This window comes from Ensifer sp. BR816, assembly GCF_000378985.1.
GTDB lineage: Bacteria > Pseudomonadota > Alphaproteobacteria > Rhizobiales > Rhizobiaceae > Sinorhizobium.
Map to the genome: position 1 here is coordinate 115343 of NZ_KB905371.1, position 115343 is coordinate 230685.

Consider the following 115343-nt stretch of genomic DNA (forward strand, 5'->3'; position numbering starts at 1 on the left):
ACTCAATTTTTGCCGGGTGTTCATCACGACGTCTCGACCTTTGAAAGATCGTGCCTTCGGTGGATAGCGCTTGGCAGTCGCGCTACCGAGATTGCCTTCTTGACGGCATAAGCGAAGCCGAAATCCGTTTATGTCTGGACCGACGCTTGTCTCCCTCGGTGCGACCTCAATGCAGGATGTGCGTGAGATAGCGCACAGAAAGTGCGGCGTCCTTCGAGAGGTTGGAGGACGCCGCTGCTTTTGCCTTGTCCGCTGAGGTGAGGGCGACGAACACAAACTCCGGCGTTCTGAATTGGTTCCAACGCTGCTTGATCGAGATCGCCAGCCTCTTATCAGTCCTGAGGATGCAGGCTCGGAAACCCTACGATTCGCTGTGTGGGTAGAAAATACCCAAACGCCACCGACGGTCTCGTCATCGGCAGCTAGCCTGCCGTGAGCTAGATTCCTGTTGCAGTGCGTTTTCCTATTGTCGGACGGCCCCTTGAATTCGAACGCTCGGGCGCGAAGCCTCCCTGTTGTCGTGGCAGCAGTGGAGGCTTTTCTCTCTGCACTGCCAAGACGAACAAGGCCGAACAGAGAGCCACCTTCGGCAGTCGGTCGGGCAAATGGGCTAGGTGTTCAGTCCCGGCATTTGATGGATTGGGTTTAACCTGAATCTTTTTGGCTCGGATGTCCACTGCTTGCAGATGAACTCGTAGGGCGTGAGGCCCTTGAGCGTCTTCAATCTTCGCCCGAAGTTGTAGGCGTCGATGAAGTTGGCAAGATGCTTTTGCAGTTGCGCGTGATCGTCGTAGTGGAAGCGCTTGACGGTGGCTTCCTTGATGGTGCGGTTCATCCGCTCGACCTGTCCGTTGGTCCAGGGGTGCTTCACCTTGGTCAGACGATGCTCAATATCGTTCTCGTCGCAGACCCGATCGAAGATGTGATGGAAGGCGTGTAGGTCACAGGCCCGATTGGTGAACTGAATGCCATTATCGGTCAGGATGGTATGGATGGTGTAGGGCACCGCCGCTATCAGATTGCGCAGGAACTGGGCGGCGTTCATCTTGCCGGCTTTGGTATAGAGCTCAGCGAAGGCGAACTTGGATGTTCGGTCAATTGCCACAAAGAGATAGAGCTTGCCCTCAGCCGTCTGCACCTCGGCAATATCGATATGGAAGTAGCCAATCGGGTAGCTCTTGAACTTCTTTTTCGGCTCCTTATCGCCTTCAACATCAGGCAGGCGAGAAATGCCGTGACGTTGCAAGCATCGATGCAAAGATGAACGCGTCAGATGCGGGATTGTCGGCTGGAGCGCATAGAGGCAATCGTCCAGAGGCAGTAACGTGTGCCTGCGGAAGGCGACAATGACGGCTTCCTCCTCCATTGAAAGTATCGTCGAGTGCGGCTCTTTCGGACCCGTCGGCAGGTCGGCCAACGATGTCCGTTTCTTCCACTTGGCTACTGTCTTTTGATTGATCCCATAACGCTTCGAAAGCGTTCTCAGGCTCTCTTCACTATTTTGTATTGCTCGACGGATTGCCTCTGTCGTCGTGGCGCTCCCGTGTAGAACCTGGCCCATAGTGCTTCCCTCCACTCCAAGGAAAATGATGCACCATTAAAACCCGGGATCAAACAGCTAGGGCGAGGTTTTGTCCTGCCATGACTGCATAAGCTCCAGTAACTGTGCAGCGGGCAGGGGGCGTGCGAAGAGGTAACCTTGCGCCTCATCGAAGCCTTCGGCCTTGATAATCTCGAGCTGGTCTGCAGTCTCCACGCCTTCGACGGTTGTTGTGATTCCCAGCGTGCGCCCAATTCCGGCAACCGCCCTGAGGATCGCCAGCGATTCCTTTCCGGCCGGCAAGTCGAAAATGAAGCTGCGGTCGACCTTTATCTTGTCGAAGGGAAAGGTTCTCAGATAACTCAGTGACGAAAAGCCGGTCCCGAAATCGTCCAGCGCTATCTTCACGCCAAGGCGCCGGATCTCCTGAAGGGCATGCAGGTTGCCATCGCTTTCATCGAGCAACACCGACTCGGTTATCTCGAGCTGCAAGCGTGAGGCGTCAAGGCTGGCTGCGCTAAGGATGTCGCGGACGGAGGAGGCGAGCTGCCGGTTTCTAAATTGCAGTGGAGAAAGGTTTACCGCGACACCGAGATGGGCGGGCCACTTGGCTGCCTCCGTACATGCCTCACGCAGAATCCATTCTCCGAGCGGAACAATGAGGCCGGTTTCCTCGGCAACCGGTATGAACTCTGCCGGAGACACCGGCCCTCGTTCCGGATGCTTCCAGCGGACCAGCGCCTCACAGGTCGAGATCCGGCCTGTGTGGAGGTTGACCAGCGGCTGGTAGTGAACTTCCAGCTCGGCATTTGCGAGCGCGCGCCGAAGCAAAACCTTCATCTGTTGTTTTGCCTGGAGATGTTCGTCCATCCCCGACTCATACTCTACATATGTGCCGCGGCCACCGGCTTTGGCCTGATCAAGCGCAATATCGGCAGCCTGGATAAGCTCGTCGACCGAATGGCCACCCTTGGGAGCAGCCGCAAGCCCGACAAACACTCCAAGATCGACATGCGTTCCTGGGAGCTCATACGGCACTTCAACGACATCGATAAGCTGCTGAGCAAGGTTGCGCGCTTCGTCATTGCTCTTGATGCCGGTGCGCAAGACGACGAATTCGTCGCCTCCCAGCCGGCAGAGGATGTCGGATTGCTTGACACAATTGCGCAGCCGCTCGGCGACACGGCGCAGCAGCAGGTCGCCGCTGGCTCGACCATAGGCGTCATTGATCGCCTTGAAGCCATCGAGATCAAGGCAGAGAATTGCCATTTTCGTGCCCGGCACGATGTTGCCCGAAAAGCGTTCGAACTCCTCGCGGAGAAATTGACGATTCGGCAATCCCGTCAATGCATCGTGTCGTGCCATGTGGTGCATTTGTTTTTGCGCCAGCAGTCGTTCTTCTTCCGCGTTGCGGCGGTCGGTGATGTCGAGCGCAATGCCAACATAGCCGAGGAGCCGCTCGTCGGAGGCAAAGCGTGGCTGCCCGAGATCGATGACCCAAGCCCAACTGCCGTCGGAACGCCGGAGACGATATTCCACCTGGACGGGTTTTCGGACGCGCATCGCCGCGTCAAATCCTGCTTCAACCTTTTGACGGTGGTCCGGATGAACTGCATCGGCCCACCCAAGACCTCGGGACTGCTCGGCGGTCTGGCCGGTCGTTTCGAGCCAAAGACGACTGTGGTACGTGGCAGCGCCGCTTTCATCGGTTACCCAAATCATCACCGGCGCGTCGTCCGCGATTGCCCTGAAACGGGCCTCGCTCTCCTTGGCGGCCTCCAAGGCTCTTCGGCGATCATCGACATCTTCCAGGATCCCGTACCACCGGACGATCGTGCCGTCGCGCGCCTTTCGTGCAGCCGCACGACTGCGAAACCAACGGTAGCCTCCGTCGGCGGTCGCCAGCCGGAATTCGATATCCAGCGGGTCGCCGGTTGAAAGCGATCTCGACCACAGCCGCTCCACGGTCTCAAGATCATCGGGATGCACCGCCTTCGCCCGCTCTGTGCCGAGCGCATCGGTAGCCTCGAAGCCGGTGATCTCTTTCCAGCGCGGACCGAGTTCGAGAACCTCTCCGGATCGATCGGCGGTCCATGGGACCTGGGGATGGAGTTCGATCAACGACCGATAATGCTCTTCACTGGCCCGGAGCTCCGCCTCTGCCTTACGGCATGCGGTCACATCCAGGATCGTCACCACGAGCAGCCTCTCCTTCGAGCCGCCCCTGGCGAGGTCGACGCGACGTTTCTGTGTCACAAGGCTTTTGACGGTTCCGTCGGCTACAGTGATGTCTTCCTCAAAAGAGAGCTCCTCCCCCGCCTCAAGAACCTGTTTGTCCATCTCACGAATGCGATCGGCCTCTGCCGCCGGCAGAATGTCGCAATCCGTGCGGCCGATAAGATCACTGCGCGCTCTCCCGACAAGTGCACATGCGGCATCGTTTAAGAAGCGGAAGCGAGAAAGCTCGTCCTTAATGATAATCGGTTGGGGAACGGCGTCGAGGATCACTTCGAGCTCTTGAGCGAACGGCGCAAACGGCTCCAATGACCTGAGTTGTGTTTTTTCCATCGTGCTTCGAACGGTCCATTCTGGGAAGAAATTTAGCGACAGCGGCTCTGTAGCCGCCCCGGTCGGGTCTCAACCATTTCCACCCATCGGCGTGTAGTCAACACTCTGCGGTAGCAATTGTGAACAAAAAGTGAGCGATCGTGCCATTTGGAAACACGGCCGCCCGAGGCTCCCCGACTGGCAAATCCGGTACGAGCCGCATCACAAGAGACCGCGCGATGTCGGCTGGCGACTTTGGGCCCCTAGAAGAAAACTTCCGGCGCGCCACCGTTTTCCACTCCGCCCTTTGGGCGAAGCGAACAGCGGATGCCTGAACGGGCTCACTCAAATCGCCTGGAGAAAGCCGGAGCCTGTGGAAAACGGGAGTCGGGCGGCTGCCGCTCCTATTCACGAGCAGCACTTCGCCTGCGATCTGCTGCTCGCGTCTACTAGCTGTCAGAACCGCTCAGAGCACAGATTGCACTGACTGCTACCGAAGCCGAGGCCGCAGCCCGCTGTCCGCACAGCCTGGACGTCAAAGCAAAAAGCGGGGCGCTCCGTCTGCTCGCCCATGCCAAAGTCCTTGACCCATCAGAATTGGATAGCCTGCCAAATCAGGCGCTTCCAGCATCGCCTCCCAGCTGCACGACATGCCGCCATTTACCTTATTTAACAATTGCGAAATCCTGAGTTAACCGCGGGCATGACACTACCGGCCAACTTTTACCAACCGCTGACAGCCGATGAGATCAGCGTGCCGCCGAAAATGGGCTCAAACTCATGCTTAGCACTGCTCCTCGAGACCGCGTTCACTCGACCTACCTATCTCGCCTCGCCGCTGATCTCGCATGCGCACTCGTGAAAAGGTGTCCCACCCGGACCCGTTGTCCACGGCCTCGCCGTCGTCCCGCCCGCTGTCGCCACCAGTTGGAGCGCCAGCGTGATTTTTCCGTAGAAAATAGAGGTGGCCGTGAGCGCCCCGGTTCGCGCTGCCGGCCCTGCCGTGAACGGAAACTCGTCTTGCCCCAGCCGACCGAACGGATTTCCCGCTGGAGAAAATCAACTCTTTCACCTTCGTTCGGAATTTCAGCTCACTCTCCTCCTCGCGTTACGAAGCCATTTCCGCTGAAGGTCCGGCCCGAACAAGGGGCCGCGCCCCGCAGCCATCTACGGTTTCGCGGCGGCCACAGCGGGCGACCAAGCAAGTGCCGTGGTGGTGAGGGGGCGTTTGGTTCGAGCAGCGTGAACCGCGTCTTGACCTTGCTCAAGTTGGCAGGTCTGGCGGACAACCTCATCAGCCTTGATGATTCTGATTATCATGTTACATATATAACTATGATAATCGCATCGGGAGATATCTCCATGGTCGCTGCCAACAAAACCGCCGAATTCTCTCGCGTTGGGACACTCACGGGAACCCCGGAGCAGGTCCGAACCGGGCTCGGCCGTCTAAAGGCCGAACAGGTTGTCGCGCTGACAATGGAGCACGGCAGCGAGTCCGCCGCCAAGGCTTTCGCTCAGACGGTCGCTGGCCTCGCTCCCTTGATCGGTGCCATTCTCAAGCGCCGGCAAGACGAGACCTTCAATACGATCATTGAGGCACTCGTGCCGGAGGTTCCTCCGCCACATCATAGGCTCCTCGAGGCGCGCATGGTGGCGGACGCGCGTAAGGCGGTGCTGGAAAGTGGTGACTGGCTGACAGCAGCCGAAGTCGCGAAGGTGGCTGGCTTCAGCGCCAGCAATCCCAGCGCCCAGCCGAACAAATGGAAGAAGGAGGGGCAAGTCTTTGCTGTGCGGCATCGCGGCGTCGATTACTTCCCGGGATACGCGCTGGATCCCTCGACCGACTTCCGGCCAGTGAAGGCTTTGGGAAAGGTGCTCGACGCATTCCGGGGAAAGAAGGACGATTGGAGACTCGCCTACTGGTTTGCCTCGGTCAACAGCTTCCTCGGCGGAAAGAGGCCGCAGGATCTCCTTATCAGCGAGCCCGAACGCGTCGTTGCCGCTGCCGAAGACGAGGCAGCTGGCATCCTCCATGGCTGACAGGAAGTCGCGAACGAAACGTCCGCCTGTCTCGGGCACAACCGTCCCCGAGCCTAAGAACGACCTTGGCACACTGATCAAGACGATGACTTGGCCTGCTGGCCAGGTCATTCACCGAATCCACCTCAGCCTCTATGGTGGGAGTGCTTTCAATCCGGGTATTATGGGGAACGCCCGGTTCAGTCCAATTCAAAACGCGGCCGGCGCAAGCATTCCCACGCTTTACGGTGGAACGACCTTCGACTGCGCCGCGATGGAGACGGTGTTCCACGACGTGCCGGTCGCACCGGGGCTGAAGACGTTCGATCAGGCCAAGCTTGCCGACCAGGTTTATTCGACGGTGACGCCCAGACGGGACGTGGTGCTGGCCGACCTGAGCTCGACTGCGCTGAGGTCGCTTGGACTGCGCCGCAGCGAACTCATTGATACCGAAAAGGACCAGTACCCTGGCACGCGGAAGTGGGCGGAGGCCATTCACAAGCAGTGCCAGGCTATTGAAGGCTTGTGCTGGGTTTCCCGCCAGGACGATCGTGCGCGCGCAGTTGTCCTCTTCGGTGATCGCATTCCGGCAAGCCACCTCGCGCTTGCGGGTGCCACGCGAAGTATTGTCGATGAGATCGAGCTTTTCTCTGACCTGCTGACCCTCGCCGAGCGCATCGGCGTCAACGTCGTTTAGTCTAGACGCTCGGCCAAAGCACAGAAGCTGTATGTTACGGGGAGTGGATGGGTGGCCTCGTCTGACGGCGTCCGTCTGACGGGCGAGAGGGCCCCAGTGCATGATAGGGACACGCCTATACGGTAGCGACTATCTGCGCAGGCTTTGGATCCCGAGTTCGCTCCACATCCATCGGAAATCGTACGTTGCCATAGGATCGGCAGGATCTGGCTGTTTTGCCGACCGATTCTCGAGGTACTTAAGCCACTCAGCCGTCTTTTCACGACCTTTTGCGGTCTTGACGGCCTCGCGGGGAGAGACGTTTCCCAGCATTCCAACTGGCTGATCGAGCGTGGCCCGATATTGCTTGTCGAGCAAGCATGCGAGATAGCGCCCACGGCCGACAGCGTTTCCCAAGGAGTGCCTTTACCGCAATCACGCCTAATCCGTCCGCAATCTTCGACGGTGTCGGACATACGACATATACGACATAGCGAAGTTTGAGCTTTCATGTTGTTTTAGAACAGTTTTCCGTTGGCACGCTGCGTGCATCTTCGTTCGCGAACGGATATCGGCACCAAGAGAACGACGCAGTCAAGGGCGCGCTTTCCCAGGTTCAGGAGCCAGCGTCTTACGCATCTTGGTAGAAGGAGGCGGCTCGCTGGTCTCAAATACTTTGTCGGCTTGGACAGCGGGTCGCGTGCGGGCGGTGCTGCCGTCGAAACGGGTGGGGCCAAGGGCTGCGCGGACTCAGCCTCCCAACCCGCAATGTCGCGAGCTGCGTTGGGTTCCTCCGGTTTTCTCCTCGACAATTTTCACGCGGGAGAAGTGCGTTGCGGCTAATCCCCGGGCTGGGCGCCACAGGGATGACGGCCTGCGGGATCACCGCGAGGGTGTCAAGAAATACTTCTTTAGTGTCGGCGCCCAGCGGCTCGACAGGCTCGCCAGTTGTGAGCCTTGCGTCATTTCGGTTAAGCGGAGAGTATTTTGAGGGGCATTTATCTCGACAGCAACGCGACGACATGCGTCGATGCCGAAGTTCTCCAGGCGATGCTGCCGTTCTTTACAGATCAGTTTGGCAACGCTTCGTCGATGCACGACATTGGCGCCGCTGCAGGCGTAGCGCTGAAGACGGCGCGCCGACAATTGCAAGCGCTGATCGGTGCGAAGTTCGAGTATGAGATCACTTTCACCTCGGGGGGGACCGAAAGCAACAATGCGGCAATCCTTTCCGGGCTCGAGATGATGCCTGAGCGCACAGAGGTTGTCACGTCGGCGGTCGAGCACCCGGCAGTGCGGACGCTCTGCACGCATCTTGAGAAGACGCGCGGCATCAAGGTGCACAGGATCCCGGTGGATCACTTTGGCCGCCTGGACGTTGACGCCTACCGGACCGCCCTGAGCCATCGCGTGGCAATCGTTTCAATCATGTGGGCCAACAGCGAGACAGGTACGATATTCCCTGTGGCCAAGCTTGCGGAGATGGCCAAGAAAGTCGGGACACTTTTCCACACGGATGCAGTGCAGGCGGTCGGCAAGCTCCCGATCGACCTGAAATCGACCGCAATCGATATGCTGTCGCTCTCCGGCCACAAGCTGCACGGGCCAAAAGGTGTCGGCGCACTCTATATAAAACGCGGTGTGCCCTTCTCCTCGCTAATCAAGGGAGGCCATCAGGAGCGCGACCGACGCGGGGGCACAGAGAATACGCCCGGGATTGTGGGTCTCGGCAAGGCGGCCGAACTCGCCTTGGGGCGCATGGACGAGGAAAACAAACGGATAAAGGCGCTCCGCGACCGATTGGAGACCGGCCTCCTTGAGCGCATTCCCGAGGCTTTCGTAACCGGCGACCCGCTGGCGCGGTTGCCGAATACCGCAAACGTTGCCTTCGAAAACATCGACGGCGAGGCCATACAGTTTCTTCTCAACCGTGACGGCATCGCCTGCTCCTCTGGCTCTGCCTGCACCTCTGGCTCCTCGGAGCCGAGTCACGTTCTAGCGGCCATGAACATCCCCTATTCCGCTTCACGCGGGGCAGTGCGCTTCTCCTTTTCACGCTTCAACCGCGAGGAGGATGTCGATCGGGTGCTCGAAGTACTGTCGGGCATCGTGAAGAAACTGCGCGACTTTTCACCAATCTCTTCCTCAGGGTAGGCGAAATGCTGGATTTAAAACCCTTCCCGTGCCGCTTCCAGCGAAACTATCCGATGGGTGAAATCAATAGGTTAACGCCGCTTCTTCGATCATTTTCAGCGCGACCAAGCATACCGGTGTCTTAATGAGCTCCTAGAACCGAGCGCGACCCGGCTGGGTGGGATAGTCCTCTTCAATATCGCCGGTCTCGTATACCAGAAGCAGCTGATGCGGCCTGCCTTGATCATCAGCCGACACCCGGCGCCGGATAACTTTGCTGCGGAACGCCGCATCGACGACCTCGGCCTCGGACATGCCGAGATGGGCGGTAAGATGCAGGAGCGAACGCTCACCTGTATAGCCCACATGCCGTTCATCGCGCAGGTGGCTCTCGAGCCGTCGCCGTTTCTGACGCCGCTCCCATAAGAAGTGACCGTATGCAACAACTGCAACCAGCGCTGTCAGGATGGCGGCGACATTGGCAATGGCACCGAGAAGTTCGCTGTACATCAATGTCGTACCCCTGCCGGAAGTTCAGGATGATCGTACCCTGTGGACGCGAAATTCAGTCCGAAGGCGCCGGATCGATCGAACGCCGCCTACGCTTTCGAAATCCGGCGCCGGACCGTAGCACGATCCTCGGCGGCGAGAAGTGGCATTCATCCTTCAACCCTTCGACCTGGGCGAATTTCGCAGCCTTCTTGCCGCCGATGGGCTGCGTCACGAACTTGCCTACCGTTGCGGAACCTGGCGATCTTCACGGCGAACGTCCGCCGCTCAGCAATCCTCAACACGACCGGTTTCAAGCGCAACATGATATCCCCCTCGATCGTGGCCCTTCGATGGAAACTGCGGTCAATATCAATCCATCTGCAATACGGAAGCGCCCACGGAGCTCCCCTGGGCGACCGGTGGCCGGCATGAGTTTGTGCGGAAGCCGAGCAACAAATGAGCCATCGTCCGGGCTGATAGTGACCACGGCATCCTCGAAGCCCAACCATTCACGTGTGAGCGGGAACCACGCCTTGAAGATGCTCTCCTTAGCACTAAAGAGCAGCCGTCCCCAATTAAGCCGCCCGGCTGCGTTGGCGATCCAATATCGCTCCTCGTCACCCGAAATGAGTGACAACACGCCTGAGGGCAGCTCCTCGTCGACTTCGGCATCGATTCCAAGCGCAAGGTAGTCCTTCTGGAGGGCCACGGCCGCGCCATAGAATCCAGCACAATGTGTTATGCTGCCGACGATGCCGGATGGCCAAAGCGGTTCCCGATGAGGACCACTTGGTATCGCGCACGGAAGAAAGCCAAGCTTGGCCAATGCTGCTCTGGCACAGGCCCGCCCGATCGAGAATTCACGCCTTCTGCTTATGACAGCGTTGGCAATTGCACATTCTTCTTCGGCCATCAATTGCACCCCGTTGCCTTCACTTGCTTGGCAAGTCTGCACGGCAACATTTGACGGGAGCAGCGTCTCTATCACCTGAGATCTCCTCTCGCTCGAGCACACACTTTTGTTCGGACCTCATGCAGAAACGCGTGCGGCCGCTGGCGTTTACCCGCCCATGTCGTTTGACGGGGTTGAACATTCGCAGCTAAGAGGAACATGACCTCCTCATTGGAAAAGGCGGGTCAGCGACGATCCAAGCCTTCATCGTTCGCTCGTCGGCAAAGGAGCATACCTTTGAGATCGCCGAACTGCCTGAGTATTACAAACACGGCCAGCAACCCTGCCAACAGCTCAGCAGCTGCCTGACTGATCAATAATCCGTTGAACCCCCAAATAACTGGCAAAAGCAGTATGGCTGGTACGAAGAGATATCCCTGCCTCGCGAAGGAAACGACCGCGCTCAGACGTGCTCTCCCGAACGACTGAAGCATGGTTACGACAACGTACTGAACACCAAAGAGCCCGAAAAAAAGATGGAACATAATGCAGGTTGAGACAGCGATTTCAGTCACTTCCTCGCTATCGCTCAATAGCCGGACGATGGGGCGGGCAAAAACCACGACCACGGCAGAAAAGCTCGCTGAAAATCCAACGGCTATGGAAAGCATGAACTTCGCGGCCTTTTGTACTCGAGCGAAATCCTGTGCTCCCCAACTAAAACCGAGAACCGCCTGGGAGCCTATGCACAGGCCCATAATCGGGAGCGTCCCGATTGTTAACAATCGTGCGGCTATCCCCACAGCGGCAATGTAATTGTCGCCGAATGGTGCCGCAGCCCTGTTCAAGAGCATGAACGCCAAAGCGGATAAGATTCCGGTGATGGTTGCGGGAGCTCCGATGGCGGCGATCTGCTTTACTCGGTCCCTCGTCAAATTTATGTAGGAGGGCCGGACACGGACAACTCCACGTTGCCTCACGAAATATAGGACGTAGAAGCTGGTGGCGGCGATCTGAGACAACAGTGTTGCGAGCGCCGCGCCGCGAACCCCGAGATCCAGCGAAAAAATCAGAATCGGATCGAGCAGGGCATTCAGCGCAAAAGATGCGATCATGGTCCACATGCTGAAGCGTGTATTACCCTCAGCCCTCACGATGAACCCGTTGACCATGTTCAACAGCATGAGAGTGTAACCAAATAGGAGCGTCCATGCGTAGTGGAATGCGACAGGCATTATTGTCGGACTGGCGCCGAGCAAAGCGAGAACGTCGCGCAAATTGAAAAGCAGAGCGACAGTAAGTACGACTCCGATCGGCGCCGCGAGAGCGAGTGCCAAGCTCGCGCCCCGACTTGCCTCCAACGAGTTGCCGGCGCCAAGATTGCGCGACACGAACGATGCTGTGCCAATGCCGATTCCCTGTCCGACTGCGGTGAGCAGGACTACGATGGGCAAAGTTATGCTGACGGCGGCGATAGCCTGCGCGCCGAGCGTTCCAACAAAGATCGCGTTCACGAGCTGGTGAAGTGCATTGATCGACAAACCAATAATCGACGGAATGGCAAGCCGCATGATGAGGCCGGAGACCTTGCCGTCCAGCAAGCTGATATGCTCCGCCGGCGAGGCCATGCGTTCGTCTTCGCCCTTCATCAGTCGCTCCGATGGCCTCGTTCGTTATTGGTCGGTTGCGCCAGGTTCTCAAAATGCATCGACAGTCTGCAGGAGCTCCTCGCGTAAGATCGTGCAGAGATTGCGGGTCGTTTCGTAGTCAACTTGCCGTGGATCAAATCTCGTTTCGATTCGCAGTTCGCCCGATTGGTAGCCGACGCGAAACCAGAAGAGATAGTTCATAACCGACTGGTTCATATCTTCGCCGATCCACAATGGGTGAGGGTCCCTGGATAGCAGACGGCGCGGGTAATGATGTTGAAGTCTCGCTCGATAGTTCACTCCGATGCGGGGTAACGGCAGACGATCGATCCGCTCCCGCACGGCCGGATGCCGGTTCAAGTACTTCAAAGCTCGGAAACCTATGCCTTGGCGCGGCAACGAGCTGCGCTGCCGATATATAGAGCGGGCACGGTCTGGTTGAGACTCCGTTCCGGTCAGGTATAACGGAAGCGGCACCAGTTCACCGATATAGCCGATGATTTGCGAGGGATCGATGTCGTCGAACAGCCGTCCCCTGGTCGAGGTGAGGCTGTCAATCCAGAGGGAGTAATTTCCGAAAGCGCGGCCAAATGCTCCCGAGAAAGCCCCAAGCAACAGATCAAAATCTTCGCAATGCGCAGACGTCGCCGCAACCTTGAGAAGTTTCCCCGTGGCCTCCTCACTGATTTTTAGATGATATGTGGCCTGGTCTTTCCACTGCGGCCTGCAGAATTCTTCATCGATATGCCCCTCAGAGCCTATATAGTGGAGCCACCTTGCAGTTTCAGCTGAAAATCCCGCCGCACCCGACCCAGCGTCGTTCACACGGATCTCAAGCAAGTCATGCCGTAGGCCTTCCCAATGCTCGAGTTCAGTTGCCGCCTCGCCATTCGCGTATTTTTCCAAGTGCTCCAGCCATTGAGACAGGGTCGTCGTCTGTGGAACTGGGGCGACCCGGCCGGCAGCAAACGAATCGTAAGCTGTGTCCATTGCATTCAGGAACAGTCTGTACCCAACCCCATCCGCTACAAAGTGGTGCAGCAGAACTAGCAAATAGTAATCGCCGCTCTCTGACGTCCGGAAGGCTGAGACTCTGATAAGCGGTGTCCGACCGTCAAATCGAAATGTGCGCTGACGCTCCGCGCAGGCGCGCTCAATGGCCGCGAGTTGTTCCGAACTGCCTACACCGACAAGGTCTATTTCTTCTATGAGGGAGTGTTGTGGTATCGATCCGATTACCTGAGACAGGCCGCTCTCCATTTCAGCGATTCGGAGCCTCAGTCCTTCCTCACGGGCGATGACGTGCGCAAGCGCGCGTTCAAGGGTAGAAAGATTCAAAAGGCCGGCGGGCATGAAGAAGAGATCGCCAATGTTGTAGTGCTCACCGATTCCGACGCGACTATTCCAATGTGAGACTGCAGGCGTCACTGGCAGCGGTCCATCGGAAGCCGCCATGGCACAAGTCGCAACCGCCGTTTGGTTTTTTGCCAGTTCCCGGATCGTTGGTGTGCGGTGGATTTCGCTGACCGCCAAGCTCAGTCCCGCTTTGCGCGCCAGTGTAACGCACCGCACACTCAGGAGCGAATTTCCGCCGATATCGAAGAAACTATCATCGATGCCAATGGATTTAACGCCTAACAGCTCTTGCCAGATATCGGCGAGGAGTCGCTCGCGCTCCGTCCGCGGCTCAGCGGATTTGGTTCTTCGCACCTCGAAGGATGAGACCGAGGCGAGACGAGCCCGATCTATCTTCCCGCTCGCGGTAAGCGCCATACGCTCCACCGTCCGGACATCCGACGGGATCATGTAGGCGGGCAGCATCTGCCGCAGATGATTAAATATGTCTCCTGAGATCAGGCCGTCGTCAGCTGGGACCACAAGAGCAATCAGTCGCCGATCGTCATCCTCGCCCTCGACAAATGCGGCGGCCTGGGCAATTCGAGAATGAGCTAGGAGCGCCGTCTCAATTTCTTCCAGCTCGATCCGGAAACCCCGAAGCTGAATTTGGTTGTCCGCTCGACCGCAAATCTCCAGAAGTCCTTCGGCTGAGACGCGGGCGATATCACCACTTCGATAAAGGACGCTGTATTGACCTTCATCGTAGGGGTTTGGAACGAAACAGTGGTTTGTTCGCTCGGGATCCTTCCAATATCCCGCGCTCACGCAGCGTCCTGCCACGCAGAGTTCACCTGCGACTCCGATTGGAACCCGCTTCAACTGGGCGTCAAGGACGTACATTTTCACATTATCGATCGGGCGCCCGACCGGCACAGCTGACGAGCCATCGTCGGCGTTCGACGTTCGGTACACCGCTGCATTGGACGCGCACTCGGTAGCGCCGTAAAAATTCCATAGCGGCACATCTGGAAAGCACTCCCGCCAACGAGCTGGAAGCGATGGCGGCATTGGTTCAGCACTGCTTGTAACCAGGCGCAAGGTGGTGGTGTTCGGATGTCCCTCTTGCGAGGCGATTAAACCGGACAGAATGGACGGCGAGGCGAACAACCGCGTGACGTGATGCCTGCCCAATGCCGGCAACAGAAGGTCGGGGTCGAGCAACTGCTCATGCGTCAGGATCAGCGTAGGCACCCCCCTCAGGAGCCCTCCGAAATATTCCCATATCGCAGCGATAAGTCCCGCTGTCTTCTGTACCACCATCACGTCGAGGCCATCAAAGGGAAAGCATCGCCACATCCAGTTCAATCGATTTAGTATTGCGGATTCCGGTATGAGAACCCCCTTCGCCTTACCCGTCGAGGATGAGGTGTATATTAAGCTGGATACGCCCTCATCCGGCAGTTCGCCGGTTCGGTACGCGATCCGGCCAGCCTCGCAACCGGCCTGCAGGGTAGACAGGCTAATGCTCGGCACACCGAAATCGACCTCTTCGTCTGGGCTAGCGTGAACAAGGAGATGCGCGCCGCTATCCCTTACGACATGGGCGATCCGTTCCTTCGGGTAATCTGGCGATATAGGCACGACAGTTGCCTGCAAATCCCGGATTGCCAAAGTCGTGGCCGCTACATCCGGCGACCGGTCGACCAGCATGACAACGATGTCGCCTGCCTCAACCCCGCATGTTCGCAGAAAGGACCGGATCGTAGCCATGCGTTCGCGCAGTTGGCCAAACGTGATTGCTCCGAACTCGCCAAAATAAGCCACCCGATCGATATTTGAAGCGCTCACCTGATCGAACGCTTCCACCAGAGAAGGCTCGTCTTCATATGACCGCTCAACGCCCTGAAGCGAGTTTAGGATGGCGACTTCCGAAGGGCCGAGGCCGCTTAGGGAGACAATCGGCTCGGCCGATCTCTCGACACATGCAGCAATGAGATGGCGAAGATTATCGGCCATCCGGGCGATCTCATCGCTCGAAAATATGTCTTCCGCATAAGCCAGCTGCAATGCAATTGCATCGCCTTCGTCTTGCGCGTAAAGCGTGAGGTCGAATTTCACAAAACCTGTATCGTATTCGCGAAACGACATTTCCAAATCGCGTTTGCCGGGTGGCTCCGCGGGCTCGGAGTACATGTTGAACATGACTTGGAAGATCGGCGATCGACCGGGCTCGCGGTGGAATCGGGTATCCCCGACCATCCAGCTAAATGGATAGGCCGAGTTCGCGATGGCATCGCTTACGAGGTCCTGCACGTGAGTTACGTGAGCGACGAAGGACGTATCGACGTCGATCGTCGTTCGGATTGGCAGCATATTGAGGAAAAATCCGACGATCTCCTCGGTGCCTGGCTGGCTGCGCACCACGTGCGGTACACCAACGATAACGTCGTCCTGGCCGCTATACATCCGCAACAGCAGCTTGAAGCAGGCCAATAGGACGGTGGAAGTCGTGCACCTGCGCTGGCGTGCGAAATCTCGCACTTGCTCAGACAGTTCGCCACCAAGGAGAACCGCATGCGAGTTCCCACGGTAGGAGCTCACTTTCGGCCGCAGGCGATCATTTCCGAGTGAAAGTACCGGAGGATTGTCGCCAATCTGCTGACGCCAATAGCGCCGCTGGTCATTCAGCGATTTCCCTGTGACATTTACACTTTCCCAGAGCGCATAGGTCGAGAGTGATGTGCGATCCGCTGGAGAAAAGGCGGACGCATCGGAGTATCTCGTTTGCAGATCTCTGAGCAGGACGGAGATTGACCATGCATCTATGATGATTTCGTGCGCGGTTATCTGCATGAGATGGTCGTCCGGGCCAAGACGGATCATGCGCGCGCGAAACAAATGGCCCTGGCTGAGATCAAAGGGCTTGTCGAGCTCTATCCGCCGCAGCTCCGCGAGGAGTTCCTCGGCCTCCTGTCGAGACAGGTGACCGGCGTCCACCAACTCTAGATCGGAGCTCTGCGGATCATCAAAAATCTGAACCGGCCCGTCCTGGTCGACGAAACGTGCCGAAAGCGCGTCATGCGCCTGAACGACATCGTTCCAGGCGGCGTTGAACGCGGTCGGATCGATTACACCACGGATACGCACGCCACCCTGAATAATGTAGTTCTTCGCAGTCGGGTCGAGCTGCCAGAGAAACCAAAGGTGTTCTTGCACGCGCGTCAGGGGCGCCCGTCTGACCTTCCCGCACGCGGGAAGCACGTTGTGTGTCGCTTTGGATTGGCTTGATATCGATGCGGCAAGCGACCTGATAGTCCCATTCAGAACGACCCTGAAATCCACCTTCGTCCCGAGCTGCCTCTCAACCTGAGCCAAGACAAGCATCGCCCGGAGCGAGTCCCCGCCGAGGTCCATGAATTGGTCGTTGACGCCGACACCTTTGAGCCGAAGAACGCTGGACCAAATATCTCGTAGTGTGCTTTCGAGTTCCGTCCTTGGCACCTCGAAGAGACTCAGCAGCTCCGGGCGAGCAGTCGTCGGATCAGGCAATGACGCAAAGTCAACCTTCCCGTTTCCGGTGGTCGGAATCCGATCGACACGTATGATCCGTTCCGGCACCATATAGGCAGGAAGCGTTTCGGCAACAAAGCAGCGGAGCTCACCTTCCGAAAGTTCGGCGGGAGCCGAAACATAGGCCACTATTCGTCGTGGCCCAGTTTCTCGGTCGGTGCTGGTAATGTCTCGGGCCGTGAGCTTCACGCTCTCGTGGAGGGGTGAGATAGCGACAGCGGCGCTTACCAAAGGATGAGCGCAGAGGCGAGACTCGATCTCGCCAAGTTCGATCCGGTGCCCCCGGATCTTGATCTGACGATCTTGTCTACCAAGGCACTCCAGCAGGCCGTCTGTCCTGATGCGTCCAAGATCGCCGGTCTTGTAGAGCTGCCGATAGGATGTGTCGTCCGAAAACGGGTTAGACAAAAATGCGGCTTTGGTACGCGCGACATCGTTGATGTAACCATCAGCCACACCGACGCCGCTAACACAGATCTCGCCAATCTCTCCCGCCTTGCACAGATGCATTCCATTGGCGACATAAACCTTAAGATTGGAAATCGGCTTGCCAATGGGCACATAGGCGTCAGCTGTACTTGGTGGGACAGATATCAAATGGTGCGTAACCCCATCCGCACATTCTGTTGGGCCGTAGTGATTGAGAATCGGGGCCTGAGGATAGAGTGTCAGCCAGCCGCGCACCAAGGCAGGCGTCAGCGGCTCGCCGACCGTGGAGACCATGCGTAAGCGAAGAAGCCGCTCCTTGGCCGAGAGTGTCTGCAGGTATTCAACGAATACGGCGAGCACCGATGGAACGAATTGGACAATTGTGACCCGATGCGCCCGCAGTGCTTGAAGAAGGGCCGTCGGAGATCTCACTGTCGGATCATCCATGATCGCGACGCAACCGCCGACGCATAACCCTCCCAAGAGCTGCCACAGCGAGATGTCAAAGCAATGCGAGGCGGTTTGCGCGACACAGTCCTTCTCACTGAGCTCGAGCGCATCGATCTTGGCCATCAAGTGGTTGTTTAGGCCTGCGCGCTTGACCATTACTCCCTTGGGTCTTCCCGTCGAACCGGACGTAAAAAGAATGTAGGCGAGACGGCCGTCAGCCGAAGCTGGCATTGAAGGAGAGGCAAGGCCACCGCCGAGGATCGCCGTCTCCACCGTTAAGAATTGTGGCTTGCCGTTACTGCTTTCCCGAAACAGACCGAACGCTTCCGGTTTTTCCGGCCCGACGATCAGTGTGCATCCACTCTGCTCGATCATGAAAGAAATGCGCGCGGCCGGTAAGGATGGATCGAGCGGCAAGTATGTTGAGCCGATTTTCAGAATTGCGATTACCGTGGCCGCCCAATTGGGGCTTCGTTCCCCGTAATAGGCCACGATGGTGCCCTCTGCGCCGCGCTCTCGCAGGGTGCCCGCAATTCTGTCCGACAGCACTCGCAGCTCACCATATGTGAGTTCTTCCGAACCATGCTTAATCGCGACCCTGTCCGGGAACGACACCGCAATTTCGTCTATGGCCGCGACTACATCGATGAGCTGACTTTCGACAAGTTCAGGCTTCGCGGTCCGGCCTTCGTTGAGCATACGTTTCCTCTTAGGGCGAGGCAGTCAGTAGGTCACGTTTGGTCGTTCCTGCCGCGTCGCGATCAAAGCTTCAAGAGTCATGCCAGGCAACGCAGAGAGGCCCTCTTGCAAGAAGTATCGGTGTAATATCAATTGTTTAAATGGAAGTGGACCAGGAACGAGGTCGAACAGCTTCGTGTCGCGGACCCGACATACCGACAGAGGCGGCTACAATTGTTTTCCTGGGAATAGCGGGCAGGGGACATCAACCCATGACGGCGATTGCGGACTGCGGTCATCGATTGCAGGTAGCGTTGCGACCATACATTCGTCACTGCTTTGAGACAGAACATGAAAGATCGGTCGCAACGTGTTGATTGCAATGGTATGGCAGAGTCGGCGGCACTGTGGCAGACCGAACGCTCGTTTGCGGCGTCGGCGACCGGCATGATCAAATTACGCTTGTCCCCTCATGCGACTCCGGCTGTCCATCAGGTTCGCTATGGCGCCGAGGTTAAAGAGGCTCCGGTGCTTCCAGTTGAACCGACGCTGCCAGGGATCGAAGTCTGCGGCGTCCGCGGCCGGTGATCCGATCTCCCATCGTCCATCAGCATTCCGTAACGGAGGGTATGGTGATGCCGGTGAGATAGTTGAGCCGTTCGCTTGGAAGGAAGACGCCGAAGCAGCACCTACTGAGGTTGACCCCACCTTCCTCATCTATTCGGGAGCGAGTGATGATCCGTCTCACTCGACTTCCCGTAACCTGGCAATTCGCAAAGCTTCTTGTAGTCGTATCCTTCATAAGCCCAGATCTGACCAAGAAATCGGTGAAGCCAAGGGATCTTAATTCTCTCGCCAGGCCCATACAATTCGGTGGCGCCAATAGCGTCATTATATGCCTTCGCATCCAACGCCCTCAATGTTGGGGGCTCATCGCCGGCAATCCGAATCATCTTGCTCTGCCAAACGGCCAAGTCCTGCGGCGATGGCGTCAGATTCTCCTCGATCTCAGCAAGAAGATTATAATAGTCGCGCTGAAGGCTCTGATGATCCCTCGCTTTCCCTCCGAAATCGAAGGCAAGCGAGGCCGCGCCCACAGCGGCCACGGCCACTCCGAAAGCGCTCTGAGAGACGTCAATCCCGAACGTCCTCAGAAAGTCTGTCATGGCTGTGGCGCCAAGCAGAATCACCATGAAGTTGAACCAACGGTTCCAGCGGTCAAACCTAAGCCGACGAGAGGTGTGGTAAAGTGCGTTTCGGAGAACGTTGAACCTGATCTGGTCTCGGTCCATGTTCACATCACTTTTTCGCGGGGGGTGGGCTCGCGGGAGCAGGCTTAGATGGTGCAGATGGCTGGCGCGGACCGGGGCCAGTTTGTGGCCTTGGCTGCCGCGGTCCCATACCCTTTTGCTCGTACGGCGCGGTAGGCTGTCTCACGCCAAAGCTGTTGATGCTCACGTCCCATTCTTGGTCACTCAAGTTTGTCTCCATCCGTCTCGGTCACTGGGAAGCCTCGTGCGGCCCGCGGGACCGTACCTTGCACGATAAATTGCGCAGCGAAGCAGCTTTGCGTCAACTCCAGGAACCGCTTGAAATGATTTTAATGACATGAATTGCGCGTGCGGCGTGGTTCGAGCTCGGCGCATCAGAGAGGCAGCGTCGCTGCAGCTTTTCGGCACGCCGCAAAGGTCGCTGCAGAAGTCGGTCGGTATGCCCCAGCGGCGGAAAATCGAGCGGCCATCTGGGACGAGGACTGTCGCCAAGTCCTGCTTGCCCATGGCGAGGTAAAGGCCCCCGGATGGGAGCAAGGCGCGGCGTCACCGATCGAAATCGGAAAATCCTCAGAAAAGGCGCCCTGGAATTAGACCAACAACGGTTGTTACATCGCAAATAATTGAGACGCGTAGTGGCACGTCCCCGGACGCGATCTTCCAGGGGCAGTTCGCGATGACGGCTGTGTGCGTAACCCTTTGTGTTGCTCAGCAAACATTGCCGAGCGCGTGACGCAATCCCTTCCGAACCCTTGGACGACCTCCCCTTGCTGATCAGGACTTGGTGGAGGAGATCAAGGCGATCATTGCCGATATGACGACTTATCGCTATCGCCGTGTTCATGCCATCTGCGCCGCAACGCCCGCGCTGATGGCCGCTCATGACCGCTAAACGCGTCCATCGGGGTCATGGCGTTGCGCGCCATTCCGACATGAAGCGGTCGATGCCGAGGATCAGCGCCATGCCAGCGACCGGCACGGACGGGATGCGGTCTGGACGGTAGCACTGAACGAGCTCAAAGCCCGAATTCGTTCTTAAGCGTATTGAGATCGTTGAGAAACTGCTCGCGCATCTTGGTCGTGTAGATGCGCGTGATTTTGCCTTGGTTCTGGCGCTGAACGATCTTGCGCAGATCGGACATGCGAGCTCTCCACGTGAGGCCGTCAGTCAGGAACAAGAGAGGCGTGTCGTGACGTTTTGCCGCGATGATCGCATCGAGATCTCCAATGATATCCGTCATCTTCGAGCCGGTGGCGCCATAGGCCTTTGACTCTATCACGATGCGCGGCTTATTCCGATCCGGGACGACAACGTCGCATTTCGCTGTTGATCCATCTGCGCCAGTAAATGTGCAGCGGGTCTCATACCCACCTTCGCCGAAGACCTCGGCTACCAACGCTTCGGCGAAATCTTCCAGGCCTCTCCCACGGCGTTGTCCTTGAATGGCCGACCCGCGCCCAGAGCGAAGCCGCTCTACCAGAATATCGCTCCATACCGGCTGATAATTTATTGTGGTTGCCATCGCTTCAAGGAGGCCCAGGCTCTCCAATGCGTCAAGGTAACCCTGCGGATCGCTTGTATATCGCTTCGCTCCAATTCCGCCGCTGCCAAGGATGCTGCGCAGTTCCGTCTCCATGCTGTCCTTCGAAAGAGCGAGAAACAGTCTAATGCAGAGAAGCCCCTCTTCGAAGTTGGCGCTCAACAGGGCTCCGACGTCGGCCCGGCTGTATTCGGTCTTCTTCGGCAGGGCGGAAAGGGAGGCAATTGCTGACGCTGCGACATCGTCCATCCAGTCGACTGACAGCGGACTGAGATTGGCAACGACGTCGTCGATGTTTTGTTCGATGACCTGCATTACCGCCCGACAATCAGGTATTCGGTGACGGCCGACCGTTCGACGCGGCTATGCGTACCAAAGTGATATCGATGCGGCTTTTCAAAAACTCGCACGCTTGACTTATGTTTGCGCATGAGCTCTTCCAGAATTGGCAGATCGGGGTATCCGTTTGAGCTGTAAGAGAGAACGATGGTGCATTTCCTGAACATGGAGAATAGCCGGTCGAATGCGTCAACGGCCGTCCTGCGGTAACTGAATGGCGTATACCGTTTGGCGATTTTCTTGACCTTGGTCGTCCCGTCGACAGGCATGCCTTCCCAATAGCAGGATAGCCCCTCCAGGAAGTGATATCGTTTGATGTAGCAATTGTCGTCGGAGCGCGGAACATAAGGGGGGTCGAGATAGACGAGGTCTACCTTTTTTGATCCGACCTCGAATACGTCTCCCCTCAAGGCCCGGTTCCGACGGCCGTTGTCGAACACGGCGTTATTGTACACCTCGATCTGTTCGAGAAAGTGCTCCTCGAGCGAAAGACGCAAATCCCGCCGTCCGTCGTTATAGTGATCGAGATTTCCTGAAATTGTGAAGACACCACGAGGTTGACGTTTTACGCAGGAGCGGAACAAGGCCGCAAATGCGAGGGCCTGCTCATGTCGTCCTTCAAGCTGTCGAATCTTGCCGGAAACTCGATCCAGGAACCTCAAGTCCTCCGCCGTATAGAATACGTTCTGAAACGTGCGCTCGATGAAATCGGTCGGGCCCGGATCGGGGTCTATCAGTTTCTTGATGCTTTTGCCGTCGAGCCTCACGTTACTGTTTTCAATGGTTGCCCGCGCGACGAGGCTGGAGAAATTGAGAAAATCGGACGCGATCACGCGCCGGCCCATGGACTTCATGAGGTAACCGACGCTGCCAGTACCCGAAAATGGGTCCATCCCACTTTCGAAGTCGAGGTCATTCAGGATTTGATAGATCCACGGCAGCAGGCGCTTTTTCGAGCCCATGTACCGCAGTTCCGGGTACTTGGCCGATTGGACTGGCGCGTCGGGCTCGGTCCGCTTATTCGCAAGCGGAACGACCGTATCGTAAGTGGAAGATCTTGCTGCCGAATCTCTCATGCCAAGATCCTAGCCGATGGGGCGTGGCGCGCGCAACGGATGTTCCCTGCCACGCACGCGAAATGCTATGAGCTTAGCGCGGGCGAACATCCTTGCTATTTCCGCCTGATTTAAGAGCGCCGCCAGCGTCATGCAGATGTAGGTTCCGTCGAGGTTGAAGGAATAGCCAATCGGAACGAGGTAGCTGTCGCTGCGTGCAATCCGCAGGCTGCGGTCGAGCACATACACACCCGAGTGTTCCAGATCGGCCGGCCGATCGGCACGGACGCCGCGTCATGGTCGCGGATGGCGGCTTCCGTCGGCCCGTAGAGATTGTGCAGGACGACGTCCCAGGCTGGCGACGAAGCGGGCCTGCAACCGCCGGCAGGGCCTCGCCGCTGCATATCACGCGCCGCAGGCTCCGGCAGTCGCCCGCTGCTGGCTCCTGCAGGAAGCGTCCAGCATGGAGGGCACGACGTGCAGTGTGGTCACGCCGCAGCGCATGATGGTCGCGGCGAGATAAGCCGGATCCTGGTGCTTGCCTGCCCGGGCGAGCATCAGGCGCAGCCTTCGATCAGCGGCCAGAAGAAAACTCCCAAACCGAGACGTCGAAGCCAGACGGGGTTTTCTGCAGGACCCTGTCGCTGCCGTGACGTCGATCACCGGAAGGCACCAGTCGGTCCGGTGGCACCGGATCTGTCGCGGCCCGTCGCTGTCGTCGACGAAACGCACGTGCAGGCTCTGCGCCTCCGCACACTACCTGGCGAAGCGCCCGCTCGAACAGCACCGCATCGACGGGCCCGTCGATCTCCAGATATTCGGCGATGTCGTACTGCGCCGTGCCCGGCGTGAGTTGCTCGGCCAGCCAGATCTCCGCCTGCGCCGCAGTGAGCGATGCGCGATCTGGTGCGTACCGCTCATGCCGCGCCACTCCCCGGCTCGAGGCACCGCGGTAGAAAGGGCATCTGTCGCGAGGTCGCGTCGATCCCCTGCCAGCGGAGGTAGCCGTTGGAGATCGTGTGCCACACCGCATCCTGCCCGGACAAGCACTGGATCGATCGCCTGGCGCTTGCTTTCCCGGCGCTCGCGCTCGGGACGAAAGGCGGTCATGAGGCGCTCTACAAGCTCACCGCGTTTTTCCGGGATTGGCGCCCCCCATCTTTGGCTTGTGAAATGTCCAAACTGCCATCGCCCGGCAAGCCCGGCCAGCAACGCTAGAGGGTGTATCGCGAGCTGGCCGTGAGATAAAGGGCAGGGCGGCGATTGGCTCGCCGTGCCACGAAATGTCTATCGGACAATTGGAGGCTCGCCACAGCCATAGCTTTGAATCTTTTGATGTCCGGGTTTTCGTAAAGAGGCGCGTTGTGAACTGCTCGCTTCCGCTCGCAACCATTATCAATGGTCTCTGGCGCGACGTTGGAGACAGGTTCGTCTTCGCAAGAGCTTCGGATGAGAGCTGTGTCGATGCGATTAAGCCAAAATGTTCGAATTGCTGTGTCTGAGGAGCAATAAATGGAGCGTTCCGGCGTAGCGTACCTTCATTTTGCATTAAATCGACCAAGAGAATGGCACAAAAATAGACAGGCCCTGATCGGGTCCTGTTGGAGGAGTGAAGCTGTCTCGGCTTGCCGGAACCGCGGCGGCCGCGCTTGCGACGGGATCCGGGAGGTGCCGACAGAGCTCAGCGCATAATCTCCCCTCCAATAGATGAAGCGGCAGACCTGCTCGGTGCGCACACGAACGGCGCCACACCGTCAGCAAGCTGGCGGCCGGCGATCTGCTCGGGCGATGTCTATGCCCGAATAGCACAGCTGCCATGCAGCACCGCACGAGCGTTGTGGCCGCTGATGTCACCGGCGACGCCAAATCGCTGCTGCGACAAACAGTCTAGTTGCATTTGATCTGGCTCAAACCGCGGCGCGCCAAACGATGCTACCCCCGGCCGTCACCAATCTCGGATCGAAGGGGGAAAAAATGCTATCCAGCAACATTGTCCGCGCCATCATCACCGCCGCAGCATTGGTTGCCGCCTCCACCGCGGAAGCGACGGATCTGACAGCGGCGGAGCCTGCGGCTGCAGCGGCAGGCAGCAGCCCGTGGCAGATACGCTTGCGGGGGCTTAACGTGATCACCAACGACTCCGGCCGCGTCGACGGATTGCCAGGTTCGGATCTTTCCTTTTCGAATACGGTCATACCGGAATTCGACATCTCGTATTTCTTCAACGAGAATATCGCTGCGGAGCTCATCCTCGGCACGACCTACGCCAATGTTTACGGCAGTGGCTCAATCTCAAGGCTCGGAGAGATCGGCAAGACTTGGCTGCTGCCACCAACCCTGACCCTTCAATACCATTTCACCGATTTCGGCACCTTCCGGCCATATGTCGGCGCGGGCGTCAATTATACGCTGTTCTACAATCAGTCAGGCAAAAGTGCCCGTAGTCTTGATGTCAAGAACACCTTCGGCGTCGCCCTACAGGCCGGCTTCGACTATATGGTCGACGACCATTGGGGCGTGAACTTCGACGCGAAGAAAATCTTCCTCAGACCGGATTTCGAGGCCAATGTCGGTGGCGCCGGGGTCAGCGGCAAGGCCAAGCTCGATCCATGGCTGATTGGCGCCGGCGTCACTTACCGTTTCTAGTCCGACGGAATTTCTCGCGGCCAGAGCATGAACTCATAACGACCTGATCCAGATGCGTGTCGCAGCCGGCATTATAGCCGCGAGAAACGCGACGCCACTTGCGGTCGCGGCGTGACATCCCAGATGGTGGCCAGCCGAACGATGTCCCGCGTTACCTTCGTCAACTCGGCGCGATAGCTGGCGTGCGCGGAAGTGGCTTCGATCCGAAGCGCGTTCATGTGCCGCGTGTACTCCTCGCAGAACAGCGCGAAGAGCTCCGGCTCCATGAGGTGTTCGCGAAGCCGCTCCTTACGCTGCATGGTCTGGCGGTTGTCGCACGTGCCCTGTCGCGCCTTGGCGGCCTGCCAGAGCGCGTCATCGATGATGCACAGCTCGGGCACATCCTGAACGATCCGCGCCGATTCGGGGTTCGGGCGTGAACCCGCTTCCCCGTCTCAGGGTCCTTGATGTAGCGCAGCCGATTCCAGGTCAGCTTCCCGACATAAAGCTGGTTATTGAGATGCCGGTGCTGCGTGACGGTTGCCATGGATCGTGGACGGTCCCCAGCCGTGGCCTGAAGGACCGGCAACGGATTGCGCATTGAGCTCTTTCGCAATCAGGCGCGGCGACTTGCCAGCCGCGTATTCGCTGAAGATGCGGCGCACGATCCGGGCCTGCGCCTGCGACCGCCGTGCACCGGGCTGCCATCGCTCTCGAACTTCCTGACGACACCGGACTTGCCAGCCAGTACGCAAAGGTGGGCCGGCGAGAACTGGTTGATGCAGCTTATGAAGCTACCGATGAGTGTCTCGTCCAGAGTTTGACCAGCCGCCACGTTTAGGATCCCGTTGCGAAGCGCCTCGTGCTTCTCATTTTGCGCGGTCCGCATAGCTGCCTGGGTTGCGGCGAACACCGCGGAAATAGTCATCATTATTGTCAAGAGATCCGGGGTCAAAGCCAGATAGCCTTTGTTCAAGGTCTGCTAGGCCCTCGCCTACGCGCTGAAACCACTCATCTCGCCGCTTTTCCAAAGGCGCGGCAACAAACCGTTGAACGATGGCGCCAAGTCATCCGAACGGACGAGGCCGCATTGACACAGAAAATGGCACCGTCCTCGCGACCGTAAAGGACGCTTTGCGAAGGGCAACCCTGGCAAGGCGAGGGTGCCAGATCTCAGACGACACCCGCGATCGACGCCCTTCTCGGCAAGGTTGCGACGAAGCTCACTCGAAAGGCGATCAAAGCAGCCCTTGCGGGCGACAGTACTGCCTTGAAGCTTTGCATGGAGCGGATCGCACCGGTGCGCCGCGGACGCGTAGTGACCGTCGACAACTTCCCGAAGGTAACCAGCGCTGCCGATGTGCCTGGAGCCCTGTCAGCGCTCCTCCAGGCCGTCGCCAAGGACGATCTCAACGCAGACGAGGCAGATGCCATCGCCGCGCGGCACCTGCTCACAGCTCAGTCGAGCCACCATCGTCCGCGAGTGACACTGCGCGCGAGGCCCAGGTCCGCACCATCTGTGCTGAGTTCTCGATCAAGATCATCCCGGCGAACGAAATGCCGGTACCGGGACAGAAGCGAGCCGCCGGCACACTCGGCCGGATCCTTGCCAAGCACGGCCATGGCCACCTCCGCCTCGTCCTTGCCACGCTAAGCGAGACTAAGGGCAACCAAGGCCTGATTGCCGAAAACGTCGCTCTGGGTCACCAGCGACCTCGTGCGGGCCAGCAGCAAGTGGATCGGATGCTTCCTCGTGGTTCGACGCGTGGGACAAGATGCCGCTCGGCTTCATCCTCTGGCATGTCCAGGAGGTTGCCGGCAAAAGTTATATCCGCCACGCACTCGCCGGCGCCATGTACCTGATTCTCGTCCACTACAGCCGCGGAAAGAAGGCAGACCGGGAGGTGGACTATGGCTTTATCCGTCGGGTCCAGAAGGCCGAGGACGAGCAGACAGCGCGCCACGTTCATCGATCGGAGGCAGTAGAGAATGGGGAGAGAGCTAATCATCTTGAAGGCCTCGATGCCTCACGGTGAGTGGCTGCCTTGGATGAGGGAACGGTCGGGAATGAGCTACGGGGCAGTGCAGCGGTAGATGCGCCTCGCTGCGGGGCCACATCATGACGATCTATCAGACGGGCAAGCCGCTGCCGAACTGGCTAGTCTCCACCGAAGGCGCGGCCAAGGCCATCCACGTGCCTGAAGGAACGCTCCGGAGCCTATGCGCAGAGGGCTTCATTCAGGCGCGCGAAAGGGCTTTTGTCGCCTGGGCAACATGATTGACGGTCATGCCGAGGCGGTGAGGGTCGGAAGGCTGCCAGCGCCTCATGCTCGCGCCAATGCAGCCGGCGAACATGAAGTGTTCGGTGGGAAACAGGTAGCGATAATCACCGTTATCGCTGCGCTTTGCGGCAGGAAGTGACACCTATACAGCACACCGAAAGTTTGATTTTCGATCATATCGAAATCTTAATCATTCGCGCTATCATTGATTCATGGCCGCTGCAGCAAAAAAAGAGAGACCCAATTACAACCCTGACGTATTTCGTTGGGCACGGGAGAGGCGGGGCATCTCTGTCGAAGAAGTCGCTGAGAAAATGCATCAAAAACCCGAGCGTATTCTCGCATGGGAAAGCGCCCTCGACGCACCGACGGTCGCCCAAGCGCGCAAACTCGCCGACATTTACCAGCGCTCGTTTCTAGAGTTCTTTATGCGCACGCTCCCACCGGTGCGAGAGTCCGAACTAGTCCCAGATTTCAGAGCCCATCGCGGAATTGACATCGACCGTGACGATCGAGGACTTCGCGACATTCAAGAGTGGGCCGAAGCTCAAAGGGAGAACGCGCTAGACCTCTTCCAAGAACTGGGGGAGAGACCGATCGATTTCCCTAAATCACTCTTCTGCGATACGTCAAAGAACGTTGAAGTAGCGGCTATGGACGTTCGCCAGGCAATGGGTTTTACCATTGATGAGCAAATGGGCATGAAGGCGGCCGATAAGGTCAAGCTGCCAAATATCCTCCGATCCCATATCGAATTTCTTGGAGTTCTGACTCTTAAGGCGACCGAGATACGCGAGTTTGGTGCGCGCGGGATTTGCTTTGTACAGTTTCCGCTTCCTGTCATTGTTTTCGGAAACGAGTCACCGGGAGCTCAGATATTCACGCTTGCGCATGAGTTTGGGCATGTGATGCTCAAGGAGAGCGGGATCATCTCGCCTCTATCCTCGACAAACGGTGTTGAGAACTGGTGCGATCGGTTCGCCGCGGCCTTCCTTATGCCAAAAACGGCCGTTGAACGGCTGATCGGTAGCACCCCCGATATGCCGGCGCCGAACATTTCGGATCTCGATCTCGAAACCGCCGCAAACGAACTGCGTGTCAGTGCACATGCGATGCTGGTTCGTCTGGTGCAACTTCGATACGTCGTTGCCGATTACTATTGGCGGATAAAGAAGCCACAATTCGATGCCCAAGAAAGAGCCTTCAAATCTTTTGGCAGATCCTCGTACTATGGTAGCCGCTATAAGAATTCGCTCGGCGACCTTTATACCGGGCTGGTGATCGAAGCATGGAATACCGGGCGGATTACAAATCACAATGCCGCTGAATATATGGGGATCCAAAACCTCCGGCATCTATACGATATACGTGAACGGTTTGGCAGTTGATGGTAAAATACTGCTTCGACACTTCAGGCATTTCTAACCCGCTCGAGACGATGCCGGACGACATACATAAGTCGTTGTGGAGCGCATTCTGCGGCGGCCACCTCAAAGGGAAAACTATCGCAGTAACGAAGGAGATTCATGACGAGATGTGCCACATTCCCGGCACTGTCGGCTCCGTCATCCATGCTTGCAAAAGTGCGATGATCCTCGAGGTAGGAGATACAAAGTGGGACTGGCAAGCATATATCGATCATGTCGCTCGGATGCAGAGCGATTATAAGGAACATATCTCCGAATTCATTGGCGGCAGCAAAAAAACCATCGGACTCATTGACCTATCGATTGTCGCTCTCGCTAAAACCCTGGGGATACCGGTGGTCAGCATGGAGGATTTTGTCCCGCAGAATGCGGGCTCGATTAAGCGGCGAATTCCCAACATTTGCAAGATAGAGAAAGTTCCCCATCTGACTTTCAACGAGTTCCTTCGGAACGAAAAAATGAGTTTCTGACATCCGCAGCTTGGGCAGAGGTCAGAGAAACCCGTCACCCGCATGATCCTTGAACCGATCGGCGCGGCGGACATACGTCTCGACGGTCCGCGGGTCGCGATGCCTTGTGACTTCCATGATGCGGGAGATGCTCGCACGGTTCTCGGCCGCCGAAGTCACGAACCCTGCGCGGAGGGAGTGGCCGGATAGCCGCTCGACGTCCAGGCCGGCCGCATTAGTATACTTCTTCACGATCAAGGCGACTGATCGCGAAGTGAGAGCATCGGGCGTCAGATGGTCGCCGCGGCTGCAAAACCAAGGAGCAGAAGAGCCCTGTCACGCTTGCCCTGGAGCGTCTCCGGCCCGCTCCGGGCCAAGAGGGTATGAATGAGTCAACGGTCGCTGGCGCCTTCTGGCGGGCCGCTGTCCCCACTGTGCGACGGATACCCTTCAGGATGGCTGCCACGCCTGCATTGTTCGTCGGGTTCTCTTCACCGGCGCCGCGGTGGAAGAAGCGGATGTCGTCGGCACCTTCTTGCCTGCGGAGGCAAGCGAAGAAGCATAGTTCGCCACGGTCGCAGGGGAGGCCGGCAGCGAGAATCAGGTTGCTGACACCAACCCGACCCTTCCCGGAGAACGTCGATGACCACCGCTCCGTCGCTCGCTCTCTACGGCGCAGTTGAGGACGCGCTCGCGAGCGGCTTCGCTACCGCCGAGCTACACCACCTGCGGGGACACGACCACGATCTCTCTCGACGTTCAATCTCGTAATGACCGGCCCCAGGATGTGGGACGGATATCGGCTTGAATTGCCAAGAGTTAATTTTACCATATCGTTATCGCACAGATTCGCTGATCGCTCGATGTCCGACAATGTCGGAGATGCGACATAGCCGTATCAGAGCTACCCTTTTGTGTTGAATGTCGGATGATCTTCTCCTTTGGCACGGTACGTGCTTGGCAATCCGCAAACGCGTTCGGACCTAAGCAGGAGTCGTGCTCTACACACGCAAGAGGTTTCCGCAGCTGACGGCGTAGAAGAATTGTTCATGACGGGAGATCTCAATGACCTTTGTTGGCAACTTGCGAACCCCGCTCCTCGGTCGACGATTGCGACTGGGATTCGTCGGCGGCGGGAAGGGTGGTCTCGTTGGACAATGGCACTTCGCCGGGGCGAGATTGTCAAATCACTGGGAGGTCGTTGCAGGAGCTCTATCAGCAGATCCGGATAACGCACATGCATCGGCCGCAGAATGGATGATTGCGCCCGATCGCTCGTATGGTGACTGGAACGCCATGGCAGAATCCGAAGCTGCGCGCGACGATGGTATAGAAGCAGTCTCAATCGTCACGCCAAACTGGACACACCACCGTATCGCGACCGCTTTTCTCAAGGCCGGTATCGACGTAATACTGGACAAGCCCATGACGACGACGGTTTCCGATGCTAAAGAACTCGTGGAGCTTCAAAGAGCTACGGGTCGGTTGATGATCATCACTTACCCATACGCACATCACGCGATGGTTCGTCAGGCCAAACACATGATCAGAAACGGAGCCGTGGGGACCGTGCGGCAGGCACACGTGGAGTATGCTCAGGAGTGGGCGACAGGTCCGTTTTCCGATCGCGACAAGGGTGCTATTTGGCGACAAGACCCCGAGAAGGTGGGCCGCACGTCAGCGACCGGGGATATTGGGACGCATGCGTATCATCTCCTGCATAGAATTACTGGACTTGATATTGCCAGCCTCAGGGCTGAGTTTCACAACTGTGGAGCTCCGAAGCCGATGGAAGATACGGCCTATATCAATTTCCGTCTCGAGAATGGCGCCCCTGGGATTCTTTGGGTGACGCAGGCTGCGCCGGGCCAATACTGCGGTCTCCGCATCCGTGTGTGGGGCGACAAGGGTGGGCTAGACTGGGACCAAGAAAAAGCGGAGGTGCTACGTTATGTGCCCTTAGGGGAACAGGAGCAGATCTTCGTGCGAGGTCATGGCAATGGAACCCTACCCGAAGCGGAACGTCTGATACACCTCCCGAGGGGGCACGGTGAAGCTCTGGTGGATGCCTGGGCAAATCTCTATGCCGAGGCTGGCGTCGCAATCGCCGCGCGCCGCGCGGGGTACGCTCTTGCGGAAGGTAGCGTCGAGCTTTCAGGAGCCGAAGATGGGCTTAAAGGAATGCTGTTCATCGATACTTGTGCCGATAGCCACGAATCTGGTGGGTCCTGGGTTTCGATGAAGCAATGAACTCGTTTTCCCAGCCATTCGAGTAACTGTGCTGAGAGAGTCAATGTGATCCGCCGCTCAGCGCGGGCGGATGAAGTCCGGCAGTGACGGTTTCGCGAGTTCTTGCAGCCGACTATGCCGCCAGCGCGCTGAGCTCGGTAAACGATATTTTGTTATTGTTCATCACCTCTCCATCTGCCCGAAATCTTACTTTGGAGGCTGCAGCGCGTGCACGGCGTCTCTTCAACTTCGCAATGTACCAGCCCAATACCTGTGCCTTTGAGCTGCTGCGGACCCACCACCAGCACAAGATGCTTCGCTATCTTTTCGGCAGTCGGATTGAACGGGACCACGACGCCATCTTCGAGCGTCGTATCATTACCGGTTTCGTTTGTCCCGTCGGTCAACACGCTGGCAACCGGGTCATGCTCCCACAAGAGCATCTTATGGTCCCGATTTTCTTCCAGCCACATGCAGAGCTTGCTCTTCATCTCACCGAAGACAATGACGCGCCCCATATTGTCGAACTCATCAGCTTCGCAGGTGAAATGTACACGGTAGTTATGCCCGTGCAGGTGGCCTGGATTTGCCTTCGTGTCCAACAACACGGTGTCCGCAACTGATATCGTGATAGCGCTTCGCCTTGCAGCTCATACGTCCCCACTGCCGATGACGCGGTTCATCTGCGCGTAGGTTTCGTACCCTCTCGAGCCGGTTTTCGCTGTCAATGGGGACACCGACCACAAGCAGTTCGGAACTTCGATCACTTTGTGTGAAGCTATGTTTGGCACGCTGGCACCTTGTACGGGGCTTGAGAGCCTGAGTTTGCGAATACCTTAGCCGCCACCTATATCAATGACAGCATCGCCCGCGCTTCGCTGTCCAAACTCAGGTTTATCTGATGCCGGTGCAGCCCCCCGGGTGGAACTGTGACGCGCAAGCCGTTTGCGGACTGGGAGCTGGGGAAGGACAGACCTCACTGCGGCAATGGCACTTTCCATGGGCGTAGCCATTGGAATGCGATAGATCATTTGCTGCGTCTGAAGCGGCCACTCCGTCAGGTCGGCCAAGCTTGCGCTTCTCGGGACGTCAAGATGGCTAGCGCGGCCGCGACCATAAGCAAAACCGCGCTGGCGCTGAAGGTCACCTGGTAACCACTCATGTCGAACAAGAAGCCACCGACGATCGCGCCCAAAGCGATAGCGAACTGAACGACTGCGACCATAAGTCCGCCTCCGGCTTCGGCATCCTTCGGCAGCGTTCTCGACAACCAGGTCCACCAGCCCACCGGCGCTGACGTGGCGAACAACCCCCAGATGCCCAGCAGCAGTGCCGCCGCGTCGACCCAGCCACCGATGGCCACAAGGGCCACTGCGATCGTCGCCATCAACATCGGAATAACGACCAGCGTCCGATAGAGGCCATCCTTCAGGAACGCGCCAATGAGCATAGTGCCGATGAACCCGGTCACGCCCATCACCAGCAGCAGGAGCGACAGTGTTGAAACATCGACATGGGTCACGGTTTCGAGGAACGGCCGCAGATAGGTGAACAGCGCGAACTGGCCCATGAAGAACACGCTGACCGCTGCCATGCCAAGAACCACCACTCGCCGGCTCAACAGTTTAAAGACGTTTCCGGATGCCGCCCGCTCCTCGACTTTCATGGGAGGAAGACTCAGGAACTGCCAGACGAAAGCGATCACTGCGACCGGGACGACACAGAAGAACGCCCCGCGCCAGCCGATGAGGCCGCCGAGGAAGCTCCCCAGCGGCGCGGCAATGACCGTCGCCAGCGCATTCCCGCCGTTGAAGATCGCCAGCGCCCGCGGCACCTGATCGTCCGGAACAAGGCGCATGGCGGTCGCAGCGGACATCGACCAAAATCCGCCGATAACGACCCCGGTGAGCGCGCGGCCAACCATGAACGTCACGTAATTCGGAGCGACCGCTACGATCATCCCCGAGACGATCATCACGGCGGTCAGCGCTAGTAGCAGAATCTTGCGGTCCAGTCGGCCGACCACGGATGAGATGAAGAGGCTTGTCAGAACCGCAAAGGCTCCGGACACGGAAATCGCCTGTCCGGCCTGGCCTTCGGTTATTGCCAGATCTGAGGCGATCGGAGTAAGCAGGCTAACAGGCATGAACTCCGACGCGATGAGCGCGAAAATGCAGAGCGACGTCGCGAATACCGCGCCCCATGCCGCGGGCCGCTTCTCGACTCCGCTGCTTTCAGCAGAGACTTGCACCAACATGGTTTCTTACCTCGAGAATGTAGCAGCGAGGCGCGTCCTGCCTTTCATTGCCGGGTGTATCCGGAAGGCAGGGTTTTCGTGGCGCAGCTGCTGGGCCGATCCGATGGTCCGAGGCCCCCCAACGGCGACTAGCGCTTCTATATGGTATTTAGTTATGATCTACGCTTATGGATCGAATGTAATCGGCGCGGAACACCGAGCTCACCACAAGGATAAGCGCAAGTCCGCAGGCGCCGCGAAGGCGAGCGGTGCTGGCGGCGGATGCGCATACCTGGATCGTTCGCCAGCACCTGAGCTGTTTCGCGGTTCCGATCTCCGTTTCCTCTGAAGGAGCCTGCACGCGGGTGCAGCCAAGGGGTCCGCCACGATGCGGTTGCGAAATTGGCGTTCGCGGAAGGACAGCCGCGGCAAACGCGCCCGTGCAGCTTTCCTTTGCATTTGAAACGTTCTGAATGACCTGGGCGTAGCCCGCGGCAGAAGGCACTGTCTTAACATTTCGACGTCTCCGCGCGATATCTTTAGTCCGTGACGCGTCTGCAAATGCCTCACAGCAATGTGCGTGCCATCAGAAACCTTCTGACATGAGCGCCCAGAACGAACCCGGCTGTCTCGTATGCCCATCATTGTCCTACATCGAACAATGCCAAGCAACATTGTCGCTCGTCACGTTGCCAAATGTGGACCGTCGTCCAATCAGCGATGACACCGACCTTCCCGATAAGGCACGTCACGCTGAGTAACCACCTGTGCGAAACGGCCCAGTCGGTTCCAAGCTGCGAATATGGCTATCTTGAAGAACGAGCACAGTGACGATCCCCTAATCGATGCCCTGAAGTGGGGGCCCACGGGCGGTTCAGCGCCGTTCGGCGGATGGGGCAGGGCGGTCGCCCGAAATCTTGGTGGAATCGATGAGGCGCAGCTCGCTGCGGAGCTGCTCTTTTTGAGCTACCGGTGGGACAGGCCGACCCACCGCTTAAGAGGATTACGGCCTTTGACCCGGTATCCCGAACGTTGGGCTCGCCTCGCCGATCTTCGCGCCAATCCAATCTCTCACTTGATACTGCTTGCCACATCCGGAATGCTTGGCGATACCCACGTCCTGTGGTTGTAAGCAAACTATTCGCGTGTGCTCACATTCCGTTGCCGCGGTCCGGAAAGCGAAGGCTAACCCCACCTTCTCGAATTCCAATCTCGCCCTCGATCGTCAAAAGCATGCTGCCGACGACCCCGCTTCCGTGCCAACGCGCGGGGCGTCGGGAAGGAGTTGGAGGTGCCAATGGCGCGCACGATGCGCTGCGAATCATTCGCTATCTGTTTTCATCGACGTCATCACCAATAATCCAGGAGACCTTGGAGCGCGCTGCAGGGGAACGGCACGCGCAGGCAATACGAGCCGCACTTGCTAGATCACTCACGAGCCTCAGACCCGATACGTTCTGGGCAGCGGGGCTGGGGCACCGATTTAAGCGCTTCTAAGTTTTCTCGTGCTCACCCCCAACTAATCTAAGCCGCTGTTGAGGAACGAGACTGGGGCCAGCCGGCGCTCGCCTCGCCCTTTCACGACAGGAGCGGGCGTGTCAGCGGCTCGTAGGTGCGCCGGTACAAGGCGTCGCCGAACAGTCGCAGGACAGCGTTTCGGATCGTACTCGAACCCGTTCTCAGCTTGTCCCGGGCGCGCGACTTCTTCTGCACCCACGCGACCCGGCCGATGCGCGCCTCGTGAAATTGTTGAAGGATGCCTTCCATCGGATCGCCCTTACCGACAACTCTGCAAGGACAATCGCGTCCTCGATTGCCTTGCCCGCGCCCTGGGCCATGCTAGGCGATGAGGCGTGCGCCGCATCACGTATCAGGACATGGCGATCGGCGGTCCATCGTTTTGCGGGAACTTCCTGCAAAACGGCTCGATGAACTGCGGTGGCGGGATCCAGGGCCGCGACGATCGGCCCGAGCGGACCTGCGAAGCCGCTGAACAGTTCGCCGTCGCATTGCATCGGCTGTCCACCGGCCTGAGCCATCGTCTAATAGCTTATCACCTTGTCGCACCCGGCCATCAATTGCACCAACTTGTTGGGATCGCCCGGCATAGCGCCTCGCAAAACAATATTATCGGGGGCAATGTTGCGGGCTTTCGCAGATATCCCCGAAAAGTAAATCTCGCCTGTCGTTGCGGCATTGATCGCCTCGAAGTGGTCTGAAAGCTTTCCGCTGCCGAGTCCTTCGATGCTTGATGCCCTCTCTGCGGTGAGGAGATGTACACCATCGCCGGCGACAAACAAAACCAGATGGTGACCCTCTTCGAGCACGGCTCGAACGACAAAAAATGCGAGAGCAGCCTTAGTCGGGTCGCTCGGAGGCACGGTCACGTGCACGAGTATCTTGGCCATCACCACCTCCCTAGCAACAGGCGAAAAAATCATCGTAGCACGATGGCACGCCAGTCGGTGTCGATTGCGTCCTATTTTTCGACTGCCGGCGGTTCTCTTGCCGACAACGCGGCCTTCCCCGCTGAGGCGCAGGGACACGCGCGAGCAATCGGGGTTGGATGTTTTCTGCCTTTGCGCAAGACGGCTTGGCCACCCCGTCCGGCATTGCTCCAGCCGATGGCGTGAAAGGTGGGCTGCGGACGGTTCCTCATCTGTCGCCGTCGCCGTCATCACCGACAATCCAGGAGACCTCGCATGGCCTGGGACCAACGGCTCGCGCTGGCATGTACGAGCCACACCGCATGACCAACGAAGCCTCAGTCGCGACGCATTCCAGACCGATGCACGGCTCGTGGAAGCGTTAAAGAATTTGATGTTCTTCGAAACAAGCTATTCAACACAACGGCGCTTCGATAGGCATCCCGCGCTCTGGGCCATGCTGGATCCTTCTTGACGAGGACGTACGAAGCGGCGATGTTCCATCACGAGACGAGGAGCAGCCATGATGACTTACGAGTGGCACGACACTCTCTTGCGCGAGGAGGACCTCGCAAGGCGCGCGGCGGCAATAGTGCCGAGGATGCTAGCGCATCCAGTGGTCACTCTCGACCAGATCTCGCGACTTCGAGGTCACATCGACGACTGCATCGACAGGCTCGGGACGCTGCTTGCCGAAATGGAGAATGCCGGTGTCGATCAGGTCTTCCTCGGGGCTGCGATTCGTGATGCATGGCAGAGCCTTGCTGATAAAGCCGATGAGAGGTCGCGATTGTTCGAGATTGACTTCGTCGACGTCCATCCCACGCTGTCGGACAACAAAGATCAGGGCGTGGCCGCGCATTAGTCGATCAGCCTAAGGCAAGTGATCTGCTGCCACCACGAGAACATACGGGTTCGTGCAAGCGCCCTGGACTTTCAGTCTTCAACCGACCTCAGCAAGGCCGGGGCCCATTGAAGGTGGGGTGGCATCCTTGAGATGGCCGCAGTGATGCTTGACGACCAGACTCACTTGTGCGCGCAAGCGTCCTCCAAATAAAGAAAAATGGTTTCGAGGCGTAGCGAACTACTGTGGTAGCTTCACGGCTCCGATAGGCCGGAAATTTATCGAGCCGTACATCGGCCGGTACAGGGAGACAGCTCATGCACCCGGCCTACCGTCGCCGGCGACATGCCCGTCTGCTTGACGATGTGCTTGCCCGTCAGCCGCTGGCGGCGCAGCATCGCGATCTCGTCGGTAATCGCGGTCTGTTTCGGGCTCCTCTTCGGCCGGGAGGATCGGTCTGCCATGCCGCAGGCCCCCTCGCGCCGGAAACGCTCGACCCAGCGCCCAACGACCTTCGCCGTCACGCCGTATGTCCGCGCCGCATCGGCTATGGAAAGACGGCCTTCGATAACGCAGCGCGCTCCTCTCGACGCAAGGGGGCCAAACGGGCATTCTTGTGAATGTTCATTGGTCCTCCGAGAATCAATGAAGCTTTGACAACCTCAGCTTTCCCGGCCGGGACCGAATGGACAAACCTAGGTGAATACCGAGACAAAAACGGACAGCCAGATCAAGACGACTCCCAACGCCAACGCTCGTCTGGCGGCTATGACCTTCTCGTCGCCGTCGTCTGCAACGGGGGTAGTCACAATCCAGGGCACCGAGCCAAGCGCTGCGAATCCGGCGAGCGCCAAAATCACAATGACAAAATCAGCGCTGCGCCAGCCGTCGGGCTCATACAATCCCCAGTAGCCAAGGAACGCCATTCCCACTGAAAACATGGTGGCGGAGGCAGAGCAAAGTCCCGCAACAGCACCTGATGGCGCACGCATGTAGCATCCTTTCCTTGCCCTCAATCCAAAGGCTATATCGATGAAGGCGCAAACTGCCTTTGCACATATGTTGCAGTGCGCCGTCTCATCCTGATCGGGTTCTTCAGCACACTTGGTGCACGAGGATTCACGTAGTCGCCGATAAGTTCATTGATTCGGAATCGAAGTTCAACATTGTTGTTGATTAGGCGTACTTGCAACGATAGACACCCAGCGCCGCTGGCATAGTCACGTCGTTCGATGTTGTGGCGCGGCGTTCGACTGATGGCGAGGAAGACGGGCTGCTGCTGGCTGACGGCGGACAGATCGGTGTCGCCGGGTATGAAGCGGCGGATGCGCTTGTTCGACCGCGCCTTTCTGCCACGGTGAGTTCGGGCCGCGGAACCAGCTCCTGGCGACGATCCCATCTTCCAAAGTCTTGAAGCCGCGAAACCTGGTACCGCGGTCGAAGGTGAAGCTCTGCCGGGCAAAGGCCGGTAGAGGCGAGAAGGCGATCGTCGGCCGTGAGTGGCGGCTGCCGTTGTGATATACACCGTGTAGCGGCTCTTGCGCTCCACGAGCAAGGTGACGTTGGCTGCCCCGAGCTCCGCCGGAAGATCAAAAGATCGCCTTCCTAATGCGCGAACTGCGAGCGATCGGCAATGAAATCATAACGTTGGTCGATCCTGCAAGCAAACGGGATCAAGCCGTCGCGGGGCTTGCGGGAGCCGCGGCACCGGCGCTTGCGACGGCCTTCCGGCAGGTGTCGATTCAGCGACGGTCTGGAGGGAAACCTCGATGTCGCGCGCAACGAATACGTCCTTAGCGTGACGAGAACTGAGTGAGGTCTTTAGTTAATTCCAGTGCCTGCCGCTCAAATAGGCGGCGGTAGATGCCGCCGTCGAGACGGATCAGCGCGGGATGATCGCCCACCTCGATGATGTGGCTGCGCTCAAAGACGAGCAGCCGGTCGAGCGCGCGCACTGTCGTCGGTGCGCGATGATCAGCGTGGTGCGTTCGACCATAGGCCGCTCCATCGCCTTCTGAATCAGAGCCTCCGATTCCGAGTCCAGGCTCGATGTCGCCTCGTCGAGGTTTAGAATCCGTGCATTGCCAGGAAGGCGCGCGCGATCGCCGCCCGCTGGCGCTCGCCGCCGGAAAACTTCACGCCGCGTTCGCCGACCCCAGCGTGGCGTAGCCCTTCGGCAGGCGCGCAATGAACTCGTGCGCGCTGGCGAGCCGCGCCGCTTGTTCGATCTCCGCCTGGCCGGCCCCAGGGCGACCATAGGCGATGTTCTCGGCGAGCGATCGATTCAACAAGAGGCATTCCTGCTGCACGATCGCGATCTGCGAGCGCAGCGAAGCCTGCGTCACCTTCGAAATGTCCTGGCCATCGATCACGTTGGGTCATAGAGCCGCTGGATGAACTTCACAAAGGTGGTCTTGCCGGAGCCGGACGGACCGACCAGACCGACCTGTTTACCGGCCTTAATCGACATCGAAAAGTCTGTGTAGAGCGGCAGCCCATGGCTGCCATAGTGGAAATGGACGTTTTCGAAATCGATGCGGCCCTTCGTGATCCGGACCGGCTCAAGGTAATGCCGTGATTGGCCATCAGCCTCTGGAACTGCTCGCTGGTATATTGGCTGCCCTGGTCGAAATGATGCAGCAGCGCATCTGGCTTGACTCTGCGCCAGATCGCATGATCACCGCATCGGTGACGAGTTGGGCCGCGTACTGGTATTCATCGACCAGCCGACGACACGGCGCGAGAAGAGATCCGGAGTTGGCTGCGACAGCGAAGGACTTCAGTGTCCGATGCAAAGTGATCTCGAATGAGAATGAGTTCGGATGAGAAAAGAGGGAGTTGCCCACCGGTGGCCGTTAGAACTGCAGTAATTTGCAGGTCGGGCGAAATGCTAAAGAGAGCGTCGTACTGAGATGGCGTGGCAGATGCCCAATGCAAGCATGGAGCGTAGCTCGCGCTCGAAGAACGCGTGAAGCGCGACTCGACCAACATAATAATTAGAGAGCAGCCAGCTTTTCTTCTTCAATTGAAGCGACCATCACCAATGTGAAAAATTAGTTCATCGTCCGTCACATATTTCGGATGCCGTCTTGACGACGAATCAAAATACGAACAAAAAGAGAACTCGTCCGCGTCGTTCGACCAGGTGTTGCCAGATGGCGTCCTATGCACAGCAAAATTGACAAGCTCCACTCCAACCACGCGGTTTACACTCGCGTTGCTGAATTGGCTGAACTACGTTTTCGCTAAGAAAACAATGGTGCGAGGCAGATGTTGACAAAACCGAACGGACAGTCCCCATCGCAAGACTTTCGAACTTCGTAGGCAGCCGCAAGTTTGCGACAATTGTGGCTGATCCGCCTTGGCAGTTCATGAATCGTACCGGTAAGGTCGCTCCGGAGCACAAGCGCCTCAATCGCTATGGAACCATGGAGCTTGAAGTGCACCCCGAATTTGGGCCAGCGGGAGGCTCAAGCTTTAAGCTGTCTGTAATGATATCCAGCAAGCGGTACGCCTCCGGACGAATCTTGTCGCTGCCACTGTCGAAGAAGACGTCCTGCTGAGCGACGACCCGAAGGACGGGAATGTCGGTTGGGAAGCCCGCAAGGCTATGTTCTCCGGCTGAAACAATGTCCACATGAAACGAGAACCTCTGCTCGCCTCGCGATAGCCTCGTAAGTCTGCTCATGCGGTCGGCATGCTCGACACCGACCGTTTCCCACGCTGCCACGAGACAAGGAACACCTGCAGGGCGTTGACCGGGCAGGTGTCGGATGTCGCAAGAGACTGGCCGCCGTGAAGCACAGCGGTCAATTCAATGCCTGCAATGGCGAGATACCTAGAAAACCGCATTGGGAACCCGCAGCAATTGGAACTTATACCGTCTTCCTGGCCGTTGATGATACATATGCCATCAGATATCTTCCCTTCCAGCCGAACACCGTCGGATGAGAAGGACAGATCGCGAAGGCCGCCGAATGGCATCCATGCTTCGCATGTCGGGATCGGGCCGGGCTTGTCGCTCCAGATCTGTGCAAACACCCTGTCGCCGACGAAGTTGCATTCTTCCTTATCGGTACAGTTCAGGATGCCCGAGAAGGGCGAGAATCGGAGGCGATCCGACTGCTCCTGGATCCACAACATCGTCACGGATCCGTTCTGGTCACGCGCCAGTCGCATCCGGACCGGATACAGGTCAACCCCGTAGGAGATCGCCCCTTGATAGACCGTGATCTCGACAGGGGTAGCTGACGCCCCGGATAACGGGGCGGTCCCTAAAGGCCGTGGTTGAACGGCTGAGCGTCTTCGTGCGGGGATGGAAAGCCTACTTCAGGCTGGCGCAAACACCATCGCTCTGGCGAATGCTGGACGAGTGGATGCGTCATCGTTTGAGGGCTATCCAGCTCAAGCAATGGAAGAGAAGCAGGACGATCTTGCGGGAACTGATGGCGAGGGGAGCAAGCCCCGATGCGGCGCGGCAGGTGGCGGGAAATTCCCGGCGCTGGTGGCGCAACAGCGGCAAGCTCCTCAACACCGTCCTCACGATCAAATGGGCCGACCAACTTGGAATGCCCAGGCTCGCCTAACCTCAATCTCTCGAACCGCCCGGTGCGGACCCGCATGCCGGGTGGTGTGGCAGGGGCGCGATCAAATACGATCGCCCCCTATGCCGATTATGAGATAAAGTCCCGCTGTCACGGAGGCTGCCCTGTTCTCAGACTTGATCAATGGGCCCGTGCAGCCGAGAACTCCCTTATCGTCGATCGCTAGTTCTCTCCGTGTTTCGAGCCGAGGAGAACGTTTTTTCTACTACGTCAAATGACCCCTCCAAGCAGTTGCTGAGAGACCAGCAGGTGAATCAGGGTGAACAGTCGGCGGGCTGTCCCCTGATCGATCTCGATTTTCGATTTGAGGCGGCTGTTTCAGCAGTGCGGAAGCCTCGTCGTGGATGGAACGCCGTCCCATATCAAAGGCTTCCAGCCGATCGGGAGTGAGCCGCGACTCGGCGCCTGCATAGCTCTCGCAAACAAGTCGGTAGTCCTTGAGCAGCCGGCGAAATGACGTGAGCGATAGGTGATGGCACTGAACCGGTGCGCCGTTCTCGGTGGTGACCGACATCGCCAGTCGCTTGTCCACCAGGGACAGGCGCAGCCGGTAGGGACCGCCACCATGCTCGACAGGCGCGAAACGATTGTTGTCCAGCAGGTCGAAAAACGGCGATGGTCTGCTCGCGTTTTTGTGCTGCATCCGTCCGGTCGCCCAAAGGCGGATCAAGCGAAACACCAGAAAGCCGAAACCTGGATGGCGTGGTACTCGCCCCGGTCATCGCGCACCGCCTCCTGGAACAGAATTGACTATGTTCGCTCGACCGAGCCTGTCGGCCGCAGTACAAGACGTGGCTGCCGCCGGAACGGGTCCGACGACAGCCGCTTTGCCCTGGGAGGCTGGGCAAGAGGAAAAACTGTTCGAAAAACTCGTTCCCGAGATTCGACGCGGAAACCGGAGGCGGTTCCAATTGCTGCGCATCCGCTCGCGAACGTCAGCGCCACCGTGGGGATTGTTGGGGCGAGGCGTTACAACCGTGGCCAGCGACCGGCCAGTGGCACGGACATCATTGCAAACTGAAGAAAAAGCGGCTGCCGTTGCAACAGGTTCAACGGCAGCCGAGTGGCCCTGCGAAGCTGGGGAGAATGCCACTCGCAGGGCGGGAGCTTCTTCCAATCGACGCTGACGAAGGTCGATCACGGAGGTTTCAGCAAAGAAAGCTGACCTCGGACATAAGGTGCACGCATTCCTGATCTTGATCTTTTGCCTACGGCAAAGTTAACGGCGTGGATCCTGAAGTCTGGCTTGCCGATGTGCTGGAACGGATCATCTCCGGCAAAGCGAAAGCCAACCGGATGGAAAGCCTCTTGCCGTGGGCTTGGAAGGCCGAACGCGAGGGCGTTGCAGATCAGGAGCGACGGGCGGCATGACGCAGAACAGCCAAGGGACGACGGTACGATCGAAGCTCGATGACGAGGCGTTCGAAACCTTCATCAGGGCACGTCGTCCAGTGTCGCCGATCTGGTCGATGAGTGGCCTCGACGGCTATCTCACGGCTCTCATCATCGGCCCGAGATTTATCGACCCACGTCAGTGGATCCCGGAGCTGACCGGTCCAGAGGCCTTGAATATGCCGATGGAAACAACCGAGCATCGGGCCGTGCAGACCATCGTTGCGGAATACAACCGGATATCGGCGAGCCTCGCCGAAACGCCGAAAGACCACCGGCCCAGGTTCACCAGGATCGATGAACTAACCTTTGATGCCATGGGCTGGGACGTCTGCTTTCTGATAGGAACCGGGTTCGCGCCCAAGCTGTGGCGGCCCGTCATTCGCGGCCATGCCGTCATCGGCGATATCATCGCGCCAATCCGCAAACTCAGCGAGACCAAACGGCCCGCCACCCACCAGGATGCTGCTGCCGTCGCCGAAGCGCTCGTCAATATCCGAAGCTACTTCCTGCCAAAGCGCGCGAAGTAAAAGTTCTAAAAGAGCGCTGAAGCCATTCCGTCAATGCCGAAAGCCGTGGGGTGCTCGCCGCGCTCACCTTCATTTTATTGTTCCAGAAAGATGGAGAACTCGGTAGTTCCGCCGTCACTACAGCAGCCCTGACTGCTCAGCTTCATGGCGCAGGTTTTTCCACGAGCGCGGACCGATCTGCTGAATGACGAGCCCTGCCGCGAACGAGCCCAGATCGCCGCAATCCTTGAGGTTGCGTCCGGTAACATAGCCGTAGAGGAAGCCGGCGGCATAGGCGTCGCCGGCGCCCGTCGTATCGACCAGTTCCTTGATGTCCGTCGCTTTGATGATTACGGTCTCGTTGCTGCACACGATCACAGATCCTTTTTCGGAACGCGTGACGGCGGCGATTTCGCAATCCTTTCGAATGGCGGCGAGGGCTTCCTCGAAAGAAGTAGTCTGGTACAGTGATTTGATCTCATGACTGTTGGCAAAGACGATGTCGACGGCGCCGGATTGAATCAGTTGGAGGAACTCGTCGCGGTGGCGTTCGGCGCAAAAGGAATCCGAAAGCGTCATCGACACTTTCCGATCCGCAGCGTGCGCCAGCATGGCAGTTTGCCGGATCGCCTCCTTGGCCCGAGCCGTATCCCACAGATACCCCTCGAAATGGGTGATCTTGGCGCCAGAAGCCTTGTCGGCCTCGACATCCTCGGGGCCAAGCTCGACGCAGGCGCCGAGATAGGTGTTCATCGAGCGCTCGCCGTCGGGCGTGACCAAGATCAACGAGCGTGCGGTCGGCGGCTCGCCCTCGAGCGGCTTGGTATCGAAGGCGACGCCCCGCGCATGAATGTCGTGGGTGTAGATTTTGCCAAGCGGATCGCTGGACACCTTGCCGAAGAAAGCGGCGCGTCCGCCGAAGCTCGCCACGCCCGCCGCCGTGTTGCCGGCGCTGCCGCCGGAGGCCTCGATCCCGTCGCCCATGCGGCTGTAGAGTAATTCGGCGCGCGTGGCGTCGATCAGGTTCATCGCGCCCTTCATGATGCCGTTGGTCTTAAGGAATTCGTCGTCGCAGTGGGCGATGATGTCGACGATGGCATTGCCGACGCAAAGTACGTCATAGTGGGGCATCAATGTCTCCACCGACAACCCGCCGACTTTTGTAAGTCGGCCGCGGCCGGTCTAGCGATTTGGAATGGAACAGAATTTGCCAGACGCCTGACAGATACCCGCTATCGACACTTGTTTCACCAACGCGCGAAAATTATAACGATAGATGCGGTGTGAGGTTTCCAGCGAGGTCATCGGTAACGGTTCCGTTCCTGTATGAGAGTCACAGCGTTAGCAGCAAGAGCTATGCCAACTCGAAAAGGCTGATTCTTTCGATGTGCTGGCTCTTCGTGTCTGCTTTGTCTGTTTGCTTACGACGCAATTTTTATCAGGTATCCGACAAATGATTTGGTCGGAACGCTACCGTGTCTCGGCGAAACAGAAAAGCACGGAGGAGGGGAACTCTCGGTCTCACTCCATCCACGCCGACGCAGAGCATAGGCCGCGGGCCGGAACCTGCGGATCGGCACCTCGGGCGTCGATATACCTCGCCCTGTGACGAGCCGATAGCTATAGGGCCCCCGGTACCGCCGGCTTGCTCAGTTCGCCTTCCTGCAATTGAGCGCGGCCTCAGGCAGTGGAAGGGGGCGCATGTGACAACAGCTTAATCCCGGCAGGTGATGCGTGCGGACTGATCGCGGGTGACATCTGCTCGACGTCGGACCCACGACATATAAAGATATCTTTATATCCATCTTGACGTTGGTCTGATGGTCCGTCATGCTGTCCGTGTCGTGGTTCTGCGGATCGCATGATCCGGAGCTAAGAGGGAATCCGGTTAAGCAGTGAGCCCATGCCGGAGCTGCCCCCGCAACTGTGAGCGGTGAGCTGCAATCCGAGTACGTCACTGAGGAAGACTCCTCGGGAAGACAGGATGCTGCGATGACCCGCAAGCCAGGAGACCTGCCACGATAGATAACGTCCACGGGCGGGGTGTCCCGGTGTGCCGCTTTTGCGACTGGCACACCCATGCCCTTCGTCGATGCGTCAGCCAATGCCTTGCCACAATCTTCGGGGTAAGGAAATGACCATCAAGACTGCAAGTCTCGGATTCCCAAGAATCGGGAGGCATCGCGAGCTCAAGTTCGCTCTCGAATCCTATTGGTCCGGCAAGAGCGACCAAGCCGCATTGTTCGACGTCGCAAGGAAACTGCGCGCCGACAACTGGCGGCTCCAGAAGGAAGAGGGGATTGACATCATCCCCTCCAACGATTTCTCTCTTTACGACCACGTGCTGGATACCGCCGTCATGGTGGGCGCGATCCCGAATGCCTATGGCTGGAAAGGCGGCCCGGTCGATCTCAATACCTATTTCGCGATGGCGCGCGGCAGCCAGGTCGACGGACATGCGGATTGCGGCCACGGCGTCCCGGCTCTCGAAATGACAAAATGGTTCGACACGAACTACCACTACATGGTTCCCGAGGTGTCCGAGGATCAGGACTTCGTGTTGACGTCCGAAGAGCCCGTCGATCATTTCCTCGAGGCGAAAGAACTCGGAATCCACACCCGGCCAGTCATCCTCGGCCCCGTCACCTTTCTGAAGCTCGCCAAGGCACGCGGCGCGACGTTCAAGCCGCTCGACCTGCTATTGAAGCTGCTGCCGGTCTACGAGGAACTGTTGCGTCGCCTTGATGCGGCCGGTGTTGACTGGGTTCAGATCGACGAGCCGATCTCCGTTATCGATCTCACCGAAGGCGAGCGCCACGCGTTTTCGGTCGCCTACAGGGCGTTGGCCAAGGCCGTACCTAATTTGAAAGTGATGCTGGCGGCTTATTTCGGTGGCCTCAGGGACAATCTCGTCGCCATCGCCGCCCAGCCCGTCGCCGGACTGCATCTCGATCTGGTGCGCGCCCCCGACCAACTCGACGAGGTTTTGAAGGTGGCCCGCAAGGATCAGGTCCTGTCGCTCGGTGTTATTGACGGCCGTAATATATGGCGTGCCGATCTGGGATCGATTATCGACCGGCTGGAGCCGGTCGTTGCAACTCGCCAACCTGCAGGCATCGAAGTCAGTTCATCCTGCTCGCTTCTCCATGTTCCGATCGATATAGAGCTTGAAGCTGCTCTCGATGCCGATCTGAAGACATGGCTGGCGTTCGCAACTCAGAAGCTGGGGGAACTTTCCACGCTGAGCCGCGGCCTTGTCGAGGGCAAGGCCGCCGTCTTCGAGAAAGTCCACGCGGCATCCGCGGCGATTGCGGCGCGGGCGTCTTCGCCAAAGATCAACGATCCACTGGTCCAGGGCCGCATCGCCGGGGTGGACGAAGCGATGAAGCGGCGCATGAATCCTTTTGCGGAACGCCGGGCAATTCAAGCGGACGCAATTAGGTTGCCGCTTTTTCCGACAACGACCATCGGCTCCTTCCCCCAGACGTCCGAGGTCCGCACGGCACGCTCAGCCCACGCCAAGGGTGCGCTGAGCTCCACGGATTACGAATCCTTTCTGCGGAAGGAGACGGAGGCGGCAATTCGCTGGCAGGAGGAAATCGGACTCGACGTGCTCGTCCATGGCGAGTTCGAGCGCAACGATATGGTCCAGTATTTCGGGGAGCAGCTCTCGGGTTTCGCTTTCATGCAGCACGCTTGGGTGCAGAGCTACGGCTCGCGATACGTTCGCCCGCCGATCATCTTTGGTGACGTTTCCCGCCCAAATCCGATGACGGTTCGCTGGTGGGGCTATGCTCAATCGCTGACGAACAAGCCCGTCAAAGGCATGCTCACAGGTCCGGTCACGATCCTGAACTGGTCGTTCGTCCGTGACGACATACCGCGTAGCCAGACCGGCCGGCAGATCGCACTGGCGATCCGCGACGAGGTTATGGATCTGGAGAAGGCCGGCGCCAGGATGATCCAGATCGACGAAGCGGCATTTCGCGAAGGGCTTCCGCTTCGGCGCAAGGATCGGAAAACCTATCTCGACTGGGCTATCGAATGCTTCCGCCTTTGCTCGAGCGGTGTGACCGACCGAACTCAGATCCACACGCATATGTGCTATTCTGAGTTCAGCGACATCATCGACGCCATCGCCGCGATGGATGCCGACGTTATATCCATCGAGACCTCACGCTCGAAGATGGAACTTTTAGATGAGTTCCGCAGCTACAAGTATCCGAACGAGATCGGCCCCGGCGTCTATGATATCCATTCCCCACGGGTGCCCGACGTGAAGGAAATAACCGAACTTCTGGCCCGTGCTCGGCAACGCCTGGCCGACAGCCAACTCTGGGTCAATCCCGACTGCGGGCTCAAGACCAGAAAGTGGGAGGAGGTTCGCCCCGCGCTGGTGAACATGGTCGCCGCGGCCAGAGAACTGCGGAATGAGGCCCTGGGAAGGTGAGAGCGAAGCGGCTACCCGCAAGCCGAGGTGCCTGCCTCGATCGAAATCGCTCACAGGGCAGGGGGTTAGGAAGGTGGGGATTGCTGCCCGCGCGCTCTCTGCCCGTGCGAGGTCATCATCCGTAATAAAACAACTGAAGGATTCATTCCCCGCGCTAACCAACTCGGAGGGGCGGGAGAGGTTGTAGGTTCACGACTAACTGCCCTTACGCGTGTAACGGTAGCCTTATCTGTGCGAGCGGGTTCTTGCGTTACTTTCCGAAGTCCTCCCCACATCATCGGTAATGCTTAATTTCGGCGTTAGCCCGAAACAGCCACATCCCGATATTCCTCATTTCTTGTCATTCATCGCCCAGATCGCGCGCTCCGTTTTGTTCGCAAGGGCGCTCGCAACCAAGGCGCGGTTTGCGTTCCAGCATCTGTTTGAGCCAGCATCCACTCGGCGGCCCCTTCTTCCATCTGCCGCTCGACGGTAGCAATCTTTTCGTTACAACCTCGAAGCTAGTCAAGCTGGAGGCGTGCGAGTTCAACGACCAGCAAAGGCAGCGCCGTATCGGGGTCTTCGATCTCACGCTTCAGTTTCCATACAATAGTGAGACCGGCCGGTATGGCGATCCCATATTCCCTGAGGTGGCCGCGCAATGCATTGACGGCTGGTTGCGCTGGTGGACCAGGAGATCGCGGGTTTTAAACACCATGCCCGTGATTGCTGCTCAGCGGTTTTCACCGGCACGAAGCGCATGGTCGGTCGGACCGCAGGCTCGCTGATTGCCTCAGCATCGGCCGCGTCGTTCTTAGGCCTTTTGACAAAACGGCTTCACGTAGATCGCTGGGATGAGTCGAACCTCGTGGCCCCTGGCACCTATCTCTCGCCCCAATAATGTGATGGAGCACAAGCCTCCATCGCCACGATCGTTGGCGGATGGCTCGCAAGAAACGTGCGCAACTGACCTCGCGTCAGCTTCTTCCGGAACAGCGGTCTGCCGGTAGCGTCTGCACCATGCAGTTGGAACACGGATTTAGCCAAGTCTATCCCGATTACAGCGGCGCTCTCCATGAATAGCTCCCATATAAACGTTGAACCTAGCTAAGCCCTAGCTGCTAACCCGCAGCCTTGTCCGCGATCACACATCGACTTCTTCCGGAAGCAATGTCTGCAGTCGATCGTGAAGAACTCGCTTTCAGGCAGTTTGCTGCGGCGTTGGTCGGCTCTGGAACGTGAGGAGTAGTGCGGCTAACAGACACAAAAGTTGCCTGAACCATCGCAGCAGGAGGGAGAAGTTGTATCCGGCGGCGGCCAGAACGGCATTGATGGCATCCCCCTGTTCGCCAGCGAGATAATTCCGGTCCATTCTGTGTTCGCTCTTGAGGTGTCCAATGACGGGTTCGACCGCCGATCGTCGTCGCATCTGGCGTTTGATGGCGGGCGTGAGGCGGCGTTTCTGGCCGCTGGTGAAGACCCTCAGCTTGTGACTTTCGGGAGCATTATGGCCGCGGTATCCAGCATCGGCCAGAATGCGCGAGAGCTCGTTGCCGATCATCTTTTCCATATCCGGAATGACGGTCGCGAGCGTGTGGCCGTCCCCCGGGTCCGGCCTATGGCCGGCCCGAGGACAGGCTTCGGGATTGCCGGGCAGCGCCGTCGTGTGCAGCGCGAACTGCCCACCCTTTGAACGGTTCAGTGTTGTGGCCACGGACACCTTCACTCCGAACTCATAGGGCTTGTGCGCCTTGCCTTTACCAATGCACTCGACTTCGTCGGCATGCAGGCTGTAGATCTTGCGGCCACGCTGACGTTGCCGCTGCGCGATGACCGTTTTTGCCTGATAGAGCGACCATTTGAAGATCGCGTCGAGTTGTTCGTCGCCGGCGATCTGACGCTCGATGTCGCGAACGGTCCGGCCGAGATAGGTCTTCAACTTGCGCAGCGCCTTGCCGGCCCGTTTGAATTGCTTCGCATGAGCGTAGCGCTGGTGTTGGATCAGCGCGAATTTACCGACCCGAATATAGGTCTGGCGCAGATCGAGCCCCATTTTCTTCGCCAGCCGCACCAGCCGTTCGCGCGCCCGGTGAATAAGCTTGGCATCCGTCGGGAACATGACGTTCTTCGGTTGAACGGTCGTGTCCACGATCACCTGCCGCGTATCCTGCGGCTTCATCGCGCCTGTCTTGACTGCCACGGCCAGGCTCTCCTGCAAGAGCGCGCCGATCCGTTCCTCGCCCATGCGCTGCCGCCAGCGCGTCATCGAGGAGCGCTCGAACGATAGTTCGTGCCGAAAGAACTCCTCGCCGCACAGGTACTGAAAATAGGGGTTCTCCACCCAGCGCTCGCACAGCGCCTCGTCCGACAGGTTGAACGTGTGCTTAAGAATGGCCAGCCCCGCCATCAGCCGCGTCGGCAATGGCGGCATGCCCGCTCCGTCCGAATAGACCGTCCCAAAGCGGGCTTCCAACACAGGCCAGTCGATAGCCTGCGCCAGACGCACCAGTTCGTGCTTCATATTGATGATCTGGTCGAGCCGGGATCGGAATAAATCCTGTTCACCCGTTTGCCGCCGTTCGCGTGGTTTACCCATTCATGGCTCTCCGATTCACCGCGATAAACCCAGTGAATCACGCTTCGCCAACCAGGGAAACCTCAAACTGATTTTGCAAGGAAACAGCCCGTTCGGCGGCTGTTTCCGGCAATTAGAAGATCTGCAGATCCCTCGATTCTTACGTCAAATCAGCGGCTTCCGAGTTCTTCACGGCCAACTCTGCACTGCACGCCCTAAGCAGGCAAGCCAGCGCCTGCGTGCCATTGTCCAATGCCGCCGCCCTCGTAAATCCGTTTTACCCCATAGGGAGCTGCTACTGGTTTTGCGCGGCAGGTCGTGGCTGCGTTCGCGCGTGCTCGGACGAGGTCACTGAGGCCTCACGGACTACCTGCGCCCATCGCTATTCCGTCCGGCGAGGTGGATACTTTCTGCGCATTAACTTAAATGCAATTATTGCGTTTATCGACTGACGTGCCGAGGTGCAGGACTAATTGATCCTTTCAGATGCGCGGCTTGAACGGCGATTTCGGGCATGATTTCCAACTGCCGAAGGCTGACCCTTTGAATATGGTCATGACCCCTAGTTATCCGGCCCACTATTAATTCTCATTTGAAATTCGATCAGTCGCTGTCTTACAATTCCTCCACCATCGAAGCGACGGCGTCGGATCGCGTGGGTTAGAGCCCAACTGGGCATTCAGAAGCGATGTCGCGATCTACGCCTGCCTAGCGGCATGCAGCGCGCATTCGATTTCTCGGAGGATAGATGCGGAGTAACTGGCAGGGTCTAATTCCTGCAAAGGCCGTGCATCGATGTCCATTCAAAAGTGCAAAGGGAGTTAAGTTCGTGATCGAAGCTGTCAGCGCTCACGTCGATGCCAAGAAGGACAAATTCATAGCGCTTTCCGACCAAATATGGGATCTCGCTGAAATCCGTTTTCAGGAATACCGATCATCGAAGGCGCAGATGCAGGCGCTCGAGGGGGAAGGCTTTCGCATCACGCCGAATATTGGGGAGCTTCCAACCGCGTTCGTGGCCGAGTACGGCTCCGGCTCCCCAGTTATTGCCATCCTCGGAGAATATGACGCGCTTGCGGGTCTAAGCCAGGTTGCGGGTGCGACCGAGATGCAGCCGATCGATCCGACAAAGGAAGGCCACGGCTGTGGCCACCACCTACTTGGCACCGCCGGTGTGATGGCCGCGGTTGCAGTAAAGGATCACCTGAAGGAAAATGGCGCGTGCGGCACGATCCGCTACTACGGCTGCCCGGCTGAGGAAGGTGGCTCCGGAAAGACTTTTATGGCGCGTGCAGGCGCATTCGAAGAAGTCGATGCCGCTCTTTGCTGGCACCCAAGCTCATTTAATGGCGTGAATGTCTCCGACACGCTTGCCAATCTGCAAGTCTATTTTCATTTCACAGGCAAAGCGAGCCATGCTGCCGTCTCGCCGCACCACGGCCGCAGCGCTCTGGACGCCGTTGAACTGATGAATGTCGGCGCTAACTACATGCGCGAGCACATGCCCCCGACCGCCCGCGTGCACTACGCAATTACGAACACAGGCGGGATCTCGCCGAACGTAGTCCAGGCCGAAGCTTCAGTGCTATATCTCGTGCGCTCACCGGACATACAGGGTGTCAGATGCATTTTCGAGCGTGTTAAGAAGATTGCCGAGGGCGCCGCGCTGATGACCGAGACGACGGTCAAATGTGAAATAGACCGGGCAACTTCGTCCATACTTCCAAACACGGTACTAGATCGGGCAGTCCAACAGAATCTCGAAGCCGCCCGTGGCCCGAACTTCGATGCTTCGGACTTCGCCTTTAGTGAACGCATCCGGAAAACGTTTTCAAAAGAGGAAATTGCGGATTCCTTCCTGCAGCTCGGACTCGATGTAGATCCGGCGAAAGTCATGCACACAGACGTAATGCCGTTTAGCAACCAACGTCAGCTAGACCTGGGCTCGACCGATGTCGCTGATGTAAGTCGCGTTGTTCCGACAACGCAGTTCTGGGGAGCCTGCTATGCCATTGGCACGGCTTTCCACAGTTGGCAGATGGTCGCTCAGGGCAAACTTCCTGCTGCCCACAAGGGGATGACGTATGCGGCAAAGGTCCTAGCCGCAACAGCACTCGACCTTTTGAACGATCGATCGCTGCTCGAAGCCGCCAAGGCTGAGTACCGGTCCCGAATGAACGGCAACCCCTACGAATGCCCTATACCCGCGGAAGTCCTGCCGCCTGTGTTGCGCAACGGGGGCCGAACGTGACCGCTTTAAGAACGTCCCCAGTGAAATTAAGCGCCCTTTCCGACCGACCGATCGCGGTGAGGGCAGAGACGCCTAGACCTGCTTTCGAACAGAACACCGGACTTTTCAGTTTTCTTCTCGGGCAACCGGCAGATCCAATTCACAAAAGCAGAGATCGCAGTGGGAGGAAAAGTGGCGGAGGCCGGAACGGGAGTCCGAAGGCTACCGCGATTGATCAACCAACCACAACGACAACTCATCCTCTGGGCAAGGCAGAAATACACGCATGGCAACGTTAGCTCTGACTGGTGACAGCATCATCCAAAGGCGACTTCTCAGCGATAGGGATAACGATGTAAGACCGCTATTCGACATAATTCGCCAAGCCGACGCCGCATTCACAAATCTCGAAGTACTACCCAATGATTTTCGAGGAGATCCCGCACTCGACAGCGGAGGATCTCACTTCGGCGCGCCATCCTGGATTCTCGATGAGCTAGTAGAATTGGGTTTTGATCTATTCGCGACCGCGACAAATCATAGTTTGGATTACAGCATTTCAGGGCTGGAGTATGTCCTGGATCAACTCGACCGTCGTCAACTGTGTCACGCGGGGTGCGGCCGAGACCTGGAGCAAGCAAGGCAGGTCTCCTATTTTACCACGCCATCTGCAACATTCGGTATGGTAGCCTGTGCCTCTACGTTTGCTAGAGGACAGCAGGCTGCCAGGCGGACGCGTGCGATGCAAGGGAGGCCAGGTCTGAACCCTCTTCGCGTCGAGAACGTGTACGAGATCCTGCCTGAACAGCTAGAGCATATTAAGAAAATATCCCTCGACTTAGGGATCGAGCAACTGCGCCGCCTCGACATCGATCTCGGCTTCGGTTTCGATTGCGCAGCAGATATTTTTCCATTCAACGGCATGAGTTTTCGGGCAAGTGACTGCCCCAAGCACCGACAAACTCCGAACAAGCAAGATCTCCAAGAAATCCTGCGCTGGGTCGAAGAGGCCCGACGGATGTCGGACATAGTTGTGGTGAGCATACATGCACACGAGCAGGGCGAAAAGGAAGAGGATCCTGCCGAGTTCATAAGAGAGTTCGCCTATGCGTCCATCGACGCTGGCGCGGATGTTTTCGTGGGGCATGGTCCTCACATTCTGCGAGGACTCGAAATTTATAAGATGAAGCCAATCTTCTATAGCTTGGGAAATTTCATTGGACAGAATGAGCTAGTACAGCGCCTGCCAGCGGATTCATATGACCTCTTTCGGGTAGAGGAAAGTCATACACCGGGCGCCCTTTACCAGAAACGTACTGATAATGACCGCATCGGCTTCCCCGCTTATCCAAGATATTGGGAGACTGTGTTACCGATCTGCGAGTTCGAAGGTCGCGATCTCGTCTCGCTGATCATACACCCGGTGTCGCTGGGGCTGGGCGAAGCTCGTCATCGTCGAGGAAGGCCGCGGCTTGCTACAGGCGAGGCCGCATCTGCCATCCTTGAACACTTCTCGGCACTCTCCCAGCCGTTTGGAACCAAGCTGGAATTGAACTCCAATATCTGTCGTCTGGTCATGAGCGCACCTGAACTTAGGGCGGCGGGGTAAGGCGACGCCAAAGGAATCGTGAAGCAGCTCACTTCCCAAACCAAAACAATACAAACAAACCTAAACAGAGAGGAACTACAATGGCATTTACATTCACACGACGTAGCTTGCTCGGCGCAACGTTCTTGGCACTCTCCGCAGCTTCACTGACGTTTTCTAACACTTCTTTCGCCGAAGAGAACAACACTCTGATAGTGGCCTTTGGTGCGCAACCGCCAAGTCTCGACCCCCATGTAACCACCACTAGTACAACGAACGTTCTCGCTCGCAACATATTCGAAACGCTAGTTACGCTCGATGCGAATATGAAAGTCCAGCCCGGACTTGCTCAGAGCTGGCGCGTTAGCGAAGATGGCCGAACATATCGCTTCACCTTGCGGCCCGGAATCAGATTCCACGATGGTGAACCGTTAACATCCAAGGACGTCGTCGCATCGCTCAAACGATGGCAGGCTTACTCCCTTACAGGAAAAAGCGTCTTCGAGGGCGCCAATTGGACTGCTGAGGGAGCAGATACTATTGTGCTCAACCTTCCAGTCCCGCGATTCAATGCGTTGGAAGCGCTAGCACCCGCCTACACGCAGGATCCTGTGATAATGCCAAGTGTGATAGCTGAAGCAGCAACAGACAAGCCAGTGAGCCAATTAATCGGAACAGGGCCTTTCCGATTAATTAGTTGGGAGCCAGATCGCGCGCTCGAACTGGAGCGCTATGCTGATTATACTCCCTTCAACGGCACACAGAGTGGCACGGCGGGGGACCGCACACCGGCGTTCGCCAAGCTGAGAATTGAATTCGTGCCCGATGAATCCACGCGGACGTTCGGCTTATCCAGCGGCGAGTACGATATCGCCACGCCGCTCGCATACGATAGTATATCGGAGCTTCGTTCAAATGGCGAGCTCAACCTTGGCTCGGCATCAAGCGCGATGCTCAATCTCGGGTTCAATTATGGCAAGCCAAGCATTTTTCAAGACAAACGAGCCCGCGAGGCAATCAACCTGGGGCTTGAGCGGAAATCTATTCTGACGGCAGCAGCGGTAGATCCACAATTCTTTCGGCTGAACAATCACTTGATGTTGCTGGCTCAGAAACAATGGGCAACGGATGCGGGCGATACCGATTTCAATCCCGCCGATGTGAAGAAGGCCAAGAATCTGCTTCTGGAGGCGGGCTACGAAGGCAAAGAACTGGTACTTATCACTTCGCGTGATTTTGCGGAGATGTACAATGCTGCCATCGTTGTACAGCAACAGCTGCAGACGTTAGGCTTGAAGGTCAAACTAGAAAGTTACGATTGGTCAACCTATGTCAAGGTTCGTGCTGACAAGCAGGCATGGGACATGGTCATTTTGGGAGCATCCCCCAAACCCGCGCCAACGCAGCTAATCTTCCTAAACAAGGATTTTCCCGGGGGACCGCAAGACGGAAAGCTGGAGGAAATTCTTGCCGATTTCCGCAAAGCAGGCACGATAGAGCAAGCGAAGGAACTCTATCGGAAGTTGGAAGAATGGAATCAAACTTTTATTCCATCGGTAAGAATCGGCGAGGTCGATTATCCCTTCGCGACGTCGAAACGGGTTCAGGCGATTCAAGTTCAATACGACCTGATCTTCTGGACTGCGCGCCTGAGCGACTGACCCGAAAGGGCTGTTCATGTCGCCTTAGTTTAAGGATGCCGTCATCAGACATTTGGCGGCATCTCCCGAATTCGGAGTAGACGTTATGTTCACGTACACACTTCGCAGGGCGGGTGCGCTTATTCCCGTCTTGCTTGTTGTTTCAATCGTTGTTTTCTCTCTCGGTTGGTTAGCGCCAGGAGATCCGGCGCGGATCGTGCTTGGGCCGGAGGCGCTGGAAGCAGATATCCAAAAGCTTCGCGACAGCATGGGACTGAATGAGACCCTTTGGTATCGCTACCTTGACTGGATCTCAGATGCGCTCCGCGGCGACTTGGGAACATCCTATTTTCTGAACATGCCTGTGAGTACTGCCATTGGACAGCATTTTGGGCCGACAGTGCAACTTGCCGTCCTGACCATTATTTACGCCCTTGTGATCTCCGTCCCATTGGGAACGCTGGCCGCCCGTTGGCGCGGTTCGGGCTTCGATCAGGGGATCGCAGGTTTTACGCTTATCGGTCTAACTTTTCCCAGCTTTGTGCTCAGCCTCATTCTGGTGATCGTTTTTTCTGTCTGGCTCCGGTGTTTGCCGGTGGCAGGTTACCGCGATCTGTTTAGCGATCCTTTCAATGGGCTCCGTTATCTAATTCTTCCGGCACTCTCACTGGGAACGATCTATGCAGCGCTTATCACCCGCACAGTCCGTGCTTCGGTGCTGGATGTATTGAAATCAGAGTACGTGGATGCCGCCCGCTCTCGCGGAGTGAGCGAGAATCGATTGCTCTTCGCCCACGCGTTGCGCAATGCGGGCTTGCCAATCATCACTATGATCGGTTTGAGCTTCGCATCGTTATTGAGTGGTGCAGTCGTAGCAGAGTCGATCTTCAATATACCTGGGATCGGCTCGCTGCTGGTCAATGCCATAGAGCGCCGGGACTACCCGGTGTTGCAAGGCGTTGTCCTGTTCTTGACCCTCATCTATCTCGGTCTCAACCTTTTGGTGGATCTGCTCTACGGCATCATCGACCCAAGGGTGCGACTCACAGGTACAGTTGCGAAGTGAAACACAGCTATGACCGTATTTACCAATACCATCGTTGGCGGGCGTGGCGGGGCTTTTTCGCGTGCGATGCAAAATCCTCACCTGATTTTCGGCTTTGTTATAATCGGGTGCATCGCGTTAGCTGCGGTAGTGCTCCCTGGTTTGCTAGGCCTTGATTCATTAGCGGTCGATCCTCTGAACCGCCTAAAGCCGCCGTCGGTGGCGCATCCATTGGGAACGGACAATTTCGGACGCGATTTGGCGGCCCGCATCCTGGCCGGCGCTTCGACCTCGCTTAGCCTAGCGACCGCAGTCACGCTGCTTGCCGCGTCGCTCGGCGTTGCGGTTGGTATCGTGGCAAGTTTTTCTCGTCTCCTTGATCATGTCATCATGCGGATATGCGACGGCTTGATGGCCATTCCAGCTTTGTTGCTCGCGCTCGCGCTCACGGCAACCTTCGGCCCGAATTTCAGCAATCTAGTGATCGCGCTCGTAATTGTTTTCGTGCCTGGCATCGCCCGTTTGGTGCGCGCCCGGGCGCTGGCGCTTCGTTCCGAGACGTTCGTCGAGGCCGCCATCGCAGTGGGAGCAAGCAATCTCCACATCATGGTGCGGCACATCTTTCCCAACGTGCTGTCGGTGTTGGCGGTTCAGGTAACTTTCATTTTCGCAGAGACGATCGTAATCGAGGCTGCGCTGAGCTTTCTGGGCGCTGGGGTTCCTCCGCCCGCGCCTAGCTGGGGCAATATTCTCTACGACGGCAAAGCCGCAATCACCAAGGCACCCTATATGGTTCTTTTCGCGAGCACGGCCATAGTGATTACCGTGACCGGACTGACGATGATTGGCGACGGACTGCGTGATTTGGTGGACCCAAGAATGGGCGCTCGCCTCCAACCAGGCATGGCCAGAAGACTCTTTGGCCTTATCCGGCCACGCACCAGCGAAGGAGAGCAACAGTGACTATGCCCCTTAGAATCGAGAACTTGAAGATCTCTTTCGGCCGAGGCGCGGTAGAGGCTGTGCGCGATGTTTCGCTGGAACTGCGACCGGGTGAAATCCTTGCCGTGGTGGGCGAGAGTGGTTCTGGCAAATCACTGACCGCGCGTTCGGTTCTGAAAATGTTCCCCGAAGGCGCGATTGTTGACGGACGGATCAGCCTCACCGGGCAGGACGTGCTTGCAGCGTCTCCGGCCGAGCTTGAGCGACTTCGCGGTGAAGCCGCGGCCATGGTGTTTCAGGAGCCCTCGACGGCCCTCAATCCGGTATTCACCATTGGCTGGCAGATTGGCGAAGGGCTGAAGGCGCACGGAATGCGTGATCGGCGGGAACGCCGCACCCGGGTGATCGAGCTCCTGCGCGATGTGGGAATTCCCGATCCCGAGACAAGGGTGGATTACTATCCGCATCAGTTGTCTGGTGGTCAGAAACAGCGTGTTGTCATAGCAATGGCGCTAGCGCTTCGACCGGCGGTCATCATCGCCGATGAGCCGACGACCGCTCTCGATGTGACCGTCCAGGCGGGGATTCTTGACCTACTGCGGCGTTGTCGGGACGAGTTGGGAAGTTCGATCCTGATCATCACCCACAACCTGGGCGTCGTAGCAGACCTAGCGGACCGGGTCGTGGTAATGTACCAGGGTCAGATCGTCGAAGAAGCCTCGAGCACTGTGCTCTTTTCGTCGCCAAAAGCAGACTATACTCGAAGACTGTTGGCCGCGGTGCCTCGTTTGGGGGAGGGCACGGCGAAAGAGGATAACACTAGCCGGAAACAGCTGGTCCTTGAGGCTGATCGGTTGGAGATTACCTTTCCGGGCCGCTTCGGTAAAACGCCGGTGCCCGCGGTTAGGGGAGTGAGTTTCGACATTGCAGCCGGCGAAGTCTTGGGCCTTGTCGGTGAAAGCGGATCGGGCAAGAGCACGATCGGTCGTGCCGTCGTTGGGATCTCGCCAGTGACTGGCGGCGCGATGAAGCTTTTTGGAACTGATCTGCGCCATGTCAAAGGCGATAGACTGCGCCAACTGCGCCGACGCGTGGGATTTGTCTTTCAGGATCCGGCTTCTTCCTTCAATCGCTTTATGACGGTCTTCGACTGTATCGCCGAGCCGCTACGAGTGCATCGCGCTCTGCCTTCGGCGCCAGCACTCAGATCGCGGGTGCTGGAGTTACTTGAGCAGGTGCAATTGCCACGTGATATGGCTGGGCGTTATCCGGGAGAGCTATCAGGCGGCCAGCGGCAGCGCGTCGGTCTCGCTCGGGCGTTGGCGCTTAATCCTGAGTTTATTGTAGCGGACGAACCAACATCGGCGCTGGATGTCTCGATTCAAGCCAAGGTGCTGGAGCTGTTCACGACCTTGCAGAAGGACCTGGGCTTTGCGGCCCTGTTCATTAGCCATGACCTGGCTGTGGTTGAAGAAATCTCACACCGCGTCGGAGTTCTGCGCCATGGCGAGCTTCTGGAGCTCGGATCAGCGCGTGAGGTCATGTCGACCCCGCGTCATGATTATACGCGGCTTCTGATAGATTCGGTTCCTGTGCCTGATCCAGCAGTTCAGGCCAGAAAGCGAGCCGACGTTCACTCGATGTTGTCGCTATGAAGTTCGTCTTCCACGCCAATTGGAATTCACACCGTTCATCGCTGCCTCGCGAGAGAATGCTGACGGTGATCTATGACGGCCTGCGCTTCACGGCCATGTCCTCGGAAATCAAAACGACGATCGCCCGCGGTGCGCTCTTTGGGCTGGCAAGCACCTCCGTGCTGGCGCTGTTGTCACTGATTGCGCGCGATCACCTGGACACCAATGCCCTCGGATTTGGCATTCTGATGGGCGGCTTCGGAGCAGGGGCCTTCATCGGCGGACTTTCGAATCCATGGTTCAGGCGCATGATCACACAGGAGCGCCTGATTGTGCTTGCCTGCTTCGGACTCGCTGCATGTCCGTTCGTGCTTGCCTCGAGTTCGTCCCTTGCCATTGCGGCGGTCTCGCTCGCCGTTGGCGGCGTAGGCTGGGTGACTGCATGGTCAGGATTTGATGTATACGTTCAGTTCGCAAGCCCACGCTGGATCATGGGGCGGACGATCTCCATCGATAACGAGTTGACCAACGGCGGCATTGCGGCTGGCAGCTGGATTTGCGGAACGGTCGCCCAAGATCACTCGCTGATGCTGGCGCTCACCTTGCTCGACCGTCGCCATCCCGACTGTAGCAGCACTGGGTTCAAGCTGCCGACCAGCAATCGCTCGGTATCCGAGCTCGAGCCCTCCGGCAACTACTGTGCGCCAGCCATCGCCCTTGATCTGAAACCGAGAAGTGGGCCGATCCTTGTTACCACAGCGTCGTTATAACAAGACGCTGCGAGTCATCTCATCAGCGCAAGTTCGGAAACATACCGGACGAACGTGCTCAGAAGGATGTTGAAACCATGCGCACACAGCTACTCAGTCTTGACGCCGTTCGACGAAATCAGAACGAAGCGCCGCCATCGGGCATGGCGAAGCTCTACACTGGCCGCGGAATAGGCATCCCCATGTACATTGAGTCCTTGCGACCGGAGCAACGTCGATGACCGCCACCATGTCCCGGCTTTATGACGTGTCGCTTTGTGGCTCTTTGAGGGCCCGCAACTCGCACCTAGAGCGCGAACAAGCGATCGCCGTCGACGACTTGTTGGAATACAACACCTTTGTTCCCGTCGGTCATGAGGGCGGCCCCTATCGTCTCAGTCTTGCATTGGCAGATGCATGCCTGGCGCTGCATGTCACAAAGGACCAAGGCGCGCATGTGGTGAGGCACTACGTGTCGCTCACTTCCTTCCATCGGCTGTTCAAGGACTACTTCCTGATCTGCAAAAGCCATAATTTTGCCTTGATACGCCCGGACCCGCAAAGGCTCGAAGCAATCGACATGCGCCGTCGAGCAGTTCATGACGACGCCTCGGAACTGCTTCGAGAGCGGCTCGCACCGAAGGTGACTGTTGACAAAAATACCGCTCGGCGGCCGTTCACATTGATCTATGCGCTCTTTGCAGAACGCCACTCGGAATCGATTCCAGAAGCGCCACGACCCAGTCTGAGGAAGCTCTGCGCCGGTGCCGGAATGGGCACCGCCATCTGCATTGAAGCGTGGCGAGCGGAGCAACGTCGATGACCGCCGCCGGGTACCGCCTGTGCCATGTGACGCTTGACGGCTTCAGCAGCCGCAACGCGTACATCGAGCGGGAACGCGCCATAGCCGTCCATAACCTGCTGGAGAAAAACACGTTCATTCCCGTCGGCCGTGACGGCGGGCCCTATCGTCTCAGGCTTGCACTGGCGGAGGGACGCCTGGCGCTGCATATTGCCACAGAAAAGGGAGCGCATATCATGAGCCATTATCTTTCGCTCGCTCCCCTCCGCCGGCTGCTCAAGGACTACATCCTGACCTGCGAGAGCTTCTACGACGCGATGGCGGTTGCGAGCGTCGCCAAGTTCGAAGCCATCGACATGGGTCGCCGCGCCATTCACAACGACGCCGCCGAGTTGCTGAGGGAGCGGCTCGCACCGAAGGTGACCGTCGACAGCGATACAGCTCGACGACTGTTCACGCTGATCTACGTGCTGCTTATGCGAAGACCGCCGATCGCACTCTCCAAAGATGAAAACGAAAGCGTAGCACCGCGCCATCAACTCGGACCAGTCGCGGTTTGATCCCCAGGGAGCATAGCGGATGAGCGTGCTCAGAAGTATTAGCTTCCAAGCCAGTTCGCGTGATGCGATCCTGCGCAATCTTGATGCCGTCGAACCGAATTGGCGGTGGACGATTACCGCCCATCCGGATGAGGATTGTTCGCTCAGGTTCAGTCGGCAATATCTACACACAAGCTCGATAGTAACCGGCGAACATTCCGTCGCTATCGGCGCCCTTGCCAGACGCAATACGGCGCACGTCAGCATCTACTTTGTGCTGGCCGGCAGACCGGAAATCGGCGATCGCACAGCACGCAAGCTTCTGTCCATCCCCGCTAATCACACTGCAAGCGCCTGCGAAACTTCAGGAAAACGACTGGCTATCGAAGCTCGCAGTTCGTGGTTGGCGTTCCACATTCCCGAGCCTACGCTGCGGCGACACTTTGAGGACCTGACCGGTAAGACGTATGTCCAGAAGTTCGTGCTGCCGCCGACCAAATTTTGCGAAGGCGATGGGCGGGGCGTATATCAAACCCTCCGAGAGGCAGAAGAAGATCTGACCTCCGCGTCTCCCGAAGAAAGACCGATGCTGGCAAAAGCTTACCAACAATTGGTGCTGGCGAAGCTGTTTGCGAAGACGCCGCACAACCTTGCCGAGGCATTCGGGCGCGGAACTCTGTCGGATGCGCCACGGCAACTCCTCAAGGCCGAGGCGTTCATGCGGGAGAACTTGTCCAAACCGATAAGATAGCTGATCTCGCCGGCGCTGCAGGCTGCAGCCCGCGGGCGTTGCAGAGGATGTTCCGCACCTATCGCGGCGACTCGCCCATGGGCGTCCTCTGTAGCTATAGGCTGGCTACTGCGCACGGTGCGATCAAGGCCGGCCGAACGGCGGGTAGTACCGACTTGGCGATGAGCCTTCAGTTTTCCAATCCCAGCCGTTTCTCGGTTCTCTACAAAAGCGCCTACGGCTGCAGTCCCTCGTCCGCCCTGCGTTCGCACGCGATGAGGGTACGATGGAGGATGCTGAAAACGACGATTCCCGACGGCAACGTCATACGACCGCGTTCTGGCGACCTTTACGAGCGGCTGCGATCCCGCTATTGCCCACCCCACCCCCCTACTGCATTCGAAAATGTGGCGGCCAGGTTGAAATGTCCGCCATTGCGCAAAGTAGATGGGGTGGTTGCCGCCCTCTCCAGACGGCATCGCAATGTGCCATGATTGGTGGTGTGTTTGGTCCACCGAGACGAGAGGTGTCATACCAACGAGCATTGACGCCGACTCGTGATGGGATTCCCAAATCAGTGGATTTCTGACTCATTATGCCAAACGGAGGTTTGGCATGGCGAAGGCGATATCGTTGCGGGCAGATTATGACGGAACGGCACTCAGGAGGCTGGCGAAGAAGGCAAAGGATGCCGCCCAGGTCCGGCGGCTGTTGGCGCTGGCTTCGATTTATGATGGCGGCTCCCGGCAGTATGCATCCGCGATCGGCGGGGTGACGGTGCAGATCGTCCGCGATTGGGTCTTGCGCTTCAACGAACGCGGCCCCGACGGATTGATCAACGGAAAAGCACCGGGCGGCCGGGCGAAGCTAAACGACGCGCAACGCCAGGCGCTGGCGAAGATCGTCGAAAGCGGTCCGATCCCTGCCGTGCACGGGGTGGTCCGCTGGCGACGCAAGGACCTCGTGCAGTGGCTCTTCCAGGAGTTTCGGGTCTCTATCGATGAAACGACGGTCGGGCGGGAATTGAAGGCGTTGGGCTTTGCCAAACTTTCGGCCCGTCCACGCCACTATGCGCAGAACGAACTGGAAGGCGAGCTTTTTAAAAAGACTTCCCAGCCGCGCTGGCAGAGATCAGGACGAAATGCCCGCCCGGCACGGATCTCGAAATCTGGTGGGCCGACGAAGCCAGAATAGGGCAAAAGAACAAGATCACGCGCCGCTGGGCACGTCGGGGAACCCGACCGTCGGCACCGCACGACCAACGCACCATGTGGGCCTATATCTTCGGCGCGATCTGTCCGAAGAAGGGCAAGGGGGCCGGCCTCGTCCTTCCTTACTGCGATACCGAGGCGATGCAGGAACACCTTGCCGAAATCAGTAACGCCGTCGATCCCGGAGCACATGCGGTGCTCATTCTCGACCAGGCAGGCTGGCACGTCACGCCGAAGCTGAAGGTGCCGGACAACATCACCTTGATGTTTCTGCCGCCGCGATCGCCGGAATTGAACCCGGTCGAGAACCTCTGGCAGTTCATGAGGGACAACTGGTTGTCGAACCGCGTCTTCAAGGACTACGACGATATCGTCGATCACTGCTGCCGCGCCTGGAACAAGCTCATCGATCAGCCGTGGAAGATAATGTCCATCGGAATGCGCGAATGGGCCCACAGGTCATGATCAGCGCACGTTGGTATCACAGCTATTTAAAGATGAGACAAAGTAATCAACTTAGAAACGCGACATCATTCTATTCCTTAGTACTGCGTTTGCAAGTTGATATATTTACAAAGTACGCAGACGCAAGCCGCCGTCCGGGTGGAGCTGGTCAGGGTTGCGCAACCCGGTCGGCGGCGGATGGCTCCAGCTGCAAGATAAACTTCAGCTTTGACACCCCGATCACTCCGCCGCTTTCAGCTGCGCAAGGGCTTGCTGGCGCCGGGCGATGACCACGGGATCCTTGGTAAAATCCGTCTTCCGGCCAGGCTTCGTGCCGCGCTTCTGGTAGCCATTGCTCTGACTGCCGTCGCGAATGCCGAACATATGGTCCGTCTGGCCGGTGCGGCGCGGCCCGCCCTTGCTGCGCTGCTGTTCTCGTCCGGCCTGCATCTCGGCTACCAGCGCCAGCATGTCATCAAGGCGCTTGTTCTCAACCACCTCGGACCGGTGCACCGAGCGCAGCGTGTCGAAGGTCCTGTAGGGCAGGGAGGTCGCCTCATGGGTGATCTCGAGACGGCCATCGGGATAGTCGCAGACGATGACCTTCTGGCCGGCAAGCGTCCTGGCGAGATCGGTCGGATCGAGGATGAACATCACCTTGTCATAGCGCAGCGTCAGTGCCTGCGACAGCTTGCGGATCTCCTTGCGGCACATGGCGCCATCGAGGTTCTCATGCGCGGCAAACGGCCGATGCATGTCCTTCGGATTGCGCGGTGCCTTGCCGAAGCGACGATTGAAGTCGGCGATGAATTCTGGCGCATAGGGGAGGCGGTCCTGCAGCGTCTGGTTGGCGCGCTCGACGCGCCCCTTCTTTCAAGTCCCGGACTGCAGTTCGTACTGACACTCAAGCGCGCATAGAGTTCGAGGTCACGCACCCGTTCCATCCGTGGCGCGGCCAGCGCTTCGTGCTGTCGACACGCAAACAGAACTGGGGCGAAGACCGCGTCATGTTCTACGACGCTCAGGGACGGTTGCGTTCGCTGCCGGCCTCGTGGACCGATGTCAATGAGGCTGACCTGTTCAGTCAGGTTGCTGCGGGTCGGTCCTTCTCCCGCCCAGACGATCTGTCGGCGCTGGCGTCATTGATTGATCGCATTAAGAGCCGTCATGAAGAGTGAAGAGGCGTCAAGTAAATTACGCCGCGCATGTAAGGCTAATTATGCCGCGAGCGCGATGCGAACGACCATCAATCAGGGGAGTTGCGCCTGTAATTACTGGGCTATCAATGATAATAGAGATATGATTTAATTGACGTGTGATCTGGATGCGGCATAATTTAGATTACACAAGGAGGCTCCCGTGACCAAAGAAAGCAAGCCCGATCGCCTGCGCCAGATGGGCGCTCTGAACCCCAAGCCCGAGAGCGTCCGCGCCCCCTGGTTCCGGGAAGCAGGTTTCTTTGATCCGCTCGATCTCGTGCAAGTGAAGTATGAGATGCTTCGGCACGCCCGCGAAGACGGCACCAACAAAGCGGACGCGGCCGCGCTTTTCGGGCTGTCTCGGCAGACCTACTATCAAGCGGAGGCCGCGTTCGAGCGCGATGGCATGTCCGGCCTCTTGCCGCGCACCCGCGGGCCGAAGTCAGCCCACAAACTTACTGGCGAGGTCATGCGTCTCGTCGAGGAGCATCTCGATGCGAACGGCCAACTGCAGGCCCGTTCTCTGGCGGACCTGGTGCATGCGAGACTGGGCATCAGCGTCCATCCTCGCAGCATCGAACGCGCGGTGGCGCGTAAAAAAAAACGATGACGAGCCGACGCACGCAATCGCCATGTCGGAGAACGGCAAGGATGTTTACGAAGCGCTCCGCGCCGATGTTATTTGCGGCACGGCTTGCGCGAGGCGCATGGGCGCCATCGTCTTTCACGGACTGTGGCGCGGCCTGGCGGTGCTGATCGCACCACATCAATCCGCGATAGCGCGACAGCAGTCGACGCCTCGGCTCAAGGTAACTTCACTGGTCGCGCACGATCGCCAGCTCGTGCACATGCTCGCCAATATGGTGCTGGCAGCAGAGACAGGAGGAAGCCATGTCTACTGATAATGCCATGAAGATTAGCGCCGATCACCTGCGGCGCGATGCGTTTCTCTACGTCCGCCAGTCCTCCCTTCGTCAGGTGTTCGAGAACACCGAGAGCACGAAGCGGCAATATGCACTGCGGGACCGCGCGGTGGCGCTGGGTTGGCCGATTGAGCGTGTCCACGTCATCGACAACGACCTCGGCCTTTCCGGTGCACAGTCGCAGGACCGCGACGGATTTCAGCGCTTGGTGAGCGAGGTCGCAATGGGGCACGCAGGGATCGTGCTGGGACTGGAAGTATCTCGGCTGGCTCGCAACAATGCTGACTGGCATCGCCTTCTGGAACTGGCCGCCATGTCGCGCACGCTCATCATGGACGAAGATGGCGTTTACGACGCGGCGTCGTTCAACGATCGTATGCTGCTCGGCCTGAAGGGTACGATGAGTGAGGCCGAACTGCACATCCTGAAGTCTCGACTGCAAGGCGGCATTCTCAACAAGGCGCGTCGTGGCGAGCTCGAGTTACCGTTGCCGATCGGACTGGTTTACACGCCTGATATGCGCGTGGTGCTCGATCCGGATCGCCAGATCCAGGACACGGTGCGCATGCTGTTCGATACCTTCCGGGAGGTGGGCTCAGCCTGTGCGGTCGTGCGCCGCCTGCGCAGCGAGAAGATCCTGTTTCCCCGTCGTATCCGTCGCGGCATCGGCAAGGGCGACGTGCTGTGGAGCGAGATCGACCATTCTCGCGTGATCCAGATTTTGCACAATCCACGATACGCTGGTGCTTTCGCATACGGACGCACACGCACGATCTACAATGCCAAGCTTAAGTCCGTACAGCAGAAGATGCCGAGATCCGACTGGCAGGTGCTCATCCCTCAGGCCCATGAAGGCTACATCTCGTGGGACGAGTTCGAACGCAATCAAACAAGTCTTGAACAAAATGCAGTCGGTTTTTCTCCGGGCCTGCGGGGTCGTATGCCTCGCCAAGGCAACGGCTTATTGCAAGGAAGAGTTTTGTGCGGTCGTTGTGGCGCTCGCATGCGGGTCCATTATGAACAGTTCGAGGGCAATCTTCGTCCCTATTACATCTGCAACGAGGCCGTCGTGCGCCACGCGGGCAAGGCTTGCCAATGGGCAAGAGGACCAGCGATCGATGAAGCGGTCAGCGCGTTGCTGCTCGAAGCGATGGCACCAACGGCGATACAGGTCGCGCTTGCGGTGCAGGAGGAGATCTCACAACGTGTCGAGCAAGCTGCCTCGCTGCGCGACAAGCAGTTACAGCGCGCCCGGTATGAGGCTGAACTCGCACGCCGCCGCTATCTGAAGGTCGATCCCGACAATCGCTTGGTTGCCGACGCACTCGAAGCGGACTGGAATGGCAAGCTTCGCGACCTCGATACGCTTCAGCGCGAACATGAGCGTCAGAACGAGACAGACCAGTCATTGCTGGACGGCGCTATGCAGGAACGGATCCGAGCGCTGGCCGCAGATTTTCCGCGCATCTGGAACAACGAGCGCACGAGCCCGGTCGAGCGTAAACGCATGCTTGGCCTCCTCATCGAAGACGTGACACTGCTGGTCGACGAGCAGATCAACATGCACATCCGCTGGCGCGGAGGTCGCACGCAAAGCCTGGCAGTAGCTCGTCCCCGGCCCATGGCCGTGATCCGCAAGACCCCGGAAGCGGTTGTGGCATTGATCAACGAACTGCTGGAGACCGACAACGACCAGCAGATTGCCAGTCGTCTCAACGCACTCGGGCATCGTAACTGGCGCGGTGAGGCTTTTACCTTGAAGAAAGTCATGCTCGTTCGTCGAGCCTATGGGCTGAAGACCCGGTTCGAACGGTTGCGCGAGAGCGGCATGCTAACTGGCGAGGAAGTGGCTCGTCGATTTGGCGTAAGCGCCACAACCGTACACCAACTCGGACGCGATGGTGTTCTCAAGCGCCATCGCTACGCTACCAACCACCGCTACCTGTATGAGCCACCGGGCAACGTCAGACTCGCAAAAGGAGTCGGCGGCCGCTATGGTAGCCGCCAACCCCGGTTAATTGACGCTCAACAAATCCAACAAGGTGCATCGTGATGTCTGCTCCTTGGCCTGCGGGGTATTGGCACAGATGATGTCGATGTTGAGCTCATAAAGAGCCCGGCCGAACTGCGTCAGACCGCTGGATCTGTCCTTCTCGGAAGCATGGGTGGTGCGGAAGATGCCATGCTTGTCGCTGTAGAAGGCGATCGGCTTGCCCCATTGCTGCAGATAGGCCTTCGTCGCGTGCAGATAGTCGAAGGTGTTCTCTGAAGTCGCAAAGCGTAAGTGCAACAGCTTGCCGGTGGCATCGTCGATATAAACGAGCAGGGCGCATTTGGGACCGCGGTTCTCGAACCACCAATGAAGCGAGCCGTCAATCTGAACCAGTTCGCCGAAGCAATCGCGCCGGGCGCGCGGCTGGAAAACCCGCTTCTTGCGTTCGCGCCGTGACGTCCAGAGGCCGGCCGCGATCATCCACTGGCGCAGCGTCTCCTTGCTGACGGCAATCCGGTGGCGCTCGATCAGCTTCTCGGCCGCCAGCGTCGGTCCGAAATCCACGTAATGCTCACGCACCAGGTCGAGCACCAGGTTGCGGAAGTCCTCGCTGTGGCGCCGGTTGCTCGGCCGGCCGCGCTTCTTCGAGACCAGACCGTCGGCGCCGGCCCGATCATAGGCCTGCAACAGCCGGTGCACCTGACTGCGACTGAGACCGAGCAACGCGGCCGCCTGGACGACGGTCAGGCCACGCCCACGAATCCGCTGGATCAGTTCAAGACGATGCAATTCCTTCTGCGACATGACGATCAAACAAGACATGACGACTCCGAACGCTCATGGTCTCAACCACGCTTCACGTCGCCAGTCTTCTCTAACTGGCTCATGTGTCGCATTTCTAAAATGCCGTGGAGAATCTAATCCAAGTGCAACAATGACGAGTGGAGGGTAGGGGATTACCCGCAATCTCGCAAATGCGCCATGAACACCTCGGCTGGTGTGCGATAGCCGAGGCACTTCCTGGGCAGGGAATTGAGGTGGTGGGCAAGGGCGACCAGCCGCTGCTGGCTGACGGCGGATGGGTCGGTATCGCTCGGCACGAAACGGCGGATGCGCTTGTTGGTGTTCTCGACCGCACCTTTCTGCCACGGTGAATTTGGATCGCAGAACCAGCTCCTGGCGCCGATCCCATCTTCCAAAGCCCTGAAACCGCGAAACTCGGTACCACGGTCGAAGGTGAAGCTCTGCCGGGCAAAGGCCGGTAGCGGTGCGAAGGCATCGACGATCCTGTCGATGAGCGGCCGAGAGTGACGGCTGCCATTCTTGATCATCACCGTGTAGCGGCTCTTGCGCTCGACCAGCGAGGTGACATTGGCCTCACCGAGGTCGCGCCGGAAGATCAAGAGATCACCCTCCCAATGCCCGAACTGCGAGCGATCGGCAATAAAATCAGGACGTTGGCTGATCCTGCAATCAAACGGGATCGAGCCGTCACGGGGCTTGCGGGAGCGGCGTGGGCGGCGCTTGCGACGGCCTTCCGGCAGATGTCGATAGAGCTCCAGCGCAGAATCTTCCTTGCCATAAATGAAGCGATAGATCGTCTCGGTGCAGACACGGACGGCGCTCACACCGTCGGCAAGCAGACGGCCGGCGATCTGCTCCGGCGACCAAAGTGCCTTCAGTTGCTCGATCACCAGCTCGCGCAGCTGCGGGTGACGCCTGAGCTTGCGCAGGCGTCGTCGACGCTCCTTGGAGAGGTCGTTGGCAATGCCACCATAATAGCCGCTGTATTCCGGAAACTCGGCATCGTGAAAGGTGTTGCGCTTCAGCTCGCGATAGATCGTCGAGCGATGACGGCCGAGCTGCCGGGCAATCTCGGCAACCGGAACCTTGCGTTCGAGAAGCTGATGCAAACGTCGACGGTCGGGAAGGGTGAGCTGCAAATAGCACTGCGACATGCAAAAATCTCCAAGGCCAAGCCATTGTTTTTATTGCCATGTCGCACTTGGAAATAGAATGTACCCGGCTACATCAAATGTGGCGGCCAGGTTGAAATGTCCGTTCCGGCGCAAAGTTGAAATGTCACTTTGGATACGTCTTCAGCCACTTAGAAATACGACACTCGGCATCACCACTTGCGCTGAGGCAAGCCCCCGACCGGACCGGCTGGGCCGGGTTGCAAGGGAAGGGAGGGGGCGGCTGAAGGGCACCCCTTCGGCTAGCTTGGACAGTTGGAGAGCCAGTCATTCCGCCGCATCGAGGTCAGAGAGCGCCTGTCGCCGTCGGGCAATGACCGCTGGATCGTTCATGAAATCCTTCCGACGTCCCGGGCCGCGCGCGCGTCGAACATAGCCGTTCTTCTCGCTGTTCGTCTTCACGGCCGGCTTCCTCTGCTGCTCCTGACGTTCCTTGATGTAGGCCAGGACATCACCGAGCCTTTTGTTCTCGGTGATCGCTGCATGCGTCACCCGCTGGTTTTTGTCGAACACCTGGTAGGGCAGGGAATGCCCCTTCCAGCGCACATCCAGCCGGCCGTCCGCATAGGCATAGGTCTCGACATAGCGACCGACCAGCCCGCGCGTCACCTCGGTCTCCTCCAGCATGATCCGCTGGCGCTCGTAGGAGAACGTCAGTTGCGTGCCGACATAACGCTGCTCACGTTTGCACAGGACGTCGCGCAGCCGATCCGGGGCAAGGTTCAGCGGCCGGTGCAGGTCGTCAGATCGGGCAGGGGGAATGGCAAACTGGCGGTTATAGCGCTCCATGAACTGAGGCAGGAAAGCGTTGCCGTCGTCCATGCCGCAGATGCCCTCCAGACGCAGATCCTTGATCAAGCGGTCCTGCAGCGTCCGGTTCATCCGTTCGACGCGACCCTTGGCCTGGCTCGAGTTTGCGCAAAGAATCTCGATGTTTAGCTCAGAAAGCGCGCGGCCGAACTGGGTCATGCCCTGGCCACCCTTGGCATCCTTCTTCGCCACCCGGAACACCGAATGCTTGTCGGAATAGAAGGCGACCGGAGCACCATGCGCCTTCAGATAGAGTTCCAGTGCCTCGAAATACGTGAACGCACTTTCCGATCGTACGAACCGCAGCTGCATCAGCTTGCCGGTCGCATCGTCGATGAACACCAGCAGCGAACATGGCGGCCCGCGATCCTCAAACCAACGATGCTCGGATCCGTCGATCTGCACCAGTTCGCCATAGGCCTCGCGCCGCAACCGCGGCTGATGAAAGGTCCGCCGCTGCTTGCGCGACAGCCACAGGCCGGCCTCCGACATCCATTGGCGCAAGGTCTCGCGCGACACCGTCAGGCCGTCGCGCTCGGCGAGCTTCTCAGCGGCTAATGTCGGTCCGAAGTCCGCATAGCACTCGCGTAAGAGCGTCACGGCATAATCGCGCACGCCGTCACAAATCCGATTGTTCGATGGCCGGCCGATCGCCTTGTGCCGGATCGACGCCGCACCGCCAGCGCTGATCCGATCCAACAGACGACGCACCTGGCGGGTACTCAGGTCCAGCACATGTGCCGCCGACACCAACGTCATACGCCCGGCGATCACCTTCGACAAAATCTCGATCCGCTGCAGGTCGCGCTCGCTCATCGCAATCAATCCCATCCGCAATCTCCCAGGTCATCAAAATCCGGGGAGAGTGACATTCCAACTTTGCAGGAACAGGACACTTTAACTTTGCGGCTACATCAAAAAATCGCATAATCTATCTTATGGAACACCCGAGCGGTTTTGTTCGTGTTGCTTTTTGATCCCAAACCGCCGGTTACATTGTTGTGGAATTCCTCGATAAACGGCGGTTTCCAGTGTTGCTTTTCGGCATGGACATCGCGTTTGCCTCGTGATGACCTTTCAGGCACTTTCCTCGTAAAAGTCATCTGGCTGATGCTTTCTCGCACTACATCGAAGTGCATCGAAGCCCAGCGAGAAAACATGCCAATTAATCTCGGTTCGAAATCGCTGCCGCCACCGGCGGCTGGTTGGATCAGCGTCAGTCCGTCCGGGATCCCTCGGTACTGGGCGACGATCTGGAGCGACGTGTTGAAAACGCCGCTGGAGCCGTCGACCCGCCGCAAGCATCTGTCGGCTCTGGATCGGTTCTATGACTCCGTACAGCGCCAGCGCGGCAGTGATTGCCTCGACCGGCTGATCGCCGAGGCCGACGCTGATGCACTTGAGGACTGCCTGGTCGGCTTTCTGGCGCAGCTCCGCAATGAAGCTGCGATCAACCGATCCGACAACACTCCAACTTGGACAACTGCGGTCGAGTTCATCAAAGAGATGTTGCAGCAGGCCCAGAAAGGAGCTGGCCCTCGTACAAATGAGATCGCGGCGAAGATATTACGGCTCGAAACTTACTATGGCCAACTGGTGCCCAATTCGCCACGGCCGCCGCCTCCAATCCGGGCGCTTCCGCCGCTAGTCATCGAGGACCTGTACGAAATCTTCAGGCCAGATTCACCACGAAACCCGTTCAGGACTGAGACATTGCGCTGGCGCAACCTTTTGGTCTTCATGTTGCTGCTGCGCCTCGGGCTACGGCGTGGCGAAGGCGCGTTGCTGTATGCTTCATCATTTAAGGAGGACTTCGTGTCGCTCGCAACACCGTCCATTGGTTGGATGTCGAGGAAGTCGATGATCCGGACCCTCGGTATGAGCAACCTGGACTAAAGACAGAGACGTCGCGACGCCAGCTTCCGCTGCAACAGGAGATCGTTGACCTCGTCCGGTTCTACATCCGCAACTATCGTGGACGGGCAAATCACCCACATCTGTTGATCTCTCAAAAAGGCCTGCCACTTTCGCTACGATCCCTCAGCGAAATCTTTGAGGTGGCGACTAAGGCTCTGTCAGATGAGGCCAAAAAATCGTTAGAAAAGCAGGGACTTAAAGGCGTCTCTTGTCATGATCGCCATACATCCGCTGTGGTCAGGATGCGTCGATACCAGGACGCAGGCAATGATCTCGACAAAGCACAGGAGAAATTGCGGACGTTCTTCGGCTGGTCGAAGAAGTCGGATATGCCCCGGTTGTACGCTAAAGCCTACTTTGAAACAGCGCTCGCCGAAGTCTGGAACGAGAAGTTTGAAAACTTTGTCGATGCCCTGCGTCGCACGGTTCCGGAGGCCGGACAATGAGTGCCATTGCACGCAGTGTGAAGCCGGAGCTACTTGAAAAATTGGTGGAACTCTCTGCTGGGCTGCCACAACTTCCCCCGGTCATCAGATACTACGATGACTTCGCGGACGAGATGGTGGCTATTCGCGACATCGGCGATTATGACCAGGTCGAACTTCGGTTGGATGGTGTTCGATGTCCTTTGGAATTCGTTCGGTTCGGTGCAGCTTCCGACGTGGTGAAGCGTGTTTTAGTCGATTGGCTTCACCAGTATGATCCGCATTCGGTGAAGTTGTGGTTCGACAGGCTCTGCAGTTACATCGTCCGCCGGGGCCTAGATTCCTTTGCATACCTAGTTGCTTCGCCCGCATATGACGCTCGCGCTCATTGGACCTCGTTCGTCTTGACTGAAGTGCAAGTGGACGAAGGCTCCGCGTTGAGGGCGTTGTTACGATCTTTGTGTCGATTGAATATCGGACATTGGGAGCCTTCCGCACTATCGGTTATTCGTGCATTGCCGAGTCCGAAAGTAGACAGGTATCGCGTCGTTCGCATCGGCGACTGCTTCCTGCCACTGGATCATCAAAGCCTGATCGTCGACCACATCGATGCGATGTGCGCGGCGCTTTCGAATGATCCGCAGTCGATTGATGACGAAGCGCTGCGGGACGTGTGCATCTTGGTCACGTCGTACCAATATGCCTTCCGTCCAGGTCAGATCGCGCGGATCGAGACGGCCGATGTCCGGCTGTACTCGACTGGTGCGGTGCATGTGGCGGTCACCCGGATCAAGCAGAAGGACAACCGCAAGCGCATTCGAGAAACCCGGCGGATCAAGCGAGAGTGGGGCCCGCTCTTCAATGAGTTCGTAAAGCGTCGGGACGCAGGAAGCGTCATGATAGAGGAGGGCGTGCCCCCTCGCCTCCTCTTCGGCCTCACGCCGTCCGGTGTTAGCCGGGTCATTCTTGAGCTTACGTCGGACTTGACGGGTGAGGCTTGGTCTCCAACCGACCTGAGACATACGGCGGCACAACGTCTCGCGGACGGCGGCATCTCGCACGCTGGTCTCTCGGAGTTCATGGGACACTCCAGCGACCGTGTAGCCAACGTCTACTTCGACGCATCGCCACCGCAGGCCAAGCGCATCAACGACGCCCTTGCGATCCCGCCTATCTACAAGAACGTCGCCAAGATCGCGACGACGAAAACCATCGACAAAGAAATGCTGCTGGGTCTTCCAGCCGAGAAGCAGATCGGCGGCGTGCCTCACGGGATTCCTATTGCCGGAATAGGCGGTTGCAACCTGGGTCAAAACCTCTGCATGAAGAACCCGGTGGTGGCTTGCTACACCTGCTCTCAGTTCATGCCGCTGAACGACCCAGAAATCCATCAGGAGGTGGTGGAGAGCCTTCGTCCGGTCGTGACGGAGTTTGCCGCTGCGTCCCGCAACAACCAGCAATCCCCTGCCTACGCTCAATTGAAGAGCACGCTCGACGCCGCACGGCGCATCGCCGAGGAACTGAAATCCGATGGTGAGGACGAAGTATGAACCCGTTCTATGCCGAATACATCGCCACGGCCAAGAGGCTGGCCGAAGAGCGCGGCCTAAGCTGGAATTTGGTCTTTGATAGTAATGGCAAGGTCAGCAAAGAGACAAGGTGGAACCTGACGGAGCTTAGAGGCGGGCTCTCCAAACCTGTTGCATGGTTGGGTCAGGTCGGGGTGGACACAGCACCCTTCCAGAAACTGAACGATATCAGAGTGGAAATGGGGCAAGGTCTCCTGGGGCCAAAGCCCATGTCTCCTCACTGGCTGGACTTCTTCCAGGCGGTATTGATCCACCAGCTTCTCCTCGGTCAGACGAAGCCTGGGAGCGCCGTTCAAGTGGGCGCGGGGATTCGACGACTGGCACCTGCGGCAGAGGATACGCCTCCATGGGCGGTTACACCCGATCAAATCCAGCAGGCCTACAACGCCGTTCTGCGATCCTCGGAATCCGGCAAGCAGGCGCTCGACTTCGTCACCATGGTCAGGAACGTCATCGACAAACAGAAGCTCGCCGACATCCCTGCTCTGGCCCGTTTCTGCCAGCCCTATGCCAGCAAGGAAGCGTTGACGGCGCAACAGCGGGCCGATGCGGTCAAAAACCGCCAAAACGCCCACGGCGGCCGCAAGAGCCTTCGGCGCAGCCTGGCTGAACGGAAGTCAGCGTCGAAGCTTCCGGATGAAAAAGCATTCTGGGAGCTGGTGCGGATTGTGTTCACCGAGACGCCCCTATACTTCTCGGATGCTATCCGGTTTGCGGCGTTCAAGGTCCAGATCATCATGGGCTTCCGGATCGGAGAGGCCGCCCTCCTTCCATTGGACTGGAAGCGTTGGCGTGAGTACCTGGATGCCGACGGCCGACCGGCCGGAGAGCACGGTGGGTTCTCGCGCTCGCTGATAATCCGATACTTTGCGGAAAAGCAGGAAGAGGATGATCTGGCCGAGGGCTTGGCCCTGTACGAGAACATCCAGCACGTTCCGCCGATGTTCGAGGAGATTTTGGTCGAGACGCTCGACCACATCGCGACCATCACCGCCCCACTGCGCGACCGACTGAAACGACAGTCTGAAACGGGCCGCATCTTTCCCGAATATACCGAGGACGCGCTCGTTCCTGCCTGGGAGATGTACGTCCGCATGACAGGAAATGCGGTCATCTCGGACGCAGAGGTTCCTCCGCAACTGATCCGGCAATACCGCGAGAGCTACGACCCGCAGTACCTCGACACCATCCGGAACCTTCAACTGGACGGCAAGCCTGCTGGCTTGTCGCAGTTCTGGACTCACCCGGCTCAACGGGTCATTCCGATCCGAACATCGGCGGGTTTGATCGAGAACGGTCGAATTAACTGGCGATCCGCATTTGTCCGCGTCGGTGATGTTGAGGAACACATCAGAGAAAGTCGCGGCACAAAGCTGTCCGCCACCAAGCCAACAACGACAACCGACGGCACGGTGTTTTATCCCCACGACCTCCTGGTCCTTATGCCGATCAGAAACCTGATCGAGGGGCGCAACAACGGCCTTCTCGACACGACCATGTACTCTGCCATCGGAATTTTGGACAAAGGGCCGCTGAACGGATCGTTGAGCGGCAAGGCAAGTGGCGAGACCCTGTTCCAGCGCTACGGTCAGACGGACGAGGACCGCGCGTTGACGCTGACCTCTCACTCCCTGCGGCACCTGCAGAACACCGAACTGTTCCGCCTCGGCGTCGCCGATACGATGATCACGAAAAAGTTCGGTCGGCGGAGCGTCCAGCAGAGTTATGAGTACGACCATCGAAGCCTTCACGAGGACGTCCAGCACATCGACGTCCCACCGGAAGCCGAGGATTCTCTCGGGGACAAGGCGCTTCAGGTCTACAAGATGATCGCCGCCAACAAGGTACGCGGACCTATCGTTGACGAATTCCGGCGTGTTCAGCGGGAATACGGTGACGACGCTGCCTTCGACTATCTCAATGCCGAGGCCGACGGCCTCCACGTCACACCCTACGGGCTTTGCGTGAACAGCTTCACCAGCGATCCCTGCCCGAAACACCTCGAATGCTTTAACGGCTGCCTTCATCTTGCCCGGACCGACGTCGTCGAAGAGCACGATCATCTCGAAAAGATGCGCGACCGCTTCGCGAAGATCATCATCCAGTTGGAATCCGTTCCCGAGGGACGTCGATATGCTGGCTGGGCGAACCAGATCGCGCACGCCCGTATCCGCTACGAGAACATCGGCAAGGCGCTCGCGACGGAGCCCGGTGAACGCCCTTTCCCCGATGGCATGGACCTCTCCGTGACGCCTGAGCAGAAGTTCGGTAACACCATCATCGACACCATGAACCGTATGCGAGACCTCGATGATTGATAAGAACGCCCATCTTGAGGAACTGCTAGAGGCGATGATCGCCGAGGACGAAACCATCACAGCCCGAGCCATCGTCCGGCGCAGCGGCGACGTCTTCAAGAACGCCACCGACATAACCCGGAACGTCGACCGACGCACCAAGTTCGAGACTGCCCAACGAAAGCAGGAGACTATAAGAACCTCCATCGGCCGTAGCAGCAATAAGTCTCGCGCAGAGTTGGACCGACTGGTTGAGGTGAAGAACGCCGAGATCGATGAGCTACAGGCCGACAGGCAGCTCGTAGTCGCCTCACATCGCATGATGATCCTTGCTGTCGCCGAAATGGGTGGCTTCTCTAAATGGAAGCGCTTCTTCGAGGGCTACCAGGCGACCGTCGACAAGCTCGACAACATGGATGCCATTCCTTCCGGCGAAGTCGTCGCCCTCCCTCCGAGGAAATCCTGATGGCGCGAGGGACGGGCAAGAGCGGCGTCGAGGTCGCCCAGGAACATGTCGATGCCCTGGAATCTTATCTGGAGAACCTTGGCGACCAGCCGCTTCCTCGTTACGGCGGCGTCGAGCTGAACAAGAGTGCCATCGCCAAGGCCTGCGGCTTCGACCGGCAGGTGTTCCGCACCAATCCTCGCTGCGCCGAAATCCTCGGCAATGCTGACGACCGTGATCGCAAGGCCAACCTGACGCGCCTCGAACAGGCGGAAGCGGACCGCGAACAGAAGGCCAAGGTCGATGGCAACCAGATGGCCTTGGAGGAAGAGAACCTTCGGCTGAAGGCGGAGAACGCCTCGCTGCGCCGCGACCTGGACCGCATGAAGCGATTGAGCGCGGTGATCGCCGAGACTGGGAGACTTCCATGATTGGGTGTTTGAAGTCTGGTCCTCGGAGCCGCGCCGTCGTGGCCCCGACAGGCCGTGGGAGCTGGATCGCAGTGAATGAGGCACAGGGACCCGCGACGGCACGTCGTGGGTGGCCGCAGTGAACGGAGAGCCAGAGCCCATGGCAGGGGCCAATCAACGACGGGGTGGCGCAGAGGAGCAGACGTTCCCGGTCCTTGGTGAGCGTTCTGAGCAGTCTTCCTGGGAGCTGTCCATCACGTCAGTCCATGCCAGCCGGTTCGGCGACCATGTCATCATCGGTCGCGACGAGACCGAACAACTCCGTCGTGCCCTCGTTCTTTCCAAGAGATCGCCGCGCGATCCGGCCGTCGGCGAGACGTGGCGTGTCACAGGCTCGATCCAACTCCATCCAGAATATGGTCCGCAGCTTCATGCCGAGGTGGCTCTGCCCCTTGTCACCAAAGGGCGGGCAATCATTCGGCACCTTGCCAGCGACAAGCGCTTCGTCGGTATCGGCTGGGCGACGGCGGAGAGGGTCTGGGAGCGCTTCGGCGAGACCATCTATGACATCATCCGGGATCGCGACCTGAAGGCGCTCGCGGAGGTCGTGGGGGCGGATCGGGCCATCGCCATCGTCGACGGCTTCGGCATGCTTGCCGAGGAGGTTGAAATCTTCCGCTGGCTGGATCGATACGGCGTCTCGCCGCGTGTGGCTGGTGCTGCCGCCCGCGTCTGGGGTCTTGGAGCAATTGAGCGCATCAAGGCCGACCCGTTCACGATGACATTGCTAGAGCCGTGGAAGGACGTCGATGCGAGAGCGCTCCGGCTTGGCGTCGCCCTCGACGACCCGAGGCGGCTGACGGCCGCCGTCGAGGAAGCGTTGGCGATCCGCTTCCGGGCAGGGAACATGGCCTCCCCTTCCCCGGTCCTGAAGCCGCTGGTGAAACGCCTGCTCGCACCTTGGCCCGGCGATCCGGTGGCTGCAATCGATCTGGCCTTGGCCACCGGTCGCGTGGTGTCGCCGTCACCCGACCTTCTTCAGTCCAGAGCCTGCCGGTTCATGGAAGAAGAGGTTGCTCGGCAGATCGGCGAGCGCATTGGTCGCGAAGTTCCGGGATTCGACGGCAAGCTGGTTGTCGAGGTGATGGCCAAGGTCGAGGCGGAGATCGGCTACACCTTGACCGATGCGCAGCGCGAGGCGGTCTTCATGGCCACGACCTGCGGTGTCTGCGTGATCAGCGGCGGCGCTGGCACAGGCAAGACGACAGTCGTCCGGGCGATCCTTGCCGCCTTGGAGGCCATCCGTGAGGGTCTTCCGGGTTCGCAGCGCCATAACGTCGAGCACCTGCAGGTGGCCTTGGCAGGACGCGCCGTGAGAAAGATCAGCGAGGCGACTGGCCGCCCGGCCTGCACCCTCTCCCGCCTGATGCACGACATTGAAGACGCCGGCCGTAAGATTCGTGGTGGGACGGTCATCTTCGACGAGGCCTCGATGCTGGACACGCCCTCGATCTATCGGGTGCTCGCCCAATTGCCGCCCGAGGTCAACCTGATCTTCATCGGCGACCCCGGCCAGCTTCCGCCAATCGGACCCGGCCTGCCCTTCCACACGATGGTCAGAACCCAAGGCATTCCTTCCGTCACTCTGGAGATCGTTCATCGGCAGGATGACGCCACCGGCATTCCTGCCGTCGCCTCTGCCGTCCGTCACGGCAAACCAGTGAACCTCCGGCGGTTCGATCCGAACGTCGCCCGTTCTCCGGGCGTTTATCTCTTTCCCGCCTCGAAGGAGGAGATCGCGACGAAGGCGCTGGCCGCGTTCCGCGCCATGTGTGGTCCGGCGCCTGCGAACGGCAAGACTTCGGCGCTGCACGAGCTCGACGTGCAGATGCTCACCCAGGTGAAAAACGGACCTGCCGGTTCGAAGGACCTGAACCGCGCCATCGAGGCCGAATACATGGCCCGCCAGCCCAAGATCGAGGATTGGGGCTTGAGTGTAGGCTCCAGGATCATGTGGCTCAGGAACGACTATTCCAAAGCGCCGCGGCTCGATGCAGCGGGCAATCCGCAGGCCGACACAGCCACCGGAGAGCCGATCTGCTCGGGATTCATGAACGGCTCCCTCGGCGTGTTGAAGAAGCCCCATCCGAAAGGTGCCTGGGTCAGGTTCGACGACGGTGCTGAGGATGCAATCACCGCAGCCGATCTCGAAAAGCTGACGCACGGCTGGGCCATCAGCGTGCATAAGGCGCAAGGCTCTGCCTTCCGCCGGGTGATCATTCCTTTCGTCCGATCCAGACTACTCGACAGAACCATGCTTTACACCGCGATCACTCGGGGCATCGAAACTGTGGTGCTTGTCGGCGACATCGATCTTATCAATGAAATCGTCACCTCTGCGCCGAGAAGCTTATCGCGGGAAACGGCGCTGCGCTTTGAGCTGGAATGAAGCAACAAAGGCGCGGTCCGGACTGCGCAACACGGATGGCGACCGTTGCGAATCTGCGTCTGAAACGGAAGCAACAAATGCTGGAAAATCCGGCATGCAACACCGTTCTCGAGCAATGCGAAGCGAGAGCCCCTGAGCGGCAAGGGCTAAGGTTCACTCACTCACCCAGCTTCGCTCCCGAAAGGGCATTCTTTGGAACTGGACGCGCAAGCGCTGGTTGGTTTTGTTCTGGGATCCAAACATCTGCGGGGGTGGCTAGACCAAGCCTACCAGGATTCAATCAGGCGCGTCGCCAATTAGAAGCGGCGAAAAGCCGGCGATTGTGATGATCGTCGAACCGGGCACTGCGATCTTCCTTGCAACGTGTCGAATAACCATACCGGTGGTCGGCGCCGATAACTGCGTTCGCCAGTTGTTGAGTTGAGGGTCGCCCTTTACCTGAGCCCTGATGCGGAGATGTGGGGACCCTGATTATCCCTTTCCAGCTGGAAATGGTGGTATCGACCAATCGATTAAGTCGACGGCCTGCTGAAGCATCGCCTTGGTCCGAGCGCGGGTGGGTGAAGCGGCGATGACATGTCCGAGGCAGTCTTGCACATCGCCGTTCCTGACGATCGGTGTCTTGGGTTGAACGTACAAGTTGACCTCGGCGACACCTGGTACAGCGGCTGCCCGACTGTCGCCACCGATCCAATCGAGGATTCCATCGCGATCAGCAACTAGGAACCGCGCAGCCGCAGTCTGCGACTTGCTTCTGCGTAAGTTCCATTCGTCGCCGATGACGAGCTTAACGTGCTCGGTGATCAGATCGACACCGGAAGCCAGTTGAACCAGTTGAGGAGCGGGCGAACCCGGAAGACGCGGATTGACTTCAATGACGACTGGCCCACGCTTCGTCCATCGGAGTTCAACGTTCGTTGGCCCCCAGCCAAGACCGAGAGCTCGCAAACAGCTCAGCGAAACATCGGCGACACGATTGTGCTCGTCATCCGTCAGCACGGCCGGATAGGCGAGTTCACGATAAACGAAATGGGGTGGGCGGCAAAAGTCAAGGGCGCTGATCCCAATGACCTCATTTCCCATTATGTCAATACAATAATGCGGTCCTTGTGCGAATTCTTCGACCAGTATCCTCGGCGGGGACCGCCATATGTGCTTCCCGCCCAGCAGATAGGTCGTATGTTCGGCTAACTCATCGATGTTGCCGCACAATCGTACACCGCGGCTGCCGCTGCCTACGGCTGGCTTAAGCACCACCGGCAGGCCGATATGCGCGGCAGAGCTTTCCACCTCCGTAGCGTTCGTTGCCAAGCAATAAGCAGGTATTGGAATGCCGGCCTCCGCGAGAAGCTTACGTTGAGTGAATTTGTCGCAGCATTGTTCAATGGATGCGGGCTCCGGTCCCGGTAGATCGAAATACTGGCAGAGCTTGGCAGCTGTCGCACAGAACTTCTCTAAGGCGCACGTAATGCCAGCAATGTCATAGATCTCGCCTAGACGGGAACATTCGTGGATCAGAAAATCGAGATTGTTTGTATCAACACGGATTGCCTCAACCCTTTCCGCTGCAATGTAGTCGTACTGCGCCGGATCAGCCGACAGAGTAATTGGATGAAGGCCGAGGCGCTGGGCCGCTTGGACGTAGAGTAGACCGTTACCCCTTGGATGGCCTTCAATCAGGATGAGCGCTCTTCTCGCCATTAGCTGTTAACCCCCACGTTGCTGCTGCACGGCGCCCGGGTGTAGATCGGCAGATGCTCAGCCGTGCCTCACCTAAGGCCTTATGGTGAACGTACCATTGTCAGCGATTTGCGGTCGCGAAGATTCTGTGAAGTTATTTGAAAATGTCTGTTGCAACCGTTTTTATTACTGGACGGCGTGGCATGGAACGTCTCGACGAACTTTGGCAAATTGCGATTTTCAAAGAGTGCTGGGGCGCGGTGACGATTTAAGGTTTGGGATACCCAAATTTGGCCTGCTGCCGCTTTTTCGGACACGAGGTTAAGCTAGCGTAGCTTGTCTAACTCGACAGGGTTCACATAGCCGAGCGTCAAGTGCCTTCGCCGAGGTTTTAGAAGCGCTCGATGTAATCGAACACATCCGCCCTGGCGTCATCCCTCGTCCTGCAGACCTTGCGGGCTGTCCGCTCGGTCTTGAGCGACGAGAAGAAGCTTTTCATGGCGTTGGTGCATGCGTGGCCGCCAACGAGATGGCACGTGAGCGCCGAGCCAAGCTGCGCATGCTCGCCCGGTTCTCCCATTTACGCCAATCGGTGATCGAGCGGCATGCATGGCTGGTCGCCACAGCAGATCGCCGGCCGCATGCGGCTCGTGCGCCATCCGATTTGCGTCAGTTACGAGACGATCTACACGTTCGCCTATTCCGCAGACGGTCAGGCCATCAAGCTGTGGCGGCACCTGCCGGAGCGTCGAGCGAGACGGAGACCGCGGCATGCCCGACGGCTTCACGGTCGCCGCTTCTGCCCGGAACTCAACATTCTTCACCGTCCTGACACTATCGCCGAACGCAAGCAGTTCGGGGCACTGATGGTGTGGATACCCCTCCTCGGCGGCAGCGCGATATATCATGCTGCCTAGTTATCTGGAACTAAAATTCACTACATTGTATGCTTGGCCTCTTCATTGGAGGTTGAGGCATGGCAAATGCGACTGGCCGACCAACGGCCCCATTGGTTTTGAGCGAGGCGGAGCGGGAATATCTGGAGCGACAGGTGCGCAAGCATCGTGTTGCACGCTCCATGTCGGAGCGGTGCCGGATCATTCTTCGCTGTGGCGAGGGAGTTCCGAGCAAGGTCGTTGCGGGCGAGCTCGGCGTGCATGAACATACGGTTGGCAAATGGCGACGGCGCTTTCTTAAAGACCGGCTCGATGGTCTGCTCGACGAAGTTCGCCCTGGTCGGCCCCGAACAATCGACGACGATCAGATTGCGGCTGTGATCGAGCGCACGCTGCGTTCAACGCCAAGCGATGCGACCCATTGGTCGATCCGCTCGATGGCAGGGGCCACAGGCTTTTCGCACACGACGATCCGCCGGATATGGAACGCTTTCGGCCTGCAGCCTCATCGCACAGAGACGTTCAAGCTTTCCAGCGATCCTTTGTTCGTCGATAAGGTCCGCGATATCGTCGGTCTTTATCTGTCACCTCCCAATCGGGCGCTGGTTCTCAGCGTGGACGAGAAGAGCCAAATCCAGGCTCTCGACCGCGAGCAGCCAGTGCTGCCGATGATGCCTGGCGTGCCGGAACGGCGCACGCATTCCTATGTCCGACACGGCACAACCACGTTGTTTGCCGCTCTGGATGTCGCCTCCGGCTTTGTCATCGGCAAATGCTACAAGCGGCACCGTGCCACCGAATTCCTGGATTTCCTGAAGCAGATCGATGCGAGCGTACCGTCCGATTTGGACGTTCATATCGTCATGGACAACTATGCGACCCACAAAACTGCAACGGTCAAAAACTGGCTGATGCGACGGCCGCGCTACCACGTGCACTTCACCCCGACCTCGGCGTCATGGATCAATCAGGTCGAACGCTGGTTTGCGGAACTGACCCGCAAGCAGCTCCGTCGCGGCGTCCACACTTCGACAATGCAGCTCGAGGCCGACATCCGAAGCTTCATCGAACGCCATAACGAGAACCCGAAGCCTTACAGGTGGACGAAATCCGCAGACGACATCCTGACCTCCGTCAAACGTTTCTGCCAGAAAGTCCAGGACTTATGACACGAATTTCGGATTCAGGTGACTAGCACTACTTTGGCAGGTTAACGCTTTGTTATCCAAGATGGCTTGATGCTGCGCGCTCCGATGAGGAGGAGCGCGTCATGGTGGGATGGCATGAGGAGTTGATGGACTGGCTTCAGCCGTTTCTGGCGCCGCTGGGGCACAAGCGGCGGCGCCAAATGTGCCCGGCCTATGTAGCGGGGCTGATCGGCCCTGGCGATCGCAAGAGCGTTCAGCCGATGGCGGCCCGAGATAGCGGCGTGAGCTATGACCAGCTCCATCATTTCATCGGCAGCGGCGTCTGGGATGCCTCTGCGCTCGAAACGGCCCTGCTCATTGAAGCCGACAAGTTGATTGGCGGCGACAATGCCTGGTTGATCATCGACGACACGGCGTTGCCGAAGAAGGGATGTCACTCGGTTGGCGTTGCGCCCCAATACGCCTCCGCGCTTGGGAAGACAGCCAACTGTCAGTCTCTGGTCTCGGTGACGCTGGCATCGCGCGAGGTTCCGGTGATGGTGGGGCTGCGGCTGTTTCTGCCCGAGACCTGGACGGACGATAAAGAGCGCATGGCGCGGGCCGGCGTGCCGACGGATCGACAGATCGCTCTGACAAAGCCGGAGATCGCGCTTGCAGAGATCGACCGTGTCATCGCCTCCGGCGTCCGTTTCGGCTGCGTGCTTGCCGATTCCGGATACGGATCAAGCGGGCCGTTCCGTCAGGCCTTGAGCGAGCGCGGTCTGCTCTGGGCCGTTGGCCTGTCGCGACGCCAGAACGTCTATCCGGCCGACGTTGCTCTGGTCTTCCCCGTCGCCAGCACCGGCAAGCGCCGCAAATACCACATTGCCGACCGGCCCCCAGTTTCTGCCGAGGCGATGTTGGCGGGCGAGAAATGGCAAAAGGTCAGCTGGCGCCGGGGCACTAAAGGCCGGCTGACATGTCTCTTCGCAGCCTGCCGTGTCCGGGTTGCGGATGGCCATAAGCACCGGATGCTCGATAATCGTGTGCAATGCATGCCTGGCGACGAAGTCTGGCTCGTCGGCGAGCGGCGGTCGACCGGAGAGCAAAAATACTATGTGTCGAACCTGCCGGCCGATACCACCCTCAAGACGCTCGCCGCCACGATCAAAGCGAGATGGGTCTGTGAACAGGCACACCAGCAGCTCAAGGAGGAGCTTGGGCTCGACCACTTCGAAGGCAGATCCTGGACGGGGTTACATCGACATGCCTTGATGACGATGATCGCCTATGCCTTTCTCCAATCCCGCCGCCTCAAGGCTGCGGGACGGAAAAAAAACAATCGCAGCGCCGCCGCCACAACCGAGCATGCCAGCCGTCAGGCAAGCGATCCTCGACATCTTCGCGCGGCCGCCGCCCCTACGGTGCCCGCACTGTAAGATGCTCCTCGCACAACTCGCCAAGCCCAAAGTGCCAAAGTAGTGTTAGTTAGTTAGGGCGCCACGGGTTCCGGAACGCACAGTTCTGCAATCTAGTGTACGAGTTCAGTCGCGGCGGTCTCTGAAGCATCCTGGGTTCGGGAGGCGTCGATTGCCCTCCGCAGATACCGCCGACATACTTTGCGTGCATCATCCATCGTAAAACTCTCCGGATCAATGAACTGACGGAACCAAAAGCCGTCAACCAACGCATAGAGTCCGAGATATACTTCTTCAGCCTCATTCGCTGGAAGGAGCTGCCGGAGCGAATAGAGGAGATTGGATCGAAAACGTCGATTGATCATTCGCTGAATCACTCCAAGCTTTGGGTGCCCGGGGATATGTGCCCAGAATGCTCGCCACGCGAGAGCAGAACCCGGCCTGAGCTGCTTTTTCTGGAGGTTGACGTCGATGTAAGCATCTAGCTTTTGCATTGGCGTCGGGTTTGATGGGAGCAGCCGACGCATCTCCGATGCCTTGTCAGAGAGAAGACGGCGGAAAGCCGCCTCTAACAGCTCTTCCTTTCCGTCAAAATAGTGATTGACGAGGCCTGGCGAGACCCCGGCCTGCTGAGCGATCGTCGCCAAAGTTGTGTCTGACAATCCGTGCTCTGCAATTGACATGATAGCCGCGTCGATCAGCTCGCTTCGTCTATAATCCCTTACTTTAGTGCGCGGCATGCCCTTTCCCTAACCCATTCTCGATTATTGTTCAATAGAACAAAACTTTGTTTGACTCAACAAACTTTTCCCATCATGATGACTTGGAAATGGCAGTCGTGAGGCGGATCCTCATTTTTAAGGTTGCAACGCGACCTCATCCGAATACGCGAGCGTGAATCTCGGCGGCAATAAAGGAGAACGACCACGTGATCTTGCCTGAAGAATTCAAACGGACTGCGGTTGTAGCAGTGGATCTACAAAACGACTGTATCGAGCCAGACGGAGCTTGGCCGATCTACAATCGCGACGAGCTGCTTCGGGGGGCCAAAATCGTCCTCGACGCGAGCCGCGCAGCAGGCTTGCCGATAATCTACACTCAGCACTGGCTCGATCCTAGGGGGGTAGATGCTCTTCACCTTGATCTTCGAAGCGACGGTCGCCCGAAACACGGCATTGCCGACACTCCCGCCGCAGAGATTCACATAAACCTGAAGCCGGAGGCGCAAGATCTACTCGTGCGAAAGCAGCGATTCAGCGCCTTCTACAATACGAATCTGGAACTTCTGTTGCGCCGACTCGATGTCGACCATCTGATCATGTTCGGTGCCTGGACCGAGGCTTGTTTCGAGACCACGGTTTGGGACGCCATTTGGCGCGACTACCGCATTACCATCGTCAAGGATGCGTGCGGCACCTTGACCGAACTCATGCACATGACCGCGATCCTTGACTTGGCCAATTGGCTCTACGCGGGCTCGGTCATCACTTCAGACAATCTCAAAAAAGCGCTGGAGGGCGCACCCCATAAGGCCTGGCGTTTTGAGACGCCGAGCGCATTTGCATACACGCTGGATAACGTGAGGGCTCTCTACAACTCGCTTTGAAATTTCAAAACAGAAAAAGGGGGAAGCAATGCAACGCCGAACATTTATCCAAGCCACTGCAACTTTTACGTTCGGTGCCGTCGCGGCTGGCTCGCTACCTGCCTTCGGGGGCGAGGAGTTGCGGCTTCTTACTTGGGAGGGTTATGCGGAAAACGCGTGGGTGAAGAACTTTGAGGCCGAGCATGGAGTTCGGTTGTCGAAGACCTATGTGGGATCTAACGACGAATACATGGCCAAGCTGGCGGCAGGCGGCGGCGATTATGACCTAGTGGTAATCGTTAGTTCCCTCGCTCGACGAGCGATCGACGCCGGATTCGTGGAGCCTCTTGACCTGAGCCAAATCCCCAACTTTGAAAACATTTTCCCGCGCGTGAAAAATGTTCCCTTCATTGCTAAGGATGGCCAAATTTACGCGGCGCCCACCTTTCTTTTCGTTAGCCCGGTTACGGTGAATGCAAAAGCGCTACCGGAGGGAAACGACTTCGGAGTTCTTTTCGACCGGAAGAATGCTGGAAGGATCGCGATGTGGGACGATGTCTCCACTCTCGGAGACGTTGCAAACTGGATGGGAATCGACGACATCTGGAACATGACCGACGATCAACTGGCAGCCGTCCGGGCCAAGCTCGTCGAACAGAAGCCGCTTGTCCGCACTTACTGGTCGCAGCAAGGCGAAGCTATGGACCTGTTTGCCAACAACGAAGTCATAGCTGCCAATTCCTCGTCCTACATCACCAAAATCTTGAAGGAGAGAGGCGTTCCTGTTCGCGAATTTCTGGGCAAACCACCGCTAGGCGGCATTGATTCACATTTCGTGGTGAAGGGCAGCCCCAATCGAGAGTTGGCTCACCGCTTCATCAATCACATTCTCAGCGCGGAATCGCAGGGCAGCATCGCCGACGTGACTGGCTACATGCCCACGAATCCCGCTTCGAAAGCCCACATGCGGCCGGAGACATGGACTGAGCTCGGCCTGGACGACATAAGTCGAGAGATCGACTCCATGAAGTTTTGGGATGATATTCCGAGGCGCGCCCGCTACATTGAGGTGCTGAACGAAGTGAAGGCAGCGTGACGCATGGGATCGACTGCGCTGCTGAAAAGCTCAGTTAGAGAAGGAGACGCCATTGTTTCCTTCGATCGTGTCGAGAAGCGCTTCGGTGAGTTCGTAGCGATCGAAGACCTTTCTCTCGACGTTCGCAGGGGTGAATTCCTAACCCTGTTAGGCCCTTCGGGTTGTGGCAAGACAACAACCCTGCGGCTGATTAACGGCTTTGAGCTTCCGACACGAGGGACGGTCGCGATCGATGGCCAGGCAGTCAGCGATCTGCCGCCCTTCAAGCGCTGCGTGAACACCGTTTTCCAGAGCTACGCCTTGTTCCCTCATTTGACAGTCGAGGAAAACGTTGCTTACGGGCTGGTGATCAAACGCCTGCCCAGACGTGACGTCGAAAGCCGCGTGCGAGACATGCTCGAGCGGGTTCGATTGAGTGACAAGGCCAAGCGTCGGCCGCGGGATCTGAGCGGCGGTCAAATGCAGCGTGTGGCGCTTGCGCGCGCCTTGGTAAACGAACCAGCGGTGCTGCTGTTGGACGAACCGCTCGGCGCGCTCGATGCAAAGTTGAGGCGTTCGATGCAATTCGAGCTCCGACGCATGCATCAGGATCTCAAGCTGACCATAGTGTGCGTCACCCATGACCAAGAAGAAGCTCTTACTATGAGCGACAGGATCGCCATCATGAACAGCGGCGAATTGATCCAACTGGGGACGCCGCGTGAGGTATTCGAACGCCCCACTTGTCGGTTCGTTGCCGACTTCATTGGCGGCTGCAATTTTCTCGCTGGGTCTGTCGATGGTGCGGGCGTGGTCAAGCTCACGGATGGCATAGCGATCAAGGACGGGGATAGTGGTCCTCCCCGGAAGGTGACCATTGCAGTGCGACCCCAGAACATCAGTCTTGTCTCGCCCGAGGCAACCCCTTTCACAGCCATTGTCCGCGATGTGGCGTACCTTGGCACCATGCAGCGGGTGGCGCTTGAGCGCGGCGAGGTTAGCTTGCATGCTGATTGCCCCGAGAATTACGCAGATATCCGACCGGGAGGCTTGGTCGGCCTCAAGTTCGACCCGGAACATATCGCTTTGTTCGAGGAGGGCTGACTCTGTGGCAGTGCAGGAAGGTCTCACCGCTCCCAGCAGTCCCGAGAGGACTCGATTGTGGAGTCAAACCGGAATTCTCGTCCTGTTTTTAGGACCGGCAGCAGCCTACGCGCTCATCTTCTTGATACTGCCATACGCGAGCGTTTTCCGCTTCAGCGTCTGGGCGGTCGAAAACTATGGGATACACCAAGAGCTGACCGCGGCAAATTACTTGCGAATAGCGGAAAATCCTCTCTATCGCGCGGCGATTCGCAACTCCCTCCTAGTGGCTGGTATCGTGACCACGGCATCCGTGGTCATCGGCTACGCCTTGGCGGTCTACATTGCATTCTTCTCCGGCCGCGGCCAATCAGCCCTGTTCTTTCTTCTGGTCATCCCGCTCTGGACAAGCTTTCTTCTCCGGGCCTTCATCTGGCGTATGATCCTTGGCCGCCAAGGGATTCTGAACAGCGCGCTTCTGTGGGTTGGAGTCGTCGACAAGCCGATAGACGTCCTGCTCTTCAACATGTTCAGCGTTTGTCTGACGCTGACGTACGTGTTCATCCCCTTCGTCGCGCTCCCGGTCTACGCCGCTCTTGAGAAAATCCCAAAAGACCTAATTGAGGCGAGCATGGATTTGGGCGGAAGCGCATGGGTCACGTTCCGACGGATCATAATCCCACTTAGTCTCCCAGGCGTGGTCACGGGTGCCATTTTCACCTTCTGTTTAAGCTTCGGCGACTTCGTAACTCCAACCCTGCTCGGCGGTCCGGACGTTCTCATGGTAAGCAGCGTCATCATAAATCAGTTCGGCGCCTCCTTTGACTGGCCCATGGGAAGCGCACTGGCCGTCATCGTGATCGTTATCGTGGCGACAGGAGTGGCGCTTGCCACTCAACTGGAGCGACGCAATGGGTGAAGCAATGAGACGCTGGGGGGGAGGACTTGGGACTCTGTTTCGAATCCTGGGCATAACCTCGTTGTTATTCCTGTACCTGCCCATTGTGGTCCTTATTCTCTTTTCCTTCAGTGCCGGGCGGACGTTCACCTTTCCAATCATAGGATACACGACCCACTGGTATGCTGCTCTCGCTGAGAACAGCGATCTACTGCGCTCCCTCAAGAACAGCTTTCTTGTGGCTGCTGGGGTTGTTCCGCTGACGCTGCTTCTTGGCATTCCCGCCGCGTATGCGTTAAGCCGAATTCCTTTTCGCGGCAGAGGAGTCCTGGAGCACGTATTCATGCTGCCCCTCATGATCCCGGGTCTGATCACAGGACTTTCGATCCTACTCCTATTGAAGGAATTCAATCTGGGGCTTTCCCTCTTTTCGGTGGTGCTGGGACATACCGTGGCCTGCCTGCCGGTGGTGATGGCGCAGGTAACTGCTCGCCTGCGCACACTGGATCCGCGCCTAGAGGAAGCAAGTCAGGACCTAGGCGCTGGAACTATCGAGACCTTTCTTCGCGTCGTGCTACCGAACCTGACAACCGCCATTGTTGGCAGTGCGCTGCTTGTATTCATCCTGAGCTTCGACGAGATCGCTATCACATTCATGCTCACAGGCACCGAGAACACCTTGCCGATGTACATTTGGGCCAGCTTGCGGCGCGGGGTCAGCCCCGAACTCTGCGCGATCGCTGCACTGATGGTTGCGGTGTCAATCTGCTTGGTATTCACGGGGCTGCGGTTTTCCAAGTCAGGAGCAGAATAGCGGTCTTTCAGTCCGGGATAAAAGATTGAGATGCTTGCGACTACCGGACTATCGGCTGTTGCGCGGATCTCGTCGCCAAAGTCGCGATCGCTGCATCGCCCAGGCGTTGGTATTCGGCGAAGTTGCCCCCGGGGTTCGAAGCATGCTCACTCCAGCGACACCTTGGCGGGTGACGATCCCGAACTCGGCAAGATGTCCCCGCAAAGCGTCGATCAGCATAGTCCACTGACGGATCAGTAGCTCCCGGACCCGATGTAGCATGAGAACACTCTGCTGCTCCTCGCTCTTGATCGGACGAAACGCATCGTGGGTCGGCTCACCCCCTCGTAGAAGGCCTCAGCGCAGGTGGCGTCATTCTTCTGCCGCTTTGCATACGGCTTCCGTAATGGGCGCCTCCCGGTTAATCCCCGATTGTCTCGCCTCCGGTTTCTTCCTTACGTCCGTGGTTAGCCGATCAGCCGCCACTTGATGTGGCTAGAGGAGTGGAGGAGCCCATCTCCACAGCGTAGTCGAACCACATCCGTACGTACGGCTTACCCCATCCACGGTCCCGACGACGGGCCTCGGGTAGCAGCAACACCGCGCTACGAAGCTTGTCATGCCGATTCCGATGAAGCCGCCCCTTTGTTCCGAGATTGCGGGTTTCGGCAAAGTCCGGACAGGATTACCGGAAATCCTGTCCGGACTTTGCCGAAGCAGGCATTCCGAGATGATTGCGCCCCCGGTTTCCGGGATGATCTCGCCCCCTGTTTAGTGGGGTCTGCAGGCGATGATTGTTGTCAGTTCATTCAGGCGAGGTGTCAAGCTTTGCGCGGTAGATTTCGGCGCAGACTATCGCCGCTCAATTTGATGCGGTGGGCATTGTGGACCAACCTGTCGAGTATGGCATCGGCATAGGTTGGGTCGCCAATGACGCCGTGCCATGCGGACCCGGGAAGTTGGCTGGTAATGATCGTTGATCTGCGTCCATAGCGGTCTTCGAGGATTTCCAGCAGGTCGTGGCGGGCCTGTTCGTTGAGCGGCTCGAGCCCCCAATCATCCAGTATCAGGAGCTGAACATGGCCTAAGGTCCGTTGCAGCCGGGCATACCTGCCGTCACCGCGCGCGAGCGCAAGCTGGGCAAACAGCCTTGGGACACGCTGATAGAGAACTGAGCGATCGTCTCGGCAAGCCTTGTGGCCGAGAGCGCAAGCCAACCAACTCTTTCCGACACCCGAGGGGCCGCAAATGGCCAGATTGTCATGGGCGTTGATCCAGTCGCCACCGAGCAGCTTCATGAAGAGAGCACGGTCGAGGCCGCGATAGTCGACATCTTCTGGGGTGGCCTGGTGGCGAAGCTTGGCAAACCTGAGGCGTGCCGCAAGCTTCCGATCGTAACGGGAGCTCCATTCCCGTTCGAGCAGCAGTCCGAACCATTCGGCGTGCGATGTCGGGCGAAATGAAAAACTGACCCCGCATTGCCTCAAACAAAATGTTACCGATAGTGCTGATGCTCCGACCGGGATGGCCATGGCTCGCTGTCCCGATTCGGAGGATGGATGGCGAGGCGCATCAGTATGGCGACACGATCGGAACTTGTAGAAGCAATTGTTGACCGATATCGAAGGGCGCGTCGCGACGACAAGGGCCGGGTCCTGGATGAGTTTGTGGCGGTAACCGGCTATCATCGCAAGCACGCGATCCGCGTTTTGAATCGTCGTGAGATGAAGCCATCTTCGGGTAAGGGTCGTCATCTTCTTCGCTATGAGAATGACGTGCGTGAGGCACTCATTGTGTTGTGGGAAGCCTCGGAACGGCTGTGCTCCAAACGCCTCAAGCCCTTGATACCTGTCTTGTTGCCCGCGCTCGAGCGTCACGGCCAGCTGGCTCTGAACGACGTGCTCCGCTCCAAGCTGATGACGGTGAGCCCGGCAACGATCGATCGGCTTCTAACAGAAGTCCGCTTGGTAGCTCGTGGCGGTCAGCGCCGACGGACAGGAATGAGCTCTGCAGTGCGCCGCTCGGTTCCGGTGCGCACCTTCGGAGATTGGGATGATCCGTTGCCCGGCTTCGTCGAGGTCGATTTTGTAGCGCATTCCGGCACGTCTTCCTCGGGAAGCTTTGTGCAGACGATGGTGTTGACCGATATCGCCACCGGCTGGACCGAATGCATTCCGGTCCGAACGCGCGACAGTGGCAATGTGATCATGGCGATCAAACTGGCGCGCTCGCGGTTTCCCTTTCCGCTAAGGGGTGTCGACTTCGACAACGACAGCGCCTTCATGAACGCGTTGGTGGTCTCCTGGTGCCGCAGCGAGGATCTGGAAGTGACACGCTCTCGCGCTTACCGAAAGAATGATCAAGCACATGTCGAGCAAAAGAACGGCGCCATCGTGCGTCGCCTGGTTGGATATGGCCGGTTTGTAGGCGCGGATGCGACGGCGGCTCTTGAGCGACTTTACGAGGTAGTGCGACTTAACGTCAACCTGTTCCAGCCTTCATTCAAGCTGCAAGAGAAAACGCGCATCGGTGCCCGAGTGATCAAGCGTTATCATCCGCCCGTGCCACCGGCAGCTCGTGTCCTTGCACATCCCGCTGTGACCGAGGCCGATAAGGAGCGGCTACGGACCTTGCTGGCAACAGCCGATCCCGTGCTTTTGTTTGCCGGCGTTCGCGCTGCGCAGGAAGAGCTTGGAAAACGGGTCGATCGGCGTGGCCTGAATGCGAGGGTTGACGAGCCACTGGTTATCGATCTCCGGAGCTTTGCTGCGAACTTGAAAACAGCCTGGAAGAACGGCGAGACCCGAGCAACACATCGACGACCGTATCGGCGGACCAAACCCTGGCCGAAGAGGCCCAGCATGTACGAGCCATACGAGACGCTTATCAAGGATTGGTTGAAGGAAGACCCAACGCTTTCGGCAGCGGCCGTGCTACAGCGCCTGACAGAGATCGCTCCAGCTCGCTTCAAAGAAAAGAACATTAGAATGGTGCAACGGCTCGTAAAGACCTGGCGCATGGAAATGGCCGGGCTGATCATCCTGGATGGAGATTGGATCAAGCGTGTGCCCGTATCAACTGCCGCCGCGGCGGCAGCTGATACGGGCATCTCGGCGTTCGCTGCGCTCGGTAACATTCCTCGGTGAGGCAATAGGAGGGGTCAATTCCTCGATTCGCTTGACATGCGAGAGATGTTCGGCTTCGCCGTTGGCAACAAGTTCGCCAAAGGCCTTTGCCATGCCGGCCAGGCCCATGGCATTCAATTTATCCAGTGTTGGATGAGCAAGCATCTTTCGTTCTCCTTAGTGGTAATAGCGAGGTCCGCGGATGTTGGCGTGATGGATCGGTTCATGCGACGCCGCTCCATTTGAGGCAGCCGTCCGGTCAAGGTGATTGTCGAGGATGGATCGCACCGAGCCATAGGTCCGTGCGCCAATCTCCAACGCACGGCCGCCTCCAACGCACGGCCGCAAGCGGCATTGACCCTGTCGCGGCCGAAGCTCTTGTTGAGGCGGATGATGCCGAGGCAAGCTCGAAAGCCCTGCTCGGGATGAGGCCTGTCGGCAAGAATGCGCTCGCACAACAGCGCAACATCCGGCCCCATCGCAGAGGCTTCGCGTTGAATCCGTTCAATCGTCCAGTCGGCAAAGCGGCGATGCGCAGAGGGCATATGATCGGGGATCGTCGTGTGCTTGCCGTTGCTGCTGGAGCGCCGGTGAGCGGCAATTCGCTCGCCCTTGTGGAAGATCTCGATCGTATTGGCGGTGATACGAGCCTCGACCTGCTCGCGGGCAAAGCGATAGCGAACGGAATAATAGTGCCGCTCGATCTCGACGTGATAATCCAGCCAGGCGCGCCGTCTGCGCCAATCGGTCGAAATACAGACCTGAAAGGCCGGACCGCAAACCGTGGAAAATATCCTGGCCAAAACAATGTCGGACGCGCGGCCCGCGAAGCAGACCGGCCCCTACGGCGCGTTGGGAAGCGCGGCGCCGGACTGCTTCGCTCCGTCGGGGGCAATCTTCCGCCGTCCACAGCGATATCATCGACACCAGCTTGACCGGGATAAGTTCGTAGTCACATTTACCTTCAACGATCCGCGCCTCACATGCGCGCGATCAAATCGGAACGGTGCGCGGCATCAGGTTGGAATGCATGCGCGCGATCGTCGGAATCCGCAGCCCCCTATATCACCACGGAATTGGCCCTCAAATGGGCCCAGCGGCCCCTAAGAACGCAACCTTCAAACTGGGCCAAGCGATTGGGCTACATTCGCGGATTTGCCCGTCATCGGGTTGCCACCGATCAGCGGACACAAATTCCGCCAGACGGGCTGTTTCCTTTTCGCCCGAAGCGGGCGCGCCCATATCTTTATTCACAGGACGACATCCGGCGGCTTCTGTCCGCCGCACTTGAGATGCCGTGCCATTATACCTGCTGCAAACTCAGGCCGTTGACATACTACTGCCTGTTCGGATTGCTGAGCGTGGCCGGTCTGCGCCTCGGCGAGGCCCGGAACCTCAAGCTTTCGGACATCGATTTCGAAGCCATGGTGTTGACGATCCGCGGCACGAAGTTTGGAAAGTCCCGTCTCGTGCCGATGCACGCAACAACGTGCGCAGTCCTGCAAGATCTTATCAAACGCCGACATCGACATAACGCAGCCCTGGCGGCGTCACCTTATTTGTTCACCTCCTATCGAGGTAATCGCCTCGACGTGGGTGACATTCATCGAACATTCTATGCTCTGTCCCGGCGGATTGGTCTGCGCGGGATCGATGACAGCCACGGCCCGCGTCTGCACGACATGCGGCACGTCTTCGCCACAAATACGCTGTTGCGCTGGTATCAAGCCGAGCAAGATCCAGAGCGACTTCTGCCGATTTTGTCCACCTATCTCGGCCATGCCCACGTGGCCGACACGCAATGGTATCTGAGTGCCTCCCCTGAGTTGATGACAGAAGCGATGCGTCGTCTTGAACGCCGCTGGGAGGACCGGACATGATCAAACATGCCAGTCTGGCGCCGCTTTTAGAGCGCTTTTTTATTCAACGCCTGATGCAACAGCGGCAGGCAAGCGCCCATACGATCAGTTCCTACAGGGACACTTTTCGGCAGTTACTGAAGTTCGCCGAACGAACTTTGCATAAGCCGCCATCTCGCCTGAGCTTCGAGGAGATCGACACCCCGTTGATTACGGCCTTCCTTGATGAGCTTGAGAGCAATCAGGGGATCAGCGTCCGCAGTCGCAATCTACGCCTCACGGCAATTCATTCCTTCTTTCGCTATGCGGCCTTCGAGGCGCCGGAGCATTCCGCTCAAATTCAACGTGTTCTTGCCATTCCCAGCAAGCGCTTCACTCGAACGCTCGTCAGTTTCCTGACCCGCCCGGAAGTGGATGCACTGCTGGCCGCACCGGATCGATCGACCTGGGCCGGGCGGCGCGATCACGCGTTTCTCCTGGTCGCCGTGCAGACCGGCTTGCGTCTATCGGAGATCACCAGTCTCAAGCGGGATGATCTCTTTTTCGGCACGGGGGCTCATCTGCGCGTCATCGGTAAAGGACGTAAGGAACGCTGCACCCCATTCGCCAAGTCGACAACCCTAGTGTTGAGAAACTGGCTGAAAGAGCCTCAGCGCGGTGAAGAGGGCATCCTGTTTCCCAGCACCAGGGGCCAACGGCTCAGCGTTCATGGTGTCCAGTATATTTTGAACAAGCACCGCCAGACCGCTTCTGGCGCGTGCCCGTCGCTGAACGGGAAGCGCGTCACTGTTCATCGCCTGAGGCACACAATGGCCATGGACCTGCTGCAGGCGGGCGTCGACCGCGCCGTGATTGCCTTGTGGCTCGGCCATGAATCGGTTGAGACCACCCAAATCTATCTCGAGGCGACATTGGTGATGAAGGAAGCAGCCTTGGCGAAGACCTCCCCGTATTCCGGCAAGTCATCCCGCTTTCGACCTGACGACAATTTGTTGGGGTTCTTAAACAGCCTGTAAATCGAGCTGACTATGTCGGGTGGCTTGCGGCGAAACTGTAGGAAATATATCAATTCCTCAGACACTTACCTTTAGGAACAAAGCTTCCCGACATAGTCCGGCAGGGCAGATAGTGGCGCTTGGACTAACCCGCTCCGCTACGCCGGAGCGGGAAGGAGGTCAGGTATTCAGTAGGAGCCCCAACTGCGAGAGGATGGGACGGCTGTTTAGCAGCCATTCCATCCGACAGAGGAGCTCGTCATGACCCCACTTCGCCAGCGCATGAGCGAGGACATGCAGGTGCGCAATTTTTCGCTCAATACCCAGCTCTCGTATCTGCGGCAGGTGTCGCTGTTTGCACGATACTTCGGCAAAGCGCCGGACTTGCTCGGCCGCGAGGATATTCGAACCTATCAGGTCTATCTGGCCAACGAGAAGAAGCTGGCGCCTAACTCAATCCATATCGCCATTTCGGCGTTGCGCTTTTTCTTCAGCGTCACGCTCGAGAGGGATTGGGTGCCTGCAGAGGTCTTGCCGCTGCCCAAGAAGCCGCAGAAGCTGCCGATCATCCTCAGTCCGGATGAAGTGCAGCACTTTCTCGGCTGCGTGGCCGATCTCAAACACCATGCCATCCTGACGACGTGCTATGCCGCCGGCCTGCGCATTTCGGAAGCGGTGCAGCTGAAGCCCACGGACATCGACAGCCGGAGAATGGTCGTCCGTGTCGAGCAGGGCAAAGGCCAGAAGGACCGCTATGTGATGCTGTCGCCGAAGCTCCTGGAGATCCTGCGCGATTATTGGAGGATGCGGCGGCCAGAGGCGTGGCTTTTTCCCGGAGATCGCGCCGGCCACCCGATCAGCCGGCATGCAGTCGGGCAAGCCTGCGAGAAAGCGCACGATCTCTCCCGCTTGTCCAAACCGGTGACACCGCACAGCTTGAGACATGCCTTCGCCGTTCATCTCCTGGAGGCCGGCGCCGACGTGCGCACCATCCAATTGCTGCTCGGTCACCGCAGCCTGGCGACCACCGCCCACTACCTGCGCATCGCCACCAACAAGGTCTGCGCCACCTCCAGCCCCCTCGAGCTTTTGCCCCGTCCAGCGCCCACCCCGCCGCCGCCCGCCAAGCCTGAGTATTTCTGAGCTCCCGATGGCCCGTTCGGGGCCGGAAGTGGCGGATATCTTCCGCCGCTACGGCGAGGCCTATCGTGCCCAGCACACATCGCTGTCGACCGCTCAGCGCCGTGTCATGACGGCGATCGAGCTGTGTCGGACTGCCGCGCTCGGTGGGCACGTCGAAGCGTGCGATCAATGCGGCCACCGGCGCATCGCCTTCAACAGCTGCCGCGACAGGCATTGTCCCCGCTGCCAATCGCTGGCCCGGGCGCAATGGCTGGAGGATCGACGCGCCGAGCTGCTCGACACCCAGTACTTTCACGTCGTCTTCACGCTGCCGGAGGCTATTGCCGCCATCGCCTATCAGAACAAGGCGCTCGTCTACGGGCTACTCTTCCGCGCCACCGCCGAGACGCTGCGCACCATCGCCGCCGATCCCAAACATCTCGGCGCCGAGATCGGCTTCTTCGCCGTTCTGCACACCTGGGGGCAAAATCTGCTGCACCATCCGCACCTGCACTGCGTCGTCCCGGGGGGCGGATTCTCGCCGGACGGCACGCGATGGATCGCCTGCAAGCCGGGCTTCTTCCTGCCGGTCCGGGTGCTCTCGCGCCTGTTCCGACGCCTGTTCCTGGAGCACCTGGAGAAGGCCTTCAACGCCGGCAAGCTGCAGTTCTTCTCCGACTTACAGGCCTTGAGCGACCGCAACGCTTTCCGGCGCTATCTGGCGCCGCTGCGAAAGGTCGACTGGGTGGTTTACGCCAAGCCGCCGTTCGCCGGGCCCGAACAGGTGCTCGATTACGTTGGCCGCTACACGCACCGCGTCGCCATCTCCAACAACCGCCTCGTCGATATCGAGGATGGCGCGGTGCGCTTCCGCTGGAAGGATTATCGGCACGGCGATCGGCAAAAGGTCATGACCGTCTCCGCCGACGAATTCATCCGCCGCTTTCTGTTACATGTCCTGCCCGAGGGCTTCCACCGGATCCGCTATTACGGCTTCCTCGGCAACCGCTACCGCGAGCAAAAGCTTGCCCATTGCCGCGACCTGCTCGGCATGCCGGTACCAGAGCCATCACAGAGCCAGGCTCCGAAGGACTATCGCGACCGCTACGAGGAACTTACCGGCTGTTCCCTCAGGCAATGCCCGGCCTGTCGCCAAGGGCAGATGATCACCATCGAGACCTTCGACGGCGTCAGCGGACCGCCGCGATGCTGGGACACGTCATGAAAGAAGCACGCCGATGTCATCGTCACCGTCGCATCGTTCCGCCGGAAACCGGTCGGTCCCAAGCAGGTGCGTACCGTCGCGCCCACCAGCCCCTCCCGGCAGGCTACAGCGGTCATCGTTACCCTTTTCCACTCTGGAATCGGCGCTGCTTTCGCCTACGGCGTTCCCGCAGCCGCTGCGTCAACACCGCCCGATGATGCCCTTCCGGGGAGGGGGCATGATTCAATCCCCATAGAACCCTGGTCGCGCCCGCGGCTCAGTCCAACACGTTTTTAGCGCACCGTCGCTGTCGGGCTCGGTGCGCTCCTCAACGTCGATACCCGCGACGCCACGCTAAAAACGCTCTGCATTACGTGCCTGGGCACGTAATCGCAGACCAGCAAGGCTGGCGCACCGCCAAAGAACTCCAGGGCCAGGATATGGCATTCAATCCAGTCGGGAAGCGTCTCGCTCCAGCGTGCCTGCGCATATGAAAGGCTGGATGCTCCCAGAACCGCCACGAACAGGTGCGCCTGCCGTGTCTTGCCGGACAGCCGATCAACGACAACCGTGACCGTGTCGCCGGCGTAGTCGACGAACAGCTTGTCGCCGGCCGCGTGATCCTGCCGCATCGTCACAGGCAGCTTCATCGCCCAGCCGCGGTAGAGGTCACAGTAGCGACTGTAGCGATAGCCGTCCGGATAACGGCTGATGTATTCTTCCCACAGGATCTGCAGCGTCATATGCTTGCGCTTGAGCTCGCGATGGACCTGCGCCCAGTCCGGCTCAGGGCTCCGACGATGACCCGTCTTCGTCCCGGCCGCCTTGTAAAGCGCCGCTTCCAGGACCGCATCGCTGACGTCGTCACCCAACGGCCAGGAAAGGCCCGCAACGGCCGCACGCCGCAGCGTCTCGCGCACCGTCGAGGGCGCAGCGCCAACCCGCACCGCAATCGAGTGGCCAAGTCCTTGTTCGAAACGATATCTCAATATCTCGCGGACACGCCGCATCTCCAGTCTCTCCGCAGGCATCCCGTTCCTTTCTCATCACTGTCGAAGGAAGAAACCTCACACCAGCAGAACACCCACGCCAGATGCCTTCCGAAGGGGGCGGCATCATCTCGGAATCAGGGGGCGGATTGCCTCGGAATTTGCAGCCAGCACATCCCCCATCCACACGCTTCGCTCTCGTTACCTAAACCGCAATTCTGGGCCTTCCCGTGGCCACCGCTACGACGTGCGCCTCAATGAACATGCGCTGGCTTTCGACTGCAGAAACGCAAAATTCGGTGGAGACGTCAATCTCGGCGCTGTCGGTACCAGCGTCGCTTGCGGTTTTGGCAACAATGGCGCGGACATCGGCCTCGGCGGCCGCGATCGCCGCAGCTTCATCGAGGAAATCGCGAACCGTTCCGCCGGAGGTAAGCCGGAACAGCCCCTCCTTGGGCTGGCTAACCTGTGCTTCAGCTGACACCCGAACCTGGCCGACAACGGCACCGAGCGCGTTGGCAACATCGGTGTCTTCCGGCACCACGCAGTCATTGCTAATCAGGGGCGGCAAGCCGGCATAATGCAGCGGCGCCGAGGCGCCGAGGCCGATAACCGGGCGATCAAGCGCGACGCTGAGGCGGGCGATGCCGGGGTGAGCATCGACGGCGCGCTGCACCAGTGCGTGCGCTACGGTTGCGGCGCCGTCGAGTCCGTCTTCGGCAAAGGCGGTTTCGAGGATGTATTCGGCCGACCAGCGCGTCAGCGTCACCAGCACCCGTTCCGATAGGGCTTCCGGCGAACGGGCGATGGCCTGGCCGCGGGCGTCACGCTTGCGGGCGAACAGTTCGGCGCCGAGCCGGGCGGTCACCGTATCCCAGTTGGACTGTTTGCCGAGCACATGGGCAGCGTCCGAGGGGGTGAAGCCGGCGACATGCACCAAACCTCGCGACACCAGCCGGTCAAGAGTCGCTGTCTGGGCATTCGAGGTGAGCAGTTTGTCGAGAGCGACGGCAACAGCACCGATGGCCTCGTAGAGCCGCGCTTCCGGGACGGTGAGGCCGGCGGCAAGTCGGTCCGGGACGCCGGTGCGCACCGCGAAGCGGCCGTCCATACGACTGGGATGAAGCGCGCGCAGCTGGCGTTCCAGTTCGACGGTCACGGCTTCGCCATGCATCATGCCGGCCAACGCCAGCGGCACGAGCCGGCGCGGGCCGAGCAGAACTTTGGGGGTAAGTGAACCATCGTCCAAAGCCACTTCGGAATCGCCGCCGAGACCGAAAGTTCGCATGGCGACGGCTTCGACCATGGTGCGGAAGCCGCCTACGGTGGCCCCTTCCGGGTCGAGGCGCGGCCGGCCCTTATCGAGCACGGCGACGTCGGTGGTTGTGCCGCCGATATCGGAAACCACGGCGTTGTCTAGTCCGGTCATGTGGCGCGCGCCTATCAAGCTCGCGGCCGGGCCGGAGAGAATAGTCTCGATCGGCCGCTGGCGGGCAAACGCCGCCGAAACCAGCGCGCCGTCGCCCCGCACTACCATCAAGGGAGCCGCGATTTTGCGCTGTTCTAAAAAGCCCTGGGTTGCCGCCACTAACTGATCAATCATCGAGATCAGCCGGGCGTTAAGCAGTGTCGTCAGTGCGCGGCGCGGACCACCGAGCTTTGACGACAACTCATGGCTAGCGGTAACCGGCAGGCTAGTCCTGGCGCGGATCATCTCGCTTGCGGCAATCTCATGCGCAGGATTGCGTGTGGCGAAATAGGCGCAAACGGCAAAGCCGGACACGGAGATGGCGAGTTCGGGCAAAGCCTCTTCAAGTCCGGTCAGGTCGAGCCCGGCGGCATTGCCGTGCACATCGTGACCGCCTGGGCAAAACACCACTGGATCGGCGCCAAGCGCCGCCTTCAATCCGTCTCGCGCAAGATCGACCTCGGAGAAGCCAATCATGACCAACGCCACCCGGCCTCCCTGACCCTCTACCAGGGCATTGGTGGCCAGCGTCGTCGACATCGACACCAGTTTTACATCAGTTGGATCGGAGCGGGCCTTCTGCAGCACAGCGTCCACCGCTCCGGAAATGCCAACAGCAAGGTCGTGGCGCGTAGTCAGCGCCTTAGCCTTGGCCAACACCTTGCCCTTGTTCGGCCCGTGCTGTGAGTCGTCGGTTTCAGACCACAGCACGGCGTCGGTGTAGGTACCCCCCGTATCGATCCCGAGGAAGAGCGAATTCTTCTTGGGTTTTGCTCTCATTTCCGATGGCGGTCCGGTTGGCAATTGTCTTGGAAATTCTTATCCTGCTGCGTACTCGCTCCCGTCGCGGCCGACCAATAGGAGGGACGCCCCTGTCGGGGCAAAGGCCCTCCACGGCGGCCGTTCCCCATCCCGAAAAGGGCGCCAGTAAACACCTTGTTGGAATGCGTCATAATACGGATTGCCCAATAGAAGTGATGAGGCCTGGCGGCCGTGCCTAATGATGTAGGTGCACACACTGCGAGTTTGCAAGCGTCCAAAAAGTGATGCGGCGGACAAGCTGAAGTCATGGTTCGGACAGGTAACGGAATACGAGCTTGAATACCGTATGACCCCTGATTATCCGGCAGGCCACTAATACTTATTTGAAGTGCGGTGCACTGCCACCTATGTTTACCATTGGAGCATAGCATCATAGCCGGGCACGAGCGCTCTATGACGAAATCTCAATACTGGTTTCACCAGGTCCAACGCACTGAGCGATTTGCGGCGTTCGACAAATGCCGGATATCGACTTCAGGGCTCGCTGCCACAAAATGTCTCCCTTGTTTCTGTCGCCTGCGGCACGGCGCATGAATGTCGTCCTGATGTTCTGCGTTCGTGGAGGGGAGTTACGCTAGGCCGACTGCGCGGAGCGTCGAGATGGGCGTTGAGGGCATGTGCGCCTGGCCGTATTCTAAATAATTAGGGGCCGCCCGTCAGCCTGAGCCGCTTTTCCCCTCCCGCGACAACGATCGAAGGCGAAAGAGTACCATGAATTGGGTCACGGTCATTGGTTACCTCGCAGCTCTATGCTCGGTAACCGCCTTTACTCCGCAAGCCTGGAAGATCATCAAAACCCGGGACACGAGCAGCATTTCAGCACCAATGTACGCCATTAACGTGGTGGGTTTTGCGTTGTGGCTGACGTTCGGGATCCTTAAGGATGAATGGTCCCTTATCATCACCAACGTTTTGATCCTGGCACTTTCGGCTTTCATTCTCGTTATGACGCTCCTTCCTCGCGCGAAGAAGAACGCAATTGCGGACGCTCTCGACCCCGCCGCTTCGAGCGCCGAACCGTCAGTCGGCAGCGTTCGTCTCGCCGATCCAAAGACAAAGGATCCGAATGAGGCGCACGGACCTTGCATGTGAATCGCGTGGGCTGAAGTGACTCAGTGAAACCAGAAACGACATTGAAGTTCCGCGCCGACGTGACGAGGAATGCCGGCTACGTGGCCAAGAGGAAAGGGAGGAGAAAGAGCCTTGTCTGGAGATCGCAGGCTCATCAGCTAGGGGGGTGTCAATCGGCACTGAACTTTGGCTCTGACGCAGGTTTGGTGCAATTCGCTCATGTCGCGCCAATCAGGCGGGCTTGAAGAAGATCAAGCTTTCCGCGTCCGTACATCTGGCGTTTCACCAGCTTGAGCTTGGTGATCTGCCCCTCGGTTTGTCCATTGGACCACGGCGAGACGATGGCTGCCCGGACCGCCTGAATGTCTTTCGCCACGCCGTTGCCAAAGGAGGAAACCAGACTGTCGCGGGCGCGGTCGATCCACGAGGTGAGCTGGTCTTCCGTTTTGCGCCGGATCATCAGATGGAAGTCGGCAACGACATCGCGAGCCGCGACGAGCAAGGGAACACCGCTTTCGATCGCGGCGATGGTGACGGTCTCGGATTTCGTCAGGTTGTCTCTGCTGGTTGTCAAAAGGCGGGCGATCGTTCGGGCGGAGGGAGTGCGGGTCAACGATTCCGCATCCGCCTTGTCGGCCCGCTTCCGTCGTGTGGCCCATTCACTCACGACCCGGCGCGAACCACGAAAGCCCAGGGTTCTCAACCGCCGCCATAGCTCTGTGCCGTTCCGCTTGCCGGCAGCCCATTGCGCGTCGAGCCATTCGAGATAGGGCTCCAAGGAGCTTTCTCTGGACCGAAAGACATCGTTTCGTTGCCCTCTGAGCACTTGGCGGACCAAGCCGCGGCTATGACCGGTACGGCGCACAATCTCCTTGATCGTGACACCGTCCTTTGCCAGCGCAATGATGGCCGCGTTGGTCTGTTCGCGCCGGAGATAGCCTTCGTATTGTAGGCGTTCGGCCGCTGTCAGAAGCTTGGGATTGACGCGCGTTGCTCCGAGAGTCTTGCGGATTTGCCGCATCGATTTGCGGACGGCGTCCAGGAACGCACGGCTTGCATTCTCCATCAAATGCCATCGATCAGCGACCTGCACTGCATCGGGCAATGCCCTTGCGGCCGCCAGCCCGTAAGCGCCGCCACGATCGCGGGCAATGATTTGGATTTGGGCATTCTGCCGCAGCCAAGCTTCCGCCGTCGCCGGCTCGCGGTCCGGCAGCAGACGGACCGGCCGCCGACGCTCCAGGTCACACACGATCGTGCCGTAGCGATGATTGCGCCGCCAGGCCCAGTCGTCGATGCCAATCACCAAGGGCGGGGTCGACGGCGGTAGTCCTTGCCTGCGGATCACGCGGAGCAAGGTGTCATTGCTGACGGGAAGCATGAGCCGCTGGGCAAAATGCGCCGCCGGGCGTCTACCAAGCGCAAGCGCCAAATGGTGGACGAGATGCTCAAGACGCCCCGTTCGTCTGGCATATGGCAGTAGCACATCGCCAAACCGCTCAGCGAAAATCTGTCTGCCGCAGAGCACGGCGTCGCAAGCGAACCTCCGAGTGCGCACGAGCAGTCTGCCGCGCTTGCCCGATAGGGGCAGGTCCGCGACCTCGCGGCAATAGCGACTTCGAACCGTTCGCGATATCCGTCCGCATGCCGGACACGCCGCGGTGGCGCACGCTCGGGAAAGCAGCATGCAGGTCTCATCGCCAATGTGGGTGATGCGTTCGACGATAAAGCCTGCCGGGACCAAATCAGAGGGGCGAAACCCCGTGCTCATCATACTGATTCCTTTGTGGAAACCAGCACCACAGCATAGTTACAACTGCATCAAAACTGAGTCAGAGCCAAATTTGCATGCCGGTTCACAGGGGGGTATTGAACCAGTCCGACATGCAGCTCCGCGCGGCCACCGGCCGCCCGTAATAGTGTTGTGATGGCAAACTATCCCTGACGGGGCAGTGGACGATCTCGGTCAAGGGTCTCGCTTCCGCTCCTTTGCAAGGTTGAGGTAATCTACCAGTGCGATTTCGAGCCTCAGTGCTCAAGGCGGAAAGCGTCAACAAGCCGAAGTGAGGACCTCGCCCCTGCTGGGCATGGTGGCCCTCGCGAGAGGCCACAGCCAATTTAGCACTGTATGACCGATACAGAGCCGAAAAGTAGCAGCTGGTCCTCAAGGTGCCTAAATGACTAAAGCCCGCTGGCCAAACACCGTTACTAAGCCAGCGGGCTCCCTTGGGAGGGATAGCTTTAAGTCAAGCGCTCAGTGGCCGCGATGTTGTACGAGGGCTACCAATCCAAGGGGCGCATGACCGCCTCGTTTCGGTGGGGGTCATGCCAAAGTATTCGCGGAAGCACTTTGAGAAGTGGGATGTCGAAACGAAGCCGCAAGCCACGGCAATGTCGATGAGCGGTAGTTGGGTTTGCTCAATCAGCTGTCTGGCTCGGTCGAGTCGCAATCGAAGATAGAACTTTGATGGCGAAGAGCGAACATGGCTCATAAAGAGGCGCTCAAGCTGTCGACGTGAGACCTTCAGTCGGCAAGCGACGCTCTGCAGCTCGATCGGTTCGTTGATGTTCTGCTCCATCATGCGAATGGCCTCGACCAACTTGTCATTAACTCCTCCGAGTGCCAGCCAAGCGGACATCATTTGCCGGCTGGCTCCATTCCTTGGTCTGACGCCGACATTGTGTCTGCACAATTGCTCTGTAAACGCTCGACCTACCTCGCGCTCGATCACCCGGATCGCTAGATCGAAGGCGGCTAGTTCGCCCGCACAAGTCCATACTCCATCATCCTCGACGAAGATTGCATCGCTTGCTTTTGGTCCATTGAATGTTTCGACGAATGCAGCCAGTTTAGTCCAATGGATGGTGCAGAACGTGTCCTCAAGAACACCGGCTTGAGCGAGCAACCAAGTCGCATTTCCTAGTGCAACGACTGGCACCTTCTGACGCCTAAGGAGACGGATGGTCCTCGACAACTCAAATGAGCACTGAGTCTCTGGACCGGAACCCGCTGTTAGAACAACAAAATCTATTCGCGACGAAAATGCTGGCCCCGGCTTGACCTCCGAGAAGCTCTTGGTGACGGATCTTTCGAACCCGAGACTGCAGGTAACCGGATTTCCACCATCGCTGGCAAACACCCATCTAAAGAGTTTCTTACCCGAGATTGAGTTCGCGTCTTTAAAGGGGGACAAGAAGGCCGTCAGCCCTAACATTGAGAAACCCGGCAACAGAAAAATTGCAATGGTCGTTGCTTGTCCATCGGGTTTGGTTTGAACAGCTTCGTCGTTGGGCACAAGTTGACTGGGCCCAGTTGGCAATACGTCGAAGTTGGCGTCACAATCCCATATCTTACGCATGGTAGAATCCGTTAGGTTGTGAACTTCGGCTGGCGGCACTCTGAGCAGGTCGACCACGGCGTTTGACTCTCGTGCTTGCCTAGGGCAAACGTGCAAATCCACTGTCATCCTTGGGACTTTCTCCGAACGCTAGAGGAAATGCATCGTTTAGAGGCGTGCTGCGCCGGTTTTGTTTCCCTATTGTGAGAGTAAAGAATGGCCTAAAATTCAATGGTTTCAACGTCACAAATTGTAAGAGGACCGATAAGGAAATATTATAGAAATGGCACATCATGCCTTCTGGGGCGGATTGTTCTTCCGCCATGTCGTCGGTGTCTCACCATACATCTTGCGGAAGGCTCTTCCGAAATGCGAGACAGTTTCGAATCCGACTTCGACCGCCACATCGATCAACAGAGCGTCGCCCTGTTTCAGGAGTTGTTTGGCTCGCTCGAGACGCACTCGTTTGTACATAACCGCCGGAGAACTGTTGACCTCGTTGAGGAACAGTCGCTCAAGTTGCCGTCGCGAAATACCAAGGGCTGCGGCAAGCTCAGCTATGGTCAATGTTTGCTCAAGATTTCGCTCCATCATCCCCAGTGCAGCTACGACTCGAGGATCGCTCGCGTCTGTCGAGCGCGGCCGCCGAGATGCCGCAGATTCTGCGCCCGGCACCTCATCGATCTGCAGCACGGCGAGTGCGTTTCGTTCAGCAGCTTCGCCGATGTGCCGTCTAACTAGCTCGGCAGCAAGGTCCGCGGTGCGGATGCCTCCCGCACACGACCCCCGCGCGGCCTCCAAACTGTATGTCCTGTCAGCGCTAACCTGAAGCTCAGGGAAACGGCGTCGAAAGTCATCGCAATAATGCCAACTGACGCAGGTCTCATGACCTCTTAAGAGATCCGCCTGGGCCAAGATGAAAGTTCCGGTGCAGATCCCGACAAGTGGCACTCCCTTAGCGGCCGCGTCGCGCAAATAACTGAAGGTCATACTGTCCACGGCGGTGAGTTTTGACAGAGGTCCACCGACAATGACGAGATAGTCGAATTCCGCTGGGTCAGAGAACAGGATTGTCGGTGAAACCGGTATACCGCAACTAGAGAATATTGGCTTGCGAGACGTCGAAAGCACTGCCCAGTCCGCATTAACACGCCTTGGCCGGTCTGTTTCGCCGCTGGCCAGTCTGAGCGTGTCGATGAACAAGGCAAACGAGGTTAGAGTGAATGAACGGGCAAGAATAAAACCAATCTTAAGCGCGACAGACCTCCGCCTCATTGCAACAGTTTTCCTGCGGATATACCGGGGCGAGCACACCGTCACCCACGATTCAAAGAATTCGCTAAGGCGCGATGCAGATTCTAGCGCCACCCTCGCTCTGGATCGGAGTAAATGAAAGCAACATTAATCACACATGACCAGCAGCTGATGGCGTCGTTCTTCAATTTCTTGACAAAGACTCCGCGAAAGCAGTCGGCCGGAACTCAGCACCCATCGTTTTCAGGTCCCGGCGAAGGCTGGATGAGCAGGCTTCGATACTAATCATACACAGTGACGCAACGTTGCCCGAAGAATGATGCCGCTACTACTACGCCCACACCGCCAAGTGCTCAGCCATATCAAGACGGCTTATACTAAGCGCATCCATGGACGGCTCTTTCGCACGTTACTTCGACAGCCTTGGCACATTGCGACGGCGGGAGCGAGGCCGTCGACCATATCAGATTACCTCACATCCTCGACCAAAGCTTACCTCCGGTCGCCCAGTTGTTTGGCTCATACTCATCAAAGACCACATGGATCTGCTCTGGTCTTAAGTTCATCTTTTCACAAAACAGTTTGGTTATCTCAGCAACCAGATCTGCTTTCTTATCATCGTCTGACTTGAAAGTTTCGACATGAATAACAGGCATGGCTTACTCCTTGGTTGAAGGTTAGACCTTGAGAGGCGCTAAGCGCCGTTCATTCAAAACTCTGCAATGGGAGCGCCAAACGTCGCCTCATCGACCTCCAGACCGAGTCCGGGACCGGTCGGAAGCGAGATGTGGCCGTCTGTTATGCGAATTGGGTTCTTGGGATCATAGTGACTTTCGTCAGAAATCTTATTCACCCAACTGCAGCCCTCGAATAGATTTGGCCTCACTGTGGCCCCAAGGTGGATGCATGCCGCCCCAGTGATATCGCCACCCCAACTATCATCACTAGTATGCGGCAGAGAACGAGCTTCGCAGATGTCTCGGAAAGTGGCCATGGGCTTCAAGCCTCCGATCCGGGTAACCTTCATTCCAAAGCCATCGCACAGACCGGTGCCAATGGCCTGAACAACTGTGTTAAGGTCAACACCACTCTCATCTATGTAGATCGGATGCTGCACTCTGGAACGTAAAGCGGCAATTTCCTCGAGAGTATTGCAGGGTTGTTCAAGTACGAACGGAAGATCACTGCACTGTTGACTCAGAAACAGCGCGTCTCGCATGGTCAGGCTTCTATTTCCATCGACTGCCCAGCGCACGCCCTTTTTCAGGACCTCACCAACCTTCCGGATCACCTCGATATCCTGCTCGACTGGACGTCCCCCAATCTTCGTTTGGATTCGGACATATCCCCCAGCCTGGGCCTCATTTACAGATCGTACTACTTCGTCAGCATCGCCAACCCCGACGAAAAAGTAAAACGGAACACGCTCCGTTGCTGCGCCTCCCAGCAGGTCTGCTACCCGCATTCCTGTACTCTTCCCAAGCAGATCGTGCGCCGCTATATCAAACGCCGCCTTCGCATAAGAATGTCCGTTCAACAGTGAATTCATCTTGCGATGCAGGAGCACTGGGTTAACGTGCGCACCGATCAGATTTGGGCCCATTTCCATGATTGCCGCTCGTGCTCCCAGAGTGTGGCTTGGGGCGTAAGTCGGGCCAATTGGACAGGTTTCGCCCCAGCCAATCCCGCCGGAATCTGAAATGACCTGCACAATTGTAGAGTCGAGCTCTGAAAGCGTAGCCTGTCCAACAGTGACCTTTCCTTCCGGAACCGGAAGACTTTTTTTGAAAACTCGGATGCGCTTTATCTTCATGATGCCCGCCAGGAGTTGCGCGATTAGCCTTCGGTTGAGACGCCGGTGCATTGAATCCCTGTCTAGATGACAGCGTCGCCTACTTCGAGCTCTCTTCGGCTAATGAAATCTAAGAGGGCTTCGTCGATAGCCTCATCAAGTTTCGGATGCTCATATTCCCTGAGCGCTCGCTGGGCCGCCTCAAGGCCCCGAGTGTTGGCGTCCTTCGCCCCAGCAGCCATCCATTGTTCGTAGCTGTCGTCGTTCATCAGATCGGGTACGATGAAAGCACTCTCAAAATTCTTCAGTGTGTAATCTGTGCCCAAGTAATGCTGACCTGGCTCGCTTTGGCGGATAGCTTCCATAACCTCATCGAGTTCTCGCTTATTCAGGCCTTGACCCAGCTTGTGGAACATTACCATTTGCTCGGCGTCCAGCATGAATTTGCTGTAGCTCTGAGTTAGCGCGCCCTCCAAATACCCGGTCGTAGACAGTACGAAGTTCGCGCCAGCCATGAGCACGCCGTACATATTCCGAGCTGCCTCGTAACCTGCCTGCGCGTCAACGGCTTTCGAACTCGTATTCATACCGCTGCATCGCCAGGGCAGCTTATAATATCTCGCTAACTGCCCGACCAGCATATTCATGTGGCAGATCTCCGGCGTTCCCGCCATCGGGGCACCACTCTTCATGTTGACAGTTGCCAGCCACTGTCCATAGACAGCTGGCGCTCCGGGGCGAACCAACTGTGAGAACGCAACGCCTGCAAGTGCTTCAGCGTTGAGTTGGGCGACCGCAGCCAACGTGCTAGCTGGCGTGCTAGCGCCCCCGAGCACGAAAGGGGTAAACAGGATTGCTTGGTTGCTCGCTGCGTAAACCTTAACCGCATCCAGCATCGTGGCATCCCACACAAGTGGGGAGTTGCAATTCGCAATCGACGTCATCACAGTGTTATTGTGTACGAACTCGTCGCCGAATACGATTTTGGCCATCGCCACAGTGTCTTCTGCCCTCTCGCGGGAGGTAACCGCACCCATGAACGGCTTATCCGAATAGCGGATTAGACTGTAGTTCATATGCAGGTGCCGTTTTGGCACCGCAATGTCCATAGGTTCACAAAGAACCCCACCTGTCATGTGCATTGCGGGCGATTGGTAGGCAAGCTTTGCAAAATTAACAAAGTCGGCGATCGTCGAGTTTCGGCGCTTACCTTCCAGGTCCAATACATTGGGAGACCCGTAAGCCGGGATGAAGATGCTTTTCTTACCGCCGAGCGTGACCGAACGCTCCGGATTGCGAGCATGCATCGTATAGGATTCAGGAGCCTTGTGAACAAGTTCTAGGAGGTGATTTCTGTCAATTCTCACTCGCTGACCTGTGACGTCCGCACCAGAAGCTGTCCAGAGCGCGATCGACTCATCATCGCGGAATTCAATGCCAATTTCTTCAAGAATTTGCATTGAGTAATTATGCAGCCTAAGTAATTCGTCGTGATCCAAAAGGTCAAGGTAAGGGATTCCGCGCTCCATGGGCGGCAACCACCTCAACGTGTTTTCAGATCGTGCCTTTTGCCGAGCGTCCCGCCCGCCTGCTCTTCTTGACATGGTGATTTCTATCCCTAGTTATAGGTCAAATGGTGCAGCGAAATACGAGAAAAAACAAACAAGAAAAAGTGATGTACATTATGAGGTAGGGTTATATGCGTGCCATTACTCAGGCCCGCTCTTCAATCCCTCGAAGCAGAAATGCGGTTGTAACCACGCCGACGTCTTTCCCTTCGCGATCCGAAACCACAACGGGGCCATTGCTGCTCTGATTCAAAACAGTCGCAAGCTCCTTGAGGTTGGCATCCAGAGCCAGCCGGCGAGCACCGACAAGTTCGTTTGCAGGAGCAGTCAAGGAGTATTCCGCAAGCGGTGCCATAACTGACTCGGCGGTTAGGAGCTTCAAGCGACTGCTTCCTTCAACAAACTTCTCTACGTAAGGGTCTCGAGGCTTCGTGATAATCTCATCAGGAGATCCAATCTGAAGCATCTTTCCATCCTTCATCACGCCGATTCGATGTCCCAATCGAACCGCCTCGTCGAGGTCGTGGGTGATGAATACCGTCGTCTTGCGTAGCTTCATCGAAAGCTCGCGAAATTGGTCTTGCAGCTCTCGCCTAATCAGGGGGTCAAGCGCTGAGAACGGTTCGTCCATTAGCAAAATAGCTGGGTCTGCCGCCATCGCGCGCGCGAGCCCAACCCGCTGCTTCATGCCTCCAGACAATTCATCAGGATAGCGGTCACCCCAGCCTGACAAGTGAACCAAGGCAAGCTTCTCTTCCGCAATATCGTGCCGCTGTTTGGCCGGAATGTTACGCAACTCCAAACTCAGCGCGACATTGTCGCGAACGGTACGGTGAGGGAGAAGGGCCATGTTTTGGAAGACCATGCCGATCGACTTAGCGCGCAGTTCGCGCATCTCGTTCTCGGATTTCTTGCTGATGTTCTCCCCGCCTATAACAATCTGCCCGGCAGTCGGATCAATCAAGCGGTTCACGTGACGTACAAGGGTGGATTTTCCGCTGCCGGAAAGCCCCATCACACAGAAGATCTCGCCAGGCTCCACCTTGAAAGAGACGCCCGCTACCGCGACGACACAGCCATACCGTTCGAGCAAATCGGCCTTCGACACGCGACCATCTTGAATACACGTGAGGTCGTACCTGCGGTTCGACCCGAAGACTTTCCAAACGTCTTTAAATTCGATAGAGTGCGCTTCCAAGACCATCTCCAATGTTGGGAGGTTCGCCCGGCGATAGCCTGATGCCGCCGGGCGATACTACTACCGCTTATTTTGCTGCTTTCTTTGCCTGGTCGATCCAGTCATTCCACTGGTCTATGTGAGCCTTCTTCCAGGCTTCTGCGTGGCCCAGAATGTCCTTGTTCGTCTTCTCACCTTTATAAATGAGGAGGTTCTCATCATCGATATCCTGAATCGGAATCTGAACAAGCTCGAACCACTTCGTAGCTGCGGGGTTCTTTTCCAAGAAGGTGGTATTGGCAAAGACGTGGTGAGTGTTGACCGAGAAGCCAAGGTCGCCGATCCCTTCAGCCGTCGTGACGGCGCCCTTCTGCTCATCTGGCAATGCGGTAAATGGAACGGTGAGCCATACTGTGTCTTCGCCACGACGAAGGACGGCGTTTACCCACGTCGGAACCCACCCGTAGTATAGCGTTGGCTTGCCCGACTTGATTCTAGAAATAGCGTCGGCGATGAGTGCAAAATATTCGCCCTGCTTGTGTGTTATGGTGTCCCGCAGACCGTATGCATCAAGGTGATGCTCAATGATGCGCTCGCAACCCCAGCCAGGATCGCAGCCATAAAGGTCGGCCTTACCATCGCCGTCTGTATCAAACAGTGCGGCTATCTTGGGGTCTTTCAGCTGATCAATGGTCTTAATGCTGTAAGCGTCTGCGGACCTTTTATCGATCGAATAGCCCTGGACTGAACCTTTGGCGAGTGTACCGACGCGACGAGTGAGCGCATCCCCACCAGCCTTCTCTGCGAAGGCTACGTGAAGAGGATACCAGTGAGGCGTGTAATAGTCCGCGTCTCCGTTCGCCACCGCTATATGAGCAAGGGGGATTTGCGCTTGAGTAGGCTCCTCGACCTTATAACCAAGCTCCTCCAGGCCCAACCTTATGACATAGGCCTCGAAGAGTTCCTCTGCAACGCCGTTGTACATAGGTTTAATAGTGATGCCTTCTCCGGGAAGCTCGCCTGCCGATGCGTGTCCGGATGACACCAGCAATGCGCCAATCACCGTTGTCGCCACTGCGCATTGCTTGAGGCGGGATTTAATGTAAGTAAAATCGCTCATAATCACTCCCATTTTAGATCGCGGTTCCATTCCGGCTCTCTTGAACCCCTTGGCGCGCTGCCGGCCTAACGCGGAAGGTGTTGAGAATATTAGTTAAAACCAGTGTCGGTCCACGCTTGTACCAAGCGAGGGTGACATTTCGTGCCCGCGACATGGCCGATTGCGTAAGGCGGTCGAGCACGATTGCTAAGATGACGATTCCAATGCCACCAGTCGCCGCCTGTCCAATATCCAGACGGCCAATGCCCCTCAAAACCATCTGACCAAGTCCGCCGACGGCTATCATGGACGCGACGACAACCATTGACAGTGACATCATCAGTGTTTGGTTGACGCCTGCTAGAATGCTCGGGAGAGCCAAGGGAATTTGAGCTTTTAAAAGAAGTTGATGGTTGGTCGCACCAAAAGCCCGCATCGCCTCCACAACTTCTTCCGGAACCTGTTGGATGCCAAGCGTTGTAAGGCGGATAAGGGGAGGAAGCGCGAAAATTATAGTAACGATCACGCCGGGAACATTTCCAATGCCGAACAACATGACGACAGGTACGAGATATACAAACGACGGAATCGTTTGCATTGTATCGAGGATCGGTCGACAAAACGCGGCGGCCCGGCTGCTCCTAGCGGTCAACACGCCGAGCGGAACGCCGATAGCTATGCAAAGAAACACGGCAGACAACACTAGAGATAGCGTCGTCATCGTCTCCCCCCAAATGCCCAGAATGCCGACAACAAATAGCAAGGTGACAATTTTCACTGCGAGGCGCCAGCCTGCGATCTGCCATGCAATCAGTCCGAAGCATAGAATCATAATGACCGGAGGAATTCCGGTGAGCGCGGAATCGAATGCCTTTAAAAGCTGGTCGATGGGCCATTTGATGCTTTGAAAAAGCGGCCGGTAATGTTGGACCACCCAGTGGAGACCCGTTTCCAGCCATTGACCAAGTGGAACATGCCAAACTGTAAAGGGATTAAGAACGTTTTCCAGGTTCACAGGTCTTCCTTTCCCCAAATCCCACTGCTTTGCGTATCAGTCACGCAGCGCAGCGCGCGACGTCGTTTGTGCTCCCGTTAAGGGAGAGACACGTCTCGGTTTGACCGGTTTGAACGTAGTAGTAGTTTTATAGCCGTGACCCTGCGGTAGAAAAACCGCTTCACTCGCCGCGATAGCGCGCCTACTCCGTGTAGGAGTACTCTCCCATCCCCGTTAGGTCATCCCAGTTCCGACCGTCGTGTCGTTTTTTGTTC

The 115343-nt window shown here is 58.1% G+C and carries 90 protein-coding genes, 15 pseudogenes and 1 riboswitch; of the genes and pseudogenes, 53 read left to right on the forward strand and 52 right to left on the reverse strand.

Annotated elements, in window-relative coordinates; all coding sequences use genetic code 11:
• Window positions 1-610 precede the first annotated feature (610 nt).
• Both RHIBR816_RS0130145 and RHIBR816_RS0130150 read right to left on the reverse strand, forming a co-directional pair.
• Entirely contained in the window at window positions 611-1561 is a 951-nt protein-coding gene (locus RHIBR816_RS0130145) for an IS481 family transposase (RefSeq protein WP_084811352.1), read from the reverse strand.
• A 57-nt stretch (window positions 1562-1618) separates the two neighbouring features.
• The gene (locus RHIBR816_RS0130150; RefSeq protein WP_034817253.1) at window positions 1619-4108 is read right to left on the reverse strand and encodes an EAL domain-containing protein; all 2490 of its coding nucleotides are present in this window, start codon (window positions 4106-4108) and stop codon (window positions 1619-1621) included.
• Between the two features lie 1233 nt (window positions 4109-5341).
• On the opposite strand from RHIBR816_RS0130150, the gene RHIBR816_RS0130155 reads away from it, so the two are divergent.
• Window positions 5342-6130 carry a hypothetical protein gene (locus RHIBR816_RS0130155; RefSeq protein WP_245262772.1) on the forward strand — a complete coding sequence of 263 codons (789 nt, stop codon included), beginning with the start codon at window positions 5342-5344 and terminating at the stop codon, window positions 6128-6130.
• Window positions 6123-6806 carry an RES family NAD+ phosphorylase gene (locus RHIBR816_RS0130160; RefSeq protein ID WP_018240319.1) on the forward strand — a complete coding sequence of 228 codons (684 nt, stop codon included), beginning with the start codon at window positions 6123-6125 and terminating at the stop codon, window positions 6804-6806. The genes RHIBR816_RS0130155 and RHIBR816_RS0130160 overlap by 8 nt, the downstream gene beginning before the upstream one ends.
• A 129-nt stretch (window positions 6807-6935) precedes the next feature.
• Here RHIBR816_RS0130160 and RHIBR816_RS38645 read toward each other — a convergent pair.
• Window positions 6936-7163: pseudogene (locus RHIBR816_RS38645) on the reverse strand (hypothetical protein); the annotation flags it as partial.
• Window positions 7164-7772: 609 nt separating this feature from the next.
• On the opposite strand from RHIBR816_RS38645, the gene nifS reads away from it, so the two are divergent.
• Complete coding sequence (nifS, locus tag RHIBR816_RS0130170) at window positions 7773-8939, forward strand: cysteine desulfurase NifS (RefSeq protein ID WP_018240321.1); 1167 nt, start codon at window positions 7773-7775, stop codon at window positions 8937-8939.
• Between the two features lie 132 nt (window positions 8940-9071).
• Here the strand turns inward: nifS and RHIBR816_RS0130175 are convergent, their stop codons facing one another.
• The 4 genes from RHIBR816_RS0130175 to RHIBR816_RS0130195 all read right to left on the reverse strand — a co-directional run bounded on the left by RHIBR816_RS0130175 (window position 9072) and on the right by RHIBR816_RS0130195 (window position 18437).
• A complete protein-coding gene (locus RHIBR816_RS0130175; RefSeq protein ID WP_018240322.1) occupies window positions 9072-9428 on the reverse strand; it encodes a hypothetical protein in 357 nt (118 codons plus the stop codon).
• A 292-nt stretch (window positions 9429-9720) separates the two neighbouring features.
• Window positions 9721-10398, reverse strand: coding sequence for a 4'-phosphopantetheinyl transferase (locus RHIBR816_RS0130185; RefSeq protein WP_018240324.1), 678 nt, complete (start codon window positions 10396-10398; stop codon window positions 9721-9723).
• Between the two features lie 149 nt (window positions 10399-10547).
• Complete coding sequence (locus RHIBR816_RS0130190; protein ID WP_018240325.1) at window positions 10548-11951, reverse strand: MATE family efflux transporter; 1404 nt, start codon at window positions 11949-11951, stop codon at window positions 10548-10550.
• A 48-nt stretch (window positions 11952-11999) separates the two neighbouring features.
• A complete protein-coding gene (locus RHIBR816_RS0130195) occupies window positions 12000-18437 on the reverse strand; it encodes a non-ribosomal peptide synthetase (protein ID WP_018240326.1) in 6438 nt (2145 codons plus the stop codon).
• A 330-nt stretch (window positions 18438-18767) separates the two neighbouring features.
• Between RHIBR816_RS0130195 and RHIBR816_RS0130200 the strand changes: the two genes are divergently transcribed.
• Window positions 18768-19004 carry a hypothetical protein gene (locus tag RHIBR816_RS0130200; RefSeq protein ID WP_157628269.1) on the forward strand — a complete coding sequence of 79 codons (237 nt, stop codon included), beginning with the start codon at window positions 18768-18770 and terminating at the stop codon, window positions 19002-19004.
• 125 nt (window positions 19005-19129) lie between these two features.
• Here the strand turns inward: RHIBR816_RS0130200 and RHIBR816_RS0130205 are convergent, their stop codons facing one another.
• The 5 genes from RHIBR816_RS0130205 to RHIBR816_RS37720 form a co-directional block, all read right to left on the reverse strand.
• The gene (locus tag RHIBR816_RS0130205; protein ID WP_018240328.1) at window positions 19130-19708 is read right to left on the reverse strand and encodes a hypothetical protein; all 579 of its coding nucleotides are present in this window, start codon (window positions 19706-19708) and stop codon (window positions 19130-19132) included.
• 995 nt (window positions 19709-20703) lie between these two features.
• Window positions 20704-21543, reverse strand: coding sequence for a DpnII family type II restriction endonuclease (locus RHIBR816_RS0130215; RefSeq protein ID WP_018240331.1), 840 nt, complete (start codon window positions 21541-21543; stop codon window positions 20704-20706).
• Window positions 21543-22643 (reverse strand): DNA adenine methylase, encoded by a 1101-nt coding sequence (locus RHIBR816_RS0130220; protein ID WP_198294192.1) that lies wholly within the window; start codon window positions 22641-22643, stop codon window positions 21543-21545. The genes RHIBR816_RS0130215 and RHIBR816_RS0130220 overlap by 1 nt, the downstream gene beginning before the upstream one ends.
• 9 nt (window positions 22644-22652) lie before the next feature.
• A complete protein-coding gene (locus RHIBR816_RS0130225) occupies window positions 22653-22871 on the reverse strand; it encodes a hypothetical protein (RefSeq protein ID WP_018240333.1) in 219 nt (72 codons plus the stop codon).
• 325 nt (window positions 22872-23196) lie between these two features.
• On the reverse strand, window positions 23197-23553 hold the full coding sequence (locus tag RHIBR816_RS37720) for a hypothetical protein (protein WP_026187606.1): 357 nt from the start codon (window positions 23551-23553) through the stop codon (window positions 23197-23199).
• Between the two features lie 77 nt (window positions 23554-23630).
• Here RHIBR816_RS37720 and RHIBR816_RS0130240 point away from each other — a divergent pair, with 77 nt between their 5' ends.
• Window positions 23631-23840, forward strand: a complete 210-nt coding sequence (locus RHIBR816_RS0130240; RefSeq protein WP_018240334.1) for a hypothetical protein — start codon at window positions 23631-23633, stop codon at window positions 23838-23840.
• 756 nt (window positions 23841-24596) lie between these two features.
• A complete protein-coding gene (locus RHIBR816_RS0130245; protein ID WP_018240335.1) occupies window positions 24597-25268 on the forward strand; it encodes an OmpW family protein in 672 nt (223 codons plus the stop codon).
• Between the two features lie 71 nt (window positions 25269-25339).
• On the opposite strand, the gene RHIBR816_RS0130250 is transcribed toward RHIBR816_RS0130245, so the two are convergent.
• The 3 genes from RHIBR816_RS0130250 to RHIBR816_RS38225 form a co-directional block, all read right to left on the reverse strand.
• Window positions 25340-25648 (reverse strand): hypothetical protein, encoded by a 309-nt coding sequence (locus RHIBR816_RS0130250; RefSeq protein ID WP_018240336.1) that lies wholly within the window; start codon window positions 25646-25648, stop codon window positions 25340-25342.
• A 111-nt stretch (window positions 25649-25759) separates the two neighbouring features.
• The gene (locus RHIBR816_RS39100) at window positions 25760-25912 is read right to left on the reverse strand and encodes a recombinase family protein (RefSeq protein ID WP_157628271.1); all 153 of its coding nucleotides are present in this window, start codon (window positions 25910-25912) and stop codon (window positions 25760-25762) included.
• A gap of 793 nt (window positions 25913-26705) precedes the next feature.
• Window positions 26706-26870, reverse strand: coding sequence for a hypothetical protein (locus RHIBR816_RS38225; RefSeq protein WP_157628272.1), 165 nt, complete (start codon window positions 26868-26870; stop codon window positions 26706-26708).
• A gap of 152 nt (window positions 26871-27022) precedes the next feature.
• On the opposite strand from RHIBR816_RS38225, the gene RHIBR816_RS37280 reads away from it, so the two are divergent.
• From RHIBR816_RS37280 to RHIBR816_RS0130280, 4 genes are all read left to right on the forward strand, one after another.
• The gene (locus RHIBR816_RS37280; protein ID WP_018240339.1) at window positions 27023-27283 is read left to right on the forward strand and encodes a hypothetical protein; all 261 of its coding nucleotides are present in this window, start codon (window positions 27023-27025) and stop codon (window positions 27281-27283) included.
• 83 nt (window positions 27284-27366) lie between these two features.
• Window positions 27367-27525, forward strand: a complete 159-nt coding sequence (locus RHIBR816_RS37735) for a hypothetical protein (RefSeq protein WP_157628273.1) — start codon at window positions 27367-27369, stop codon at window positions 27523-27525.
• Window positions 27526-27741: 216 nt separating this feature from the next.
• The gene (locus RHIBR816_RS0130275; RefSeq protein ID WP_018240341.1) at window positions 27742-28917 is read left to right on the forward strand and encodes an ImmA/IrrE family metallo-endopeptidase; all 1176 of its coding nucleotides are present in this window, start codon (window positions 27742-27744) and stop codon (window positions 28915-28917) included.
• Window positions 28917-29426 carry a DUF4411 family protein gene (locus tag RHIBR816_RS0130280; protein ID WP_018240342.1) on the forward strand — a complete coding sequence of 170 codons (510 nt, stop codon included), beginning with the start codon at window positions 28917-28919 and terminating at the stop codon, window positions 29424-29426. Before RHIBR816_RS0130275 ends, RHIBR816_RS0130280 begins: the two co-directional genes overlap by 1 nt.
• Before the next feature lie 21 nt (window positions 29427-29447).
• Here RHIBR816_RS0130280 and RHIBR816_RS0130285 read toward each other — a convergent pair whose 3' ends face one another.
• A complete protein-coding gene (locus tag RHIBR816_RS0130285; protein ID WP_084811354.1) occupies window positions 29448-29699 on the reverse strand; it encodes a tyrosine-type recombinase/integrase in 252 nt (83 codons plus the stop codon).
• A 771-nt stretch (window positions 29700-30470) separates the two neighbouring features.
• On the opposite strand from RHIBR816_RS0130285, the gene RHIBR816_RS0130295 reads away from it, so the two are divergent.
• The gene (locus RHIBR816_RS0130295; protein ID WP_026187608.1) at window positions 30471-31655 is read left to right on the forward strand and encodes a Gfo/Idh/MocA family protein; all 1185 of its coding nucleotides are present in this window, start codon (window positions 30471-30473) and stop codon (window positions 31653-31655) included.
• A 152-nt stretch (window positions 31656-31807) separates the two neighbouring features.
• On the opposite strand, the gene RHIBR816_RS36630 is transcribed toward RHIBR816_RS0130295, so the two are convergent.
• The 5 genes from RHIBR816_RS36630 to RHIBR816_RS0130320 all read right to left on the reverse strand — a co-directional run bounded on the left by RHIBR816_RS36630 (window position 31808) and on the right by RHIBR816_RS0130320 (window position 36278).
• Window positions 31808-32239 carry a 6-carboxytetrahydropterin synthase gene (locus RHIBR816_RS36630; protein WP_198294193.1) on the reverse strand — a complete coding sequence of 144 codons (432 nt, stop codon included), beginning with the start codon at window positions 32237-32239 and terminating at the stop codon, window positions 31808-31810.
• Window positions 32240-32691: 452 nt separating this feature from the next.
• Window positions 32692-33891, reverse strand: coding sequence for an MFS transporter (locus RHIBR816_RS0130305; protein WP_018240347.1), 1200 nt, complete (start codon window positions 33889-33891; stop codon window positions 32692-32694).
• Between the two features lie 1557 nt (window positions 33892-35448).
• Complete coding sequence (locus RHIBR816_RS38115) at window positions 35449-35637, reverse strand: hypothetical protein (RefSeq protein ID WP_018240349.1); 189 nt, start codon at window positions 35635-35637, stop codon at window positions 35449-35451.
• Entirely contained in the window at window positions 35550-35909 is a 360-nt protein-coding gene (locus tag RHIBR816_RS39105; protein WP_157628274.1) for an FAD-dependent monooxygenase, read from the reverse strand. The genes RHIBR816_RS38115 and RHIBR816_RS39105 overlap by 88 nt, the downstream gene beginning before the upstream one ends.
• Before the next feature lie 3 nt (window positions 35910-35912).
• Window positions 35913-36278, reverse strand: coding sequence for a DsrE family protein (locus RHIBR816_RS0130320; RefSeq protein ID WP_026187610.1), 366 nt, complete (start codon window positions 36276-36278; stop codon window positions 35913-35915).
• Between the two features lie 541 nt (window positions 36279-36819).
• Between RHIBR816_RS0130320 and RHIBR816_RS0130325 the strand changes: the two genes are divergently transcribed.
• A complete protein-coding gene (locus RHIBR816_RS0130325) occupies window positions 36820-37161 on the forward strand; it encodes a hypothetical protein (RefSeq protein ID WP_018240351.1) in 342 nt (113 codons plus the stop codon).
• Window positions 37162-37460: 299 nt separating this feature from the next.
• Here RHIBR816_RS0130325 and RHIBR816_RS34765 read toward each other — a convergent pair.
• The 6 genes and pseudogenes from RHIBR816_RS34765 to RHIBR816_RS0130370 all read right to left on the reverse strand — a co-directional run.
• A pseudogene (locus tag RHIBR816_RS34765) lies at window positions 37461-37768 on the reverse strand (leucine zipper domain-containing protein); the annotation flags it as partial.
• Between the two features lie 67 nt (window positions 37769-37835).
• Complete coding sequence (locus RHIBR816_RS0130335) at window positions 37836-38132, reverse strand: hypothetical protein (RefSeq protein WP_018240353.1); 297 nt, start codon at window positions 38130-38132, stop codon at window positions 37836-37838.
• Between the two features lie 269 nt (window positions 38133-38401).
• A pseudogene (locus RHIBR816_RS38655) lies at window positions 38402-38886 on the reverse strand (IS30 family transposase); the annotation flags it as partial.
• A gap of 47 nt (window positions 38887-38933) precedes the next feature.
• A pseudogene (locus RHIBR816_RS34770) lies at window positions 38934-39700 on the reverse strand (ABC transporter ATP-binding protein); the annotation flags it as partial.
• Window positions 39688-39892: pseudogene (locus RHIBR816_RS37745) on the reverse strand (DDE-type integrase/transposase/recombinase); the annotation flags it as partial. The pseudogenes RHIBR816_RS34770 and RHIBR816_RS37745, both read right to left, overlap by 13 nt.
• Before the next feature lie 932 nt (window positions 39893-40824).
• Window positions 40825-41289 (reverse strand): hypothetical protein, encoded by a 465-nt coding sequence (locus tag RHIBR816_RS0130370; protein ID WP_157628275.1) that lies wholly within the window; start codon window positions 41287-41289, stop codon window positions 40825-40827.
• A gap of 110 nt (window positions 41290-41399) precedes the next feature.
• Here RHIBR816_RS0130370 and RHIBR816_RS38925 point away from each other — a divergent pair, with 110 nt between their 5' ends.
• Entirely contained in the window at window positions 41400-41726 is a 327-nt protein-coding gene (locus tag RHIBR816_RS38925; protein ID WP_256375060.1) for a group II intron maturase-specific domain-containing protein, read from the forward strand.
• A 228-nt stretch (window positions 41727-41954) separates the two neighbouring features.
• Here RHIBR816_RS38925 and RHIBR816_RS36645 read toward each other — a convergent pair.
• Window positions 41955-42466, reverse strand: a pseudogene (locus RHIBR816_RS36645) (UPF0262 family protein).
• A gap of 493 nt (window positions 42467-42959) precedes the next feature.
• Between RHIBR816_RS36645 and RHIBR816_RS36650 the strand changes: the two are divergent.
• Both RHIBR816_RS36650 and RHIBR816_RS0130385 read left to right on the forward strand, forming a co-directional pair.
• Window positions 42960-43115: pseudogene (locus RHIBR816_RS36650) on the forward strand (transposase domain-containing protein); the annotation flags it as partial.
• Window positions 43112-43666, forward strand: coding sequence for a UPF0149 family protein (locus RHIBR816_RS0130385; protein WP_018240360.1), 555 nt, complete (start codon window positions 43112-43114; stop codon window positions 43664-43666). The pseudogene RHIBR816_RS36650 and the gene RHIBR816_RS0130385, both read left to right, overlap by 4 nt.
• A gap of 117 nt (window positions 43667-43783) precedes the next feature.
• Here the strand turns inward: RHIBR816_RS0130385 and RHIBR816_RS0130390 are convergent, their stop codons facing one another.
• Complete coding sequence (locus RHIBR816_RS0130390) at window positions 43784-44776, reverse strand: adenosine kinase (protein WP_018240361.1); 993 nt, start codon at window positions 44774-44776, stop codon at window positions 43784-43786.
• Window positions 44777-45473: 697 nt separating this feature from the next.
• A riboswitch (cobalamin riboswitch) is annotated at window positions 45474-45681 on the forward strand.
• Between the two features lie 98 nt (window positions 45682-45779).
• On the opposite strand from RHIBR816_RS0130390, the gene metE reads away from it, so the two are divergent.
• On the forward strand, window positions 45780-48095 hold the full coding sequence (metE, locus tag RHIBR816_RS0130395; protein WP_018240362.1) for a 5-methyltetrahydropteroyltriglutamate--homocysteine S-methyltransferase: 2316 nt from the start codon (window positions 45780-45782) through the stop codon (window positions 48093-48095).
• A gap of 1180 nt (window positions 48096-49275) precedes the next feature.
• Here metE and RHIBR816_RS0130400 read toward each other — a convergent pair.
• Window positions 49276-50670 (reverse strand): IS5 family transposase, encoded by a 1395-nt coding sequence (locus tag RHIBR816_RS0130400; RefSeq protein ID WP_018240364.1) that lies wholly within the window; start codon window positions 50668-50670, stop codon window positions 49276-49278.
• Window positions 50671-51397: 727 nt separating this feature from the next.
• Between RHIBR816_RS0130400 and RHIBR816_RS0130405 the strand changes: the two genes are divergently transcribed.
• The 12 genes from RHIBR816_RS0130405 (at window position 51398) to RHIBR816_RS36655 (ending at window position 64224) form a co-directional block, all read left to right on the forward strand.
• Window positions 51398-52900 carry an amidohydrolase gene (locus RHIBR816_RS0130405; protein WP_018240365.1) on the forward strand — a complete coding sequence of 501 codons (1503 nt, stop codon included), beginning with the start codon at window positions 51398-51400 and terminating at the stop codon, window positions 52898-52900.
• Between the two features lie 265 nt (window positions 52901-53165).
• Complete coding sequence (locus tag RHIBR816_RS0130410; RefSeq protein WP_018240366.1) at window positions 53166-54488, forward strand: CapA family protein; 1323 nt, start codon at window positions 53166-53168, stop codon at window positions 54486-54488.
• Between the two features lie 80 nt (window positions 54489-54568).
• On the forward strand, window positions 54569-56128 hold the full coding sequence (locus RHIBR816_RS0130415) for an ABC transporter substrate-binding protein (protein ID WP_018240367.1): 1560 nt from the start codon (window positions 54569-54571) through the stop codon (window positions 56126-56128).
• Window positions 56129-56213: 85 nt separating this feature from the next.
• Complete coding sequence (locus RHIBR816_RS0130420; protein WP_018240368.1) at window positions 56214-57173, forward strand: ABC transporter permease; 960 nt, start codon at window positions 56214-56216, stop codon at window positions 57171-57173.
• A 9-nt stretch (window positions 57174-57182) separates the two neighbouring features.
• Complete coding sequence (locus RHIBR816_RS0130425; RefSeq protein ID WP_018240369.1) at window positions 57183-58115, forward strand: ABC transporter permease; 933 nt, start codon at window positions 57183-57185, stop codon at window positions 58113-58115.
• A 2-nt stretch (window positions 58116-58117) separates the two neighbouring features.
• Window positions 58118-59749: an ABC transporter ATP-binding protein gene (locus RHIBR816_RS0130430; RefSeq protein ID WP_018240370.1), complete on the forward strand. Its 1632-nt coding sequence runs from the start codon at window positions 58118-58120 to the stop codon at window positions 59747-59749.
• The gene (locus RHIBR816_RS34775) at window positions 59746-60498 is read left to right on the forward strand and encodes an MFS transporter (RefSeq protein WP_084811356.1); all 753 of its coding nucleotides are present in this window, start codon (window positions 59746-59748) and stop codon (window positions 60496-60498) included. The genes RHIBR816_RS0130430 and RHIBR816_RS34775 overlap by 4 nt, the downstream gene beginning before the upstream one ends.
• Before the next feature lie 217 nt (window positions 60499-60715).
• Window positions 60716-61300, forward strand: a complete 585-nt coding sequence (locus RHIBR816_RS0130440; RefSeq protein ID WP_018240372.1) for a UPF0262 family protein — start codon at window positions 60716-60718, stop codon at window positions 61298-61300.
• Window positions 61297-61839 carry a UPF0262 family protein gene (locus RHIBR816_RS0130445; RefSeq protein WP_018240373.1) on the forward strand — a complete coding sequence of 181 codons (543 nt, stop codon included), beginning with the start codon at window positions 61297-61299 and terminating at the stop codon, window positions 61837-61839. The genes RHIBR816_RS0130440 and RHIBR816_RS0130445 overlap by 4 nt, the downstream gene beginning before the upstream one ends.
• A 19-nt stretch (window positions 61840-61858) precedes the next feature.
• The gene (locus tag RHIBR816_RS38675) at window positions 61859-62569 is read left to right on the forward strand and encodes a hypothetical protein (protein WP_245262774.1); all 711 of its coding nucleotides are present in this window, start codon (window positions 61859-61861) and stop codon (window positions 62567-62569) included.
• Between the two features lie 47 nt (window positions 62570-62616).
• Window positions 62617-63042 carry a helix-turn-helix domain-containing protein gene (locus tag RHIBR816_RS38680; RefSeq protein ID WP_245262775.1) on the forward strand — a complete coding sequence of 142 codons (426 nt, stop codon included), beginning with the start codon at window positions 62617-62619 and terminating at the stop codon, window positions 63040-63042.
• Window positions 63043-63163: 121 nt separating this feature from the next.
• Window positions 63164-64224 (forward strand): IS630 family transposase gene (locus RHIBR816_RS36655; protein WP_085929586.1). Its coding sequence is split into 2 segments (ribosomal slippage): window positions 63164-63656 and window positions 63656-64224, totalling 1062 coding nucleotides; the frame shifts between segments, so codons are not numbered across the junction.
• Between the two features lie 219 nt (window positions 64225-64443).
• On the opposite strand, the pseudogene RHIBR816_RS34785 reads toward RHIBR816_RS36655, so the two are convergent.
• Window positions 64444-65073: pseudogene (locus tag RHIBR816_RS34785) on the reverse strand (ISNCY family transposase); the annotation flags it as partial.
• A 44-nt stretch (window positions 65074-65117) separates the two neighbouring features.
• Here RHIBR816_RS34785 and RHIBR816_RS36660 point away from each other — a divergent pair.
• From RHIBR816_RS36660 to RHIBR816_RS34790, 4 genes are all read left to right on the forward strand, one after another.
• Complete coding sequence (locus RHIBR816_RS36660; RefSeq protein WP_198294204.1) at window positions 65118-65381, forward strand: DUF5372 family protein; 264 nt, start codon at window positions 65118-65120, stop codon at window positions 65379-65381.
• 181 nt (window positions 65382-65562) lie between these two features.
• Window positions 65563-66012: a helix-turn-helix domain-containing protein gene (locus tag RHIBR816_RS38685; protein WP_018240380.1), complete on the forward strand. Its 450-nt coding sequence runs from the start codon at window positions 65563-65565 to the stop codon at window positions 66010-66012.
• Window positions 66013-66034: 22 nt separating this feature from the next.
• Entirely contained in the window at window positions 66035-66304 is a 270-nt protein-coding gene (locus RHIBR816_RS38690; protein ID WP_018240381.1) for a hypothetical protein, read from the forward strand.
• Window positions 66294-68378, forward strand: a complete 2085-nt coding sequence (locus tag RHIBR816_RS34790; RefSeq protein WP_052522766.1) for a recombinase family protein — start codon at window positions 66294-66296, stop codon at window positions 68376-68378. Before RHIBR816_RS38690 ends, RHIBR816_RS34790 begins: the two co-directional genes overlap by 11 nt.
• Here RHIBR816_RS34790 and RHIBR816_RS34795 read toward each other — a convergent pair.
• The 3 genes and pseudogenes from RHIBR816_RS34795 to RHIBR816_RS0130505 all read right to left on the reverse strand — a co-directional run.
• Window positions 68352-69140 (reverse strand): annotated as a pseudogene (locus tag RHIBR816_RS34795) (ISNCY family transposase); the annotation flags it as partial. The gene RHIBR816_RS34790 and the pseudogene RHIBR816_RS34795 sit on opposite strands and share 27 nt — an antisense overlap.
• Before the next feature lie 134 nt (window positions 69141-69274).
• Window positions 69275-70276, reverse strand: coding sequence for an IS30 family transposase (locus RHIBR816_RS0130500; protein ID WP_018240384.1), 1002 nt, complete (start codon window positions 70274-70276; stop codon window positions 69275-69277).
• Between the two features lie 285 nt (window positions 70277-70561).
• The gene (locus tag RHIBR816_RS0130505; RefSeq protein WP_018240385.1) at window positions 70562-71935 is read right to left on the reverse strand and encodes an ISNCY family transposase; all 1374 of its coding nucleotides are present in this window, start codon (window positions 71933-71935) and stop codon (window positions 70562-70564) included.
• A 126-nt stretch (window positions 71936-72061) separates the two neighbouring features.
• Between RHIBR816_RS0130505 and RHIBR816_RS37750 the strand changes: the two genes are divergently transcribed.
• From RHIBR816_RS37750 to RHIBR816_RS0130535, 7 genes are all read left to right on the forward strand, one after another.
• Window positions 72062-73000 carry a hypothetical protein gene (locus tag RHIBR816_RS37750; RefSeq protein WP_198294194.1) on the forward strand — a complete coding sequence of 313 codons (939 nt, stop codon included), beginning with the start codon at window positions 72062-72064 and terminating at the stop codon, window positions 72998-73000.
• Window positions 73001-73161: 161 nt separating this feature from the next.
• On the forward strand, window positions 73162-73467 hold the full coding sequence (locus tag RHIBR816_RS37755; protein ID WP_157628277.1) for a hypothetical protein: 306 nt from the start codon (window positions 73162-73164) through the stop codon (window positions 73465-73467).
• Window positions 73464-74996, forward strand: a complete 1533-nt coding sequence (locus RHIBR816_RS0130515) for a site-specific integrase (protein WP_018240386.1) — start codon at window positions 73464-73466, stop codon at window positions 74994-74996. The genes RHIBR816_RS37755 and RHIBR816_RS0130515 overlap by 4 nt, the downstream gene beginning before the upstream one ends.
• Window positions 74993-77353: a hypothetical protein gene (locus RHIBR816_RS0130520; protein WP_018240387.1), complete on the forward strand. Its 2361-nt coding sequence runs from the start codon at window positions 74993-74995 to the stop codon at window positions 77351-77353. Before RHIBR816_RS0130515 ends, RHIBR816_RS0130520 begins: the two co-directional genes overlap by 4 nt.
• Window positions 77346-77798 carry a hypothetical protein gene (locus RHIBR816_RS0130525; protein ID WP_018240388.1) on the forward strand — a complete coding sequence of 151 codons (453 nt, stop codon included), beginning with the start codon at window positions 77346-77348 and terminating at the stop codon, window positions 77796-77798. Before RHIBR816_RS0130520 ends, RHIBR816_RS0130525 begins: the two co-directional genes overlap by 8 nt.
• The gene (locus RHIBR816_RS0130530; protein ID WP_018240389.1) at window positions 77798-78208 is read left to right on the forward strand and encodes a hypothetical protein; all 411 of its coding nucleotides are present in this window, start codon (window positions 77798-77800) and stop codon (window positions 78206-78208) included. The genes RHIBR816_RS0130525 and RHIBR816_RS0130530 overlap by 1 nt, the downstream gene beginning before the upstream one ends.
• 139 nt (window positions 78209-78347) lie before the next feature.
• Window positions 78348-80636 (forward strand): AAA family ATPase, encoded by a 2289-nt coding sequence (locus RHIBR816_RS0130535; RefSeq protein ID WP_018240390.1) that lies wholly within the window; start codon window positions 78348-78350, stop codon window positions 80634-80636.
• Between the two features lie 471 nt (window positions 80637-81107).
• Here the strand turns inward: RHIBR816_RS0130535 and RHIBR816_RS0130540 are convergent, their stop codons facing one another.
• Both RHIBR816_RS0130540 and RHIBR816_RS34805 read right to left on the reverse strand, forming a co-directional pair.
• Window positions 81108-82337, reverse strand: a complete 1230-nt coding sequence (locus tag RHIBR816_RS0130540) for an acetyl-CoA carboxylase biotin carboxylase subunit family protein (RefSeq protein ID WP_018240391.1) — start codon at window positions 82335-82337, stop codon at window positions 81108-81110.
• Window positions 82338-82642: 305 nt separating this feature from the next.
• A pseudogene (locus RHIBR816_RS34805) lies at window positions 82643-82821 on the reverse strand (IS3 family transposase); the annotation flags it as partial.
• A gap of 6 nt (window positions 82822-82827) precedes the next feature.
• Between RHIBR816_RS34805 and RHIBR816_RS34810 the strand changes: the two are divergent.
• From RHIBR816_RS34810 to RHIBR816_RS34815, 3 genes and pseudogenes are all read left to right on the forward strand, one after another.
• Window positions 82828-83176: pseudogene (locus tag RHIBR816_RS34810) on the forward strand (IS30 family transposase); the annotation flags it as partial.
• A gap of 116 nt (window positions 83177-83292) precedes the next feature.
• Entirely contained in the window at window positions 83293-84381 is a 1089-nt protein-coding gene (locus RHIBR816_RS0130555) for an IS630 family transposase (RefSeq protein WP_026187620.1), read from the forward strand.
• A gap of 101 nt (window positions 84382-84482) precedes the next feature.
• Entirely contained in the window at window positions 84483-85778 is a 1296-nt protein-coding gene (locus RHIBR816_RS34815; protein ID WP_018240395.1) for an IS701 family transposase, read from the forward strand.
• A 92-nt stretch (window positions 85779-85870) separates the two neighbouring features.
• On the opposite strand, the gene betI is transcribed toward RHIBR816_RS34815, so the two are convergent.
• The gene (gene betI / locus RHIBR816_RS34820) at window positions 85871-86497 is read right to left on the reverse strand and encodes a transcriptional regulator BetI (protein WP_018240396.1); all 627 of its coding nucleotides are present in this window, start codon (window positions 86495-86497) and stop codon (window positions 85871-85873) included.
• A gap of 188 nt (window positions 86498-86685) precedes the next feature.
• Here betI and RHIBR816_RS0130570 point away from each other — a divergent pair, with 188 nt between their 5' ends.
• The 5 genes from RHIBR816_RS0130570 to RHIBR816_RS0130590 are packed head-to-tail and all read left to right on the forward strand — an operon-like array spanning window position 86686 to window position 91212.
• The gene (locus RHIBR816_RS0130570; protein ID WP_018240397.1) at window positions 86686-87363 is read left to right on the forward strand and encodes a cysteine hydrolase family protein; all 678 of its coding nucleotides are present in this window, start codon (window positions 86686-86688) and stop codon (window positions 87361-87363) included.
• 28 nt (window positions 87364-87391) lie between these two features.
• Entirely contained in the window at window positions 87392-88438 is a 1047-nt protein-coding gene (locus tag RHIBR816_RS34825; protein WP_018240398.1) for a PotD/PotF family extracellular solute-binding protein, read from the forward strand.
• Between the two features lie 3 nt (window positions 88439-88441).
• The gene (locus RHIBR816_RS0130580) at window positions 88442-89521 is read left to right on the forward strand and encodes an ABC transporter ATP-binding protein (RefSeq protein WP_018240399.1); all 1080 of its coding nucleotides are present in this window, start codon (window positions 88442-88444) and stop codon (window positions 89519-89521) included.
• 4 nt (window positions 89522-89525) lie between these two features.
• Window positions 89526-90419 (forward strand): ABC transporter permease, encoded by an 894-nt coding sequence (locus tag RHIBR816_RS0130585; RefSeq protein ID WP_157628278.1) that lies wholly within the window; start codon window positions 89526-89528, stop codon window positions 90417-90419.
• On the forward strand, window positions 90412-91212 hold the full coding sequence (locus tag RHIBR816_RS0130590) for an ABC transporter permease (protein WP_018240401.1): 801 nt from the start codon (window positions 90412-90414) through the stop codon (window positions 91210-91212). The genes RHIBR816_RS0130585 and RHIBR816_RS0130590 overlap by 8 nt, the downstream gene beginning before the upstream one ends.
• A gap of 138 nt (window positions 91213-91350) precedes the next feature.
• Here the strand turns inward: RHIBR816_RS0130590 and RHIBR816_RS36675 are convergent.
• Both RHIBR816_RS36675 and istB read right to left on the reverse strand, forming a co-directional pair.
• A pseudogene (locus RHIBR816_RS36675) lies at window positions 91351-91592 on the reverse strand (IS110 family transposase); the annotation flags it as partial.
• Window positions 91593-92012: 420 nt separating this feature from the next.
• Window positions 92013-92723, reverse strand: a complete 711-nt coding sequence (gene istB / locus RHIBR816_RS0130595; RefSeq protein WP_371259076.1) for an IS21-like element helper ATPase IstB — start codon at window positions 92721-92723, stop codon at window positions 92013-92015.
• 27 nt (window positions 92724-92750) lie between these two features.
• Here istB and RHIBR816_RS0130600 point away from each other — a divergent pair, with 27 nt between their 5' ends.
• Entirely contained in the window at window positions 92751-94337 is a 1587-nt protein-coding gene (locus RHIBR816_RS0130600; protein WP_018240403.1) for a DDE-type integrase/transposase/recombinase, read from the forward strand.
• 30 nt (window positions 94338-94367) lie between these two features.
• Here RHIBR816_RS0130600 and RHIBR816_RS37760 read toward each other — a convergent pair.
• Together RHIBR816_RS37760 and RHIBR816_RS0130605 are read right to left on the reverse strand one after the other, a co-directional pair.
• Window positions 94368-94481, reverse strand: a pseudogene (locus tag RHIBR816_RS37760) (ATP-binding protein); the annotation flags it as partial.
• A 12-nt stretch (window positions 94482-94493) separates the two neighbouring features.
• Window positions 94494-95059: pseudogene (locus RHIBR816_RS0130605) on the reverse strand (IS21 family transposase); the annotation flags it as partial.
• A gap of 240 nt (window positions 95060-95299) precedes the next feature.
• On the opposite strand from RHIBR816_RS0130605, the gene RHIBR816_RS0130610 reads away from it, so the two are divergent.
• From RHIBR816_RS0130610 to RHIBR816_RS0130625, 4 genes are all read left to right on the forward strand, one after another.
• Window positions 95300-96196 carry a tyrosine-type recombinase/integrase gene (locus tag RHIBR816_RS0130610; RefSeq protein ID WP_084811361.1) on the forward strand — a complete coding sequence of 299 codons (897 nt, stop codon included), beginning with the start codon at window positions 95300-95302 and terminating at the stop codon, window positions 96194-96196.
• Complete coding sequence (locus RHIBR816_RS0130615) at window positions 96193-97191, forward strand: site-specific integrase (RefSeq protein ID WP_018240405.1); 999 nt, start codon at window positions 96193-96195, stop codon at window positions 97189-97191. The genes RHIBR816_RS0130610 and RHIBR816_RS0130615 overlap by 4 nt, the downstream gene beginning before the upstream one ends.
• Window positions 97192-97431: 240 nt before the next feature.
• Window positions 97432-98313, forward strand: coding sequence for a tyrosine-type recombinase/integrase (locus RHIBR816_RS0130620; protein WP_018240406.1), 882 nt, complete (start codon window positions 97432-97434; stop codon window positions 98311-98313).
• A 7-nt stretch (window positions 98314-98320) separates the two neighbouring features.
• Window positions 98321-99517 (forward strand): IS91 family transposase, encoded by a 1197-nt coding sequence (locus RHIBR816_RS0130625; protein WP_018240407.1) that lies wholly within the window; start codon window positions 98321-98323, stop codon window positions 99515-99517.
• Window positions 99518-99885: 368 nt separating this feature from the next.
• Here RHIBR816_RS0130625 and RHIBR816_RS34830 read toward each other — a convergent pair.
• Window positions 99886-100506, reverse strand: a pseudogene (locus RHIBR816_RS34830) (IS21 family transposase); the annotation flags it as partial.
• A 184-nt stretch (window positions 100507-100690) separates the two neighbouring features.
• Window positions 100691-102733, reverse strand: a complete 2043-nt coding sequence (locus RHIBR816_RS0130635) for a hydantoinase/oxoprolinase family protein (protein WP_018240409.1) — start codon at window positions 102731-102733, stop codon at window positions 100691-100693.
• A 753-nt stretch (window positions 102734-103486) separates the two neighbouring features.
• On the opposite strand from RHIBR816_RS0130635, the gene RHIBR816_RS34835 reads away from it, so the two are divergent.
• Entirely contained in the window at window positions 103487-103867 is a 381-nt protein-coding gene (locus tag RHIBR816_RS34835) for a SemiSWEET family sugar transporter (protein WP_018240410.1), read from the forward strand.
• A gap of 196 nt (window positions 103868-104063) precedes the next feature.
• Here RHIBR816_RS34835 and RHIBR816_RS0130645 read toward each other — a convergent pair whose 3' ends face one another.
• From RHIBR816_RS0130645 to RHIBR816_RS0130685, 9 genes are all read right to left on the reverse strand, one after another.
• Window positions 104064-105617, reverse strand: coding sequence for an ISL3 family transposase (locus RHIBR816_RS0130645; RefSeq protein WP_026187622.1), 1554 nt, complete (start codon window positions 105615-105617; stop codon window positions 104064-104066).
• 475 nt (window positions 105618-106092) lie between these two features.
• Entirely contained in the window at window positions 106093-107205 is a 1113-nt protein-coding gene (locus RHIBR816_RS34840; RefSeq protein ID WP_198294195.1) for a GlxA family transcriptional regulator, read from the reverse strand.
• A 270-nt stretch (window positions 107206-107475) separates the two neighbouring features.
• Window positions 107476-108459: a GlxA family transcriptional regulator gene (locus RHIBR816_RS0130655; RefSeq protein WP_018240413.1), complete on the reverse strand. Its 984-nt coding sequence runs from the start codon at window positions 108457-108459 to the stop codon at window positions 107476-107478.
• A 452-nt stretch (window positions 108460-108911) separates the two neighbouring features.
• Window positions 108912-109094, reverse strand: a complete 183-nt coding sequence (locus tag RHIBR816_RS0130660) for a 4-oxalocrotonate tautomerase family protein (RefSeq protein ID WP_018240414.1) — start codon at window positions 109092-109094, stop codon at window positions 108912-108914.
• A 53-nt stretch (window positions 109095-109147) separates the two neighbouring features.
• Window positions 109148-110251, reverse strand: a complete 1104-nt coding sequence (locus tag RHIBR816_RS0130665; protein WP_026187623.1) for a mandelate racemase/muconate lactonizing enzyme family protein — start codon at window positions 110249-110251, stop codon at window positions 109148-109150.
• A gap of 62 nt (window positions 110252-110313) precedes the next feature.
• Complete coding sequence (locus tag RHIBR816_RS0130670; protein WP_034817283.1) at window positions 110314-111834, reverse strand: trimethylamine methyltransferase family protein; 1521 nt, start codon at window positions 111832-111834, stop codon at window positions 110314-110316.
• 109 nt (window positions 111835-111943) lie between these two features.
• Window positions 111944-112996 carry a betaine/proline/choline family ABC transporter ATP-binding protein gene (locus RHIBR816_RS0130675; protein WP_018240417.1) on the reverse strand — a complete coding sequence of 351 codons (1053 nt, stop codon included), beginning with the start codon at window positions 112994-112996 and terminating at the stop codon, window positions 111944-111946.
• 67 nt (window positions 112997-113063) lie between these two features.
• Complete coding sequence (gene proX, locus RHIBR816_RS0130680) at window positions 113064-114095, reverse strand: glycine betaine/L-proline ABC transporter substrate-binding protein ProX (protein WP_157628279.1); 1032 nt, start codon at window positions 114093-114095, stop codon at window positions 113064-113066.
• 13 nt (window positions 114096-114108) lie between these two features.
• A complete protein-coding gene (locus RHIBR816_RS0130685; RefSeq protein ID WP_034817286.1) occupies window positions 114109-115089 on the reverse strand; it encodes a proline/glycine betaine ABC transporter permease in 981 nt (326 codons plus the stop codon).
• Window positions 115090-115343 lie beyond the last annotated feature (254 nt).

Excerpts from the sequence above, each read along its gene's own strand:
- RHIBR816_RS0130145 (WP_084811352.1), bottom strand. The coding sequence starts at position 1,561 with ATGGGCCAGGTTCTACACGGGAGCGCCACGACGACAGAGGCAATCCGT.
- RHIBR816_RS0130150 (WP_034817253.1), bottom strand. The coding sequence starts at position 4,108 with ATGGAAAAAACACAACTCAGGTCATTGGAGCCGTTTGCGCCGTTCGCT.
- RHIBR816_RS0130160 (WP_018240319.1), top strand. The coding sequence starts at position 6,123 with ATGGCTGACAGGAAGTCGCGAACGAAACGTCCGCCTGTCTCGGGCACA.
- RHIBR816_RS0130175 (WP_018240322.1), bottom strand. The coding sequence starts at position 9,428 with ATGTACAGCGAACTTCTCGGTGCCATTGCCAATGTCGCCGCCATCCTG.
- RHIBR816_RS0130190 (WP_018240325.1), bottom strand. The coding sequence starts at position 11,951 with ATGAAGGGCGAAGACGAACGCATGGCCTCGCCGGCGGAGCATATCAGC.
- RHIBR816_RS0130195 (WP_018240326.1), bottom strand. The coding sequence starts at position 18,437 with ATGCTCAACGAAGGCCGGACCGCGAAGCCTGAACTTGTCGAAAGTCAG.
- RHIBR816_RS0130200 (WP_157628269.1), top strand. The coding sequence starts at position 18,768 with ATGAAAGATCGGTCGCAACGTGTTGATTGCAATGGTATGGCAGAGTCG.
- RHIBR816_RS0130205 (WP_018240328.1), bottom strand. The coding sequence starts at position 19,708 with ATGGACCGAGACCAGATCAGGTTCAACGTTCTCCGAAACGCACTTTAC.
- RHIBR816_RS0130215 (WP_018240331.1), bottom strand. The coding sequence starts at position 21,543 with ATGCAGGTCATCGAACAAAACATCGACGACGTCGTTGCCAATCTCAGT.
- RHIBR816_RS0130220 (WP_198294192.1), bottom strand. The coding sequence starts at position 22,643 with ATGAGAGATTCGGCAGCAAGATCTTCCACTTACGATACGGTCGTTCCG.
- RHIBR816_RS0130245 (WP_018240335.1), top strand. The coding sequence starts at position 24,597 with ATGCTATCCAGCAACATTGTCCGCGCCATCATCACCGCCGCAGCATTG.
- RHIBR816_RS38225 (WP_157628272.1), bottom strand. The coding sequence starts at position 26,870 with ATGGCCGTGCTTGGCAAGGATCCGGCCGAGTGTGCCGGCGGCTCGCTT.
- RHIBR816_RS37280 (WP_018240339.1), top strand. The coding sequence starts at position 27,023 with ATGCCGCTCGGCTTCATCCTCTGGCATGTCCAGGAGGTTGCCGGCAAA.
- RHIBR816_RS37735 (WP_157628273.1), top strand. The coding sequence starts at position 27,367 with ATGACGATCTATCAGACGGGCAAGCCGCTGCCGAACTGGCTAGTCTCC.
- RHIBR816_RS0130275 (WP_018240341.1), top strand. The coding sequence starts at position 27,742 with ATGGCCGCTGCAGCAAAAAAAGAGAGACCCAATTACAACCCTGACGTA.
- RHIBR816_RS0130280 (WP_018240342.1), top strand. The coding sequence starts at position 28,917 with ATGGTAAAATACTGCTTCGACACTTCAGGCATTTCTAACCCGCTCGAG.
- RHIBR816_RS0130295 (WP_026187608.1), top strand. The coding sequence starts at position 30,471 with ATGACCTTTGTTGGCAACTTGCGAACCCCGCTCCTCGGTCGACGATTG.
- RHIBR816_RS0130305 (WP_018240347.1), bottom strand. The coding sequence starts at position 33,891 with ATGTTGGTGCAAGTCTCTGCTGAAAGCAGCGGAGTCGAGAAGCGGCCC.
- RHIBR816_RS38115 (WP_018240349.1), bottom strand. The coding sequence starts at position 35,637 with ATGGAAGGCATCCTTCAACAATTTCACGAGGCGCGCATCGGCCGGGTC.
- RHIBR816_RS39105 (WP_157628274.1), bottom strand. The coding sequence starts at position 35,909 with ATGGCTCAGGCCGGTGGACAGCCGATGCAATGCGACGGCGAACTGTTC.
- RHIBR816_RS0130320 (WP_026187610.1), bottom strand. The coding sequence starts at position 36,278 with ATGGCCAAGATACTCGTGCACGTGACCGTGCCTCCGAGCGACCCGACT.
- RHIBR816_RS0130325 (WP_018240351.1), top strand. The coding sequence starts at position 36,820 with ATGATGACTTACGAGTGGCACGACACTCTCTTGCGCGAGGAGGACCTC.
- RHIBR816_RS0130335 (WP_018240353.1), bottom strand. The coding sequence starts at position 38,132 with ATGCGTGCGCCATCAGGTGCTGTTGCGGGACTTTGCTCTGCCTCCGCC.
- RHIBR816_RS0130385 (WP_018240360.1), top strand. The coding sequence starts at position 43,112 with ATGACGCAGAACAGCCAAGGGACGACGGTACGATCGAAGCTCGATGAC.
- RHIBR816_RS0130390 (WP_018240361.1), bottom strand. The coding sequence starts at position 44,776 with ATGCCCCACTATGACGTACTTTGCGTCGGCAATGCCATCGTCGACATC.
- metE (WP_018240362.1), top strand. The coding sequence starts at position 45,780 with ATGACCATCAAGACTGCAAGTCTCGGATTCCCAAGAATCGGGAGGCAT.
- RHIBR816_RS0130400 (WP_018240364.1), bottom strand. The coding sequence starts at position 50,670 with ATGGGTAAACCACGCGAACGGCGGCAAACGGGTGAACAGGATTTATTC.
- RHIBR816_RS0130405 (WP_018240365.1), top strand. The coding sequence starts at position 51,398 with ATGCGGAGTAACTGGCAGGGTCTAATTCCTGCAAAGGCCGTGCATCGA.
- RHIBR816_RS0130410 (WP_018240366.1), top strand. The coding sequence starts at position 53,166 with ATGGCAACGTTAGCTCTGACTGGTGACAGCATCATCCAAAGGCGACTT.
- RHIBR816_RS0130415 (WP_018240367.1), top strand. The coding sequence starts at position 54,569 with ATGGCATTTACATTCACACGACGTAGCTTGCTCGGCGCAACGTTCTTG.
- RHIBR816_RS0130420 (WP_018240368.1), top strand. The coding sequence starts at position 56,214 with ATGTTCACGTACACACTTCGCAGGGCGGGTGCGCTTATTCCCGTCTTG.
- RHIBR816_RS0130425 (WP_018240369.1), top strand. The coding sequence starts at position 57,183 with ATGACCGTATTTACCAATACCATCGTTGGCGGGCGTGGCGGGGCTTTT.
- RHIBR816_RS0130430 (WP_018240370.1), top strand. The coding sequence starts at position 58,118 with ATGCCCCTTAGAATCGAGAACTTGAAGATCTCTTTCGGCCGAGGCGCG.
- RHIBR816_RS34775 (WP_084811356.1), top strand. The coding sequence starts at position 59,746 with ATGAAGTTCGTCTTCCACGCCAATTGGAATTCACACCGTTCATCGCTG.
- RHIBR816_RS0130440 (WP_018240372.1), top strand. The coding sequence starts at position 60,716 with ATGACCGCCACCATGTCCCGGCTTTATGACGTGTCGCTTTGTGGCTCT.
- RHIBR816_RS0130445 (WP_018240373.1), top strand. The coding sequence starts at position 61,297 with ATGACCGCCGCCGGGTACCGCCTGTGCCATGTGACGCTTGACGGCTTC.
- RHIBR816_RS38675 (WP_245262774.1), top strand. The coding sequence starts at position 61,859 with ATGAGCGTGCTCAGAAGTATTAGCTTCCAAGCCAGTTCGCGTGATGCG.
- RHIBR816_RS38680 (WP_245262775.1), top strand. The coding sequence starts at position 62,617 with ATGTTCCGCACCTATCGCGGCGACTCGCCCATGGGCGTCCTCTGTAGC.
- RHIBR816_RS38690 (WP_018240381.1), top strand. The coding sequence starts at position 66,035 with ATGTCGGAGAACGGCAAGGATGTTTACGAAGCGCTCCGCGCCGATGTT.
- RHIBR816_RS34790 (WP_052522766.1), top strand. The coding sequence starts at position 66,294 with ATGTCTACTGATAATGCCATGAAGATTAGCGCCGATCACCTGCGGCGC.
- RHIBR816_RS0130500 (WP_018240384.1), bottom strand. The coding sequence starts at position 70,276 with ATGTCGCAGTGCTATTTGCAGCTCACCCTTCCCGACCGTCGACGTTTG.
- RHIBR816_RS0130505 (WP_018240385.1), bottom strand. The coding sequence starts at position 71,935 with ATGGGATTGATTGCGATGAGCGAGCGCGACCTGCAGCGGATCGAGATT.
- RHIBR816_RS0130515 (WP_018240386.1), top strand. The coding sequence starts at position 73,464 with ATGAGTGCCATTGCACGCAGTGTGAAGCCGGAGCTACTTGAAAAATTG.
- RHIBR816_RS0130520 (WP_018240387.1), top strand. The coding sequence starts at position 74,993 with ATGAACCCGTTCTATGCCGAATACATCGCCACGGCCAAGAGGCTGGCC.
- RHIBR816_RS0130525 (WP_018240388.1), top strand. The coding sequence starts at position 77,346 with ATGATTGATAAGAACGCCCATCTTGAGGAACTGCTAGAGGCGATGATC.
- RHIBR816_RS0130530 (WP_018240389.1), top strand. The coding sequence starts at position 77,798 with ATGGCGCGAGGGACGGGCAAGAGCGGCGTCGAGGTCGCCCAGGAACAT.
- RHIBR816_RS0130535 (WP_018240390.1), top strand. The coding sequence starts at position 78,348 with ATGGCAGGGGCCAATCAACGACGGGGTGGCGCAGAGGAGCAGACGTTC.
- RHIBR816_RS0130540 (WP_018240391.1), bottom strand. The coding sequence starts at position 82,337 with ATGGCGAGAAGAGCGCTCATCCTGATTGAAGGCCATCCAAGGGGTAAC.
- RHIBR816_RS0130555 (WP_026187620.1), top strand. The coding sequence starts at position 83,293 with ATGGCAAATGCGACTGGCCGACCAACGGCCCCATTGGTTTTGAGCGAG.
- RHIBR816_RS34815 (WP_018240395.1), top strand. The coding sequence starts at position 84,483 with ATGGTGGGATGGCATGAGGAGTTGATGGACTGGCTTCAGCCGTTTCTG.
- betI (WP_018240396.1), bottom strand. The coding sequence starts at position 86,497 with ATGCCGCGCACTAAAGTAAGGGATTATAGACGAAGCGAGCTGATCGAC.
- RHIBR816_RS34825 (WP_018240398.1), top strand. The coding sequence starts at position 87,392 with ATGCAACGCCGAACATTTATCCAAGCCACTGCAACTTTTACGTTCGGT.
- RHIBR816_RS0130580 (WP_018240399.1), top strand. The coding sequence starts at position 88,442 with ATGGGATCGACTGCGCTGCTGAAAAGCTCAGTTAGAGAAGGAGACGCC.
- RHIBR816_RS0130590 (WP_018240401.1), top strand. The coding sequence starts at position 90,412 with ATGGGTGAAGCAATGAGACGCTGGGGGGGAGGACTTGGGACTCTGTTT.
- istB (WP_371259076.1), bottom strand. The coding sequence starts at position 92,723 with ATGGCCATCCCGGTCGGAGCATCAGCACTATCGGTAACATTTTGTTTG.
- RHIBR816_RS0130600 (WP_018240403.1), top strand. The coding sequence starts at position 92,751 with ATGGCGAGGCGCATCAGTATGGCGACACGATCGGAACTTGTAGAAGCA.
- RHIBR816_RS0130610 (WP_084811361.1), top strand. The coding sequence starts at position 95,300 with ATGCGCGCGATCAAATCGGAACGGTGCGCGGCATCAGGTTGGAATGCA.
- RHIBR816_RS0130615 (WP_018240405.1), top strand. The coding sequence starts at position 96,193 with ATGATCAAACATGCCAGTCTGGCGCCGCTTTTAGAGCGCTTTTTTATT.
- RHIBR816_RS0130620 (WP_018240406.1), top strand. The coding sequence starts at position 97,432 with ATGACCCCACTTCGCCAGCGCATGAGCGAGGACATGCAGGTGCGCAAT.
- RHIBR816_RS0130625 (WP_018240407.1), top strand. The coding sequence starts at position 98,321 with ATGGCCCGTTCGGGGCCGGAAGTGGCGGATATCTTCCGCCGCTACGGC.
- RHIBR816_RS0130635 (WP_018240409.1), bottom strand. The coding sequence starts at position 102,733 with ATGAGAGCAAAACCCAAGAAGAATTCGCTCTTCCTCGGGATCGATACG.
- RHIBR816_RS34835 (WP_018240410.1), top strand. The coding sequence starts at position 103,487 with ATGAATTGGGTCACGGTCATTGGTTACCTCGCAGCTCTATGCTCGGTA.
- RHIBR816_RS0130645 (WP_026187622.1), bottom strand. The coding sequence starts at position 105,617 with ATGAGCACGGGGTTTCGCCCCTCTGATTTGGTCCCGGCAGGCTTTATC.
- RHIBR816_RS34840 (WP_198294195.1), bottom strand. The coding sequence starts at position 107,205 with ATGCGTAAGATATGGGATTGTGACGCCAACTTCGACGTATTGCCAACT.
- RHIBR816_RS0130655 (WP_018240413.1), bottom strand. The coding sequence starts at position 108,459 with ATGAGGCGGAGGTCTGTCGCGCTTAAGATTGGTTTTATTCTTGCCCGT.
- RHIBR816_RS0130660 (WP_018240414.1), bottom strand. The coding sequence starts at position 109,094 with ATGCCTGTTATTCATGTCGAAACTTTCAAGTCAGACGATGATAAGAAA.
- RHIBR816_RS0130665 (WP_026187623.1), bottom strand. The coding sequence starts at position 110,251 with ATGAAGATAAAGCGCATCCGAGTTTTCAAAAAAAGTCTTCCGGTTCCG.
- RHIBR816_RS0130670 (WP_034817283.1), bottom strand. The coding sequence starts at position 111,834 with ATGTCAAGAAGAGCAGGCGGGCGGGACGCTCGGCAAAAGGCACGATCT.
- proX (WP_157628279.1), bottom strand. The coding sequence starts at position 114,095 with ATGAGCGATTTTACTTACATTAAATCCCGCCTCAAGCAATGCGCAGTG.